Origin of the sequence: Actinoplanes sp. NPDC026619, from assembly GCF_040638295.1 — a bacterium.
Classification (GTDB): domain Bacteria; phylum Actinomycetota; class Actinomycetes; order Mycobacteriales; family Micromonosporaceae; genus Actinoplanes.
Map to the genome: position 1 here is coordinate 170,396 of NZ_JBEZYA010000003.1, position 114,013 is coordinate 284,408.

General features: G+C 71.6%; 101 protein-coding genes, 1 tRNA gene and 4 pseudogenes (2 of these 106 cut by a window edge). 50 read left to right on the forward strand and 56 right to left on the reverse strand.

The features are described from left to right. The 3 genes in view from nrfD to AB0E90_RS09215 are tightly spaced (at most 40 nt apart) and all read left to right on the forward strand, a layout consistent with a single transcriptional unit that may run on beyond the window. A protein-coding gene (gene nrfD, locus AB0E90_RS09205) for an NrfD/PsrC family molybdoenzyme membrane anchor subunit (RefSeq protein ID WP_360401821.1) crosses the window boundary here: on the forward strand, positions 1–201 show its 3' portion. Its footprint begins 813 nt before the window's first position; only the last 201 of its 1,014 coding nucleotides appear in the window; its start codon lies off the left edge, out of view; its stop codon occupies positions 199–201. Between the two features lie 40 nt (positions 202–241). Next, positions 242–961 carry a BTAD domain-containing putative transcriptional regulator gene (locus AB0E90_RS09210; protein ID WP_360401824.1) on the forward strand — a complete coding sequence of 240 codons (720 nt, stop codon included), beginning with the start codon at positions 242–244 and terminating at the stop codon, positions 959–961. Between the two features lie 36 nt (positions 962–997). Continuing rightward, a complete protein-coding gene (locus AB0E90_RS09215; protein ID WP_360401827.1) occupies positions 998–1,420 on the forward strand; it encodes a hypothetical protein in 423 nt (140 codons plus the stop codon). A 32-nt stretch (positions 1,421–1,452) separates the two neighbouring features. On the opposite strand, the gene selD is transcribed toward AB0E90_RS09215, so the two are convergent. Further along, positions 1,453–2,454, reverse strand: coding sequence for a selenide, water dikinase SelD (gene selD / locus AB0E90_RS09220; RefSeq protein ID WP_360401830.1), 1,002 nt, complete (start codon positions 2,452–2,454; stop codon positions 1,453–1,455). A gap of 18 nt (positions 2,455–2,472) precedes the next feature. Between selD and AB0E90_RS09225 the strand changes: the two genes are divergently transcribed. From AB0E90_RS09225 to AB0E90_RS09240, 4 genes and pseudogenes are all read left to right on the forward strand, one after another. After that, positions 2,473–2,568, forward strand: a tRNA-Sec gene (locus AB0E90_RS09225). Between the two features lie 219 nt (positions 2,569–2,787). After that, positions 2,788–3,468 carry a hypothetical protein gene (locus AB0E90_RS09230; RefSeq protein WP_360401833.1) on the forward strand — a complete coding sequence of 227 codons (681 nt, stop codon included), beginning with the start codon at positions 2,788–2,790 and terminating at the stop codon, positions 3,466–3,468. Positions 3,469–3,502: 34 nt separating this feature from the next. Next, positions 3,503–3,607: pseudogene (locus tag AB0E90_RS09235) on the forward strand (creatininase family protein); the annotation flags it as partial. A 173-nt stretch (positions 3,608–3,780) separates the two neighbouring features. Next, positions 3,781–4,254, forward strand: a complete 474-nt coding sequence (locus AB0E90_RS09240) for an AAA family ATPase (protein WP_360401836.1) — start codon at positions 3,781–3,783, stop codon at positions 4,252–4,254. On the opposite strand, the gene AB0E90_RS09245 is transcribed toward AB0E90_RS09240, so the two are convergent. From AB0E90_RS09245 to AB0E90_RS09255, 3 genes are all read right to left on the reverse strand, one after another. Beyond that, complete coding sequence (locus tag AB0E90_RS09245) at positions 4,245–4,523, reverse strand: hypothetical protein (protein ID WP_360401839.1); 279 nt, start codon at positions 4,521–4,523, stop codon at positions 4,245–4,247. The genes AB0E90_RS09240 and AB0E90_RS09245 overlap by 10 nt on opposite strands. A 203-nt stretch (positions 4,524–4,726) precedes the next feature. After that, positions 4,727–5,770 carry a hypothetical protein gene (locus AB0E90_RS09250; protein WP_360401842.1) on the reverse strand — a complete coding sequence of 348 codons (1,044 nt, stop codon included), beginning with the start codon at positions 5,768–5,770 and terminating at the stop codon, positions 4,727–4,729. Beyond that, positions 5,767–6,108, reverse strand: coding sequence for a PadR family transcriptional regulator (locus tag AB0E90_RS09255; RefSeq protein WP_360401845.1), 342 nt, complete (start codon positions 6,106–6,108; stop codon positions 5,767–5,769). The genes AB0E90_RS09250 and AB0E90_RS09255 overlap by 4 nt, the downstream gene beginning before the upstream one ends. Before the next feature lie 190 nt (positions 6,109–6,298). Here AB0E90_RS09255 and AB0E90_RS09260 point away from each other — a divergent pair, with 190 nt between their 5' ends. Beyond that, positions 6,299–6,715: a hypothetical protein gene (locus tag AB0E90_RS09260; RefSeq protein ID WP_360401848.1), complete on the forward strand. Its 417-nt coding sequence runs from the start codon at positions 6,299–6,301 to the stop codon at positions 6,713–6,715. Further along, positions 6,712–10,662, forward strand: a complete 3,951-nt coding sequence (locus AB0E90_RS09265) for a hypothetical protein (protein WP_360401851.1) — start codon at positions 6,712–6,714, stop codon at positions 10,660–10,662. The genes AB0E90_RS09260 and AB0E90_RS09265 overlap by 4 nt, the downstream gene beginning before the upstream one ends. 78 nt (positions 10,663–10,740) lie before the next feature. On the opposite strand, the gene AB0E90_RS09270 is transcribed toward AB0E90_RS09265, so the two are convergent. The 4 genes from AB0E90_RS09270 to AB0E90_RS09285 are packed head-to-tail and all read right to left on the reverse strand — an operon-like array spanning position 10,741 to position 14,409. After that, entirely contained in the window at positions 10,741–11,571 is an 831-nt protein-coding gene (locus AB0E90_RS09270) for an oxidoreductase (protein WP_360401854.1), read from the reverse strand. Beyond that, the gene (locus AB0E90_RS09275; RefSeq protein WP_360401857.1) at positions 11,568–11,939 is read right to left on the reverse strand and encodes a DUF2255 family protein; all 372 of its coding nucleotides are present in this window, start codon (positions 11,937–11,939) and stop codon (positions 11,568–11,570) included. Before AB0E90_RS09275 ends, AB0E90_RS09270 begins: the two co-directional genes overlap by 4 nt. Further along, positions 11,936–12,796, reverse strand: coding sequence for a helix-turn-helix transcriptional regulator (locus tag AB0E90_RS09280; RefSeq protein ID WP_360401860.1), 861 nt, complete (start codon positions 12,794–12,796; stop codon positions 11,936–11,938). Before AB0E90_RS09280 ends, AB0E90_RS09275 begins: the two co-directional genes overlap by 4 nt. Before the next feature lie 53 nt (positions 12,797–12,849). Further along, positions 12,850–14,409: an MFS transporter gene (locus AB0E90_RS09285; protein ID WP_360401863.1), complete on the reverse strand. Its 1,560-nt coding sequence runs from the start codon at positions 14,407–14,409 to the stop codon at positions 12,850–12,852. 55 nt (positions 14,410–14,464) lie between these two features. Between AB0E90_RS09285 and AB0E90_RS09290 the strand changes: the two genes are divergently transcribed. After that, positions 14,465–14,671 (forward strand): hypothetical protein, encoded by a 207-nt coding sequence (locus AB0E90_RS09290; protein ID WP_360401866.1) that lies wholly within the window; start codon positions 14,465–14,467, stop codon positions 14,669–14,671. 89 nt (positions 14,672–14,760) lie between these two features. Here the strand turns inward: AB0E90_RS09290 and AB0E90_RS09295 are convergent, their stop codons facing one another. Together AB0E90_RS09295 and AB0E90_RS09300 are read right to left on the reverse strand one after the other, a co-directional pair. After that, positions 14,761–16,506 carry an ATP-binding protein gene (locus AB0E90_RS09295; protein ID WP_360401869.1) on the reverse strand — a complete coding sequence of 582 codons (1,746 nt, stop codon included), beginning with the start codon at positions 16,504–16,506 and terminating at the stop codon, positions 14,761–14,763. Continuing rightward, positions 16,503–17,186, reverse strand: a complete 684-nt coding sequence (locus AB0E90_RS09300; RefSeq protein WP_360401872.1) for a response regulator transcription factor — start codon at positions 17,184–17,186, stop codon at positions 16,503–16,505. The genes AB0E90_RS09295 and AB0E90_RS09300 overlap by 4 nt, the downstream gene beginning before the upstream one ends. A 139-nt stretch (positions 17,187–17,325) precedes the next feature. Between AB0E90_RS09300 and asnB the strand changes: the two genes are divergently transcribed. The 4 genes from asnB (at position 17,326) to AB0E90_RS09320 (ending at position 21,767) form a co-directional block, all read left to right on the forward strand. After that, positions 17,326–19,215, forward strand: coding sequence for an asparagine synthase (glutamine-hydrolyzing) (asnB, locus tag AB0E90_RS09305; RefSeq protein ID WP_360401875.1), 1,890 nt, complete (start codon positions 17,326–17,328; stop codon positions 19,213–19,215). A 43-nt stretch (positions 19,216–19,258) separates the two neighbouring features. Then, positions 19,259–19,507: a hypothetical protein gene (locus AB0E90_RS09310; protein ID WP_360401878.1), complete on the forward strand. Its 249-nt coding sequence runs from the start codon at positions 19,259–19,261 to the stop codon at positions 19,505–19,507. A gap of 17 nt (positions 19,508–19,524) precedes the next feature. Further along, positions 19,525–20,481: an RNA polymerase subunit sigma-70 gene (locus AB0E90_RS09315; protein WP_360401881.1), complete on the forward strand. Its 957-nt coding sequence runs from the start codon at positions 19,525–19,527 to the stop codon at positions 20,479–20,481. Positions 20,482–20,786: 305 nt separating this feature from the next. Next, entirely contained in the window at positions 20,787–21,767 is a 981-nt protein-coding gene (locus tag AB0E90_RS09320) for an NADPH:quinone oxidoreductase family protein (RefSeq protein WP_360401884.1), read from the forward strand. A 70-nt stretch (positions 21,768–21,837) separates the two neighbouring features. Here AB0E90_RS09320 and AB0E90_RS09325 read toward each other — a convergent pair whose 3' ends face one another. Further along, entirely contained in the window at positions 21,838–22,779 is a 942-nt protein-coding gene (locus tag AB0E90_RS09325) for an SDR family oxidoreductase (RefSeq protein ID WP_360401887.1), read from the reverse strand. Positions 22,780–23,093: 314 nt separating this feature from the next. Between AB0E90_RS09325 and AB0E90_RS09330 the strand changes: the two genes are divergently transcribed. Both AB0E90_RS09330 and AB0E90_RS09335 read left to right on the forward strand, forming a co-directional pair. Continuing rightward, complete coding sequence (locus AB0E90_RS09330) at positions 23,094–23,903, forward strand: hypothetical protein (RefSeq protein ID WP_360401890.1); 810 nt, start codon at positions 23,094–23,096, stop codon at positions 23,901–23,903. A gap of 11 nt (positions 23,904–23,914) precedes the next feature. After that, entirely contained in the window at positions 23,915–24,553 is a 639-nt protein-coding gene (locus AB0E90_RS09335; protein WP_360401893.1) for a uridylate kinase, read from the forward strand. A gap of 7 nt (positions 24,554–24,560) precedes the next feature. Here the strand turns inward: AB0E90_RS09335 and AB0E90_RS09340 are convergent, their stop codons facing one another. Then, the gene (locus tag AB0E90_RS09340; RefSeq protein ID WP_360401896.1) at positions 24,561–25,220 is read right to left on the reverse strand and encodes an MSMEG_1061 family FMN-dependent PPOX-type flavoprotein; all 660 of its coding nucleotides are present in this window, start codon (positions 25,218–25,220) and stop codon (positions 24,561–24,563) included. A gap of 186 nt (positions 25,221–25,406) precedes the next feature. On the opposite strand from AB0E90_RS09340, the gene AB0E90_RS09345 reads away from it, so the two are divergent. Together AB0E90_RS09345 and AB0E90_RS09350 are read left to right on the forward strand one after the other, a co-directional pair. After that, positions 25,407–28,859, forward strand: coding sequence for a S8 family serine peptidase (locus AB0E90_RS09345; protein WP_360401899.1), 3,453 nt, complete (start codon positions 25,407–25,409; stop codon positions 28,857–28,859). A 19-nt stretch (positions 28,860–28,878) separates the two neighbouring features. Further along, positions 28,879–29,274 (forward strand): hypothetical protein, encoded by a 396-nt coding sequence (locus AB0E90_RS09350; protein WP_360401902.1) that lies wholly within the window; start codon positions 28,879–28,881, stop codon positions 29,272–29,274. A 1-nt stretch (position 29,275) separates the two neighbouring features. Here the strand turns inward: AB0E90_RS09350 and AB0E90_RS09355 are convergent. Next, positions 29,276–29,386 (reverse strand): annotated as a pseudogene (locus AB0E90_RS09355) (VOC family protein); the annotation flags it as partial. Here AB0E90_RS09355 and AB0E90_RS09360 point away from each other — a divergent pair. Together AB0E90_RS09360 and AB0E90_RS09365 are read left to right on the forward strand one after the other, a co-directional pair. Continuing rightward, a pseudogene (locus AB0E90_RS09360) lies at positions 29,358–29,501 on the forward strand (AraC family transcriptional regulator); the annotation flags it as partial. The pseudogenes AB0E90_RS09355 and AB0E90_RS09360 sit on opposite strands and share 29 nt — an antisense overlap. A 213-nt stretch (positions 29,502–29,714) precedes the next feature. Further along, on the forward strand, positions 29,715–30,941 hold the full coding sequence (locus tag AB0E90_RS09365) for an Ig-like domain-containing protein (protein ID WP_360401905.1): 1,227 nt from the start codon (positions 29,715–29,717) through the stop codon (positions 30,939–30,941). Positions 30,942–30,963: 22 nt separating this feature from the next. Here the strand turns inward: AB0E90_RS09365 and AB0E90_RS09370 are convergent, their stop codons facing one another. After that, positions 30,964–31,797, reverse strand: a complete 834-nt coding sequence (locus AB0E90_RS09370; RefSeq protein ID WP_360401908.1) for an SDR family NAD(P)-dependent oxidoreductase — start codon at positions 31,795–31,797, stop codon at positions 30,964–30,966. 68 nt (positions 31,798–31,865) lie between these two features. Between AB0E90_RS09370 and AB0E90_RS09375 the strand changes: the two genes are divergently transcribed. Then, positions 31,866–32,462 carry a TetR family transcriptional regulator gene (locus AB0E90_RS09375; protein ID WP_360401911.1) on the forward strand — a complete coding sequence of 199 codons (597 nt, stop codon included), beginning with the start codon at positions 31,866–31,868 and terminating at the stop codon, positions 32,460–32,462. A 10-nt stretch (positions 32,463–32,472) separates the two neighbouring features. Here the strand turns inward: AB0E90_RS09375 and AB0E90_RS09380 are convergent, their stop codons facing one another. After that, complete coding sequence (locus AB0E90_RS09380; protein ID WP_360401914.1) at positions 32,473–32,829, reverse strand: YciI family protein; 357 nt, start codon at positions 32,827–32,829, stop codon at positions 32,473–32,475. 123 nt (positions 32,830–32,952) lie between these two features. On the opposite strand from AB0E90_RS09380, the gene AB0E90_RS09385 reads away from it, so the two are divergent. Further along, entirely contained in the window at positions 32,953–33,369 is a 417-nt protein-coding gene (locus AB0E90_RS09385; protein ID WP_360401917.1) for an ASCH domain-containing protein, read from the forward strand. Positions 33,370–33,384: 15 nt separating this feature from the next. Here AB0E90_RS09385 and AB0E90_RS09390 read toward each other — a convergent pair whose 3' ends face one another. The 3 genes from AB0E90_RS09390 to AB0E90_RS09400 all read right to left on the reverse strand — a co-directional run bounded on the left by AB0E90_RS09390 (position 33,385) and on the right by AB0E90_RS09400 (position 35,700). Then, positions 33,385–33,762, reverse strand: coding sequence for a hypothetical protein (locus AB0E90_RS09390; RefSeq protein WP_360401920.1), 378 nt, complete (start codon positions 33,760–33,762; stop codon positions 33,385–33,387). 295 nt (positions 33,763–34,057) lie between these two features. Beyond that, complete coding sequence (locus tag AB0E90_RS09395; RefSeq protein WP_360401923.1) at positions 34,058–34,564, reverse strand: flavin reductase family protein; 507 nt, start codon at positions 34,562–34,564, stop codon at positions 34,058–34,060. Further along, complete coding sequence (locus tag AB0E90_RS09400) at positions 34,561–35,700, reverse strand: LLM class flavin-dependent oxidoreductase (RefSeq protein ID WP_360401926.1); 1,140 nt, start codon at positions 35,698–35,700, stop codon at positions 34,561–34,563. Before AB0E90_RS09400 ends, AB0E90_RS09395 begins: the two co-directional genes overlap by 4 nt. Positions 35,701–35,831: 131 nt before the next feature. Between AB0E90_RS09400 and AB0E90_RS09405 the strand changes: the two genes are divergently transcribed. The 5 genes from AB0E90_RS09405 (at position 35,832) to AB0E90_RS09425 (ending at position 43,414) form a co-directional block, all read left to right on the forward strand. Continuing rightward, complete coding sequence (locus tag AB0E90_RS09405) at positions 35,832–36,740, forward strand: LysR family transcriptional regulator (RefSeq protein ID WP_360401929.1); 909 nt, start codon at positions 35,832–35,834, stop codon at positions 36,738–36,740. Between the two features lie 65 nt (positions 36,741–36,805). Beyond that, the gene (locus AB0E90_RS09410; protein ID WP_360401932.1) at positions 36,806–38,983 is read left to right on the forward strand and encodes a hypothetical protein; all 2,178 of its coding nucleotides are present in this window, start codon (positions 36,806–36,808) and stop codon (positions 38,981–38,983) included. Positions 38,984–39,113: 130 nt separating this feature from the next. Further along, on the forward strand, positions 39,114–41,186 hold the full coding sequence (locus tag AB0E90_RS09415; protein WP_360401935.1) for a hypothetical protein: 2,073 nt from the start codon (positions 39,114–39,116) through the stop codon (positions 41,184–41,186). Positions 41,187–41,200: 14 nt separating this feature from the next. Beyond that, positions 41,201–42,877: a glycoside hydrolase family 6 protein gene (locus AB0E90_RS09420; protein WP_360401938.1), complete on the forward strand. Its 1,677-nt coding sequence runs from the start codon at positions 41,201–41,203 to the stop codon at positions 42,875–42,877. A 144-nt stretch (positions 42,878–43,021) separates the two neighbouring features. After that, the gene (locus AB0E90_RS09425) at positions 43,022–43,414 is read left to right on the forward strand and encodes a hypothetical protein (RefSeq protein WP_360401941.1); all 393 of its coding nucleotides are present in this window, start codon (positions 43,022–43,024) and stop codon (positions 43,412–43,414) included. Positions 43,415–43,570: 156 nt separating this feature from the next. On the opposite strand, the gene AB0E90_RS09430 is transcribed toward AB0E90_RS09425, so the two are convergent. Continuing rightward, positions 43,571–43,855 (reverse strand): hypothetical protein, encoded by a 285-nt coding sequence (locus AB0E90_RS09430; protein WP_360402455.1) that lies wholly within the window; start codon positions 43,853–43,855, stop codon positions 43,571–43,573. Between AB0E90_RS09430 and AB0E90_RS09435 the strand changes: the two genes are divergently transcribed. Then, on the forward strand, positions 43,766–44,362 hold the full coding sequence (locus tag AB0E90_RS09435) for an SDR family NAD(P)-dependent oxidoreductase (RefSeq protein WP_360402457.1): 597 nt from the start codon (positions 43,766–43,768) through the stop codon (positions 44,360–44,362). The two genes, AB0E90_RS09430 and AB0E90_RS09435, sit on opposite strands and share 90 nt — an antisense overlap. Positions 44,363–44,419: 57 nt before the next feature. On the opposite strand, the gene AB0E90_RS09440 is transcribed toward AB0E90_RS09435, so the two are convergent. Further along, entirely contained in the window at positions 44,420–45,868 is a 1,449-nt protein-coding gene (locus AB0E90_RS09440) for a GH25 family lysozyme (protein ID WP_360401944.1), read from the reverse strand. Beyond that, complete coding sequence (locus tag AB0E90_RS09445; protein ID WP_360401947.1) at positions 45,865–47,208, reverse strand: hypothetical protein; 1,344 nt, start codon at positions 47,206–47,208, stop codon at positions 45,865–45,867. The genes AB0E90_RS09440 and AB0E90_RS09445 overlap by 4 nt, the downstream gene beginning before the upstream one ends. Positions 47,209–47,381: 173 nt before the next feature. On the opposite strand from AB0E90_RS09445, the gene AB0E90_RS09450 reads away from it, so the two are divergent. Beyond that, positions 47,382–48,686: a M23 family metallopeptidase gene (locus AB0E90_RS09450; RefSeq protein ID WP_360401950.1), complete on the forward strand. Its 1,305-nt coding sequence runs from the start codon at positions 47,382–47,384 to the stop codon at positions 48,684–48,686. Continuing rightward, positions 48,683–51,286 carry a glycoside hydrolase family 9 protein gene (locus tag AB0E90_RS09455; RefSeq protein ID WP_360401953.1) on the forward strand — a complete coding sequence of 868 codons (2,604 nt, stop codon included), beginning with the start codon at positions 48,683–48,685 and terminating at the stop codon, positions 51,284–51,286. Before AB0E90_RS09450 ends, AB0E90_RS09455 begins: the two co-directional genes overlap by 4 nt. 37 nt (positions 51,287–51,323) lie before the next feature. Here the strand turns inward: AB0E90_RS09455 and AB0E90_RS09460 are convergent, their stop codons facing one another. Together AB0E90_RS09460 and AB0E90_RS09465 are read right to left on the reverse strand one after the other, a co-directional pair. Beyond that, positions 51,324–52,823 (reverse strand): serine/threonine-protein kinase, encoded by a 1,500-nt coding sequence (locus AB0E90_RS09460; protein ID WP_360401956.1) that lies wholly within the window; start codon positions 52,821–52,823, stop codon positions 51,324–51,326. Then, positions 52,820–53,581 (reverse strand): hypothetical protein, encoded by a 762-nt coding sequence (locus AB0E90_RS09465; RefSeq protein ID WP_360401959.1) that lies wholly within the window; start codon positions 53,579–53,581, stop codon positions 52,820–52,822. The genes AB0E90_RS09460 and AB0E90_RS09465 overlap by 4 nt, the downstream gene beginning before the upstream one ends. A gap of 144 nt (positions 53,582–53,725) precedes the next feature. On the opposite strand from AB0E90_RS09465, the gene AB0E90_RS09470 reads away from it, so the two are divergent. The 3 genes from AB0E90_RS09470 to AB0E90_RS09480 are packed head-to-tail and all read left to right on the forward strand — an operon-like array spanning position 53,726 to position 56,627. Then, positions 53,726–54,598 (forward strand): hypothetical protein, encoded by an 873-nt coding sequence (locus AB0E90_RS09470; protein ID WP_360401962.1) that lies wholly within the window; start codon positions 53,726–53,728, stop codon positions 54,596–54,598. Beyond that, entirely contained in the window at positions 54,595–55,356 is a 762-nt protein-coding gene (locus tag AB0E90_RS09475) for an AfsR/SARP family transcriptional regulator (protein WP_360401965.1), read from the forward strand. Before AB0E90_RS09470 ends, AB0E90_RS09475 begins: the two co-directional genes overlap by 4 nt. Positions 55,357–55,400: 44 nt before the next feature. Further along, complete coding sequence (locus AB0E90_RS09480) at positions 55,401–56,627, forward strand: cysteine desulfurase-like protein (protein WP_360401968.1); 1,227 nt, start codon at positions 55,401–55,403, stop codon at positions 56,625–56,627. On the opposite strand, the gene AB0E90_RS09485 is transcribed toward AB0E90_RS09480, so the two are convergent. The 4 genes from AB0E90_RS09485 to AB0E90_RS09500 all read right to left on the reverse strand — a co-directional run bounded on the left by AB0E90_RS09485 (position 56,567) and on the right by AB0E90_RS09500 (position 61,529). After that, the gene (locus tag AB0E90_RS09485; protein WP_360401971.1) at positions 56,567–58,885 is read right to left on the reverse strand and encodes an EAL domain-containing protein; all 2,319 of its coding nucleotides are present in this window, start codon (positions 58,883–58,885) and stop codon (positions 56,567–56,569) included. The two genes, AB0E90_RS09480 and AB0E90_RS09485, sit on opposite strands and share 61 nt — an antisense overlap. A 67-nt stretch (positions 58,886–58,952) precedes the next feature. Further along, positions 58,953–59,741, reverse strand: coding sequence for an ABC-2 family transporter protein (locus tag AB0E90_RS09490; RefSeq protein ID WP_360401974.1), 789 nt, complete (start codon positions 59,739–59,741; stop codon positions 58,953–58,955). 1 nt (position 59,742) lies between these two features. Then, positions 59,743–60,528, reverse strand: coding sequence for an ABC-2 family transporter protein (locus AB0E90_RS09495; protein WP_360401977.1), 786 nt, complete (start codon positions 60,526–60,528; stop codon positions 59,743–59,745). Then, positions 60,525–61,529, reverse strand: coding sequence for an ATP-binding cassette domain-containing protein (locus tag AB0E90_RS09500; protein ID WP_360401980.1), 1,005 nt, complete (start codon positions 61,527–61,529; stop codon positions 60,525–60,527). Before AB0E90_RS09500 ends, AB0E90_RS09495 begins: the two co-directional genes overlap by 4 nt. Before the next feature lie 100 nt (positions 61,530–61,629). Here AB0E90_RS09500 and AB0E90_RS09505 point away from each other — a divergent pair, with 100 nt between their 5' ends. Next, positions 61,630–62,355: a M15 family metallopeptidase gene (locus AB0E90_RS09505; RefSeq protein ID WP_360401982.1), complete on the forward strand. Its 726-nt coding sequence runs from the start codon at positions 61,630–61,632 to the stop codon at positions 62,353–62,355. 100 nt (positions 62,356–62,455) lie between these two features. Then, positions 62,456–63,760 carry a trypsin-like peptidase domain-containing protein gene (locus tag AB0E90_RS09510; protein ID WP_360401985.1) on the forward strand — a complete coding sequence of 435 codons (1,305 nt, stop codon included), beginning with the start codon at positions 62,456–62,458 and terminating at the stop codon, positions 63,758–63,760. On the opposite strand, the gene AB0E90_RS09515 is transcribed toward AB0E90_RS09510, so the two are convergent. Both AB0E90_RS09515 and AB0E90_RS09520 read right to left on the reverse strand, forming a co-directional pair. Next, positions 63,716–66,388, reverse strand: a complete 2,673-nt coding sequence (locus AB0E90_RS09515; protein WP_360401988.1) for a transglycosylase domain-containing protein — start codon at positions 66,386–66,388, stop codon at positions 63,716–63,718. The two genes, AB0E90_RS09510 and AB0E90_RS09515, sit on opposite strands and share 45 nt — an antisense overlap. Positions 66,389–66,573: 185 nt before the next feature. After that, positions 66,574–68,469, reverse strand: a complete 1,896-nt coding sequence (locus tag AB0E90_RS09520) for an Hsp70 family protein (protein ID WP_360401991.1) — start codon at positions 68,467–68,469, stop codon at positions 66,574–66,576. A 202-nt stretch (positions 68,470–68,671) separates the two neighbouring features. On the opposite strand from AB0E90_RS09520, the gene AB0E90_RS09525 reads away from it, so the two are divergent. After that, positions 68,672–69,964 (forward strand): cytochrome P450, encoded by a 1,293-nt coding sequence (locus AB0E90_RS09525; protein WP_360401994.1) that lies wholly within the window; start codon positions 68,672–68,674, stop codon positions 69,962–69,964. 4 nt (positions 69,965–69,968) lie between these two features. Here AB0E90_RS09525 and AB0E90_RS09530 read toward each other — a convergent pair whose 3' ends face one another. From AB0E90_RS09530 to AB0E90_RS09550, 5 genes are all read right to left on the reverse strand, one after another. Continuing rightward, entirely contained in the window at positions 69,969–70,109 is a 141-nt protein-coding gene (locus tag AB0E90_RS09530; protein WP_360401997.1) for a hypothetical protein, read from the reverse strand. After that, on the reverse strand, positions 70,109–70,369 hold the full coding sequence (locus tag AB0E90_RS09535; RefSeq protein WP_360402000.1) for a hypothetical protein: 261 nt from the start codon (positions 70,367–70,369) through the stop codon (positions 70,109–70,111). Before AB0E90_RS09535 ends, AB0E90_RS09530 begins: the two co-directional genes overlap by 1 nt. A gap of 363 nt (positions 70,370–70,732) precedes the next feature. Next, complete coding sequence (locus tag AB0E90_RS09540) at positions 70,733–71,377, reverse strand: hypothetical protein (RefSeq protein WP_360402003.1); 645 nt, start codon at positions 71,375–71,377, stop codon at positions 70,733–70,735. A gap of 67 nt (positions 71,378–71,444) precedes the next feature. Then, positions 71,445–72,614, reverse strand: a complete 1,170-nt coding sequence (locus tag AB0E90_RS09545) for a cellulose binding domain-containing protein (RefSeq protein ID WP_360402006.1) — start codon at positions 72,612–72,614, stop codon at positions 71,445–71,447. A 96-nt stretch (positions 72,615–72,710) separates the two neighbouring features. Then, on the reverse strand, positions 72,711–73,214 hold the full coding sequence (locus tag AB0E90_RS09550) for a hypothetical protein (RefSeq protein WP_360402009.1): 504 nt from the start codon (positions 73,212–73,214) through the stop codon (positions 72,711–72,713). Positions 73,215–73,352: 138 nt separating this feature from the next. Here AB0E90_RS09550 and AB0E90_RS09555 point away from each other — a divergent pair, with 138 nt between their 5' ends. From AB0E90_RS09555 to AB0E90_RS09580, 6 genes are all read left to right on the forward strand, one after another. Further along, positions 73,353–75,896: a tetratricopeptide repeat protein gene (locus AB0E90_RS09555; RefSeq protein WP_360402012.1), complete on the forward strand. Its 2,544-nt coding sequence runs from the start codon at positions 73,353–73,355 to the stop codon at positions 75,894–75,896. Between the two features lie 240 nt (positions 75,897–76,136). Further along, entirely contained in the window at positions 76,137–76,316 is a 180-nt protein-coding gene (locus AB0E90_RS09560) for a hypothetical protein (RefSeq protein ID WP_360402015.1), read from the forward strand. Positions 76,317–76,760: 444 nt separating this feature from the next. Beyond that, on the forward strand, positions 76,761–77,201 hold the full coding sequence (locus tag AB0E90_RS09565; RefSeq protein ID WP_360402018.1) for a hypothetical protein: 441 nt from the start codon (positions 76,761–76,763) through the stop codon (positions 77,199–77,201). A gap of 122 nt (positions 77,202–77,323) precedes the next feature. Next, on the forward strand, positions 77,324–79,777 hold the full coding sequence (locus AB0E90_RS09570) for a glycosyl hydrolase family 28 protein (RefSeq protein WP_360402021.1): 2,454 nt from the start codon (positions 77,324–77,326) through the stop codon (positions 79,775–79,777). A 151-nt stretch (positions 79,778–79,928) separates the two neighbouring features. Then, positions 79,929–80,951 (forward strand): rhamnogalacturonan acetylesterase, encoded by a 1,023-nt coding sequence (locus AB0E90_RS09575; protein WP_360402024.1) that lies wholly within the window; start codon positions 79,929–79,931, stop codon positions 80,949–80,951. A gap of 2 nt (positions 80,952–80,953) precedes the next feature. Further along, the gene (locus AB0E90_RS09580) at positions 80,954–82,264 is read left to right on the forward strand and encodes a right-handed parallel beta-helix repeat-containing protein (protein ID WP_360402027.1); all 1,311 of its coding nucleotides are present in this window, start codon (positions 80,954–80,956) and stop codon (positions 82,262–82,264) included. Here the strand turns inward: AB0E90_RS09580 and AB0E90_RS09585 are convergent. The 4 genes from AB0E90_RS09585 to AB0E90_RS09600 form a co-directional block, all read right to left on the reverse strand. After that, a complete protein-coding gene (locus AB0E90_RS09585; RefSeq protein WP_360402030.1) occupies positions 82,219–82,818 on the reverse strand; it encodes a TetR/AcrR family transcriptional regulator in 600 nt (199 codons plus the stop codon). The two genes, AB0E90_RS09580 and AB0E90_RS09585, sit on opposite strands and share 46 nt — an antisense overlap. A 28-nt stretch (positions 82,819–82,846) precedes the next feature. Next, a complete protein-coding gene (locus AB0E90_RS09590) occupies positions 82,847–83,572 on the reverse strand; it encodes an SDR family oxidoreductase (protein ID WP_360402033.1) in 726 nt (241 codons plus the stop codon). A 54-nt stretch (positions 83,573–83,626) separates the two neighbouring features. Beyond that, positions 83,627–84,757, reverse strand: coding sequence for an amidohydrolase family protein (locus tag AB0E90_RS09595; RefSeq protein WP_360402036.1), 1,131 nt, complete (start codon positions 84,755–84,757; stop codon positions 83,627–83,629). 622 nt (positions 84,758–85,379) lie between these two features. Continuing rightward, positions 85,380–86,168 (reverse strand): SAM-dependent methyltransferase, encoded by a 789-nt coding sequence (locus AB0E90_RS09600; RefSeq protein WP_360402039.1) that lies wholly within the window; start codon positions 86,166–86,168, stop codon positions 85,380–85,382. 108 nt (positions 86,169–86,276) lie between these two features. On the opposite strand from AB0E90_RS09600, the gene AB0E90_RS09605 reads away from it, so the two are divergent. After that, positions 86,277–87,221, forward strand: a complete 945-nt coding sequence (locus AB0E90_RS09605) for a hypothetical protein (RefSeq protein ID WP_360402042.1) — start codon at positions 86,277–86,279, stop codon at positions 87,219–87,221. Here the strand turns inward: AB0E90_RS09605 and AB0E90_RS09610 are convergent. The 9 genes from AB0E90_RS09610 to AB0E90_RS09650 form a co-directional block, all read right to left on the reverse strand. Beyond that, complete coding sequence (locus AB0E90_RS09610) at positions 87,191–88,078, reverse strand: patatin-like phospholipase family protein (protein WP_360402045.1); 888 nt, start codon at positions 88,076–88,078, stop codon at positions 87,191–87,193. The genes AB0E90_RS09605 and AB0E90_RS09610 overlap by 31 nt on opposite strands. A 117-nt stretch (positions 88,079–88,195) precedes the next feature. Beyond that, positions 88,196–88,789, reverse strand: a complete 594-nt coding sequence (locus tag AB0E90_RS09615) for a bifunctional 4-hydroxy-2-oxoglutarate aldolase/2-dehydro-3-deoxy-phosphogluconate aldolase (RefSeq protein WP_360402048.1) — start codon at positions 88,787–88,789, stop codon at positions 88,196–88,198. Then, positions 88,786–89,685, reverse strand: coding sequence for a sugar kinase (locus tag AB0E90_RS09620; RefSeq protein WP_360402051.1), 900 nt, complete (start codon positions 89,683–89,685; stop codon positions 88,786–88,788). Before AB0E90_RS09620 ends, AB0E90_RS09615 begins: the two co-directional genes overlap by 4 nt. Beyond that, complete coding sequence (dgoD, locus tag AB0E90_RS09625) at positions 89,679–90,824, reverse strand: galactonate dehydratase (RefSeq protein WP_360402054.1); 1,146 nt, start codon at positions 90,822–90,824, stop codon at positions 89,679–89,681. Before dgoD ends, AB0E90_RS09620 begins: the two co-directional genes overlap by 7 nt. Beyond that, complete coding sequence (locus AB0E90_RS09630) at positions 90,824–91,654, reverse strand: NAD(P)-dependent oxidoreductase (RefSeq protein ID WP_360402057.1); 831 nt, start codon at positions 91,652–91,654, stop codon at positions 90,824–90,826. The genes dgoD and AB0E90_RS09630 overlap by 1 nt, the downstream gene beginning before the upstream one ends. Further along, entirely contained in the window at positions 91,651–92,466 is an 816-nt protein-coding gene (locus AB0E90_RS09635; protein WP_360402060.1) for a carbohydrate ABC transporter permease, read from the reverse strand. Before AB0E90_RS09635 ends, AB0E90_RS09630 begins: the two co-directional genes overlap by 4 nt. After that, positions 92,463–93,338, reverse strand: a complete 876-nt coding sequence (locus AB0E90_RS09640; protein WP_360402062.1) for a sugar ABC transporter permease — start codon at positions 93,336–93,338, stop codon at positions 92,463–92,465. Before AB0E90_RS09640 ends, AB0E90_RS09635 begins: the two co-directional genes overlap by 4 nt. Positions 93,339–93,396: 58 nt before the next feature. Further along, positions 93,397–94,662 (reverse strand): extracellular solute-binding protein, encoded by a 1,266-nt coding sequence (locus tag AB0E90_RS09645; RefSeq protein ID WP_360402065.1) that lies wholly within the window; start codon positions 94,660–94,662, stop codon positions 93,397–93,399. Between the two features lie 28 nt (positions 94,663–94,690). Beyond that, complete coding sequence (locus AB0E90_RS09650; protein ID WP_360402068.1) at positions 94,691–97,369, reverse strand: carbohydrate binding domain-containing protein; 2,679 nt, start codon at positions 97,367–97,369, stop codon at positions 94,691–94,693. Positions 97,370–97,480: 111 nt separating this feature from the next. Here AB0E90_RS09650 and AB0E90_RS09655 point away from each other — a divergent pair, with 111 nt between their 5' ends. From AB0E90_RS09655 to AB0E90_RS09675, 5 genes are all read left to right on the forward strand, one after another. Then, entirely contained in the window at positions 97,481–99,214 is a 1,734-nt protein-coding gene (locus AB0E90_RS09655) for a hypothetical protein (RefSeq protein WP_360402071.1), read from the forward strand. Continuing rightward, a complete protein-coding gene (locus AB0E90_RS09660) occupies positions 99,211–100,248 on the forward strand; it encodes a LacI family DNA-binding transcriptional regulator (RefSeq protein ID WP_360402074.1) in 1,038 nt (345 codons plus the stop codon). Before AB0E90_RS09655 ends, AB0E90_RS09660 begins: the two co-directional genes overlap by 4 nt. Next, complete coding sequence (locus AB0E90_RS09665; protein ID WP_360402076.1) at positions 100,245–101,111, forward strand: ROK family protein; 867 nt, start codon at positions 100,245–100,247, stop codon at positions 101,109–101,111. The genes AB0E90_RS09660 and AB0E90_RS09665 overlap by 4 nt, the downstream gene beginning before the upstream one ends. A 102-nt stretch (positions 101,112–101,213) precedes the next feature. Then, positions 101,214–102,881, forward strand: a complete 1,668-nt coding sequence (locus tag AB0E90_RS09670) for a substrate-binding domain-containing protein (RefSeq protein WP_360402079.1) — start codon at positions 101,214–101,216, stop codon at positions 102,879–102,881. A gap of 63 nt (positions 102,882–102,944) precedes the next feature. Then, on the forward strand, positions 102,945–104,732 hold the full coding sequence (locus AB0E90_RS09675; RefSeq protein ID WP_360402082.1) for a GGDEF domain-containing protein: 1,788 nt from the start codon (positions 102,945–102,947) through the stop codon (positions 104,730–104,732). Between the two features lie 435 nt (positions 104,733–105,167). Here the strand turns inward: AB0E90_RS09675 and AB0E90_RS09680 are convergent, their stop codons facing one another. Then, positions 105,168–106,646, reverse strand: a complete 1,479-nt coding sequence (locus tag AB0E90_RS09680; protein ID WP_360402085.1) for a GGDEF domain-containing protein — start codon at positions 106,644–106,646, stop codon at positions 105,168–105,170. Positions 106,647–106,787: 141 nt separating this feature from the next. Here AB0E90_RS09680 and AB0E90_RS09685 point away from each other — a divergent pair, with 141 nt between their 5' ends. Next, on the forward strand, positions 106,788–107,093 hold the full coding sequence (locus tag AB0E90_RS09685) for a hypothetical protein (protein WP_360402088.1): 306 nt from the start codon (positions 106,788–106,790) through the stop codon (positions 107,091–107,093). Positions 107,094–107,102: 9 nt separating this feature from the next. On the opposite strand, the gene AB0E90_RS09690 is transcribed toward AB0E90_RS09685, so the two are convergent. Beyond that, on the reverse strand, positions 107,103–108,074 hold the full coding sequence (locus AB0E90_RS09690) for a nitroreductase family protein (protein WP_360402091.1): 972 nt from the start codon (positions 108,072–108,074) through the stop codon (positions 107,103–107,105). Positions 108,075–108,440: 366 nt separating this feature from the next. Then, positions 108,441–109,454 (reverse strand): LacI family DNA-binding transcriptional regulator, encoded by a 1,014-nt coding sequence (locus AB0E90_RS09695; RefSeq protein WP_360402095.1) that lies wholly within the window; start codon positions 109,452–109,454, stop codon positions 108,441–108,443. Positions 109,455–109,526: 72 nt separating this feature from the next. On the opposite strand from AB0E90_RS09695, the gene AB0E90_RS09700 reads away from it, so the two are divergent. Further along, entirely contained in the window at positions 109,527–110,597 is a 1,071-nt protein-coding gene (locus AB0E90_RS09700; RefSeq protein WP_360402098.1) for a phytanoyl-CoA dioxygenase family protein, read from the forward strand. Between the two features lie 90 nt (positions 110,598–110,687). On the opposite strand, the gene AB0E90_RS09705 is transcribed toward AB0E90_RS09700, so the two are convergent. The 6 genes and pseudogenes from AB0E90_RS09705 to galT all read right to left on the reverse strand — a co-directional run. Further along, complete coding sequence (locus tag AB0E90_RS09705) at positions 110,688–111,893, reverse strand: hypothetical protein (RefSeq protein WP_360402101.1); 1,206 nt, start codon at positions 111,891–111,893, stop codon at positions 110,688–110,690. A 76-nt stretch (positions 111,894–111,969) separates the two neighbouring features. After that, positions 111,970–112,569, reverse strand: coding sequence for a helix-turn-helix transcriptional regulator (locus AB0E90_RS09710; protein WP_360402104.1), 600 nt, complete (start codon positions 112,567–112,569; stop codon positions 111,970–111,972). Between the two features lie 239 nt (positions 112,570–112,808). Continuing rightward, positions 112,809–112,970: a hypothetical protein gene (locus AB0E90_RS09715; RefSeq protein ID WP_360402107.1), complete on the reverse strand. Its 162-nt coding sequence runs from the start codon at positions 112,968–112,970 to the stop codon at positions 112,809–112,811. A 31-nt stretch (positions 112,971–113,001) separates the two neighbouring features. Beyond that, a complete protein-coding gene (locus AB0E90_RS09720; protein ID WP_360402471.1) occupies positions 113,002–113,229 on the reverse strand; it encodes a hypothetical protein in 228 nt (75 codons plus the stop codon). Between the two features lie 160 nt (positions 113,230–113,389). Further along, positions 113,390–113,632 (reverse strand): annotated as a pseudogene (locus AB0E90_RS09725) (winged helix-turn-helix domain-containing protein); the annotation flags it as partial. Between the two features lie 74 nt (positions 113,633–113,706). Then, on the reverse strand, positions 113,707–114,013 hold the final stretch of the coding sequence (gene galT, locus AB0E90_RS09730) for a galactose-1-phosphate uridylyltransferase (RefSeq protein WP_360402110.1). Its footprint extends 3,107 nt past the window's final position; the window shows 307 of its 3,414 coding nt (coding positions 3,108–3,414); the start codon falls outside the window, past its right edge; it ends in the stop codon at positions 113,707–113,709.

Genomic DNA, 114,013 nt, shown 5'->3' on the forward strand with positions numbered 1-114,013 from the left:
CTGTCGCTTCTGGCCGCGTCGGCGGTCACCCGGTTCGGCATCTTCGAGGGCGGCATGGCGTCGGCGCGCGACCCGAAATACACCGTGCTCCCCCAGCGGGAGCGCCTGGCCCGCCGAGCGCTTCTGGATCAGCCAGACATATCGACCGGTGAATCTGACGGGATTCCGACCGTCCGTAACTCGATTGACACCGGTGAGTGACGGCGCAAGCTGAGGCCTGACCGTCACTTGGGGGCCTCCGATGTCCGATCATCGGCCCGTCTGGCGACTCTCACTCCTCGGCGCGTGGCAGCTCAGCTGCGACGGCCGGGAGGCCGAGGTCGGCCGCAACGGGCAGCGACTGTTCGCCTTTCTCGCACTCCACGGCGCCTGCGCCCGCTCGTACGTGGCGGGCGCCCTGTGGCCGGACTGCTCCGACACCCGCGCCAGCGGCAACCTGCGCGCGACGCTGTCCCGCCTGCACCGGCGCGGCCTCGCCGAAATCGTGCCGCCGTCCTGCGGTGTCGTGTCGATGTCACCCGCGGTGCAGGTCGACGTCCACCGGGTCCGCACGGCCGCGGCCCGCGTCCTGGACGGCCCTCCCGTCCGATCCGCTCTGCGGTCGCTGGCCGGCGACGAGCTGCTGGCCGGCTGGTACGACGACTGGGTTCTGGTCGCCCGCGAACAATTGCGGCAGCAGCGCCTGCACGCCCTGGAAGCCTTGTCCGCCCGGTTCCTGACCGCCGGCGACACCGCGGCGGCCGTGGAGGCCGCCCTCGCCACCGTCGCGCTGGAGCCGCTGCGGGAGAGCGCACACGGCGCGGTGATCCGCGCCCACCTGGTCGAGGGCAACCGCGCCGAGGCGCTGCAACACTTCGGCCGGCTGCGCACCCTGCTGCGCGGCGAACTCGGCGTCGAGCCGTCGAGGACGGTGAGCGAGCTCTTCCGGACCTGTCACAGCACTGTCACACCCCGCGGATGAAGCTGCCTTGTCAGCCACCACAAGGGGGAACACAAAATGCCAGGATTCAACGACACCGAAGCCATCGCGGTCTACCCGACCGACCCGAAGGACTCCTTCCGGGTGCCGGTCGTGGAGAGATCACTCGGCTTCGACATCCACTTAGAGGCCGAGGCGGGCAACGGCGTGACCGGCCCGAACGCCATCACCCCGTACGCCGCCTCCGTCCAGATCACCAACCTCACCCAGTTCAAGCTGGTGAAGGCGACCGCGCCCGGCAACGCGACCGGCACCATCGGGGTCAACCAGACCTGGACCCCGAGCAACCAGGCCTTCGTCTTCACCGTGGCGGCCGGCTCGCCCGACATCAAGGTCGGCGACCTGCTGCAGGTCATCGCGAGGCTGCGCACCGGCAACCCGGCCGGCGCGAACAGCAACGATTTCTCCCTGGTACAGAGCGAAATCTTCGAGGTCATCTGATCGCGTACGCCTGAGGGGCGCCCCGGCGTCCCTCAGGCCACCTCGACCGTCCGGCCGGTGCTCACCACCAGCTCACCGATCACCGGGTAACCCGGGATCTCCCCGACGACCAGCAGCCCACCCGACGTCTGCGCGTCGGCCAGCAGCAGCAGCTCGTCCTCCGACACCTCGGCCGCCAGGTGCGGCCGCACCCAGTCGAGATTGCGGCGGGTGCCACCACTGACGAACCCGTCGGCGAGGGCCTGCCGGGCCCCCTCGAGGTACGGCACGGCCCGCGCGTCGAGCCGGGCGGTGACGCCGCTGGCACGCGCAAGCTTGTGCAGGTGCCCGAGCAGCCCGAACCCGGTCACGTCGGTGGCGCAGCTGACTCCCGCTTGCTTGGCCGCCTCGGCCGCGTCCCGGTTGAGCGTGGTCATCGCCGTCACGGCCTGCGGAAAGACCTCACCGGTCGACTTGTGCCGGCTGTTGAGGACCCCGATGCCCAGCGGCTTGGTCAGCGTCAGCGGCAACCCGGCCACCCCGGCGTCGTTGCGCAGGAGCCGGTCGGGGTCGGCGATGCCGGTGACCGCCATGCCGTATTTCGGCTCCGGGTCGTCGACGCTGTGCCCCCCGGCGACGTAACAGCCGGCCTCCCGCGCGATGTCGAACCCACCCCGCAGCACCTCAGCGGCAAGCTCCATCGGCAGCAGGTCCCGGGGCCAGCAGAGCAGATTGACCGCGACGACGGGCGTCCCACCCATGGCATACACATCGGAGAGCGCGTTGGCCGCAGCGATCCGCCCCCAGTCATAGGCATCGTCGACGACGGGGGTGAAGAAGTCCGCGGTGGCCACGATGGCCTGCCCACCGGCGATCCGCACCACGGCCGCGTCGTCCCCGTCATCAAGCCCGACCAGGAGTTCGCCCGGCCCGCGCGGCAGATCCCCACCGACGAGCCCCGCCACGACGGCCTCGAGCTCGCCGGGCGGAATCTTGCAGGCACAGCCGCCGCCGTGCGCGTAGGAGGTGAGTCGCTGCGCAGATGTCGTCGTCACCTGTCTAGTGTGATCCCCGGAGGCGTTCAGGTGGCTGGTGCCCCTCCCGGTCTTCAAAACCGGTGTGGCCCGGCATCCGGGCCAGGCGGGTTCGATTCCCGTCCGCCTCCGCCAGCTAAATGCATTTGCGCACGGCATTACCTGTCCGGGTGTCAGATTCGCGACATGCCGTGATTGAACTGCGCAGCACTTTGCGGCACCACCTGCGCGCCGACAGGTTCGGCTCTTTGTTGATCACTGACCACGCTATTGATCAACTTTGCTCGATCTCTGGAATCCCAGTAGCGTCGCTCGCCTGATCAAAGGCTCTTGCCACACTCGAACGGATGACAGATGAGCACGCCTGTCAATAATGAAACCCGGGTCGAAACGACGCGGCGCCACGCAAAGCGCGGATGGTTCGAGAAACAGCCGGACACCGCGAAAGCCGCCATCATAACCGGCGTCTTCAGTGTGGTGGTCGCCCTCATCGCCGGAACGGTCGGCCTCGCCACCGGCGTGTTCGGCAGCAAGAACGAGGCACGCCCGACCAGCACCTGGGCGACATCCATCGGCAGCCCTACCAGCGCGGAAGTGGACACCCCCGCGGCAACGCAGTCCACCGATGCAGCGCCCGAACCCAGTGCCGGAGACGCCGACGGCGCAGATCGGCTCCACGGGCGGACCTTCAACGAAAACTATCAGATAGACCTCGACTCGACCCGTCAGAACTGGGATCTGAGCAGGTCCTGGAAATCGGGATCCGACCTGGGCTTCGAATACATCAGCATCAAGACGATCAAAATTCAAGGCGAAGCTTCCAGGGCCCGAGCGACGCCGAATATCGACGACTGCAACAACTCGACCGTCCGTTTCCGGTACGGCATCGAGGACGAAGACTTCGCCGCCGGAAATGCGTTCTGCGTGATAACGACGGACAATAAATGGGTTTGGGTCAAAATAGTGCGTTTCGATCTGGACGCGGAGAACAAGAACATAACGCTGGACATCGTCCCGCTCGGAAAAGTGCAATAGCTCGCCATGATCGGTTCTGGTGGACGATGAACCCATGACCTTCCTCCCTACGGCGACCAGCGACGACGAGAAGCGCCGCGCCGCGCAGGTGGCGGTGCTGCCGATCGGCAGCTTCGAGCAGCATGGTGCCCACCTACCCGGAAGGACTGGTCGGCCGCCAGGGACGCGGCCGATCTGACCACCTCCGCGCACGACGACATGCAGGCGGGCGAGATCGAGGCCTCGCTGCTGCGTCTCGTCGCCAGCTTCAAGACCCACCTCGACGCGCTGACCGCGCTCGCGTAGTCCGTCGCCCCCACATACGCTGCGAGCATGGCTCGGGTGCTGGTCACGGGAATGTCGGGGGCCGGCAAGAGCACGCTCCTCGCCGCCGTTGCCCGCCGCGGCTACCGGACCGTAGACACCGACTACGATGGCTGGGAGCTGGCTGACGCCCAGTGGGACGAGCCGAGGATGAGCGCACTCTTGGCCGAGCATCCCACGATCGCCGTGTCCGGGACCGTGCGGAATCAGGGCCGCTTCTACGACCGATTCGAGCACGTGATCTATCTCTATGCCCCGCTGGCGGTGCTCCTGGATCGGGTGCGGGTTCGGACCAACAACCCCTACGGCAAGAAGTCCGAACAGCAGGCCGACATCACCCGGTACGTCGCCGAGGTCGAACCGTTGATCCGCCGGGGCGCGACTCTTGAACTCGACGGACTTCAGCCGGTCCAGGTGCTGGCCGATCAGATCGAGCGCTGCCTGCTCTCCTCCGGACAGGCCGGCGCGGCCGGTCAGGTGTAGTCGAAGTAGCGGTTCCACCATGTGCTGGAGATGCCGGCGCCGTCGTAAGGCCGCCACAGAGGTTCCTCGGGGATGAGGGTGTAGCCCAGATCGTCCTGAACCTGACGGTCGACGTCGCACCGGTTGCCGAAGCTCGCATTGAGCTGCTGGGCGAGTCGTTCGAAGCGGGCCCGCGCCGTCCGGTGGTCGTAGTTCGCCGGGAACTCCAGGTGGCCGGGGTCGTCGAGGGAACGCAGCAACTGCCAGAGTTCGGCATCGTCGGCGGGCACCGGGCCATTGTGCCTGCTCGTGAGTTCTCGCCATGATCGGTGTCGCTGGAAGGGCGCTTCGAAGAGCTTCGCGGCAAGACCGCGGAGTCCTTCGATTCCGCCCACTCGGCGATCTTCAGGGCGAGCCGCGTCAACTTTGGTTGACGGAATTTGGACAGCACTCATCCCGAACCCCTTACCGACGGCTCAGAGGAACTGCTTGATCACCCGCGATCGGGCAGGGCGATCCCCTCGATCACGGACGCCGCGGGCTCGCGGCGTGGCCAGGCCACGGCGATGACAGCGGCGGCGAGGGCGGCGAGGCTCACGGCCGTCCACGGCTGGAGCGCAATCACGTCGCTCGGGCTGTACACGATGTACGGATACGGCGAGCCGTGGGCGTACAACATCACCTGGTAGGCGTCGCGGTAGAGCGAGTAACCAGGGACGATCGCCGCCGCGAGGGCCACCGCCGACATCGCCCTCGCCGCCCACCCCCGACGGCGGCCGCTGTCGCGCATCCGGAAGGCGAACGCGACCGCCAGCAACCATCCGGCGACAACCCCGGCCACCACCCCGGCGACGGTCAGCGGCCGCACGGCCGCCGTCTCACGTGGCCAGACCTCGGTGCCGTACATGACGTCGCCGTTGACGATCGCATCACCGTCGCCCTGGAGCTTCAGACCACCCCTGGTCGCCGTGTAGCTGACGGACTTCATCGGGATGCGTTCGGCCTTCTCGATGTCGTCGGTGAAGTTGCCGAGAACGTAGCCGGTCCGCTCCTCGAACGACGTGATGCGCCAGCCGTCGGCGACCAGCGCGGCCCGGACCCGCTCGGCCGAATAATCGCTGGTGCCGTCCGCCCGTACGAGCGCGTTCGGGGTTTTCATCGCCGACGCCTCCCGGTAGACGGCGGCGGGCGCGGGCATGCCGGTCAGCGCGGCATTGAGCGCCCGCAACTCGCTGTCGGACGGCACGGATGCGGCCGTCTGCCAGCCCGCCCAGGTGCCGGCCGCCGCGCCGAAGCCGCCGAGCAGCACCGCCGCGAGCAGAGCGCCGGCCCACACGAGGGGCTGCCGGGCGGGCGGCCGGAATCGCTCCCGCAGACCACACAGGACGAGGTGCACCGCCAGCCCGCGGCTCGGCCGCCGGCCGGCTTCGGCCATGTCCAGCAGGGTGGTGACCATCTCGGCGCCGCGGTGATTGCGGTAGGAGCGCGGATAGGCGCGCAGCAGCCGCTCGCAGCGGCGTTCCCACTCCACGGTCACAGCCCACCACCGAAGGCGAGCGGCCCACCACCGAAGGCGAGCCGCAGTCGGGCGGCCGCCGCGTCCGCGTTGCGCCGAAGCCGCTGCACCTGCGTCGCGAGCTCCGCCTTCCCGGCGTCGGTGAGCCGGTAGTAGCGCCGGAGCCGCCCCCCGACCGCTTCCTCCCGGTCCATCACGACCAGGCCCTGCTCGGTGAGCCGGTCAAGCGCCCCGTAGAGGGTGCCCGGCCGCAGCACGACCTCACCCTGCGACAACTCCTCGACGGCGCGAAGCACGCCGTACCCGTGGGCCGGTTCCGCCGCCAGGGCGGTCAGGATCAAGAACGTCGGCTCCTGCATGACCGCGTACGCTATCCCGAGCGTTATATAACGTCAACCGTAGTATCAGTGTCTCGGCAGCACGCGCACCGTCTCCGGCCCTTCGGCCATCCCTTTGTCGTAGTTCCTTCGGAGCCATTCGTAGGAGTGATTGTGTTCGCGCGGCGCTGTTATACCGGTGGTAGCTCAACGTATCGGGATGGTGGCTGTGATGGATCTTGGAGAGTTGTCGACGGCCGTGGTGCCGTACGTGGCGGCCACGGCCGCCGCCTACGGCGGCGCTGTGGTCCAGAAGGCGACCGACACCGCCGTCGACAGTGGCGCCGACGCAACGGTCGGCTGGGGACGGAAGCTGCTGGCCCGGCTGTTCCTCTCCAGCCGGGGTGGACAGATCACCGAGGCGGTCGAGGAGCTGGTCGAGGACCCGGCCGACGAGGCGTCCCAAGCGGTGCTGCGTGCCCAGGTCCTGAAGGCGCTCAAGGATGACCCGGTGCTGGCGGCCGAGTTGGAGAGCATGGTCCGGCAGGCCGGCGGCGATCGGTACAACGTGCGGATCAGCCACAGCAGCGGCTTCCAGATCGGCTCGAACAACGTTCAGCACAACGTGACGAGGCCACCCGCGCCATGAGCGTCCACGACAGCCACGGCTTCCAGCAGGGCGACAACAACGTCCAGATCAACTACTTCGGCGCCGGGGGCGTCGTCCTGCGGCCGGAAGCGCTGCTCGAACATGTCCGCGAGCTGGCTCCGGCCACTCTGGAGGACCGTGACGCCGAGCTGGCCGAGTTGCGCGCGTTCTGCTTCGGGGCCGAGCCCTACGTGTGGTGGCAGGGCGAGCCGTGGTCGGGCAAGACAGCGCTACTCGCGACATTCGTGCTCGAGCCGCCGGACGGCGTCGACACGCTGCACTTCTTCGTCCGGGCCGGCCAGTCCTACTGGAACGACAGCACCGCGTTCGAGCTGACCCTGCACTCCCAGCTGACGACGTATCTGGAGACCACTGCCTCCGGCGTACGGGACCCGGCTCTTCTGCATTTGGAGCGGGCCGAGCTCTTGGGGCGGGCACTCGATCTGGCGCAGGCGAACGGGCGGCGGATGGTGCTGGTGGTCGACGGCATCGACGAGGATCAGAGCCGCAATCGGGCCACGTTGCTGCCGAGCATCCTCACGCTGCTGCCGGCCGAGCCGCATCCGGCGCTGCGCGTGGTCCTCGCCGGTCGTCACCAGTTCGATCTGCCGGTCGACGTCACCGATCATCCGGCTCTGACCTGCCGGGTGCGCCGGCTGGCCGGCTCGGCGCGGGCCGCCCGGTTGTACCGGGAGGCGCGGCTGGAACTCGACACGCTGCTGCGCAGCGACTCTCTCGCGCAGGACGTGCTCGGCTTCGCCGTCGCGTCGGAGGGCGGCATCAGCATCGACGAGGTCGCCGAACTCACCGAGAAAACCGCCCATCTCGTACGCGAAACCATCGTGAACGCCGGTGGCCGAACGCTCGTGGTGACACCGTTCCCGGACGGCGGCGAAGGCTTCGTCTTCAGTCACGAATCGCTGCGGGAACAGGCCAGCGAGGCCCTGGGCAGCGCGATGATCGGTCGCTATCGAGCCCGGATCGATCGGTGGTCGGTGGGCTACGGCCGCCGCCGCTGGCCGGCCGACACCCCGTTCTTCCTGCTCGCCCGGTACGGCAAGCTGCTGGCCGACAACGGCGAGACCACCCCGCTCACCGCCCTCGCGCTCGACCCCGACCGGCATGCCCGAATGCGGCAGCGCCTCGGCGGCGACGGCCCGGCGCTCGGCGAGATCGTCGCCGCCCAGGTCTGCTGGACCAGGGAGAAAGATCCCGATCTCGCCGGCGCCGCCCGGCTGGCGAAGCTGCGCTGGGAACTGACCGCGCCCAACCTGCACATGCCGCCGTCGCTGCCGGCCGTGTGGGCGCTGCTCGGGTCACCCGAGCGCGCCTTCGCCCTGGTCGGCGCGATCGAACCGAGCCCGCAGCGCACCGACCTGCAGCAGTCGATCGTCTCCGCCCTGCTGTTCGTGCACCGCTTCGACGTGGCGTCCTTCATGGCCGTGCAGCTGGAGGACCCGGAACGCGGCACGGCGCTGCTGGCGGTGGCCGTCGAGACCTTCGAGCAGGGCTATCCGGAGGAGGCCGACGAAGTCGTCGGCTTCGCGCTCGACGAGTGCGAGAACGGCATCGACGTGCTGCTGGGGTACGTCCGGGCGCGGGGCTTCGCGTTCGCCCGCTCGATCCGGGATCCGGCGCTGCGCGACGCCGCACTGTTCGAAGTCGTCGACGCGCTGGCTCACGAGGGCCGGATGACCGAGGCCGAGGGCGCGATCGCCGCCATCGGCGACGAGGGCGGCCGCGCGTTCGCCCGGATGGCCGTCGCCGACGCCGGCGGCCGCCCGCTGAGCGCGCCGGACGAGCGGCTGCTCCTGGCGCTGGCCGACGGCGAGCCACAGGTCAACGACAACGTCTCGGCGACGCTGGCTCGCTGCTTCGCCCGCGCCCGCCGGTACGGCGAGGCCACGAACATGCTCCTGCGCATGAACGACCCGGCCACCGGCGCCCCGCCGGTCCTCGAGATCTGCGTCGGCAACCAGGCGTTCGACCAGGCGGTGGACCTGGGCACCCGGCTGAACCTGCTCGTCACGGTTTGCGACCTGTTGGCCGCCGCCGGCGAGCGCACCAGGGCCATGAACATCGCCATGAGCCTGCCCGCGGTCGCCCGGGTGCGCACGATCGCCCTGATCGGCGCGGACCAGGTGGCCGCCGGCGACCACGGCGGCCGCGCACTGATCAAGCTGGCCGACGACCTCGCCGAGCAGACCGGGCCGGAGGCGTCCGTCCCGCTCGCGGTCGTCGTCGCCCGCACCGGCGACCGCAGCCTGATCCAGCGCCGCCTGCGCCGGGTGCCGAAGGACGAGCTGATCGCGGTGGTCCACGCCATCGCCCGCGGCGGGTGGGAGGACGCCACCATGTACGCCATCGCTCTGCTCGACGACCCGGTCGAGCAGGCCGAGGCCGCCCTCACCCTCGGCGAGGCCGTCGTCGGGCAGGACCGGCCGCAGGCGGCCCGGCGGGCGGCGCAGTTCGCGGCGAGCCGGCGGCTGACCGGCACCGATTTCGACGTGGACGAACCCGACTTCGACCCCGGCGAGGCCGACCCGTTCGACCTCGATCAGGCCGGCGAGATCCTCGCCCGCGCCGCCCGGATCCTCGCGCAGGCCGGCGACCTCGACGAGGCCGTCCGGGTCGCGGCGATGGCAGAGATCTCGTCGCGGGCGACGATCGATCCCGACCGCGAGAACACGGACCTGGCGCTCGTCGCGATCACCAGCGCCGAGCTGGGCGACTTCGCGGAGGCGGAAAGGCTGGCCCGGCGCATCGGCGACGAGGGGACCCGCCGCGACCTCCTGGGCAGCATCGCGGTCCTGGCCGCGCGGAAGGGCGACGATTCGGCGGGACGGCTGGCCGAGGAGGTGCAGGGCGACGCGCTGCAGGAGGTCACCCGCATCTTCGCCGCTGACCGCGGCACCCTGGCACTGGCCACCCGCACGGCGAGCCGGGCGACCGAGCCCGACGAACGTGCCGCCGCTCTGGCGTCGGTCGCCGAGGGCTACCGGAAGGCGGGCGATGACGGCTTCGCCAACGAGCTGATCGACGCAGCGGCAGCCATGCTGCCGCCGGCCGAGTATGTCGAGCTCGCCCAGACCGCGGCCGAGCTCGCGGCGACGGCGGTCGCGACACTCCGGCTCCCGAAGGTCACGGTGCTCGAGCGGCGGCTGCCGCTGCCCTGGCAGAAGGCCGTCTTCCACGCCGAGCTGGCGGCTCGAACCATCGACAACGGCGCGTTCACGCCGGCGACCAGCACCGGCCACGCACGGGTCGCCGGCGACATCGCCGCCCGGCTGACCCACCCGTGGCAGACGTGCACGGTCTACAGCCGGCTGATCACCGCGTGGGCCGCGATCGGCGATCCGGCCATGGTCGCCCGGATGACCGAGGCCGCCCTCGGCGCGGCCCGGTCCGCCGGCGAGGACTCGACCTTCATGCTGCCCGAGCCGATCGTGCTCGGCATCGACGCCTACCTGCGGCTCGGCCTGCCCGACCGGGCCGAGCGGCTGGCGTACGAGGATCCCGAACCAGCTCCCGGCGTGCAGGCCTATCTCGCCCAGCGGCTGGCCGAGTCCGGCCACCTCGACGCCGCCCTGCGGGTCGCCGGCGCGATCGCGCTGCACGACCCGTCCCGCGATCGCTGGAACATCCTGGCGCGGGGCGCGTCCGACGATCGCGACGACGCGTTGGCCGGGGTCGTGGCCGTCATGGCCGAGGGCGGCGGACGTCCGGAGAACGCGCTGAAGGTCGTCGACCGGATCACCAACCCGTCGAGCCGGGCTCAGGCGCTGACCGACCTGGCGATCGGCCTGGCCCGCGGCGGCCGGCCGAATCGCGCGCGGCAGCTCCTGGCGGCGGCCTTCGCGCTGGGCGAGTGGACGGTCCCGCTGCACGGACTGGTCGAAGTGGCGCCCGACATCGCGCGAACCGTCATCAGCGGGCCGCACTCCTGACCGAGAACCTCTTACGCTCTTGTCCGGTGATCGATGACTTCGCGAAGGACTATCTGCACCGCCGGCTCGCTGTCCCCGTCAGCGGTCGAAGTCGGTGCTGGTGGACAGCGACCGCCAGGCCTCGACCTCGGCCCGCTGCGCGTCCAGCACCGCGGTGATCGCGGTGACCGCGTCGGTGCCGAGCATCAGCAGCTCCGGGGCCTCCCCGCTCCTCGCCGCCGTGATCAGCGCCTGGGCGGCCCGCGCCGGATCGCCGGGCTGGGTGCCGTGCGCGGTGTCGTGCTCCTTGCGGCGCTTGCCCGCGGTCTCCGCGTAATCGGCGATCGGCGTGGCCGACTGGGTCAGCGACCGCCCCGCGAAGTCGGTGCGGAACCCGCCCGGCTCGACCGAGGTGACCGTGATGCCCAGCGGCTGCAGCTCCTTGCGCAGCGAGCCCGACATGCCTTCCAGCGCCGCTTTGGACGCCGAGTAGTAGCCCGATCCCGCCGGGCTGATCCGCGCGCCGATCGACGAGACGTTGAAGATCGACCCCCTGCGGCGGGCGCGCATGCCGGGCAGCACCGCCTTGATCATCGCGACGGCGCCGAAGAAGTTCGTCGCGAACAGCTGCTGCACGTCGGCGTCGGCGCCCTCCTCGACCGCCGCCCGATAGCCGTAGCCGGCGTTGTTGACCAGCACGTCCACCCCACCGAAGCGCTCCTCCGCCGCCGCGACGACCGACGCGATCCGCGCGGCGTCGGTGACATCGAGGGCAGGAGCCAGAGCGCTTGACGGGTACGCCTTGGCCAGGTCCTCGACACTGCCGGCATCACGGGCCGTCACGACCGCGTTGTCGCCGCCCTCGAGCACGGCCGTGGCCAGGGCGCGGCCGAGGCCGGTCGAGCAGCCGGTGATCAGCCAGGTGGTCATGAGGGGGTCTCCTTCTGCAGGCGGATCGTCAGGGCGGCCACGGCGGGGCCGACGACCGTGCCGACGATCGCCGGGCCGTACCGGTCGTATTTGGTGTGATAGGCGTGGTCGACGTCGATGGTCTCGGCCACGAACGAGACGTCACGGGTGAGCCCGCCGGCCCGGATCTGACCGAAGCCGGCAGCGAGCGCCCGGCGGTACCACCCGTTGGCCGCCCCGTAGGCGCTACGCACGTAGAGCTCGTCACCGGACCGGACCACCCAGACCGGCACGAAGGGCCGCAGCGTCCCGTCCGCCCGCCGCGAGGAGATCTCGAGTTCGGTCGCGCCACCGATCGCGGCCAGCTCCGCAGCCGTCCAGCCGCTCATCGGGCGTGCTCCGGCGCGGTCCAGCTGGCGAGCAGCCGCAACGCGTCGTACTCGGGGCTGCCCGGCGCCGCGTGGTAGGCGTTGAGCCGCAGACCGGTGTCGGCGGTCAGCTCCATCGACTCGTAGCCGAGGGCGAGATCACCGACCTCCGGATGATGCAGCCGTTTGATCCCGGCCCGGTGCTGACGCACGTTGTGCGCCGCCCACCAGGTGCGGAAAACCTCGCTCCGGGTGCTCAACTCACCGATGAGGTCGGTCAGCTTCTTGTCGTACGGGTCTCGCCCTGCCTCGCCGCGCAGCAGCGCGACGGTGTCGGCTGCCAGTTCCGCCCAGTCGAGGTAGAACTCCTGGGCGGCGGGATCCAGAAAGATGAACCGCGCGATGTTGGCCGGCCCCGCCGTGCTCGCGAACATCGGGGCGAACACGGCCCGCCCGAGCGCGTTGACGCCGAGCACGTCGAGCCGCCCGTTGCGCACGTAGGCCGGCGCCATCGTCATCGCGTCGAGCACGAACTGCACACCCGGCCGGATCGTCGCCGAGGGGCGCCGCCGCCCCCGCACGGTGGAGACGGTCGCGTTGGCGGTGCGGGCGAGATCGAGCAGGTGAGCACGCTCCGCGTCGTCGAGCTGCAGGGCCCGGACGAGCGCTTCCAGCACGCTGTCGGACACTCCGGAGAGGTTCCCGCGCTCGAGCCGCGTGTAGTAGTCGACGCTGACCCCGGCCAGCAGCGCGACCTCTTCCCGCCGCAGCCCGCTGACCCGCCGCCGGGACCCGTAGTCGGGCAGCCCGGCCCGCTCCGGCGTGATCCGCCCGCGCCGCGTGGTGAGAAAGTCGCGGATCTCCGCCCGGTTGTCCATGCTCCCGACGCTACGACGCCCGCCACCGGACTGGGAGGTTCTGTCAGTACCGGTCATGTCGCGCTCCGGGCCGGCATGACGAGCAGCGTGCTGATCACCGAGGCGCCGACCACAGCGGCGGCCAGGAACTGCGTGCTGCTGTAGGAGAGACCGGCGCCGATCATGGTGAGGAAGACGGCCACCGAGACGGCCCCGCCCACGTGGGTGGTCGACTCGAACAGCGCGGAAGCCATCCCCCGGTCCTCCGGCGCGGCGTCACCGATGCACTCGCGGGTGAGGCCGACATAGATCGGCCCGGCGCTGAACCCCCACGCGATCAGGCAGACGGCAAGCAGGGCCAGCGAGTGCGCGGAGCTGACCGCGATCAGCGCCAGCATCACCGTGCACAACGTCAACGCGAGGGCGACGACCCGGCGGGTCCCCCAGCGCCGCACCCACCCGGCGGCCGGCACGGCGCTGATCAGCGCCCCGAGCAGGACGGGCTCCAGCACCAGACCGGCCTGCGCCGCGGAGAGCCGAAAAGAATCCTGCAACTGCAAACTGCCGACAACCACGACGACTGCGTACGCGGCGGAATGCGCCCCGAACGCCAGGCAACTCGCGACCAGCCGAGGCGACCGCACCACCGACGCCTTGATCAGCGGATGCGGCACCCGCCGCTCCCAGCGCACGAGAGCCATCAGCATCACCAGCCCCGCCATCACCGGCAGCACCGTCGCCCACCGCAGCCCCTGCTCCCCGATCCGAGTCGCCCCCAGGATGACTCCGAGGAGCCCGCCGGTGGCGAGCACCGCCCCCACGACGTCAAGCCGCCCGCCCGCAAGGGGCGCCGGCTGGTCACCCCGAGCCGGGCCGCCCGCCGGGAAGGCCCGCTGATCGGCCGGAACCGGGCCACCTGCGGCGGACAACCGCTGATCGGCAGGAGCCGGGCCGGCCGCCGCGGACAACCGCTCGTCGGCAGCAGCGGGGCCGGCCGCCGCGGACGACCGCTCGTCGGCAGGGGCCGTCCCGGGTCGGGAAGGCGGCAAATGGTCGGCGGAGAGGATCAGGAGGGCCGCCGGCACGGCGGCGGCGGCGACCGGCAGGACGACCAGGAAGATCCAGCGCCAGCCGAGGTACGAGGTGATCAGGCCGCCGCAGACGGCGCCGGCCAGTCCCGCCGTGTTCGCGGCCGCCGCCACCACCGAGAAGACCCGGCTGCGCCAGGGCTCGCCGGGGAACAGCGTGGCCGCCGACGCGAGGGCGGCCGGGATCGCGAAGGCGGCGCCGACGCCCTGCATGGCCCGGCCGGTCAGCAGCAGGGCGAAGCCGGGGGCCACACCGGACACCAGCAGGCCGGCCGCGGTCAGGGCGAGGCTGGCGACGATCAGCCGGCGGCGGCCCCACAGGTCGCAGACCCGGCCGGCCAGCACCAGGAAGCCGCCGATGCTCAGCGAGTAGCCGGTCACCACCCACTGCAGCGACGCCGGCGCGATCCTGAACTCGGCGCCGATGGCGGGCAGGGCGGTGGCCACCGCGAGGCTGTCGAAGAGCACCAGAAACATCGCGCCCGCGAGCACGAGCGCGGTGAGCCAGGCGTGCCGGACGGCCGGCGTGATCGTCTGCGAACTCATGGTGCCACCGGAACTACCCGGTTTGCGGCCGGGATATCCGGGCTACTCTGCGGGAATGGCGGAGATGCGGCGGTGTCCGCGGTGCGGCCATCCGACCCGCGCCGACCGGATGGTCAAGGGCTTCGGCCGCGAGTGCGCGACGCAGCTGGGCCTGGTCGGCGGCACGGTCGACGTCGGCCACGAGGGCCCCGACCTGCTGGACGTGCTCGACGAGATCACCGAGGACAGCTGCGACGGAGCCGACCGCCCGGCCGACCGCTAGGGCGCATCCGACGGATCATCCAGGGCTGCGGCATGGCCCAGACCCCGATCTCCTGGAAACGGGCCCTTGTCCCGGGCCCGGATACCCGATCAAGGATTTCTGGGCGTGGGGGCCGGGTGGAAGGCCGGAAGGCGTACGGCGAAGGTTGTTCCGATGTGGGGTCTGCTCTCGACCTCGAGGTGGCCGCCGTGGTCGGTGACTATGCGGTGGGCGATGGTCAGGCCCAGGCCGGTGCCGCCGGTGGCGCGCTGGCGGGCCGGGTCGGCGCGCCAGAAGCGGTCGAAGACGCGGTGCAGGTCGCCCGGGGCGATCCCGACGCCGCTGTCCTGCACGGTCAGGATCGCCTCGGTGCCGAACGCCTGGACCCGCACCAGCACGTGCCCGCCCGCGTCGGTGTAGCGGATCGCGTTGGTCAGCAGGTTGCCGAGCACCTGGCGGAGGCGGTCGTTGTCGCCGTCCACCCAGACCGGGTCGGGCGCCTCCGCGGTGAGCGTCACGCCGGCCTCGGCGGCCACCGCCCGGTGTGCGGTTGCGCTGGTCAGGGCCAGGTCGGCGAGATCGAGCGGGGCTTTCGTGTAGCCGAGTTCGCCCGCCTCGGCCAGCGCCAGGACCTGCAGGTCGTCGAGGATGCGGCGCTGGAGCAGGGTTTCCTCGTGCAGCGACACGAACAGTTCCCGGCTGGGCTCGACGATGCCGTCGGACAGCCCTTCGAGATAGCCGCGGAGGTTCGACAACGGCGTACGAATCTCGTGGGCGACGTCGGCGATGAGCCGGCGCTGGCGTTCCTCGCTGCGTTGCACCGCGTCGGCCATCTGGTTGAAGGATTCGGTGAGCCGGGCCAGTTCGCCGCCGCCGCGGGAGAGCACCCGCACGTCGAGGTCGCCGCCGGCGAGTTGCCGGGAGGCCAGGGTGAGGCGCCGCACCGGGCGACTGATCCGGCGGGCGATCCAGGCGGTGCCGAGGGTGGCCACCACGAGCAGCCCGAGCGTGCCGAAGATCGCCGGCCGGCCCAGCTGGGTCAGGTCCAGATCGTCGCGGCCACCCAGGTAGAGCCGCAACGGCGGGGCCGAGGTGGTGGCGACGGCGTTGATGAAGCCGGACTCCAGGCAGACGTTGCCGTTGTAGAGCAGCGCCCGTTTCTCGGTGCAGGCGTAGAACGTGGCGTTCACGTCGGCCTGCCAGGTGGTGTCGCTCTCGACCTTCGTGGTGGCCTGGCGCAGGCAGTCCGGGTCGGCGGTCATCTGCGCCTGCGTCAGATAGGGGGCGTCGCTGGTGAGCAGCACCGCGTCGGTCTTCGTCTTGTCGGCGTGGCAGCGCACCATGACGAGGGCGGCTCGATACTGCGCGACCTGTCGCGCGGCGAGCCAGGGGGCGCTGCCGCCGATCAGGTCGGTCGGCGCCGGCCCGAAGATGCCGTTCAGGTAGTTCTTCTTGATCACCCCGTAGGCCGCGGGGTCGGTGCCCGCCTGCTTGATCGACCGGTCCAGCACCGGCCGCGGGTCGATGCCCTCGGCCGCGCCGCGCACTCCGCCCGAGGGCCGCTTCTGCAGCGTGTCGGAGTCGACCAGCACCTGGCCGTCGTCGGTGCGCAACTGGATGTGCAGATCGGTGCGTTCGGCCAGATCGGCGACGACCACGTCGACACCGGGCCAGTGTCCGTGCCTCAGCCCGTACGTCTGGATGGTGTTGATGATCTCGGTCTGGTGTTTGACCTGGGCCTGCCGGGAGCGGGTGACCTCACGCTGGGTGAGACTCAGGGTGAGCCAGGCGGTGGCCCCGATCGCGGTCACCGCGACCAGCAGGACCAGCATGAAGATGCGCAGCCGAAAACTCATCGGTCGGCGAGCCGGTAGCCCCGGCCGTAGACGGTCTGCACGTAGCGTGGCTCGGCCGGGTTCTGCTCGATCTTGCGGCGCAGGTTGACGACGTGGGCGTCGACGGTGCGCGCGGAGACCTCCTGCTCGAAGCCGAACGTCTTGTCGATGATCTCGCCGCGGGTGAAGACCCGGCCGGGTTCGCGGGCGAGCTGTTCGAGGATGCCGAACTCCTTGGCGGTGAGGCTGACCGGCGCGCCGTCCACCCGTACCTCGAAGCGGCCCGGATCCACCTCGATCCCGCCGACCCGGATGACCTGCGCGGCGGCGTCGCCGGCGCCGATCCGCCGCAGCAGGGCCCGCACCCGTGCGGTGAGCTCGCGCGGGCTGACCGGCTTGGACATGTAGTCGTCGGCGCCGATGTCGAGGCCGAGCAGCATGTCGTTCTCCGAGGAGCGGGCGGTGACCAGCAGGATCGCGACGTTCGACTCGGCGCGCAGGATGCGGCACACGTCGAGGCCGTCGACCAGCGGCATCATGATGTCCAGCACGATCAGGTCGGGCTTGCGCGCGCGGGCCTGGTCGAGAGCCGCCCGCCCGTCACCGACGGTGAGCACCTGGTGGCCCTCCCGCTCGAGGTACAGGCGGATGAGCTGGGCGTGCTTCGGGTCGTCGTCGGCCACGAGAATCCGTGCGGTCACCGGCCGATCATGACTCCTTCTCGCAAACGTGGCCAGAATTGTCCGGAACCTGTGAAGATCGTGTCCGGTTCCGATCCCGGCTTCGATCTTGGTAACTTCCGCACCGGTTCCTCACAAGCGGGTCCCTACCGTCCCCGGCATGTGTGGTTTCGAAGTCTTCGTGAGCAGCCGGGCGCAGGCCGGCCCCCTCGACTCGGCACTGGTCACCGCCATCTCCGGCGGCCTCGAGGCCATGCACCACCGGGGACCGGACGACACCCGGCTCGAGTACGCCGACGGCATGGCGTTCGGGTTCAAGCGGCTCGCCATCCTCGACCGGGCCGAGAGCGCGCAGCCCTTGCACTACCAGGACCGGTGGACGGTCGTCTTCAACGGGGAGATCTACAACTATCGCGAGCTGCGTGCAGAACTGATCAGCGCCGGAGCTTCCTTTGCCACCAGCGGCGACAGCGAAGTCCTGGCCGCGGCGTTCCACCACTGGGGTGCGGCGGCGCTGCCCCGGCTGCGGGGGATGTTCGCGTTCGTCGCCTACGACCACTGGACCGGCACTCTGCACGCCGCCCGGGACCCGTTCGGCATCAAGCCGCTCTACATCCTGGAGACCAACGACGGGATCTTCCTGGCCAGCGAGCGCAAGGCGCTGCTGCCGTTCAGCGGCGGCGACCTGGACACCGACGCGCTCGCCCACTACCTGACCTTCCAGTTCGTGCCGGAGCCGATGACGATGGACCGGCAGATCCGCCGGCTCGCGCCCGGGCACCGGCTGACCTGGACCCGCGGCGGCGGTCAGCGGATCGAGCGGTACTTCCGGCCCTCGCTGCGCCCGTTGCACCTGCAGCCCGAGGTGGCCTACCAGGCGATCCAGGACGCCCTGCGCAGCAGCGTCCGCGCCCATTTGCAGGCCGACGTGCCGGTCGGCGCGTTCCTGTCCAGCGGCGTCGACTCCTCCGCGGTGGTGGCCCTGGCCCGCGAGATCCACCCCGACCTGCACGTCTTCACGGCCGGGTTCGAACAGGAGGGCTACTCGGAGATTTCCGTTGCCGTGGAGACGGCCCGCCAGCTCGGCGTGCGCATCACACCGACTGTGGTCACCGAGGACGACGTGCTGCGCGAGCTGCCCCGGATCGTGCACCTGCTCGACGACCCCAGCGGCGACCCGTCGCTGATCCCGCTCTACTTCCTGGCCCGCACCGCCGCCCGCTACGTCACGGTCGCGCTCTCCGGCGAGGGCTCGGACGAGCTGTTCGGCGGCTACACGATCTACCGCGAGCCGGCCTCCCTCGCCGGGATCGGCCGCCTGCCCGGCGGCATGAAGCGTGGCCTACGGGGTTTGGCGCAGGTGATGCCGGAGGGCATGCGCGGGCGCAGCTTCCTTCAGCGCGGCACCACCCCGATCGAGGAGCGCTACTACGGCAACGCCCGGATCTTCTCCCCCGCCGAGAAGGCCGAGCTCATGCGGTTCACCGCCGAACCACACACGGCAATAACCGCGCAGTTGTACGCCGAGACCGCCGACGTGGACGACGTGGCCTCGATGCAGTACGTCGACCTGCACACCTGGCTGCCCGGCGACATCCTGCAGAAGGCCGACCGGATGTCGATGGCGCACTCCCTGGAACTACGCGTCCCGTTCCTGGACCGCGCCGTCTACGCGGCCGCCGCCGGCCTGTCCACCGACCTGAAGCTGCCCCCGCACAACCGCACCACCAAGCACGCCCTGCGCGAGGCGATGCGCGGCATCGTCCCGGAGTCGGTGCGCGAACGCCGCAAGCTGGGCTTCCCCACCCCGACCCGGATCTGGCTGAAGGGCACGATCGGCGACTGGGTGGGCGGCCTGCTCGCCGACTCGGGCGCCGGCCACCTGCTCGACCTGAACTACGCCCAGCGCCTCCTGACCGACCACCGGGCCGGCGTGGCCGACAACTCCCGCAAGGTGTGGGCGGTGGCGATGTTCTGCCTCTGGCACGCGATCTACGTCGAGGGCACGATCAGCCCGGCGCCGTGGCCGCACCTGGCGATGTCGAATTAGCGCCACCCGCTCCGACTCCCCCGGTAATCGGAGAGGAGCGAGGATGAAATATCTGATCCTGGTGCGCGGGGCGGCTTGGGACGCCGCCCTGGCCACCGAGATGATCGAGGCCGGCGTACACGTCGCCGCCGAGGGCCTGACCGGCCCGGAACTGGCCCGCGGCGCCCTGGCGAGCCCACCGGTGACCGGCTTCTACCTGATCGACTGCCCGTCGGCCGACGAGGCAGCACGCTGGGCAACGGCCGGCGCCGAGCTCCGCCCGGTCCTTCAGGCGGGCGGCCAGGAGTTCTAGGCGGTTGGATGGGTCGCGTGGACAACGCCGCATTCGTCGACGCTACCGAGCCGTTCCGGCGTGAGCTGTTCGCGCACTGCTACCGCATGCTCGGCTCCGTGCAGGATGCGGAGGACCTGGTCCAGGAGACCTACCTGCGGGCCTGGCGGTCCTACGACCGGTTCGAAGGACGGTCTTCGGTACGCACCTGGCTCTACCAGATCGCCACGAACCGGTGCCTGACCGAGCTGGCCAAGCGGAACCGGCGGATGCTGCCCTCCGGCGTCGCCGAGCCGCAACACGATCCGGACGCGCCGCTGGAGGTGGCCGGCGCCGAGGTGGACTGGCTGCAGCCGGTGCCGGACGCGCTGGTGCTCCCGGAGCCGGCCGATCCGGCGGCCGTCGTCGCGGCCCGGGCGGGGGTGCGGCTGGCGCTCGTGGCCAGCCTGCAGTTCCTGCCGCCGAGGCAGCGGGCGGTGCTGATCCTGCGGGACGTGCTGGCGTTCCGCGCCGCCGAGGTCGCCGACCTGCTCGGCACCACGACGGCGTCGGTCAAGAGCTCGCTGCAGCGGGCCCGGGCCACCCTGTCGGAGTTGTCCCTGACCGACAGCAAGATCACGGAGCCGGCCGCGCCGCGCGCCCGCGCGCTTCTCGACGAGTACATCGCCGCGTTCGAGAATGCCGACGCCGCCGCCCTGGAGCGGCTCCTGCTCGCCGACGCGGTCCTGGAGGCGACGCCGCTGCGCACCTGGTTCGCCGGCCGCACCGTCTGCGTGCCGTTCCTGCGCGACCACCTGCTGGGCGCCCCCGGCGACTGGCGCATGGTCGCTACCAGCGCGAACGGGCAGCCGGCCGCCGTGGCCTACCTCCGCGACGAACACGGCACCCACCGGCCGTACGGCATCTGCGTCCTCACCGTCACCGCCGCCGGCATCGCCCGGATCTCCTCCTTCGGCGACCCGGGCCTGGTCGCCGCCTTCGGGCCCGGGCGCTAGATGACCTGCAGGCGTTCGCAGAGGGCGCGCAGCTCGGCGCCGCCGGTACGGCGGGTGGAGCGGTCGAGCAGGAGGCGGACGGTGTCGGCGACCTCGATCGACGTGCGTACGTGCTGGGGCGCGACCCGTTCCGCGGTGAGCAGGAAGCGTTCTGTCGTGGAGCCATGCGCCCGACGCTAACGCCCCGGCCCGCGCGAGTGGTTCATCCCTGTACCACGGTCCGCGCCGAGATTCCTTTTCGGCAGCCGCCGGGTCTTCCTGGGCGTGGGCAGAAGTCCTCGATCACCCGACCTAGGGAATCCACCATGCGCGCACTGCAGCAGACGTCCTTCGACGGCCCGCGGGACCTGCGTCTGATCACCGACGCACCGCTACCGAGTCCGGGGCCGGGTGAGGTCCTGATCCGGGTCACCGCCGCCGGGGTCAACTTCGTCGACATCTCGCAGGCCCGCGGCGCCTTCGCCGGTGGGCCGCGGCCGCCGTACCTGGCCGGCATCGAAGCCGCCGGCGAGATCACCGCGGTCGGGGCGGGGGTGACCGGCCTGGCGCCCGGCGCCCACGTGATCGGCGCGAGCGTCGCCGGCGGCGCCTTCGCCGAATACCTGGTGCTGCCGGCGGCCGCGGCCGTCCCGGTGCCGGCCGGCTGGGCCGACGAGCAGGCCCTGGGCCTGGTCGTGAGCTGGCCGACCGCGCTGGCCGCGCTGAAGCCCCTGGGCGGCCTCGCCGCCGGGCAGACGGTGCTGATCCAGGCGGCGGCCGGCGCGACCGGCCAGGTCGCGGTGACGATGGCCAAGCATTACGGCGCCACCGTGATCGCCGCGGCCGCGCCGGGCAAGCACGAGGTGGTGCGGGCGCTCGGCGCGGACCACGTCATCGACTCCCGCAGTGCCGACCTGGCCGCCGAGGTGCGGCGGCTGACCGGCGGCGAGGGCGCCGACCTGGTGCTGGAGTCGGCCGGTGGGCCGGCCCTGCAGGCCGGCTTGGCCGCGGCCAAGCGGGTGACCGGCCGGGTCGTCGTCTACGGCCTGGCCGGCGGGAAAGCCGCGATCACCAACTGGGACCTGGTCTACCGGCATCAGGTCCACCTGATCGGCCTCAACATCGGCGCCCTGATCCAGGCGGCGCCGCAGATGTTCGGCGACGTCATGGGCGAGTTGTTCGGGCTCCTCGCGGCCGGCGTGCTTCGCCCCGGCCGGCCCACCACCTGTCCGCTGGCCGACGGCCCGGAGGCGCTGGCCGAGCTGGAGGCGCGGGCCACGGTCGGGAAGCTGGCCCTGCTGCCCTGAGATCCGGTCGGCCGGGCCCGGAAAGCCGGTCAGGCCCGGAAAGCCGGTCAGGCCCGGAAAGCCGGCCGGGTCAGACGGTCCGGGCCGACCGGGTGAGCTCCTCGGAGACGTCCCAGATCCGCCGGGCGTCGTCCTCGCTGCGCAGCCGTGAGTAGAGCGGCTGCTCGGCGGGGGCGCCGGCGAGGTGCTGGAAGCCGCCGGGTCCGTAGAACCGGCCGCCGCGGGCGTCCGGCGAGGTCGCGGCGTACAGCGCGGGCAGCATCGCGGTCTCGGGCGTGCCGAACAGGATGCCGCGGCTGCCGAGGGCGCGGATGAGGCGGCCGCCGACGGTGGCCTGCGCCCGGCCGACCGCGGGCTGGGCCTGCAGCAGGTTGGTGGCCGCGACGCCGGGATGCGCGGCGTTGCTGCTGATCCCCCAGCCCTCGGCCGTGCTGCGCCGGTCCAGCTCGAGCGCAAACAACCCGAACGCGATCTTGGACTGGCTGTACGCCTGCATCCCGTTGTAGGACTTCTCCCAGTTCAGGTCGTCCCAGTTGATGGCCCCGCTGTTCGCCGCGATGCTGAGCTGCGAAGTCACCCGGGCGTGGCCCGCGCGCAGCAGCGGAAGCAACTGGCTGACCAACGCGAAGTGACCGAGATAGTTGGTGCCGAACTGCAGTTCGAATCCGTCGGCGGTGGTCTGCCGCTCCGGCGGGGTCATCACCCCGGCGTTGTTGATCAGGAAGTGGATCGGCCGGTTCGCGTCGAGCAGATCGGCGCTCAGCGCGGCGACCGAGCGCAGCGACGACAGGTCGAGCTCGCGCAGCGACACGACCGCGCCGGGATGCCGTTCCTTGATCCTCGCGACCGCCGCGTCGCCCTTGCGGGGGTTACGCACCGGCAGAATCACCTCGGCGCCGGCCCCCGCGAGCCGGGACGCCAGGTGCAGACCGACACCGTCACTCGCGCCGGTCACCAGCGCGACCTTCCCGGAAAGGTCGGGAACCGGGATATCCAGCTGCCTGCGTGTCATCGGAAGCTCCTCTGGGGTGGTGTGTTCCCAGGCTGCACCCTCCGCCCGGGAACAACCACGGTCTGTTGATCCCATGCTGCGGGGACCGGGCCGGCCGTGAGAGGGGATCGGCAATCCGTGGCTGGCGCCGTGCCCCTCGACGCCCGGCACCGAGAGCCACGAGAAGCTCCAGCTCCTCTCGGTCATCGGCGCCCAGCGCATCGGCACCTGGCCTCACCCGGACGTGTCCAACTTGTTCAGCGGGCGCCCCGGCAGCGATACTGGCCGGACTTTGCCGTGTTTGTGGTATTTGTTCGGAGGACCTGTTGCCGGTAATGCCTCGCCCGTTCACCGTCTTTGCCGCCTGCATCGCGCTGGCCGCCGGCGTGGTCCTGCCGACGTCCGCCGCCGAGGCCGGGCGGGCGCGGACCAAGGCGTGTGAATTCGTGCCGGTCGACGACGGCGGCACGCACGCTCCCGCCGCCACCCACCGGCGCCGGACGCCGGCTGCGGTGCCGCCCGGTGCGGTCGCGTTCACCAGCCCGGACGGTTTCGGCGGCCGCGAGTATTTCCTCGGTCCCTCGAACGGGACCTGCGTCGCCCACGGCGGCATGGACCAGGACTTCGACCAGCAGATCACCCTGCCCGGGCAGCACGCTCCCGCGTTCGAGCAGGTCTTCGGCGCCGGCGGCGACTACCAGCTGCGCTTCGGATGCCGTTACCTGCCGTCGATCCGCCGGTTCGCCGAGCCGGGCGACTGCCCCGCCGTGCCGTCCACCGAGCACATCCAGGTGCTGAACACCGGCATGCCGACCCTGCCCGCGGCACTCGTGGTGGTCGAGCCGAAGGTGTCCGACCCGCAGCTGAAGACGACCGGCGCCGACCCGGTCCTGGCGGTCGTTCTCGCGTTCGATCTCGGCGGCGACGACTCCGACCCGGCCTATCGGGCCGTCACGACCTCCTTCGCCGACTGCCGGCTGACCGCCGCGACCACCGCCACCTGCGTCGCGTCACTGCAGCTCTTCGTCGACGAGGCGATCGCCTTCCAGCGCCGTTACGTCGACTTCACGGTCACCGGCGACCCCGGCGCGAAGATCCGCAAGGCCCTGAAGGAGTACGAGCCGCACGCCCGCTCGCTCAGATAAGCTCGGCCGCCATGGACGGTCGCGACGAGATAATCGGCCGGGTGGCCGGGTCGATCGCCGTCGGGCACCCGGCGCGGGTCGCCATCGACGGGCCGCCCGCCGCGGGCAAGACCACGCTCGCCGACGAGCTGGCCGTCATCCTGCGCGGGCAGGGCCGCGACGTCATCCGCGCGACGATCGACGACTTTCTCTTCCCGCGGGCCCGGCGCTACGCGCGCGGCGAGTTCTCGGCCGAGGGCTGCTACTTCGACACCCACGACAACGACACGCTGAACCGGGTTCTGCTCGATCCGCTCGGCCCGGGCGGAGACCGGCGCTTCCAGCACGCGGTCTACGACCACGCCGCGGATGCCGTGGTGTCCCCGCCGGCCAGCACCGCCCCGGCCGGCGCCGTGCTGGTCTTCGACGGCGTCTTCCTCATGCGCCCGGAACTGATCGACCGGTGGGATCTGCGCGTCCTCGTGTCGACCGAGCTCGAGAAGACCGTGGAGCGCGCGGTGATCCGGGAGCGCCGGGTGTCCTCCCGGGCCGACGTCGAGCGGCGCTGGCGCGAGCGTTACATCCCGGCCCAGCGGCTCTACTTCGCCACGGCGCGCCCGGCCGATCACGCCGACATCATCGTGCACAACGACGCGGCCCGGACGCGCTGACCGCCGGTTACTCGTACCGGTATTTCAGGGCGTCGGCTTCGTTCTTCTCGATGTCGGCGATGGTCAGCTCCGGCCTCCGCAGCTGGGCCAGGGTCACCTCGGCCGAGGTCGGCTGGGCGTCGGCGGGCAGCCACTGCTCCGGCTTCCAGGTTCCGCTGCGCAGGAACGCCTTGGGGCAGTGCGGGTAGACCTCCTCGATCCCCACGATCAGCGCGCTGGCCGGCGGCTTGCCCACGGCGGTCAGCTGCGTCAGCAGGTCGGGGCGGGTGGAGACGCAGGCCCGGCCGTTCATCCGGAGCGTCGTGGCCCGCCCCGGGATGACGAACAGCAGGCCGGCCCGGCCGGTGGCGATGACGTTCTGCAGGGTGTCGAGGCGCTTGTTGCCGGTCGCGTCCGGGATCGCCACCGTCCGTGAGTCGAGCACGGAGACGAATCCGGCGGGGCCACCGCGCGGGGAGACGTCGAAGTTGCCGCCGGCGTCCGCGCTGGCGATCAGGACCAGCGAGGCGCAGGCGATCAGCCGCCGGGTCTCGTCGGTGAGCTCGGTCATCTGCTTGCGCACGGCCGCGTCGCCGGGGAGGGCGTAGACCTGGCGCAGCGCCTCCTGGTCGGGCACGGCGTCGAGGCGCAGCGAGTCGAAAGCACCGGGGGCAAGGGCTTGCCTCATACCACCGACCCTAATCGACCCACCCGGCCGATGTCCTGCCCATTACGGAGGCGGGAGGACTGTCCACATCACGCCATGGCAAGGGTCGGGCGGGTCCGGAGCCTGGTCGGCACGCATCGGCGTTCCTGAAAATGCCAATCGACGTCCCAGCATCGAGCGGGACGCCGGTGGCATGAGGGAGACGGCGTGCGAGGACGAGCAAGAACCGCGGTAGTGCTGGCCGGAGTCCTGGTCGGCACCGGGTCCGTGGCGGGCCCGGGCCTGGCCGCACCGGTCACCCCGGGCGGCGCGACCCGGGCGATCACGCTCATCACCGGCGACGTGGTGTCGCTCGCTCCCCAGGGCGACGGCCGGTACGCGGCCACGGTGCGTCCGGCGGCCGGGCGGGAGAACGTCTCGTTCCGCACCACCGAGTCCGGGGACGGACTGCAGGTGCTGCCGCTCGACGTGGTGCCGATGGTCCGCAGCGGTCGGCTGGATGCCGAACTGTTCGATGTGGAGCACCTGCTCGCCGAGGGCTACGGCGACGCCGACAGCAGCACGCTCCCGCTGATCATCCAGTCCCCGGGCGCGGCTTCGCTGCGTACTCTCCAGACTCCCCTGCCGAGCCTGAACGCGGTGGCCGTCCGGGTCGACAAGAAGACCTTCTGGCAGAGCCAGACGAGCGCCCGCACCACCGGAACCAGCAAGATCTGGCTGGACGGCAAGGTCAAGACGGCGGCCGACGACAACATCGAGCAGATCGGCGCGCCGGCCGCGTGGCAGGCCGGGCTGACCGGCGCCGGCGTCAAGGTGGCGGTGCTGGACACCGGCATCGACGCCACCCACCCGGACCTGGCCGGCCGGGTTGCTGCGGCCGAGGACTTCAGCGGCAGCGGGAACACCGTCGACCACTTCGGGCACGGCACCCACGTGGCCTCGGTCGCGGCCGGCCGCAAGGGTGTCGCGCCGGGCGCGCAGTTGCTGGTCGGCAAGGTTCTCGACGACAGCGGCAGCGGTTACGAGTCGGGGATCATCGCGGGCATGCAGTGGGCCGTCGACAGCGGCGCCAAGGTGATCAACATGAGCCTCGGCGGCGACGCCACCGACGGCACCGACCCGATGAGCGAGGCGGTCAACTCGCTCAGCGCGACGGGTGCGCTCTTCGTGATCGCCGCCGGCAACGAGGGCGGCGACTACACGGTGGGTACGCCGGGGGCCGCCACCTCGGCGCTGACCGTCGGCGCGGTCGACCACGACGACCAGCTCGCCGAGTTCTCCAGCCGCGGCCCGCGCCTGACCGACCAGGGCCTGAAGCCGGAGATCACCGCCCCGGGCGTGGACATCGTGGCGGCCCGCGCGGCCGGCACCACGATGGGCACGCCGGTCGACAACCTCTACACCGCCGCCTCCGGCACCTCGATGGCCACCCCGCACGTGGCCGGCGCGGCCGCGATCCTGGCCCAGGAACACCGCGGGTGGTCCGGCGAACGGCTCAAGGACACCCTGGTCAGCACGGCCAGAACCAGCAAGGACAGCAGTGTGTACGGGCAGGGCGCCGGCCGGGTCGACCTGTCCCGCGCCACCACGCAGGCGATCACCGCCACGGGCGTGGCCGACTTCGGGCTCGAAGCGGTGAGCCGGACCGTGACGTACACCAACTCGGGCAGTTTGCCGTTGACCTTGACCTTGACGTCGAGTCTGGCCGTGGTCAGCGCCGCCCCGGCCGTCACCGTGCCGGCCGGCGGCACCGTGGCCGTGCCGCTCACCCTCGACCGCAACGGCAGCGCCAAGGGCGTGCTCGGCGGCTGGCTCACCGCGACCGCAACCGGCGGCGTGCTGGTCACCACCGCGCTCGGCGCCACCATCGACCCGCCGCACCACCGGGTCACCTTCAGCGCGGTCGGCCAGGACGGCAAGCCCACCGCTGTGCCGGTGTTCCAGATGTTCGGCGACGACCGGCGCTTCGACGTGCTGGGTTACCTCGACCGCGGCGAGGCCGGCTGGGTCGACGTGGCCGAGGGCGACTACCTGGTCGACGCCACCCTCGCCGTCGGCACCGGCCTGCACCCCGAGGACACCCTGGTCACCATCCCCGAGCTGCACGTCGAGAAGGACATGACGGTCGTGCTGGACGCTCGCAAGGCCCGGCCGATCCGGATCGAGACGCCCAAGCCCGCTCAGCAGCAGGCGGTGCTCAGCTACTACGTGCACCGGGTCACCGGCACCGGCCGGCAGATCGACAACGGCTTCATGGACTTCAGCGCGACCGAGAAGGTCAACGTCACGCCGACCGCGCAGGTCCGCAAGGGCGCCTACGAGTTCTCCTCGCGGTGGCAACTGGTGGCGCCGTTCGCCCGGGCCGTCGTCCCGTCGGCCGGCACCTACGACCTGCGGGCGCTGCCGAGCTCGCCGGTCTTCACCGGCACCCGGCACTACGCCCTCGCCTCCGGCGGCTCGGTCAAGGACAAGGCGGTGCTCGTCTCCAGCGACGGCGACGACTACGAGCAGGTGCAGAAAGCCGCGGACGCCGGGGCGGCCCTGGTGCTGCTCGACCGCGGACCGGAGTCGGCGGCCTGGACCGGGTGGGACCCGTCGGCCGAGGAGCGGCTGCCGGTCCCGGCGCTGCTGATCGCCGACGACTACGCGAAGAAGATCCTGGCCAAGGGCAAGACCCTCGACCTGACCATGACACCCAACAGCCCTTATCTGTACGACGTCATCCAGGTCTCCACCGGCCGCGTGCCCGACCAGATCGTCCACCGGGTCACCACGGCCAACTCCTACCGGATCACCAGTCGCTACTCCGACAACGGCGGCCTCGGCTGGGTGCGCGAGCAGCGGTTCGGCTGGCGGCCGTGGCAGGACTACGCGTGGAACGACCAGCAGCGGGCGGTCGCGACCCCGTCCGTACGCGAGGAATGGGTCTCGGCCGGGGACAGCCTCTGGCAGCACCACGTCCACCAGGAATACCCGTGGGGCGACCTCGGCGCCGCCCTCGACACCGGCTTCGCCGACCAGCCGCGTTCCTATCCGCACGCCGGCACGGCCGCCGAGACCTGGGCCGCGCCGGTGGTCCGCCCGGCCACCCCGGCCGGCTACGCCAACAAGCGCACCGGCGACGTGCTGAACCTTCGGGTGGCCGACTTCGTCGACGCGAGCGACAAGCACTTCACGATCGACGAGGCCGACCAGTCGACCGCGCGGCTCTACCGCAACGGCACGCTGATCAGCGAGACCCGCGACGCCTGGCAGGACCTCACGATCCCGCCGGGAGCAGCCACCTACCGGCTCGCGCTGACCACCTCGCGGGGCGGCGCCGAATGGCAGTACGGGACGTCGACCAGCACCGAATGGACGTTCCGCTCGGCCGGCGCGGGCGCCCTGCCGATGCTGCAGATCGGCTACGCCGCCCCGGTGTCGCTGGGCGGCACCGCCACCACCGGGCCGCACCCGCTCGGCGTCAGCGTGCCGGGCGCCCGCTCGGTGGCCGTGTCGCTCTCGTCCGACGACGGCGCCACCTGGCGGCCGGCGATCGGCCTCGGCGGCACGTTCGTGGTGCCGGCCGGCAAGGGCCCGGTGTCGCTGCGGGTCACCGCCACCGACCGGGACGGGAACACGGTGAAACAGACCGTGCTCCGTGCCTACGGCCGGGCCTGAGCACGTCCATCATGGAGGCATGCGAACGCGATCAGTGCTGATAGCGGTGCTTCTGGTGCTCGCCGCAGCGGGCACGTTCTGGATGGGCCGGGCGACTGCCGCCCGGCCCATGCCGGCCGACCGGGGGTACGCGTCGGGGCATGCCGACGGCTTGCTCGAGGGGCGCGCCGAGCAGGCCACCCTGAACCTGCCGGCCACCGACAAGGCGGTCTTCGACTCCGGGTACGCGGCGGGGGCGGCCGACGTCTTCGCCGGCTACGACGGTGGCTGGGACCGCGACGCCCCGTACGTCGTGGTGCTGGCGCCGGGCGGCCCCGGCATCACCTACCGCATCGCGTCCCGGACGCCGCTGGCGGCGGGCGTGAACTACTACCTCTGCCCGGACGGCCACACGCTGTGCCGGCAGCCGCGCTGACTCAGGTCGCCGGGCTCTGCTGCTTCGCCCACTCGGCCACCCGGCGCGCGCTTTCCTCCTCGGAGAGGTCCTCGACCCGGGTCATCACCGACCAGCGGACGCCGAACGGATCGTCACTCCAGCACCTGATCGCGTTTCCCGCCTGCAACCTCGTCGTCGAGCCGGACGCGATCGGCCTGTCCGGGCCGGCGACACGCAGTTCCTACCGTGATCTGGCCGGAACGGGCCGGACCGTCGCCGCCGACCTCGGCTACAGCGATCACGCGCATCTCGCCAACGAGTTCCGGGCCGTCCTCGGCCTCACCCTGAGCGACTACCGCGAACGAAATCAGAGGGCGCAGCGAAAAGATCGGACAGGCATGTAACCTTTCCGGCCTCAGCAACGTCAATTCCTGTACAGGCCCGATGGCGCCGGCCGGGACCCCTCGATTGCGAGAGCCATGATTCAGCGACGCAAGGTCATCATCGGGACACTGAGCGCTGCCGCCGGGGTGGCCACGATCGGTGGGTCCGCGCCAGGCAGGGCGAGTGCCGAAACCACCACGACCCCCGGTCTCACCGAGAAGGCCGCCGTGCCGGTCGTGCCGGTCCGGTTGAGCGTGACGCCGGCGGGCGGGGCGGCCGCGGTGACGCCGGCGACGCCGATCGTGGTCGTGGCCCAGTCCGGCGAGCTGCGGTCGGTCGCCGTCACCGCGGGCGCCAAGACGGTCAGCGGCGCCGTGCAGTCCGACGGCACGTGGCGCTCCACCGGCAAGCTGGACTACGGCAAAACGTACAAGGTGGTCGTGACCGCCACCGACGGCTCGGGCACGTCGACGGTGAAGATCTCCAACTTCACCACCGTGAAGCCGCAACACCTGGTCGAGACGACCTTCCGGGCCAACGCGATGAGCTCCCTCAAGAAGGGCAACGCGTACGGCGCGGGCCAGCCGGTGATCATCGCGTTCAGCCGCGCCGTCAACAAGGCGGCGGCCGAGAAGGCCATCGAGATCACCACGACGCCCGCCGTCGAGGGCAAGTTCTACTGGGCGGACGGGCGGACCGTGCACTGGCGGCCGGCAAAATACTGGACCGGCGGCACCGCGATCACGGTCGACGTCAACCTGTTCGGCGTCAAACTCGGCAACGGGGTGTACGGCGAGAAGAACGCGTCGACCCGGTTCACCATCGGGCGGCAGCTGATCACACTCGTCGACAACAAGACGCACCTGGCGAAGGTGTACATCGACGGCAAGCTCGCGCGCACCATGAAGTGCAGCCTCGGCAAGGGCGGCTCGGCCACCGGCCAGAACGGCGAGCGCATCAGCTACTGGACGGCGGGCGGCCCGCACGTGGTGCTGTCCAAGGAGCGGGTGCACAGCATGAGCTCGGCCAGTTACGGCATCACCGACCCGAACGACCCGAACTACTACGGCGCCGAGGACATCGAGTACTGCACCCGGATCACCTACTCCGGCGAGTTCCTGCACGCCGCCCCGTGGAACCACTCGCTGGGCCGGGCCAACATGTCGCACGGCTGCGTCAACCTGAGCGTCACCGACGCCAAGTGGGTCTACGAGAACTTCATGATCGGCGACGTGGTCGACGTCCGGAACAGCCCGCGGAAGTTGCCGATCTACAACGGACTCGGCGACTGGACGGTGCCGTTCGCCAAGTACGGCGCCTGACCGCCTCAGGCGGCCGGAAGACCTATCGCGGCAGGCCTGAGGTCAGTTGCTCGGACCGCTCCCAGAGCCGGCGGGCCAGGTCGGCGTCGGCCGCCTGCGCGTTGGTCTTGGCCGGCTTGCGCTTCTCGTAGTAACCGCCGGGCTGCCAGCCGTCGCCGGGCGCGGTCTCGGCGAACCAGACCAGCTGATCGGCGCCCTTCTCCGGGGTGGTCAGCATCGACCGGGTGATCGGGTTGCTCACGATGAACCGCATCAGCCCGCTGGTGGTGGTGCTGCCGAAGCTGGTCGCGACGTTGCCGGGGTGGAACGCGACCGCGGCGATGCCCTGGGCGTGATAGCGGCGGTGCAACTCCTTGGCGAACAGGATGTTCTCCAGCTTGGCCGCGCCGTACGCCCGGATCGGGCTGAAGTCGCGGTCGTTGTCGAGGTCGTCGACGTCGATCGGGCGGGCCATCCGCGCGCCCACGCTGGAGGTCTGGGTGATCGTCGCCCGGGACGCGATCAGCTTGTCCATCAGGAGCTGGGTGAGCAGGAACGGCGCCAGGTGGTTGATCTGGAACGTCTGCTCGAAACCGTCGGCGGTCTTGGTGCGGTCGCCGAACACCCCGCCGGCGTTGTTGGCGAGCACGTCGATCCGCGGGTAGGCCGCATCCAGCTCGGCGGCGAGCCGGCGCACCTCGTCGAGCCGGGTGAAGTCGGCGAGGTGAAAGGGCGCGCCGATCTCGCCCGCCACGGCCTGCGTCTTGCTCGCCGAGCGGCCCACCACGACGACCCGGTGCCCGTCCTGGTGCAGCCGGCGGGCGGCGGCCGCGCCGATGCCGTCGCTGGCCCCGGTGATCACGATTGTCTTGGTCATGGCAACAGCGTACGCCGAACTTGTCAGTCGCTGTCAAGTTCGGCGTTGAGTGATAATGTCGGGGCACTATGAAGCCGGGTCTGAGGGAACGCACCCGCCGCGCGGTGCAACGCGAGATCGGCGAGGCGGCGCTCGCGCTGTTCGTCGAGCGGGGGTTCGACACCACCACGATCGACGACATCGCCGCCGCCGTCGGCATGTCGCAACGCAGCGTCTTCCGTTATTTCGCCACCAAGGAAGAGATCGTGGTCGGCAAGCTCGACCTGGCCACCGACCAGATGGTCGGCACGCTGCGCGCCCGCCCGCCCGGCGAGCCGGTCTGGGTGTCGCTGCGCAAGATCTTCGACCTGCTGGACGAGCCGATCCCGCAGGTGACCGCCGAGCAGGTCCACCGGGTGGTGCTGGAGACCCCGGCGCTGCTGGCCGCCTACCTGCAGAAACTGCAACAGGTCCAGGAGGCGGTGGCCGGCGCGCTGGCCGAGCGCGCCGCCGCGGCCGGCAAGCCCTATGCGGCCGACGACCCGACGCCCCGGGCGCTGACCGCCGCGGCCTTCGGGTGCATGGTCGCCGCCCAGCACTCCTGGCTCGCGTCCGGCGCGGCCGGCTCGCTCGGCGCCGCGCTCGACCGCGCCATGGCCACCCTGAGGCCGGCCGCCGACGCTTGAGCTGACCTTTTCAGTCTTTGACGGCGTCCTGTTCGTCGTCGGGCAGCAACTCCCGGACCTCCTGGGGGCAGCGGCAGGCGACGGCGATCCTGGCGGCCCACGCCAGCGCCTCGTCGCGGGTGGCCACGTCGATCACCGAGAACCCGCCGATGACCTCCTTGGTCTCCGGGTAGGGGCCGTCGGTGACCATCCCGTCGGTGGCCACGATGCTGGCCTGCTGCCGTTCGAGCCCGCCGCCGTAGACCCACACGCCGGCGTCCGAGGCCTCCCGCACCACCGCGTGCGAGGCCTTGCCGACCTCGGGCAGCTCCTCCTCGGTGATGTGGTCCATCGCGCCGGAATTGAACGAGATCAGGTACCGCGTCATGCCATGACTCCCTTGTCCCGGCGACCCGCTCCGGCCACCTCTCGCATGGTCCACGAACGGCTCGCCCCGAATCCGACGCCGGGCCGGAGAAATTCTCCGCGGTCGCTGGATAGGGTGTCGCCCATGACCGACCACCTGCCCGTCTTTGAGTTCGCGTTCCCCGGGCCGCTGCGCGACCAGCTGGTCGCGGCCGTGCTGAGCGGCGCCAAGACGACCACCACCGGGTTGCTCGCCGACTACGAGATCGGCAACGAGCCGCTGCCGCAGCGGGGCGAGCGGTTTGCCGTGATCGATTCGGCCGGCGACCGGGTCGCAGTCATCGAGACCCTCGAAGTACGCGTGCTGCGGGTCGGCGACATCGACCTCGACCACGCCATCGGCGAGGGTGAGGGCTACACGTCGGTCGCCGAGTGGCGCGCCGGCCACGAGAACTACTGGAACGGCGCCGCCTACCGCGGCTGGCGCGGCGACCCGGAGTTCACCGTGGACGACGACACGGTGGCCGTCCTGGAGAAATTCCGCCTGGTGCCCGGCAATTGAGGCGCGCCGGCGGCGTCAGGCCGGCGGGCGCTGGTCCGGATCCGGCGGCGGCGCCTGGTCCGGGCCGGAGAACGGGTCGGCCGGCGGCGGATAGTTCCCCGGCGGCGGATAACCACCGGGCGGCGGATAACCACCGGGCGGCGGATAACCACCGGGCGGCGGATAACCACCGGGCGGGGGCGGGTAGCTTCCCGGCGGGGGCGGGTAGCCGCCTGGCGCCGGTGGGTAGCCCGGGTAGAACGGGGGCTGCGGGGCGGGCTTCTTCGTGCTGCGCCGCACGATCCAGACGATGAGGGCGGTGATGCCGCCGATCACCAGCAGGCAGCAGAGGACACGCGTGCCGATGTAGCCGATCGCGTAACCCACGCTGTACGAGGAGTCGTTCTCCGCCACCAGTGCTCCCGTCGATCAATGCCGGCCGACAGCGTACAGGCCGGGTGGTCAGCCGGTGAACGGCGTCATGATCGAGACCTCGTGCAGGTGGGCCAGCCTCGGCCTTGCCGCGGTCGCCGCACAACAGATAGGCGGTCCGGAGCAGACGCCCATAGCTCGCCCGGACGAAGGGCGTGACCTCCTCCTCATCCCGCACCCTTGATCGCACGGCTACTACTTACGCTCCGGGACCCGGCAAAGGTTGCCGACAACTTCGCGCGTACGGCGTCGGAGGTCTCTTGCTTGTGGTTGGTCCTCAGCCGGCGTGCAGGCGGCCGAAGCGGCTTCGGTGGAAGACCAGCGGGGACGGGTCGGCGTGGCCGGCCGGGCGCGCGGAGTGCAGCTCGAGCAGCACGATCGTGTGGTCGCCGGCCACCACCTCGCGGTAGATCGAGGTGTCGAAGTGGGCCAGCCCGTCGTCGAGCAGGACCGCGCCGTCGGCCGTCGCGGTCAGCGACAGGCCGTCGAAGCGGCGCTCGACCGGCCCGGCCAGCTGCCGGGCCACGGTGGAATGGTGATCGGCCAGGATCGTCACCCCGAGGTGGCCGGCGCGGCGCAGGTCGGGCCAGGTCTTCGAGGCGTTGGCGATGGAGAACGACACCAGCGGCGGCTCGAGGCTCACCGAGGTGAAGGAGCTCGCGGCCAGGCCGGCCGGCACGCCGCCGACCAGCGCGGCGACGGCCACCACGCCGCTCGGGAAGATGCCGAAGACCTCCCGCAGGCGCTCCGGGTCGAGGTCCTGGTTGGTGCGCAACGTGGTCACCTCGCCGGCGCTCCGAACGGCACCGCGGACACCGATCCGCGGCCGGGCGCCGGGTGGCGCCACCGGCCCCGCCGGGCCAGCTCGGGCAGCACGCCCTCGCCGAACCGGTAGGACTCCTCCAGATGGGGGTACCCGGAAAGCACGAATTCACTGATCCCGGCCGCGGCGTACTCCTCGATCAGGTCGGCGACCTGCTGGTGGCTGCCGACCAGCGCGGTGCCGGCGCCGCCGCGGACCAGGCCGACGCCCGCCCACAGGCCCGGGTAGATCTCCAGGCCGTCCTTGGTGCCGCCGTTGAGCGCGAGCATCCGCTTCTGCCCCTCGGACTCGCTGCGGCGCAGGCCGGCCTGGATCTGGACGATCTGGTCGGCGGAGATGCCGTCGAGCAGCCGGGCGGCCTCGGCCCAGGCCTCGTCGGCGGTGTCCCGGGTGATGACGTGCACGCGGAGGCCGTACCTCAGCTCCCGTCCTTGTTTGTCGGCCAGGTTGCGCACCCGGTCGACCTTCTCGGCGACCGCCGCCGGTGGCTCGCCCCAGGTCAGGTAGACGTCGACGTGCTCGGCGGCGACGTCGAGCGCGGCCGGTGACGAACCGCCGAAATACACCTCCGGCAGCGGGTCGGGGATCTGGGCGAGCGACGCGCTGTCGAGCTGGTAGTGCCGGCCCTCGTGGGTGACCGTCTCGCCCGCCCACAGCCGCTTGACCAGGCCGAGGAACTCGCCGCACCGGTAGTAGCGGTCGTCCTTGTCGAGGAAGTCGCCGAACATGCGCTGCTCGTGCGACTCGCCGCCGGTGACCACGTTGAGCAGCAGCCGGCCGCCGGAGAGGTTCTGGAAGGTGCCGGCCATCTGCGCGGCCAGGAACGGCGCGATCAGCCCCGGCCGGAACGCGACCAGGAACTTCAGCCGCTCGGAGACGCTGCTGAGCATCGCGGTGGTGATCCACGCGTCCTCGCACCAGGCGCCGGTCGGGGTCAGCGCCGCCTCGAAGCCGAGCTGCTCGGCCGAGCGGGCGATCTGGCCGAGGTAGGCGACCGACGCCGGGCGGCCGCCGGCCAGCGCCGGGGTGCCGTGGCCGCCGCCGACGATGTACCGGCCGTCGCCGCCGTTGGTGGGCAGGAACCAGTGGAACTTCATCGTGCTCCCCATCCGTCGTGCTCGCCATCCGTCGGCAATCTCTATCGGAAATATAGGCTTGGTCGACTATCCTTCCGCAAGACATCGGGTGCAAGGCGTTGCCTATCACCCCCGCGGCTTTCGGGAGGGTCATGCGGATCGAGCAGCTGGAATACCTGGCCGCCGTGACCCGCTACGGGTCGCTGCGCCGGGCCAGTGAGCGGCTGCACATCTCCCAGCCCGCGATCAGCGAGGCCATCCGCAAACTCGAGCGGGAGCTGGGCGTGACCCTGCTCGACCGGCACCGCTCCGGCGCCCGGATCAGCCTCGCCGGCCGGGAGCTGCTCCCGCCGATCGTCGACGTCCTCGAGTCGGTGGAACGGCTCAAGACCGCGGCCGGCGACCAGCTCGCCAGCCGGCGCCTGCTGCGCGTCGGCACCGTCAACGCGGGCACATCATCGTTGGTCCTGCCGGCCCTGCGCGCCTTCGGCGAGGCCCAGCCGCACGTCGCGGTCGAGATCCGCAACCTGCAGCAGGACGAGATCCACGTGGCGCTGACCGAGGGCACCCTCGACCTCGGCCTGGTCAACCTGCTCGACGGCGACGACGTGCCACCCGACTTCGAGGTGACGGTGCTGCGAACCGGCCGGCCCGCCGCCGTCCTGCCGGGCGGCCACCCGCTTGCCGCGCACGTGTCGGTGACCACCGACGACCTACGCGCCGAACGGTTCATCACGATGCGGGCCGGCTACCTGATGTACCGGTTCGTCCACCGGCTCTTCGGCGCCGCACTGCCCACCGCCCTGCACACCACCGACGGCGCCGAGATGGGCAAGATGATGGTCGCCGAGGGCGTCGGCCTGACCGTGCTGCCCGACTACAGCGTGCGCGGCGACCCCCTCGAACGGGCCGGCCTCATCACCACCAGGCCCCTGGCCGGCGACCGCACGGTGGTCACGATGGTGGCACTGCACCGGCGCCAGCCCCGGGTGCCCCCGGCGGTCCTCCAGCTGCTGGCCCACCTGAGCACGGAAGCGACTCGCGGACAACTGTCCACATAAGATCTGACTGGCGCCGTTCCCTTACCATCGCGGGCATCCAGGTGTCGCGCTGCGTAAAGGGTGCCATGACTGACGGTGACAAGAAGGCTCGGCTGCGTTCCACTCTCAACCTGATCGCGTTTCTGCTGGTCGCTGCCGGCCTGATCACCGTTCTGCTGGGTGGGCCGCTCGTCGGCGCCGTGACTATCGCGATCGTCGCCGCGCTGGCGCTGGTCAGCTGGCTGGTCTACCGGCGGCGGGAAGCCCTGCGCCGGCAGCTGCTGCGGGGGCCGGCCTGGGTCAAGAACCTGGTTGACGGGTCGGCGAAGGCCACCACCATCACCGCGAAAGCGCGGTCGCTGACCGAGCACTCGGCGCTCGCCGCCGTACTCGCGCTGGTCGTCGTCGTCATTCACGTCGCCGTCACCGGGCGGCTGACCCTGGGAATCGCCCTGGTTGCCGCCCTGCTCGGTCTTTTCGGTGCGTTGACCAGCAAGGATTCGATGGCGTGGCTGATCGTCATCGGGCTCGCCTCGGTCCTGGCGGTGGTCACCATCTTCGCGGCCGACATGTTCCGGGGCGGGTCGGACGCGCGCGGGCTGGCCATCTCGGTGGCGGCCGTGGTGCTGCCGGTGGTCGTCTCCAATCCGCTGTTCGGCGGCCTCAACCGGCGGGTCTTCAACAAGAACGGCGGTCTCACGCTGCGGCACCAGGTGGTGCTGGTCGTTCTCACGCTCATGCTCGGCACCCTCGGCGTGGCCCGGGACGCCTGGCTGCCCGGTGTCGTGCACGGCTGCTACACGCTGCCGCGCGCCGGCGGCATCACCATGCTGCGCACCGATGCGCAGGGGCGCTGCTACGGGCTGCTCGACGACAGCGGCACCGGAGTGTTCACGCCGGACGCCTTCGGGATCGACCCGGTCACCCGCGGGCTGGAGCAGGCGATCCTCGGCAACAACCGGGCCATTCGCGAGGGCGACCTGACCGTTGTCTGGCTGGGGTCGCTGTCCTGCGACACGGCGCCGTCCGACGCCACCCGGTGCGCCGACGGGCGGGACTATCCGTCCGAGCGCGACCAGCTGCGCGGGCTGCTGTTCGCGCAGACTCAGCTCGCTGCCGCGCGCGGCCACCGGCTCCACGTGATCATCGGCGATGCCAGCCAGGACGTGCGGCACATCGAGGACGTGGCCCAGATGATCGTCACGCGACGGCATTCGCTGGGCCGGGTGGTCGTGATCGGTGGTGGCGACAGCCGGGACAGCACCCAGCGGGCGATCAACCGGCTGCTCGACGCCGGCATCCCGTTCATCGCGCCGAACCTGCTCGCCGACCTGAGCGCGCCCGGCCGGCCGTTCGTCGACCGGCCGGGCTACCTGCAACTGGGCGCGTCGAACATGGACTTCGCCACGGACACCGCGACCCGGCTGGCGCAGCGTTTTCCGGCCGGCTTCCGGCTCGACATCTACCAGACGCCGGACCCGACCGATCACTACACGACGTCGCTGGTCAACGACCTGCTCACCGCCCTGCAGACGGCCCCGCACGCGACCGGGCGGCGGGTGTCCGCGCTCGGCGGCCTGAACGAGTCGATCTGCGACACGCCGGCCGCCGGGCCGCCCACCGTGCTGTTCTTCGCCGACCGCTGGACCCGGTTCGCCGAGTTCGTCCAGCGGGTCAACGATCTGTGCGGCCACGCCAAGCCCCGGCTGGTCATCGCGGACAGCTCGGTGAGCCGGTTCATGGCCGACTACCAGTTGCGTGCCGTCAGCAATGCGAACTGGCCGGTCGACTACTACGCCAGCGGGCCGGCCTGCGCCGACCTCGCCCCGGCGGCGTACGGCGTGCTGACCGCCCAGGCGCAGGCCTCGGCCCGGCTGCTGAAGCTTCCCGCGGGGTTCGCCTGCGCCGACCGCACCGAGGACGGGCTCGAAGGGCAGCTGCTGCGCGCCTGCTCGATCGACGCCGCCGCCAAACGGACCAGCCAGCCGTGCATCGCGAACGACCTGGGATCGTTCCTGGTGCCGGCCTATGACGCCGTCGTGATGGCCGACAAGATGCTTCCGGTCCACCCGCCGGCCGGCGACTATCTGAGCAGCCTGACCCTCGCCCCGCTCACCCTGGCCACCGGCGTCACGACGGAGGTGCACGGCGGCCGGCTGCAGGCCCCGACGATCGCCATCCGGATGTGGCACGTCGACCCGCTCTACGACCCGACCCGGATCTGGGAGCGGCCCAGCGCCGGCCTGACCCTTCAGGACAAATGAACAAAGCCCTTCTTACGGTACGGGTGACGGCTTCCCCAACCGCACGGCGGCCGTCACCCCGCTGCTCACATCAGGTGCGGGCGCGACCGACGTAAGCGAGCGGTAAGCGGGCCCGATCAGCATCGGGCCTATGCGCTGGAGACTTCACCTCGCCACGATCACCGTCCTTACCGCCACCACCGCGATCGGCGGGACGCACACGGCCCGCGCGGATCCGGGCGGCGGCGACTTCCCGGGGGTGGTGCGGGCCGTCGACGGCGAGCTGCACTGGTTCCTGCGGGATGCGGTCGGTGCCGGACCGGCCGCGACGACGTTCACTTTCGGGAAGGCCGGCGACATCCCGGTCTGGGGTGACTGGAACGGCGACGGCACCAGGACCGCCGGGGTGTTCCGGGCGGGCGCCTGGGAGCTGACCGATCAGGTCGGGCCGGAGCGCCCGGCGATCGACCACACCCTCCAGTACGGACGCGCCGGTGACACCCCGGTCGCCGGCGACTGGGACGGGGCGGGCCGGCCGGGCATCGGGGTCGTGCGGGGCACCACCTGGCTGCTGCGGCACACCGTCTCCGGCGGCGAGGCCGAGGTCTCCTTCACCTACGGCCGGGCCGGGGACCTGCCGGTGGCCGGGGACTGGGACGGCGACGGCGATCAGGAGCCGGGCGTCTACCGGGCCGGAGTCTGGTACCTGCGGGCCGGGATCGATCCGGCCGATGCGGCGTCGCGCACGACCAGCCTCGGCGTCGAGGGCGACCGGCCGGTCGCCGGGGACTGGGACGGCGACGGCGTCGACGGGGTCGGCGTGGTGCACGTCAACACGTGGCGGCTCGACGGCGGGCAGTCGTTCGCGTTCGGGACGCCCGCCGACGCCGCGACGCTCGGGCCGTCCGGGCCGGTCAGTGACGGCTCCGCCGGGCCGGCCGGGGTCGGGCCGTCGGCGAAGCTCACCCGTCCGGCGCCGGCCGACGACGACGCGAAGCGGCTGATCGAGCTGCTGCGCAACACCAACCGGTACGGCATGTCGACCTGGTGGCAGCGTTTCGCCGCCCAGGAAGGGCCGTATTTGACGTTCGGCGGCGTGGACGAGCTGCAGATCCGGCCGCCCGCGATGGAGGCGCTCGGGGTCGCGACCGCGTTGCGGACCGGCGTGTTCGACCCCGCCACCGCCGGCGTGACCGAGGCCGAGGCGCGCCGCCGCACGGTGCTGCTGACCACCTCGCTGGTCTACCGGCACCGGTCCAACAGCCCGGGCGGGTGGGGACCGACCTGGCAGAGCACGTTGTGGGCGGCGCAGGCCGGGCTGGCCGGCTGGCTGCTCTGGGACGACCTCAGCCCGGTCGATCGGGAGCGCCTGACCCGGATGGTGGAGTCCGAGGCGGACCGGTTCGTCGACTACCCGGTGCCGTACTACCGGGACCGCAACGGCGTGATCCTCAGCCCCGGCGACACCAAGGCCGAGGAGAACGCCTGGAACGCGATGGCCCTGCAGCTCGCCGTCAACCTGATGCCGGCGCACCCGCACCGGGCGCGCTGGGAGCGCAAGGAGGTGGAGCTGATGGTGTCGGCGTTCGCCCGGCCGACCGACCTCACCAGCAGCAAGGTGCTCCACGGCAAGCCGGTCAGCGCGTGGCTGGGCGGCAGCAACGCGAACGACGACGGCTTCGTGATCAACCACAACATCGTGCATCCGGACTACTCGACGACCGTGTCGGAGAACCTGCACAGCGCGATCGTCTACTCGCTGGCCGACCGGGCCACGCCGCAGGCCGCGCTGTTCAACGCGGACGTGGTGTACCAGGCGCTGGTCGACCACAAATGGACGGCGGGCAGCGCCTATCCGCCGGGGCCGGCCGTGGCCGCGCCGGGCGGGACGGTCTACGTGCGCGGGTCGGCCGATCTCTACTACCCGCAGGGCAACGACTGGGGCACCGACCGGTACGTGCAGCCGATGACCCTCGACACCCAGATCAGTGTGCTCGCTCTGGACGGCGGCACGAGCGTCGGCGGCGCGCAGTGGGCGCGGCTGCACGGCGACCGGGTGTTGTCGCAGCAGCGGCGTTCCGCCGACCGGCGCACCTATGTCGGCGCCAACGAGGACCGCTACCAGGGGCGCGAGGAGCTGGTGGCCAGCACCGTCGCGCAGGCGTGGCTGACCCGGTGGGTCGTCGCGCAGGGCACGTACCGGCTCACCAACGCCGCTGTGTGAAAAGGAGTTCCAGGATGCTCAGTCAACTACTACTGGTCGTACCTCTGCTGGTGGCGCCCGCAGCGCCGGCGGCGAAGGCCGACACCGTCGGGGTGTTCCGCGCCTCCACCCGGACGGCCTATCTGCGGACCGCGCTGTCGTCCGGCAACGCCGACGTGCAAGGGTTCACCGTCGGGATCGCCGGCGACACGCCGGTCGTCGGTGACTGGGACGGCGACGGGGTGGACGGCCTCGGTTACTTCCGGGCCTCCGACCGCACCTTCCATCTGCGCAACACCCTCGACGCCGGCGGGCCGTCCGACGTCGCGTTCTCCGCGGCCGACTTCGCGCTGTCCGGCGACGTCCCGGTGATCGGCGACTGGGACGGCGACGGGCGGGACGGCGTCGGCGCCTACCGGCCGTCCGATCAGACGTTCCGGCTGCGCAACGCGCTGAGCGCCGGGCCGGCCGACACCCAGTTCGCATCCGGCGCGGCCGGCGACGTGCCGGTCGCCGGGGACTGGAACGGCGACGGCAAGGACTCGGTCGGCGTGTTCCGGCCGTCGACCGGCAACATGCACCTGCGCAACGCGCTCAGCTCGGGCGCCTCGGACTACGCGTTCGACCACCCGCGGCTCGATCCGAACGACGTGCCGGTGGTCGGCGACTGGGACGGCGACGGCGTGGACACGGCCGGCGCCTACAAGCCGTCGACCCGGGTGCTGACGCTGCTCGCCGCGAACACCGCCACCGCCGCGGTCACCGCCTCCTACGCCTACGGCAGCGCCGGCGACCGGCCGCTGGTCGGCGACTTCAAGCTCGACACGGCCGACCCGACACCGGCACAGCTGGCGAAGGTGTACGGCTTCTACGCCGATCCGCAGGCGCATCCGGACGCCTGGCTGGCCGCCAACCCGAACGACTCCCGGGCGCCCGCCATCCGCTCGGCGATGGCGGCCCGGCCGGGCGCGCACTGGTTCGGCAACTGGAGCGGCGACATCTACGACGCCGTCGACGCCTACGTGACGGCCGCCGCGGCGGTGCACAAGGTGCCGATCCTGGTGGCCTACAACATTCCCGGCCGGGACTGCGGCGGCGCGTCGAGCGGCGGGGCGGGCAGCCCGGCCGCCTACCGGGAGTGGATCAGCGATTTCGCGGCCGGGGTGCGGGGCCGGCCGGCGATCGTCGTGATCGAGCCGGACGCCCTCGCCCAGGCCGACTCCGGGTGCATGCCGGACGCGGCCGACCTGCAGGCGCGTTTCGACCTGCTGCGGTACGCCATCGGCGAGTTCGGCGGACAGTCCTGGTCCTATGTGGATGCCGGAAACGCGCACTGGGTCGATCCGGCGACCATGGCGCAGCGGCTCGACCGGGCGGGCGCGGCCGGCGCGCACGGGCTCGCGGTGAACGTGTCGAACTTCTACACCACCAGCGAATCCACCGCCTACGCGGAACAGGTGCGGGCCGCCACCGGCAAGCCCTACCTGATCGACACCAGCCGCAACGCCAACGGCGGCCAGCCGGGCAACTGGTGCAACCCGGTCGGGGCGAAACTCGGCGCCGCGTCGCGGATCGGCGGCTCGACCGGCCCCGAGTTCACGCTGTGGGTCAAGGTTCCGGGCGATTCCGACGGCTCGTGCAACCACGGCGAGGGAATCCCGGCCGGGACGTTCTCCCCCGATCTGGCGATGCATCTCATCAACGGCGACTGACCATTTCCCGCAAGACCCGCCGCCCGGTTACCGCACCGGGCGGCGGTTTTTGCGGCGTACCGGTAAATGCATGGAAAGCGCGCGGAAAGCGTAGCCGAATAGCCTTGAAGTTGTTCCGGATATCGTTTTCCGAGGAGGAAAATCGTGAAGCGTTCACTGACGGCACTCGCCGTTCTCGCCACCACCGCGGGCGTGTTCGCCGTGCCGACGGCCGCGTTCGCGGCTCAGAACAACGACATCGGCGGCGAGGTCTACACCAACGGCGGCTGGACCCCGGGCCACGTCACCCGGCACAAGACCGACACCGGCGACATCAAGGTGAAGATCACCAACAACGTGGACGGCGGCATCTGCCTGCGACTGCGGAGCACGACCTCGAACTCCGTCTTCGCCGGCCCGGTCTGCTGGGTCGCCGGCGAATACACGGCGAAATTTGTCGCCACCGACGTGCTGCGCGGCACCGACTTCACCATCGAGGCGAAGAAGCGCGTCGCCACCGGCACCAACAATGAATGGGCCGGAATCGCCAACTACTGATCCGCATTGGGAAAACAGCCTCGTCGCTTACGGCGGGGCTGTTTTCTTGCGCTCATTTCCCGGTACGAAATAGGCCAGGTCCCCTGGCACCCGGTTTCTCGGGCGGCACTCACCCTCCGCGCGCCCGCGCCGGGCGGGCCCGCCGGGAACGGTGACTCACGCCCGGAGCCCGTCGACCAGGATCGACAGCAATCGTGGTCCGCGGGCGTCGAGTTCGGTGTCGTCCAGGCGGGACAGCCAGCTGATGAGCACGATGACGTCGCGGGCCTCCGCATCGGGGCGGATGGTGCCGGCCGTGCGTCCGGCGGTCAGCAGCAGCTCGATCGCGTCGCCGATCGGCTGGTCGCCGAGATCACGGCGGCCGGCGGCACCGCGGCCGCCACCCGCGTCGACGTCACCGATCCCGGCGACCTCCAGTCGCTCGTCGACACCGCCGTCCAGCGATTCGGCCGCCTCGACGTCCTGGTCGGCAACGCCGGCGTCACCCGGATCGGGCTGATGGCCGACCTCGACGTCGCGGGCTGGTCGGCGATGGTCGACGTGAACGTCAAGGGCATCCTGAACGGGATCGCCGCCGCGCTGCCGGCGTTCCGCCGTCAGGGCCGCGGTCACCTGGTCACCGTCGTGTCGACGTCGGGGCTGAAGATCGTCCCGACCCAGGCGGTGTATGCCGGGACGAAGAACGCGGTCCGCACCTTCCTGGAGGCGCTGCGGCAGGAGAGCACCGACGGCGTCCTGCGCACCACCTCGATCTCGCCGGGTTACGTGCGCACCGAGCTCATCGACCACGCCGTCGACGACCCGGCCGTGCGCGAGCAGGCCAGGCAGAGCATGGCCGACCTCGGCATCGACCCGGCGGCGGTGGCCCGGGCGATCGCCTTCGCGATCGACCAGCCGGACGACGTCGAGATCGGTGACCTGACCATCCGGCCCACCCGGCAAGGCTGAGGCACGGCACGGCGCCCCCGCCGGACACTCCGGCGGGGGCGCGATGAACGTGCCGGATCAGCCCCAGTCGCCGGCGACCGGGAGCATGCCGGCGGTGAAGCCGGTGAACGTGGTGTCGGCGTTGCCGCCGCCGTGGGTGTTCTTCAGCAGGAACTGGGTGGTCTCCGGGCGGTAGAGGCCCGGGGTGTCGGTGCCGTTGCCGTCCCAGTCGCCGACCACCGGCACGTCGCCGGGGCGGCCGTAGATGTAGGCGTAGTCCGATGCGCCGTCGTCCAGCTTGTTCCGCAGGTGGAACGAGCTGTCGGCCGGGTCGTAGTAGCCCACCGAGTCCTTGCCGTCGCCGTCCCAGTCGCCCGCGAGCGGGACCATGCCGGTCGGGCCGAGCCCGAACGCGTAGTTCGACGCCCCCGGCTCGTTCAGGTCCTTGAGGTGGAAGGTGGCGTCCGAGGGCCGGTAGAAGCCGGTGCTGTCGCCGCCCTTGCCGTCCCAGTTGCCCGCGAGCGGCACGTCGGTCGCCAGCGCGGAGGCGAACGCGTAATCGGACGCGCTGCCGGGCGGCAGGGTGTCGGAGAGGTGGAACGAGGCCGGGTCGGTGTCGGCGTTGGTGCCGGGCCGGAAGATGCCGACCGACTCCTTGCCGTTGCCGTCCCAGTCGCCGGTGACCGGCTGGTCGCCGAGCGCGCCGTAGGAGAACGCCCACGTCGAATTGCCGGCCGCGTTCGCGCCCAGCAGATGGAACGAATGGTCGGCGGGGTTCCACATGCCGGCCACGTCGCCGCCGCCCGCACCGCCGTTGGCAAGTGCCTTCAGCGCCGCGAGCGTCCCGTTGAACCGGTTGTGATCGACCGCGGTGGACACCCCGGCAACCGAGCCGCTCTGCGTGTACTGCCACATCGTCCAGGTGCTCCAGCCGACCGGCAGACGGGGCGCGGCGGCCGTCGTGTAGTGCGCCACCTGCAGCGGGTACGACCCGAACGCGGTGCTGTTGACCTCGGCGTCCCAGAAGCCGGGGCTGGTGTAGATCATCGGTTTGCGGCCGGTGAGCCGTTGCACCTCGTTGAGCCAGGTCTGCACCCAGGTGCGCAGCGCCGCCTGGCTGAGATCGCCGTCGGCCTCGAGGTCGAGGATCGGCGGGAGCTGGTTGGGCTGGCGCAGGGTTCCGGTGACCGAGATGTAGTAGCGGGCCTCGGCCAGCGCGTCGCCCGCCGTCGCGCTGGGACGGGCGAAGTGGTACGTACCGCGAATGACGTTTTTTGCTTGAAGCTTGGCCCAGTCGCCGGCGAAGGTGGAGCTGGTGAAGTCGTTGTCCTCGGTGGCCTTGACGATGCCGAAGCTCTGCCCGCCGGAGCCGAAGACGGTGTCCCAGTTGATGGCCGCGCCGTTCGGGTGCTGGTAGGCGGAGACGTCGGGGCCGACGAGGTAGGTCGCGGCGAAGCTGGTCTGAGCGACGGCTACCCCGCCGAACAGCGCGGCGGCGGTGAGCGCCGCGGCGAGCCGGGCCCTCATGCGTTGTCCCAGTCGCCGGACACCGGAACCATGCCCGCGGTGAAGCCGGTGAACGTGCTGGTGGCGTTGCCGCCGCCGTGCGTGTTCTTCAGCAGGAACTGGGTGGTCTCCGGCCGGTAGAGCCCGGGGGTGTCGGTCCCGTTGCCGTCCCAGTCACCCATGATCGGCTTGTCGCCGGGGCGGCCGTAGACGTAGGCGGCGTCCGAAGATCCGTTGTCCAGCTTGTTCCGCAGGTGGAAGGAGCTGTCGGCCGGGTCGTAGTAGCCGACCGAGTCCTCGCCGTCGCCGTCCCAGTCACCGGCCAGCGGGATCACGCCGGTGCCGATCGGGCCGAGCTGGAACGCGTAGTTCGAGATGCCGGGTTCATTGATGTCCTTGAGGTGGAAGGTGCCGTCCGACGGCCGGTAGAACCCGGTGCCGTCCTTGCCGTTGCCGTCCCAGTCACCGGCCAGCGGAACGTCGGTGGCGAACCCCGATTCGAACGCGTAGTTCGAGGCGCCGGCGGGCGGGAGGTTGTTGGACAGATGGAACGAGCCGAGCTCGGTTCCCGGCCGGAAGATGCCGACCGACTCCTTGCCGTTGCCGTCCCAGTCGCCGGTGACCGGCTGGTCGCCCAGGGCGCCGTAGGAGAACGCCCACTTCGAGTTGCCGGCGGCGTTGGTGCCCAGCAGGTGGAACGAGTGGTCGGCCGGGTTCCACATGCCGACCGTGTCGACCGGCTTCGTCGGCGGTGAGGTCAGCGCGTCCCAGATGTTGTAGGCGATCGTGCTGCCGTCCGACGCCTGCAACTGGTAGGCGTCCGGCAGCGCCGACACCTGCACGGCCTGGCAGATCTCGCCGATCGAGTTGGCCGTGTTGTTGTACGAGCCGTTCGGGTAGAGCTGGAGCATCTTGTTCAGGAACGCGTTCGTCGCGTACGCCGGGTCGAGCCGCTGGGCCGCCGAGCCCCACGAGGCCCGCTGCTGGAACAGGCCGAGGCTGTCGTGGTCGACGGCCACGCTGATGTTCTCGATGGTCGACTCCACGATCGCGGTGGTCACCGCGATCGCCGCCGCCCGCTTGGCGAGCCCGCGGGACTTGGCCGTCTCGACGATCCGCCGCGCGCAGGACATCCGGTAGCCGGTGAGAGCGCCACGCAGCTTGCCGTTGAGCTTGGAGTTGAGCTCGGTCGCCAGCGCGGTGTCCATCGCCTTGGTGCCGCCGCAGGTCGTCGTGGTGTAGGACGCCGTCAGAGCGGCAGAGTCCGCCGCCGGCGCGGCGTAGGCCGGGTCCGGCACGGCCGGTGCGAGGACCGCCACGGCGACCGCGGCCGCCAGAGACCACCTCAGGGTGCGTTTCACTGTTCTGGTCCTTCCACGGGTGGGTCACGCCGATCGGCGCATGGCACCACGGTGGGCATCGACCACTTCCCGCCTGCTTACCGGCCGCTGTCCGCGGTCCGAGGTAAGCGTGCGGAAAGTGCACTGTGGATTAGTGATTCCTGAGTGTCGATGTCCGACGAGAGGGAAGACCCGTGAGACTCAGGATGTCCCGAACCGGCCGGCGAGCGATTCGCGCGGTCCTTTTGCTCGCTCTCCTGGTGGCCGGCGGAGCGCTGGCCATGCCCCGGGCCGAGGCCGCCACCAAGGCGTACTACCTGCCCTTCCCGGCCGGTGTCAGCTACCGGGTCACGCAGGGCTGGGACGGCTCGTTCAGCCACAACGGCAACGAGTTCGTGCGGTACGCGGTGGACTTCGGAATGCCCAGCGGCAGCACGGTCGTCGCCGCCGCGCCCGGTGTCGTGTACGACTCGTACCTGTCCGACAGCTGGGGCAACACGGTCGTCATCCAGCACCCGTGGGGCGAATGCACCCGCTACTCGCACCTGTCGTCTCGGCGGGTCAGCAAGGGCCAGACCATCAAGCAGGCGCAGGTGGTCGGCATCTCCGGCGCGACCGGCAACGTCAGCGGCGCGCACCTGGACTTCAAGGCCGAGGAGTGCAGCACCCGCTACTCGATCAAGATGAGCTTCGCCGACTACAGCGGTTCGCTCTACGACACCGCGGTCCAGGGCAAGACGCTGACCAGTGGTAACAAGCCGCCGGTCATCGTGAAGCCGCTCGACACGGTGGGCATGTGGAACCCGGCTGACCACTCGTTCCACCTGCTGGGCACCAACGCCGCCGGCAATTCGAAGTGGGCGTTCTCCTACGGCGCCCTGGGCGACCAGCCGGTCACCGGCGACTGGGACGGCAACGGCAAGGAGTCGGTCGGCATCTTCCGGCCGGGAACCGAGCTCGGTTCATTCCACCTGTCCAACAACCTCCCGCCCGCCGGCGCCTCGAACTACGCGTTCGAATCAGGGCTGGCCACCGACGTCCCGCTGGCCGGCAACTGGGACGGCAAGACCGGCGACAGCACCGGCTTCTACCGGCCGTCGGACGGCACCTTCCACCTCAAGGACCTCAACGAGCCCGGCATCTCGAACTACGCGTTCCAGCTCGGCCCGATCGGCACCGGCGTGACTCCGCTCGCCGGTGACTGGGACGGCGACGGCGAGGACTCGGTCGGCTACTACGACCCGGCCGACAGCTCGTTCCACCTGAGCAACGTCCTGGACTACGGCTCCTCCGACTACGCCTACGTCTACGGCCGGCCGGGTGACGTGCCGGTCGTCGGCGACTGGGACGGCAACGGGACGGACACGCCCGGCCTCTACCGGCCGGAGACCAACCAGTTCTTCCTGAAGAACACCCACGGCGGCGGCAACGCCAACATCACCTTCACCGGCTTCACCGCGGGCATGGTTCCGGTGTCCGGCGACTGGGACAACGCATGAGGGCCCGGCTCGCCGCCGCGCTCGTCGCCGCGGTGCTGATCGGCGGAGCGGCAGCCCCGGCGCAGGCCGCGGTCACCTCCTACATCCGGGTCGACCAGGTCGGCTACCCCGCCGACGGGCCGAAGGTGGCCTTCCTGCTCGGCACCACCGCGCAGGCCGGCACGGCCTTCCAGGTGGTCGACAGCGCCGGCACGCAGGTCCTGGCCGGCACCGTCGGCAGCAGCCTCGGCTCGTGGAACTCCAGCTACACCGCGGTCGCGCCGATCGACTTCTCGGCGGTGCGGACCGCGGGCCGCTACAGCATCCGGGTCAGCGGCGTGACGACCTCGCCCACCTTCGCGGTGGGCACGGCGAACAGCCTCTACGCCCCGGTGTCGGCCACCGAGACCAAGTTCTTCCAGGCCAACCGGGACGGCACCAACGTGCTGTCCAGTGTGCTCAACCGCAAGGCGTCGCACCTCGCGGACGCGTCGGCGAGCATCTACAAAGCCCCCACGTTCGACGACGACGGCCTGATCGTCGGCAACCTCACCAAGGCCGCCACGGCCACCGTCGACGTCTCCGGCGGCTGGTTCGACGCGGGCGACTACCTCAAATTCACCCACACGACGGCGTACGCGCTGGACACGCTCCTGGTGGCGCAGCGCTCCGGCGCCGCCGACACGACCCGGGCCGCCGAGATCGACTTCGGGCTGGACTGGCTCGACAAGATGTGGGACGACAGCGCCGGTGTGCTCTACGCGCAGGTCGGCATCGGCGGCGGCAACGCGGCCAAGACGTACTACGGCGACCACGACGCCTGGCGCCTGCCCCAGGACGACGACACCATCACCGACGCGGCCGGCACCGGCCAGTACTACCAGCGCTACCGGCCGGTGTTCCGGGCCAACGAGCCCGGCGCGAAGCTGAGCCCCAACCTGGCCGGCCGGGTGTCGGCGGCCTTCGCGCTCGCCGCCCAGGTGCACGCGACCAGCGACCCGACCCGGGCACGCAGCGAGCTCGCGAAGGCGGCGGCGATCTACGGCATCGCGAAGACGACCTCGGTGGGCGAGCTGGTCACGACGTTCCCGCACGACTACTACGGCGAGGACGGCTGGACCGACGACATGGCGCTCGGCGGCGTCGAACTGCACCTCGCGGCCAAGGCGCTCGGCGACAACCGGGCGGCGACCTGGCTGACCCAGGCGGCCCAGTACGCCCGGCAGTACCTCGACGGCGACTTCCACGACACCCTGAACCTGTACGACGTCAGCGCGCTCGCCGACTCCGACCTGGTGACCGCGATCGGCTCCACCGGCAGCCTCGCCGTCACCCCGGCCGAGCTGGTCAGCTCGCTGGAGGAGCAGCTCGACGCGGGCGTGACCCGGGCCAACGCGGACCGGTTCCGGGCCGGCGCGGTCTACAACGACTACGACTCGACGTCGCACACGTTCGGGCTGATCGCGCAGGCGGTCCGCTACCGCGACGTCACCGGCAGCACCAAGTACGCCACGTTCGCGCAGCAGCAGGCGAACTGGATCCTCGGTGGCAACCCGTGGGGCACGTCGCTGATCGTCGGGGTCGGGACGACGTACCCGAAATGCCCGCACCACCAGATCGCCAACCTGGCCGGCAGCCACACCGGGACCGGCGCCATCCTGGCCGGCGCGGCGGTCAACGGCCCGAACGGCACCGCCACGTTCAGCGAGTACGACCCGGACGACACCAGCCGGGGGTGCCCGGCGGACGGCGCGGACCCGTACGCGGTGTTCACCGGGAACGGCGCGCGCTACGTGGACCACACCGACGCGTGGATGAGCAACGAGCCGGCGATCGACTTCACCTCGACCGGCGCGCTGGCGTTCAGCCTGCTCGGCCGGGGCGGCCCGGTCACCGGGCCGGTCACGCACGCCGACTCGATCGGGGTGTTCCGGCCGTCGGACCACAAGGCGTACCCGCGCACCACCCTCACGTCCGGCAACAGCGACGTCACGGCGTGGGCGATCGGCACCGGCGCGCAGCTGCCGATCTTCGGTGACTGGGACGGCGACGGGGTCGACGGGTGGGGCTTCTTCGACCCGGCCGACCACTCGTTCCACCTGCGCAACTCGCCGACCGCGGGGGCGTTCGACACCGCGTTCGTGGCCGACTACGCGGCGAGCGGCGACGTGCCGATCGCCGGGGACTTCGACGGCGACGGCAAGGACACGGTGGGCACCTGGCGGTCCGGCGACCAGCTGGTGCGGCTGCGTAACACCAACACCGCCGGCGCGGCCGAGGTGACCCAGTCGTTCGGGAAGTCGACCAGCACCCTGCTGACCGGCGACTGGGACGGCGACGGGCACGACAGCCTGGGCTACTACGACCCGGCGGACCGGTCCTTCCACCTGCGCAACGCGCTGACCGGCACCGGCGGCTCGGACTTCGCGTTCGTCTACGGCTCCGTCTCCGACCTGCCGGTGGTCGGCGACTGGGACGGCAACGGCACCGACACGGTCGGCATCTGGCGGCCGTCGACGAAGGAGTTCAACCTGCGCAACACCAACGCGGGCGGCGACGCCGACCTCCGATTCGCGTACGGCGCCACGACCGACCGCCCGATCGTGGGCGACTGGAAGTAGCCGCGTCGAGGGCCCGGGCGCACGCTGCGCCCGGGCCTCACGGCGTGTACAGCGCCCGGTACTGGGCCACCGACGTGGTGTACTGCTGCCACTTGGGCGCGATCCCGTTCGCCTGGATGACGCTGGTCGCCGACGAGCGGTAAGCGGCCGCGAGCAGCAGCCCGGGATCGCCCGGCACCGTCTTCAGCTTCTCCGACTGGAAGCACAGCATCCGGCCGACCGGCGGGATCGACATCTCCGGCGGGAAGGGCGGAGTCGGCGGCGTCGCCGGATGGCTGCCCGGCAGGAAGCCGACCAGCACGCTCGGCGTCCAGCGGGCGATGCCGTACTCGTCCTTGGCCGGGTCGCTGAGGTTGGGGTCGAAGTTGCTCTCCACCTTGAGCATCGCCGCGATCAGCGGCGGGCTGAGCCCCGGCGCCTCGCACATGGTGCCGGCGGCCACGATCAGCGAACGGTACTGCTCGGGAATGCCGGCATCGCGCTTGAGCAGCTCGTCGCCACGGAACGTGGACGGCTCGTCGTCCTGCGACACCACCAGGGCGGTCGCGGTCGAGGCGGTGGCGAGCACCAGCACCGTCGCGGCCGCCGCCACCAGCCGGTGCCGGGGCATCCGGCGCCGTAGCGGGGCCGGCTGGCCGCGCATCCGGGCCAGCAGCGCGGCCGCGGTGTGCGGGGTCCGCGCGGCGTGGGTGGGGGCGAGACAGTCCCGGATGATTGAGCGCCACGCCTCCGGCACCGCGTCCGGCAGCGGCAGCTCGGCGCCGGTCTCCGCGTACCGTGCCGCGGCCGGCGCCCACGCCCGCGGCCCGGTGCCGGGAAACGGGAAGTCGCCGGTGAACGCCTGGTAGGCCAGCACGCCGAGGGCCCAGATGTCGGCCGTGGTGCGCACCGCGATGCCGCGCTCGCCGAGGTTCTCGGTCCAGTACTCCGGCGGGAGGTAGGCGGAGGAGCCGATCGGCGGCAGGTAACCGTGGGTGCCCTCGATCTCGGCGGTCAGGCCGAAGTCGGCCAGCCGGACCGAGTCGTCGGCCATCAGCAGCACGTTGGCCGGTTTCAGGTCGCCGTGGATCCAGCCGAGCTCATGCATGTAGGCGAGACCCTCGCACACCTGCGTGACCAGCTCCGCGGCGTCCGGCAAGGGCTCGCCCGCCCGCTCACGCAGCCGGTCGGCGAGCGAGCGGCGGGCCCGTTCCATCACGATGACGGCCGCGCCGTGCAGGGCCGGCGTCGCCAGGTCGTCCACCACGAGGGTGTCGTAGCAGCGGATCAGCCGCTCGTGCGCGCCCGCGCGATGGAAGCGGACCTCCCGGTCGGCCATCGCGGCGAGATGGCTCAGCTGCCGCACCGTCACGGTGCCGGTAGGCAGGAACTTCAGCGCGGCCCGCTCCGGGCGGCCGTCGCCGCCCTCGCCGACCTGCTGGGCGGCGTACACACTGCCCCAGCTGCCGGTGGCGATGCCGCCGGTGACCTCCCACCCGCCGACGCGGTAACCGGCCGGCACCACGACCGACCAGGGCCCGGCGTCCGGCGCGCTCACCCGACGCGCACCGGCGCGGGCAACAGCCGGAGATGATCCTCCCGGACCAGGTTGAACCGCAGCGCCAGGGACACCAGCGCGGCACGTTTGGTGTCCAGCCGCCGCGCGCCGTCGACCGGGTCCTGCTTCACGCGCAGTTTCGTCCGGGCCAGATAGTCGATGTGGAAGTTGACCGCGGCAACCGTCAGGTCGGCACAGGACGGCAGCGGCCGCAGCCGGTTGACGACGCCCTCCACGGTCGGGATCGCGACGTGCGAGCGGTCCCGCAGCCGCTGCTCGCACAGCGCGACCAGGACGAGGAAGTATTTCGCCGTCTCGTCCATCGGGAAGGCGGTCAGCGTGCCCTCCCCGCCGGTGGCCCCGCGGCCGTGCCGGTCGAGATAGGAGTGCATCGGCGCGAAGACGGAGAATCGCACCAGGTCCAGCCCCGACGGGAGCACGACCCGGGAGATCTCGAACGGGATCGGCGCCCCCAGTCGGCCGGGCGGCACCTTGACGTGCTCCCCCGCGCCCTCCGGGTTCTCCACCACGAACGTCTTGTCGGCGCTGAAGTTGCTCAGCAGCCAGTGGTCGGTCGCGCCCTGGATCTCACCGGCGAGCCGGGGCACACCCGGGTCGGCCAGCCGCACGTCCACCGGGACCCCCGGCGCCCCGCGCCCGAACCGCGCCTTCGCGCCCGGCGCCAGCGCCACCGTTCCCCTGCGGGCCTGCCCATCACGGTCGACGCCGTCCGCGAACTGAATGAGCACAGTCTCCACAAAAATCACGCCCCAGCATCCCCACAACGCCGTTGCCGCACAGCAGTGTACATACGCCACTGTCTATCAGTTGGCCGCCACCCGGTCACGCTCCCTAAGAGTTCGCAGGACCGTTGACCTGGGGTTCCGTGCCTAAATATGGCCATGACAGGAAAAGTGCTGATGGCCGCGGTGCTGATGGCCACGCTCGGCGCCGCCACGGTGCCGGCCGATCGGACGGCGGCCGCCTCGCCGGCGCCGGTGGTCGTGCCGGCCGGGGTCACCGCCGGGGTGGCCGTCTTCGACCGGCGTACCGGCCGGTTCACCGCCCGCCACGACGACCAGGCGCAGTTCCGGTCGGCGTCGGTGGTCAAGCTGCTCATCGCGCTCGACTATCTGTGGGACCGGGGGCCGTCGTATGAGATCCCGGACGAGGACCGGGCCCTGCTCGAGCCGATGCTGCGCAGCAGCGACGACGCGGCGGCGAGCCGGTTCTGGCGGCTGAGCGGCTACGAGGCGGTGGTCAACCGGATGGTGGCCCGCCTCGGGCTGCGCCGGACCGCGCCGCCCCCGGCGTCGATGCGCACCTACTGGGGATACACCGCGATCAGCGCGGCCGACACGGTCCGCATCTACCGCTATCTGCTGGACGAGGCGCCCCCGGCGGTACGCGCGTTCGTGCTGGACAACCTGCGCCGCTCCACTCGCTGCGCGGCCGATTCCTACGACCAGTCCTTCGGCATCCCGAGCGTGTTCGGCCGCCCGTGGGCGGTCAAGCAGGGCTGGTCGGGTTTCGGCGATCCGGCCCCCGGCCCGTGCGCGCCGGCACTCCACGCCGACGCTGCCCCGCCGGACCTCGACCTGGTCAGCGAGGCGCTGCACACCACCGGCGTGGTCGGGCCCGGCGACCGCTGGATCGTCGTGGTCCTCACCCTGCACCCCGACGGCACGACCTACGCCCGGGCGACCGCGGACCTGACCACCCTCACGCGCGGGCTGCCGGTGCCCGGCGCGACCACGATTCGGGAGCCACGATGACGGACACGCTCTTCGCCACCGAACCTGCCACCGACCTCTGCTTCGGCGTCCTCGGGCCGCTCGCCCTGTGGAGCGCCGGCGCCCGGGAGACGCTGACCGCGCCGAAGCTGCGCGGCCTGCTGACCCTGATGCTGCTCGACAGCGTGCCGGTGCCGGCCGAGCAGGTGCGCTTCGTCCTGGACGAGGGCGAACGCTGGCGGGACAACACCGGGCCGATGCACGTCGCGGTCCACCGCCTGCGCCGCTGGCTGATGCAGCACGGCGGCCACCGGCTCGAGCTCGAACCGGCCGGCTACCGCCTGACCGTGGTCGGCGGCGAGGTCGACGCGCGGCGCTTCCGCCACCTGGTCACCACGGCCAACGACCGGCCGGACCCGGCCGAGCGGGCGGAACGCCTGATGGCAGCCCTGGCGCTGTGGCGCGGCCCGGTGGGCGCGGACGCGCCGGCCGCGGTCCGCCAGCAGCACGCGGCCCGCCAGCTCGAACGCCTGCGCCGCCAGGCGACCGTCGACCTGGCGGTGACCTGCCTGGACGCCGGCCTGTCCGGCCAGGCGCTGCCGCTGATCGAGCGGGCGGCCGCGGAAGCCCCCTACGACGAGCAGACCCAGTCGCTGTTCGCGCTGTCGCTGGCGGCGTGCGGCCTGCAGGCCGAGGCGCTCGACGTGATCGAGCGGACCCGCCAGACCCTGGCCACCGAGCTGGGCATCGACCCCGGCCACCACCTGCGCGACGCCCAGCTGCGCATCCTGCGCCCGTGAACGGCGACAGCACGCTGCGTCCGTGAATGGCGAAAGATAGGGCCATGTCTCTTGACCTCGCCGCTCTGCGGGCCCACTTTCCCGCTCTCGAGAGCGGCCTCGCGTTCTTCGACGGGCCGGGTGGAACACAGACGCCCCGGGCGGTGGCCGACGCGGTGGCCGCCACGATGACCAGCCCGATGTCGATCCGGGGAGCCGTCAGTTCGTCCGAACGCAACGCCGAGCGCGTCGTCGCGGAGTTCCGGGCCGCCTATGCCGACCTGCTCGGCGTGCCCGCGAACGGCATCGTCCACGGGCGCAGCGCCACTCAGCTCACCTACGACTTCTCCCGGCATCTGACCAAGGACTGGCATCCGGGCGACGAGATCGTCCTCAGCCGCCTGGACCACGACGCCAACGTCCGGCCCTGGGTGCAGGCCGCCGAGCGGGCCCGGGTCACGGTGCGGTGGATCGAGATCGACGCGGAGACGGCGGAGCTGGATCTCGGCTCGTACGAGCGGGCCCTCTCCGGCCGGACCCGGCTGGTCGCGGTCACCGCCGCGTCGAACGTGCTCGGCACGAAACCACCGGTCCGCCGGATCGCCGACCTGGCCCATCAGGCCGGCGCGCTGGTGTATGTGGACGGGGTGCATTACGCGGCGCATGACCTGGTCGACGTACACCATCTGGGTGTTGATCTGTTCGTCTGCTCGCCCTACAAGTTCCTGGGCCCGCATTGCGGGGTCCTCGCGGCCGCGCCCGAGTTCCTGGCGACGCTGCGCCCGGACAAGCTGGTTCCGTCGTCCGACGCGGTGCCGGAGCGGTTCGAGTTCGGCACGCTGCCCTACGAGATGCTGGCCGGCGCGACCGCAGCCGTCGACTTCCTCGCCGCGATCGATCCGGGGGACGAAACCGCGCGCGATCCGGGGGACGAAACCGCCCGCCGGGCCCGGTTGACCCGGTCCCTGCGTTCCGTGCACGAACACGAGCGGTCGATGCGGGAGCGGCTGCAGGACGGGTTGAGCGGCTTCGGCAAGGCGGTCACGGTCCACTCGAAGGCCGCCGACCGCACCCCGACGGTGCTGGTGACGCTGGAGGGCCGCGACGCCCGGGAGGCCCAGGTCCATCTGGCCGCCCGCGACGTGGTGGCGCCGGCCGGGTCGTTCTACGCGGTCGAGCCGTTCGCCGCGCTCCGGCTCCCGGATCCGGCCCTGCGGATGGGAATCGCGCCCTACACCACGCCCGGGGAGGTCGACCGGCTGCTCGACGGGCTCGCCGAGCTGCTCAGCTGAAGGGCGGCCCAGCGGTCGCCGACCTCGTCCGGCGGCAGCGGGCGGTCGAAGAGGTAGCCCTGGCCGTACTGGTAGCCCAGGCTCTGGATCAGCTCGCGCTGCTCCTCGGTCTCGATGCCCTCGGCCACCGAGGTGAACTCCAGCGCGGTGGCCATCTGGCTGACCGCGGTGGCGACCGCGACCTGCCGGCCCACCGTGGTGATCGACTCGACGAACGAGCGGTCCAGCTTCAGGGTGGTCACCGGGCAGGTCAGCAGCAGGCCGAGTGAGGAGGCCGCGGTGCCGAAGTCGTCGAGGGCCAGCCGGATCCCGAGGCCGCGCAGCCGCAGCATCGCCTCGGCCGACTCCTCGTCGTCGAGCACCGCGGTCTCGGTCACCTCGATGCTGAGGCAGCTCGCCGGCAGGCCGGAGTCGCGCAGCGCGGCGGCCACGTCGTCGACGAAGCCGGCCGTGCACAGCTGGCGGCCGGCGACGTTGACGTTGACCGTCAGGTCCTGGGCGGCCGGGAACTCGGCCCGCCACCGGGCGGCCTGCCGGCAGGCCTCGCGCAGCGCCCAGAGACCGATGGCCACGATGTGCCCGGAGCGCTCGGCGAGCGGGATGAAATCGTCCGGCGGGACCAGGCCGCGGGTCGGGTGGTTCCACCGGATGAGCGCCTCGACACCGGTCATCCGCAGGTCGTCGAGGCGCACGATGGGCTGGTAGACCAGCGCGAACTGGCCGGCGTCGACCGCGGTGCCCAGTTCCCGCACCATCTCGGCCTCGCCGGCGATCCGGGCGCCCATCTCGTCGCTGTAGTGCACGCAGGTGCTCTTGCCGCGCCGCTTCGCCTCGTACATCGCGATGTCGGCGTTGCTGAGCAGCGTGGACGGCTCGTCGCCGGGGCGGCCGGAGGCGACGCCGACGCTGGCCCGGGTGATGATGAGGTGGCCTTCCAGGGTGATCGGCTCGGCGAGCCGGCGCAGGATGTCCTCGGCGATGCGGGTCGCGCCCTCGGGCCCGCTGCCCGGCAGCAGAACCGTGAACTCGTCGCCGCCGAGCCGCGCGACCAGATCGCCCTCGCGCACCGCCGCGCGCATGCGCTCGGCCACCTCGACCAGCAGCGCGTCGCCCGCGGCGTGGCCCATGGTGTCGTTCACCGTCTTGAAGTCGTCAAGATCGATGAGAAGCACCGCGGAGCCCGGCGCATCCGCGAGCTCCGCCAGGAAGCGGGACCGGTTCGCCAGCCGGGTGAGCCCGTCGGTGGAGGCCTGCTCGCGCAGCAGCGCCTCCTGGTCGGTGAGCCGGTCGACCGCGACGTCGAGCCGCCCGATCAGCATCACGTTGTCCTTGAACGCGATCAGCTGCCGCCCGCAGACCAGGGCGGTGATCACCACGGCGCCGACCGTCGCGCCCAGCAGCCGCGCCGACGCGTGCGCCGGAAGGACCAGGAGAAAAACGACGAAGGTCAAGGCGATCATGCCGTACGGCAACAGGCTGTACGGGCGGCGCCGTGCACTGCCGGCCGGCCCGTCCGCCCGGGCCAGGGCCCCCTGGATCCGCGGGCCGATCGCGATCGTCAGCGACGGCAGCAGCAGCACCATGAAGACGTAGTAGCGGTCGTGCAGCTGGAAGTGCCCGGGGAGGAACGCCGCGATGCCCTGCACGACCGGCGCCGCGACCATCGGCCAGGCCGCGATCCGGGCCATCGGCGGCCGCGGCACCAGCGCCACCTTGGTGGCCGAGAAGCCGCCCACGATAACCAGCGCCGCGGTGATGCTGGCAGTGACCCGGTTCAGGTTCTCGTCGACCGGATTGACCGCGAAACACCAGGCCAGCACGCCGCCCGCGACCAGCACGGTGGTGGCGTCGAGCCAGAACACCAGCTTCTCCCGGGCCGTGGTCAGCCCCTGCGGGAAGAGCAGGCAGGCCAGCACGTTGCTGAACATGCCGATGATGAAGAACGCCGACTGCACGGTTCCGCCGCTGGTCGACGCCCCGGCCGGAACGAGCAGCACGTGCAGCGCCTGGAAGCTGTCGCCCACGGCGAAGGAGCCGCCGGCGAACGCGATCGCCGACCAGAACCGCCGATATTGCGGGGCGAACGCCCGCAGGCACCAGGCGCCGTAGGCGAGGGCCACGTCCATCGGCACCTGGGCCATCCAGAGCACCTGGATCTGCCGCAGCTGCTCGCCCTCGAACACCCGGAACAGCACGAAACTGACGAGGGTCACGGCGAACAGCGCGAGCAGCACGGGGTCACGCCGGAGAACTCGCATCGCACCTTCCCTCTGCCGTCGGCAGCCGTCTCTATCGGCGGGAAGGCCGGGGCGATGAGGGAAAGGGCTAGTTTCCGGCGCTTTCGTAGCGGCGCAGGCCGCGCTGGAAGACGAGGGCGGCCACGCCGGCGCAGTAGACGGCGGCCAGCGGCGTGAGCAGGCCCAACCAGCGCGACGGGCCGGTGTCCAGCAGGTAGGCGATCGGGAAGTAGCTGATGAACGCGAACGGCAGGGCCACGCCGAGCACCGCCTTGAGCGCCAGCGGATAGATCGACAGCGGGAACCGGGCCAGGTCGCCGACCTGGTGCATGGCGAACGCGAACATCGGGCTGGGGCTGGAGAGCCAGAAACACACCGCGTTGGTGGCCAGGTTGATCGACACTTTGATGACCACCGAGCTGATCAGCAGCAGCACCGCGAGCCCCACCCGCCACGGCGTCCAGTCGACCGCCGAGTGGGCCAGCCCGGCGCCGATCATGAGGCTGCCGGTGACGATGTTGCTGAGCCCGTTGATGCCGAGCGCGGCACTGCTCACCTGCAGCGCCACCGGGTACGGCCGGACCAGGTAATAGTCGAGCTCGCCGCGGTTGATGTGCCAGGCCAGGTTCCACATGCCGTCGAAGAACAGCGAGCCGACGCCCTCGGCCAGCGCGACCGCGCCGAACATCATCAGCACCGACCAGAACGTCCAGCCGTTGAGCACCGGCACCTTGGCGAACAGCGCCGCCAGGAAGACGATGTTGACCACCTGCATCAGCACGGTGGCGCCGGCGAGGATCAGGAAGTCGGTCTCGTACTCCAGCAGCGACCGGAAGTGGGCGCCGAGCAGCCGCAGGTAGAGACGGGCGGTGCGCATGTCATCCTCCGTTCACGGTGAGCCGACGCAGCGCGGCCCGCCACACCAGGCGGGCGCCGAACCAGAGCACGAGCACCCAGCCGAGCTGCACCGCGACCAGCAGTAGCCCCTCCCCCGCGTCGACCCGGCCCAGGAAGATCAGCGCGGGGGTGGAGGTGAGGCCGGCGAAGGGCGACCACTGCGCCGCCGTGGCCAGCCAGTGCGGCAGGTAGACCAGCGGGATGAGCGCGCCGGACAGCAGGTTGACCACGGCCAGGCGGGCCCACTGCACACCCATGAAGTTCTGCGTCCAGAAGCAGGCCAGCGTGCTCACGTAGACGATCAGGAACTTCAGCGGCACGAGCAGCAGCATGCTCGCCACGAACAGGGCCGCTCCCGCCCCGGCCGGGAGATCCACGCCGCCGGTGAACGCCAGGGTGACGCCGACGACCACGCCGATCAGGGCCAGCTCGATCCAGAGGCCGCCGAGCGACTCGGCGAACCGGGCCTTCTGGTAGTCGACCGGCTTGACCAGGTCGAGCGCGACGTCGCCGTCGAGGATGCGGTAGGCCATCCGGAAGTCACCGAGGATCGACACGACGATGCCGGCCGCGAATGCCACCAGAAGGTAGGCGCGCATCTGCGGCCAGGTGAAACCGTTGATCGGCGACTGCGCGAGGACCACCCGCCACACCGCCAGCAACGCGACCAGCTGGACCAGCACGGCGCCCATGCCGAGCAGCAGGCTCAGGCGGTACGCCAGGGCCGCTCGCGCGGCGGCCCGGGCCAGGGCCCGGTAGCTCCTCATCGGGGCAGCACCAGCTCACCCGAGTAGACCCGGCGGATCACGTCCTCGATGCTCGGCTCGTCCACCCGGAAGTCGACCAGGTCGGTCAGGCCGGCCAGCACGGTCACGACCTGACCGGCGGAAACCGCGAAACGATCGAAGCGTACGGCGTACCGCTGCGGGGTGTCCTCGACCGTGACCTCCGCGCCGGGCAGCGAGTCACGCAGGGTTTCCAGCGGCACCGGCCGCGCCGTCTCGACGTGCAGGATGCGCTCGCGGGCGAAGGTGTCCTTCACCCCCACCAGGTCGCCGTCGAAGATGATCCGCCCGGCGTCGATGATCACCAGGCGGCGGCAGAAGCCCTCGATGTCGGCCAGGTCGTGGCTGGTCAGCATGACCGTGGTGCCCTCGTCGCGGAGGCTGCGGAAGAACTCCCGGACCCGGTCCTTGACGGCCAGGTCGAGCCCGATGGTCGGCTCGTCGAGATAGACCACCTGCGGGCCGTGGATCAGCGCCGCCGCCAGATCGGCGCGCATCCGCTGGCCGAGCGACAGCTTGCGGCCGATCACCGGCAGGAGCTCGCCGAGCTCGAGCACGTCGTCGAAGCGGGCCAGCCGCTGACGATAGGTGGCGTGGTCGACGCCGTAGATGTCGCGCAGCACGGCGAGAGACTCCGAAACCGGAAGGTCCCACCACAATTGCGTACGCTGCCCGAAGAGCACGCCGATGCGATGGGCCACCGTCGTCCGGTCGCGCTGCGGGTGCAGCCCGTCGATGCGCACCTGACCGGTCGTCGGCACCAGGATGCCGCTGAGCAGCTTGACGGTGGTCGACTTGCCGGCGCCGTTCGGCCCGACGTAGGCCACCGCCTCGCCCGCCTCGATGGACAGGTCGATGTGGTCGACCGCGACCTTGTCCGAGTAACGCCGGGCGAACAGGTGCTTGAACGAGCCGGCCAGCCCGGACCCTTTGTCGGGCCGGCGGAACACTTTGGTGAGATCTCGCGCCTCGACGATCGGCATGCCTTTTCAACCCCCGTATTGACGGACTTCACCCTACGGACGCGGTTATCGGGCGCAATCGATTTCTCCCGGGGTGCGACGCCCTGGTATGACGGCAGGCATGCGACTGGTGGCGGTTCTCCTGGCCTGCGTGGTCGTGGCGGGCTGCTCGAGTCCCGCCTCCGCCCCCGCCCCCGCTTCCCGGACGCCGGCCTCGACCCCGTCCCCCTCGCCCTCGCCCTCGCGGATCACGACCGACGAGCTGCCGCCGCCGGCCGACGGGCGGTTCCACTCCTCGATCCGGGCGGTGCCGGCCGCGGTGCTCGCCCGCTCCAGCTGGACCAGCGCCTGCCCGGTCAAAGCCACCGATCTGCGGTACGTCACGGTCGGCTTCCGCGGGTTCGACGGGCTGGCGCACACCGGCGAGATGCTGGTCGGAAGACGGGCGGCGCCCGGTCTCGTCACGGTGTTCGGGAAGCTGTTCGCGGCCGGCTATCCGATCGAGCGGATGCACGTGACCAGCACGGCCGAGCTCAACGCGCCGCCGACCGGGGACGACAACAACACCGACGCGTACGCGTGCCGCCCGGTGCGCGGCAGCAAGTCCTGGTCGCAGCACTCCTACGGGCTGGCGGTCGACGTCAACCCGTTCCTGAACCCTTACCACAAGGGCAAGGTCGTGCTGCCCGAGCTGGCCACGTCCTATCTCGACCGGGGCACCGTGCGGCGCGGCATGATCCGGCCGGACGACGTCGTGGTGAAGGCGTTCGCCGCCATCGGGTGGGAGTGGGGCGGGGACTACCGGTCGCTCAAGGACTTCATGCACTTCTCCGCCAACGGTGGCTGAAAGTCCCCGGATGCGTACAGGAGACCTTCAGCGGTTTCCAAGAACTCAGCGGTAAACCGGAGATGAAAGCGGTTCCGGTGCCCTGAAGGGGGCGACTCAGGTGACGACTCCTGAACAGTTCACGTACCCGCCCGACTACGCCACATGGCCGCCTTACCAACAGCCGTACCAGGCATCGCCGCCGCCACCGCGACGGCGGCGGACCGGCCGGCTGGTCGCCGCGATCGGCGGTGGCGTGGTGGCCCTGGCGCTCGTCGGGGCCGGCGGATTCGCGCTCGGCTGGGCGGCGCACCCGTCCAGCTCGGCGGTCAGCTCGGGCAGCAGCTCCTACCTGCCGTTCAACCCGGGAACCGGCAGTGACATCGCCCCCGGGCTCGGCTCCGGCTCTGGCTCCGGCTCCGGCTCGACCGGCGACGGCTCGACCGGCGACGGCTCGACCGGGTCCAGCTCCGCCGGCGCGACCGACAGCCAGGTCGCCGCGGTGGCCGCCAAGGTCGATCCGGCGCTGGTCGACATCGACACCGTGCTCGGCGCGCAGAACGCCGCGGCGGCCGGCACCGGCATCGTGATCAGCGCCGACGGCGTCGTGCTCACCAACAACCACGTCGTCGCGGGCGCCACCAGCATCACGGTCACCGACATCGGCAACGGCAAGAGCTACCGGGCCGCCGTGGTCGGTTACGACCGCAGCGGCGACGTCGCGGTGCTCCGGCTCTCCGGCGCCTCCGGCCTGGCCACCGCGACCCTGGCCACCTCCGCCGTCCAGGCCGGCGACTCGGTGGTGGCGATCGGCAACGCCGGCGGCACCGGCGGCACCCCCAGCGCGGTCGGCGGCGTCGTCTCCGCCCTGAACCAGTCGATCACCGCCTCGGACGAGTCGACCGGCTCCGCCGAGCAGCTGACCGGCCTGATCGAGGTCAACGCGGACATCCAGGCCGGCGACTCCGGCGGCCCGCTGCTGACCACCTCCGGCCAGGTGATCGGCGTCGACACCGCGGCCTCGGCCGGCTTCCAGTACCAATCGGCCGGCGGCGACGGCTACGCCATCCCGATCGCCACCGCCACCGCGATCGCCGACAAGATCCAGAACGGCAAGGCGTCCAGCGTGATCCACCTCGGCGCCACCGCCTACCTCGGCATCGAAACAACGAGCAGCCGGGCGTACGCCGGAGCCACCGGCCCGGTCGTCCTCGGTGTCGTCGACGGCTCCCCCGCCGAGACCGCCGGCCTGACCCGCGGCGACGTGATCACCTCGGTGGCCGGCACGAAGACCGCCTCCGCCACCGCGCTGACCGACACCCTCGACCGCTACCACCCGGGCGACAAGGTCAAGCTGGCCTGGACCGACGTCTCCGGCCAGTCACATTCCGGCACCGTCAAGCTGACCACCGGCCCCGTCGGCTGAGGCCGCAACCGACGGCGGCGGCACATCGCTCGCCCCGGAACTCGCCCCGGAGCTCGCCGGCGCCGAAACGGACTCCGACGGCTCCGGGGCGGACGGCGACAACGAAGGCGATGGCATCACCGACGGGGCCGGGGTGGTGGCGCCGGGCAGCGGTTTCGCGGTGACCGTGGTCGCCGGGAAGTCGAAGGTCCACCCGTCGGCGAGCAGGCCGGGGATGAGCTTGCGCAGGGCCTCCACGGTCTGCTTCCGGTCGCCGCCGCCGTCGTGGACCAGCACCACCGCCCGCGGCGTCAGCTGCTGCCGGATCCGCGTCGCGATCGTGTCGGCGCCCGGCAGCATCCAGTCGTCCGGGTCCACCACCCAGCCCAGCGGCGTGTGCCCGGCCTGCGCGCCGACCTTGGCCGAGGGGCCGAAATCGCCGTACGGGGCGCGGTAGTAGGTCACCGTCGCGCCGGGAGCCGCGTCCGCGATCGCCGCGTCGGTCTCCGCAATGTCCGCGCGGCTCTTGTCCGCCGCCACGATGCCGAGGTCGTCGTGGTGCATCGAATGGTTGCAGAGCCGGTGGCCGTCGGCGACGATGCGCCGCACCAGCTGCGGGTACCACGTGACGTTCTCGCCGACCATGCAGAACGTGGCCTTGACGTGGTATTTCGCGAGCAGGTCCAGGACGGCCGGGGTGTCTTGCGACGGCCCGTCGTCGAAGGTCAGCGCGAGCCGCTTGCCGGTGTGCTCGGTGTGCACCACCGGCTCGTAACCGGCCCCGGGCGCGTGGATCTCGGTGACCGTGTCGGGGCTCTTGGCGTCGTGGCCGCTCCGGCCGGCGTCGCCCGCGTCGACCCGGCCGACGTGCGCCGGCGCCGGCAGCGCCTTGACCGGCTGCCCGGTCAGCGCCGACCGGGTGAAGTCGCGCCAGATCCGGGCCGGCATGGTGTCACCCTCGATCCGGGCGCCGTGCGCGTCGCGCAGCGGGCCGGGTTTCGCCTTGCCGAGCCAGATCACGCCGGCCAGGTCGGGTGTGTAGCCGGCCATCCAGGCGTCCTGGTTCTCCAGGGTGTCGAGCCACTGCTGGGTGCCGGTCTTGCCGGCCGCCGGCCGCCCCGGGGTGAAGCCGTGCTCCTTGACCACGGACTGCAGCACGGTCGAGACGTCCGCGGCGATCCGGGGATCGAGCGCGACCGTGCCGGCGGCGGCCACCGTCGCGCCACGCACCGATTGCACAAAATGCCGCTCATGGCGTACGCCGCCGGCGGCCAGCGTCGCGTACACGGTGGCCAGGTCGCCCGGCGTGACCGGGTAACGGCCGAGGGCGATGTCACCGCGGGTGTGGCCGGGCGCCGGGTCGCCCTTGACGTCCACGAGCGACTTCTGCCCGGCGTACTTCGGCGGGATGCCCAGGCGTACGGCCATGTCCCGGACCTTTTCCGGGCCGATCTCGGCGGTCACCGCGTAGAACGGGGTGTTCAGCGAGTCGACCATCGCGTGCTGCAGTGTGCAGTCGGCGCAGTGCAGGCCGTCGTGGTTGCGCAGCGGCACGCCCCGGTCCGGGAACAGCCGGGGTGAGCTGCCGTCCCAGCGGGACTGGTAGGCGATGCCCTGGCGCAGCGCGGCGGCGAGCACGATCGGCTTGAACGTCGAGGCGGCCGGGTGCAGCGCCGCCGCGTTGTCGAAGTAGCCGCTGCCGTGGTCGCCCCCGTAGTAGGCGCGCACCCCGCCGGTCGCCGGATCGACGGCGACCAGGGCCGCCTCCAGGCCGGCCGGCTGACCCTTCAGGTGCGCCGCCACGGTGCCGGTTGCGGCCCGTTGCGCCGCCGGGTCGAGGGTGGTGACCACCTCCAGCCCCTGGGTGTGCAGCTGCTGGGAGGTGATGCCGCGGCCGGACAGCTCCCGCTCCACCTGGTCGACGACGAGGCCGAGCGGGCCGCCGATCGCCGAGCTGGCCGGCAGCACCTTCGGGTAGACCGCGGCGCCCTCGTGGGCGTTCGCCACGATCCAGTTCCAGCGCTGCCGGGCGGCCGTGGCGTCGTGTGCCGGGTCGAATCCCCACGGGTCCTTGACGACGGCGGCGAGCACGGCGCTCTGTGCGAAGTCCAGCCGGTCCGGGGTGACCCCGAAGTAGGCGTTGGCGGCGGCCGCGATCCCGTACGCGTTCCGGCCGTAGTAGATCGTGTTGAGGTAGCGCTCGAGGATCTGGTCCTTGGTGTGCTGGCGTTCCAGGTTGACCGCGAGCGCCGCCTCCTGCAGCTTCCGGTCGACCGTGACCTCGCGGCTGAGGAAGGCGTTGCGGACGTACTGCTGGGAGATCGTGGAGGCGCCCTGGTGCTCGCCGCCGGCGTCGGCCACCATCGCCCGCAGCACGCCGCGCAGCGACACGCCGGGGTGGCCGTAGAAGTCGCGGTCCTCGGCGATCAGCACGGCCCGGCGCAGCTCGGGCGAGACCGCCGACAGCGGCACGTCGTTGTGGTCGGTGGCGCCGACCCGGGCCAGGATGGTCCGGCCGTCGCGGTAGTAGAGCACCGACGCCTGCGGCTGCGGGGCCACCCCGGGCAGCGGGACGGACTCGACGTAGGCCTCGGCCGCGCCGATCCCGGCGCCGGACCAGAAGAGCACCACAATGGCGGTGGTGGCCACGATCCGGCGCCAGCGGAAGGTTCGCTTTCGAGTAATTTCCGGCTGCACACTCGCTAGACGCATTCACCGAGTCGAATGTGGACAGGTAATTTTGCGTCACCGATCGATCACTATCGTTACCGGGACGTTGACCTGCGATTTCATCGTGGTTACCGAGATCGGTGATGAGATATGTCGCAAAAACCTCAGCAAGTGACCGTGATCCGGTCGAAGCGGACGCGGAACGGCGTGGGCTTCGCGCCGGCCTGGGCCCGGTTGAGCGCGGACACGCCGATCCGCACCGTCGGCGGCAGGTCCATCCGGACGGTGGCCAGGTCGGCGAACTCGGCCTTCCCGGCCGGGCGCCAGGCTCCGGTGACGACGCCGCCCGACCGGGTCATCCGCAGCACCAGCCGGGTGGCCGCGGTCTCGATCGGCCGCTGGTCGGGCATCGTCCCGTGCACCCACTGGTGCGGGCCGCCGTTGCGGTACTCGAAGCCGACCGCGCCGGTCTTGCCGAAGCCGCGCTCGATCCGCACATAGCTGGCCGGGTGGTTCCACAGCAGCAACCCGGCGCCCTGGTAGAAGACGGCCGGGGCCGCCTCGAGCGCCGCCTCCAGCACGAAGTCGCCGGTGATCGGCCGCAACAGCATCGGCGCCGTCATGTTGGCCTGATAGATGTCCGCGCCGTCCGGGGCATCCAGCTCGGCCGCCCCGCCGCTCACCGGGATCGCCAGGTCCGCGCGGTTGCGCTGCCACGCGCTGTCCACGGTGGCGCCGCTGAACTCCTCGGTGAAGCCGCAGACGCTCGGCGTGGGTGACGGCGGTGCGGCGGGGCCGCCGCCGGCACGCACCAGCCGCACCGCGACCGGAACGCCGACCGCGATCGCCACGACCGCCCCGGCCGCGACCAGCATGCGGGTGCGGCGCCGCCCGGCAGCGCGTACGCCGGGATCAGCCGGCGGCTGGATCGGCGCCGGCTGGGCCGGCTGCGGCTGGGCCGGCTGCGGCTCGGGCATCGCCGGAGATGTCGGCGCGGCCGGGATCGGGGCGGTGGCGGTCAGGCGGGCCGCCCCCAGCGCGATGCTGTGCTCCGGGTCGGGGTCGACCACCACCGGCCGGCCGAACGCCTCGGCCACCAGCGACCCGGCGAGCGGGATCCGCGACGACCCGCCGGCCAGCAGCACCGCCCGCAGCTGCTCCGGGTCGACGCCGCCCGAGCGCAGCGCGCGGCCCAGCGCCCGCACCGTCTCCCGCAGCGCCGGCTCGATCATCGCCTCGAACTCGCGCCGGGTCAGCCGCACCCGGGTGTGCAATCCGGGCAGCGCCACCGGGATCAGCACCTCGGTGTCGAAGGAGAGCGTCTCCTTGGCGTCCACGCAGTCCCGCCGCAGCCGGGTGAGCGCGGCCACCAGCTCGGGGTCGTCGCCGGCCAGGCGGTCGGCGGGCAGCGCCTGGGTCACGTGCTCGAAGACCGCCTCGTCGAAGTCGATCCCGCCCAGCTGCTCGATCCCCTCCGGAGCGCCGAGCAGCTCGAACCCGCCCGCGGTGCGGCGCAGCACGGCCGCGTCGAAGGTGCCGCCGCCCAGGTCGTAGACGGCCACGACGTCGCCGGCGGCCAGGTGCTCGCCCGCCGCGTACGAGATGGCGGCCGCCTCCGGCTCGCTGCGCAGGACCACCGGTGGCGCGTCGGCCAGGCGCGCCGCCTGCTCGAGCAGATCGCGCTTGTACGGACCCCAGTTCGCCGGGCAGGTGAGCACGATCGACTCCGGCGGCCCCTGCTCGACAGCGGTGGCGACGGCCAAAACGTGATCCAACTGGCGGGCGACCAGTGCGTGCGCGGGATATGGTGAACCGCCGACCAGCAACGGCACCGGGTCGCCGACCCGCCGCTTGAACTCGCGCGCCAGGCGGTCCGGCTGCTGCTCGCCGCGTCGGGTGGCCGGTTCACCGACCACGACCGGCCCGTCGGCGGGCAGGAAGATCACCGATGGGATCTCCGGCCGCCGGCCGCCGAGGCGGAGCACCTCCACGGCGTTGCCGCGCCGCACCGCCGCCGCGGTCCAGGTGGTCCCGAGGTCAACGCCCAGCCCGTACGCCATCGTGGTCTCCTGGCCCTTGCGGATCCGCCGTTGTGGGCCGTGGCCGCACCCAGCATCGACCGCGACCCCGGCGCCGACAAGCCCATAAAGGACGGTTGCCCCAAACATTGCCCGTTTCGGCCCGTGACCGGCCTCACTGCGGCCACCGGATCTTGCGGTCACTATCAGTACGCCATTCTCGGGGGAAAGAACAGGAGGCGACATGCAGACGTTCTCGGCCGTCCGCTTGCGCCTGCTCGGCTGGGCCGCTCGACGATTCGCCGGAAAAGCCGGTTCGATGTCGTTCGCCGGCACCATGTCGATGCTGTCCGACAAGTCCCTGTTCCCGCTGTTCCGGGACGGGCTCGACCCGGTCCCGGAGGTCGGCCGGCTGCGCGCGGAGGAACCGGTCAGCCGGCTGCCGATCCCGCTGGGCATCCGGGCCTGGCTGGTGACCGGTTATGAGCCGGTGCGGGCGGTGCTGGGCGCCACCGACGGTTACAGCAACGACTTCGGCCAGTTCGCCGCGCGGGTCGGGCTGACCGCGGGCCAGGAGCCCGGCGGTCTCGGCATGGCCGACCCGCCGATGCACACCCGGCTGCGCCGCATGATCATGCCGGAGTTCACCATGCACCGGCTGGCACGGCTGCAACCGCGCATCGAGACCATCGTGAACGACCGGCTCGACGCGATGGCCCGGATCGACGGCCCGGTCGATCTGCTGCAGGAGTTCGCCCTGCCGGTGCCCGCGCTGACCATCTGCGAGCTGCTCGGCGTCCCGTACGCCGACCGCGACTTCGTCCAGCAGGCCAGCGCGGCCCGCTTCGACCTCGGCGGCGGCGCCTACGCGCCGCTCGACGCGATCAACGAGTCGAAGGCGTACCTGCGCGGCCTGGTGGCCGACCAGCGCCACAAACCGGGCGACGGCCTCATCGGCTCGCTGATCCGCGCGCACGGCGACGAGCTCGACGACCAGGAACTGACCGGCCTGGCCGACGGCGTGCTCACCGGCGGGCTGGAGACCAGCGCCAGCATGCTCGCGCTGGGCTCGCTGGTGCTGATGACCCAGCCGGAACTGGCCGATCCGCTGAGGGCTGGCGGCCCGGCCGACAAGCTGGTCGAGGAGTTGCTGCGCTACCTGTCGGTGGTGCAGGTGGCGTTCCCCCGCTTCGCGGTCCGCGACCTCGAGGTGGCCGGCGTCGCGATCAAGGCCGGCGACGTCATCATGTGCTCGCTGTCCGGCGCCGACCGCGACGAGGTGCTCGGCCCGGGCATGGACCGGATCGACGCCGCCCGCGCCACCAGCCGCTCGCACCTGGCGTTCGGGCACGGCCTGCACCGCTGCGTCGGGGCCGAACTGGCCCGGATGGAGCTGCGCATCGCCTACCCGGCGCTGGTCCGCCGCTTCCCGGCGATGCGCCCGGCGATCGACCCGGCACAGCTCCCGATGCGCCGCGCCTCGATCGTCTTCGGCCTCGACGGCCTCCCGGTCACCCTGGGAGCCTCCGCGGCCTGAGAAATCACTGCCAACCCAGCACCGGCCGGTACGGCACGGACAGGTCCACGCTGAGCCGCCGCGCCGGCGAGGCCGGGCCACCGCACAGGTGCGCTCGCACCTTGCGGTAGTCCTCCGCGCTCGCCACCAGCCGGCGCAGGCGCATCAACTGCGCGCCCGGAACGCTGCGGCATTGCCCTTCACCTGCAGTTGCCGTCGCCGTGGACCGGCGGCGGCGATGGCGTCCTCCGTCGCCGTCTGCGACCGCCGCCACGGCCCCTCCAGCAGGCGGCGGAGGTCGGTCCGCAGGCCGGCGATCTGCTGCGCCTGATCCTCCTGGACCGCGAGCAGCTTCCGGAGCAGCGACGTGACGGTTCCGGCCGCGACGTCGGAGGTCACGGCCACCACGAATTCGATGATCGGCACTGGTTCCCCCGATCCCGTTGCCGGGCGCCGGATGAGGCCCGCACCGTATCGCGATCCGCGGCGGCCGCCGTCAGCCAGCGACGCACCGGCCGGTGATCGGGTGACTACGCCGCGGGTGCGCACTGGAGTTGGGGCTCGCCGCTGACCAAAGTGCCATGCATGCCGACGCGATATGCCGAACCGATGGAAGTGATGCTGCAGAACCTCCCGGCCCCGCACCGGGAGATCCTCGTCGCGACCTACTTCCGCCGCCGGACCACCCGCGAGGCGGCGCGGCAGCTCGGTCTCGACCCGGCCGAGGCGAAACTCCGGCTGTACGAGGCGATGCGCGACCTGTCCGGCCTGGTCAACGCCGTCCGGCCGTCAGCCGTTGCCCGAACGTCGGCGTTCGATGTCGCGCAGGACCTCCGGGTCCCACTTGCCGGCGTCCCAGTCGTCGCTGCTGATCAGTTTCGGGCGGGCGGCCAGGTCGGGGCGGCCGGTGGCCTGCCGGAGCCGGGAGCGGACCAGCCGGACCGCGGCGATCAGCAGGGCGAGGCCGGCGATGCGCAGTGACGCCTCCGTGGCGGCCGCGGCGCCGATCGACGGCACCTGCGGCGGCACGACGTAGGCCAGCACGCTCAGCACCACCCAGATGAGCACGCCGCCGTAACCGATCAGGCCGGGGCCGGCCGCGGTCAGCCGGTGGGCGCTGACGATCCAGACCACGATGGAGATCAGCAGGCCGATGATGCAGATCAGGCCGACGAAGCCGGTGATTGCGCTGCCGATCAGGACTCCCGCCGCGGCCGGGTCGGTGGCGGCGCCGCTGCGGATCGCGGTGACACCGGCGACGGCGAGGGCATTGGTGACCGCGACCAGGATCGCGTAGATCGCGCCGAACCGAACGACCCGGCGGGTGGCCAGCGAGAACGTGCCGCCCGATTCGTCGGGCGCCGTGCCGCCGCGGCGGCAGAAGTGGCCCTGGCCGGGACGGTCCAGCGGCGTACCGCAGATGTCGCATTGCATGGTTTGATCTCCCCCGAGTCAACGCCGAAAGATATCAATCCGCACGCCGGCCCGCTGTCCTGCCGCATCAGGTCAGGGTGCAGGTCACGGCCGGAGCGGTGTTCGCGCCGGTCGAGGTGGCGAGGAAGCCGAAGGTGGCGGTCGCGCCGGCGGCGAGGCGGCCGTTCCAGTCGACGTTGCGGGCGGTCACCGCGGCGCCGGACTGGGTGAGGGCGGCATTCCACGCCTGGCTCACGGTCTGGCCGTCGGCGAAGGTGAAGCTCGCGCTCCAGCCGCCGGAAGCCGTCGACGAGCTGTTGCTGACGACGACCTCGCCCTGGAAGCCGCCGGTCCACTGGGAGGCGACCCGATAGGTGGCCACGCACCCACCGGCCGGCGGCCCGGTCGTGGGCGCCGTGGTGGGAACGGTCGTGGGTGCCGTGGTGGGAACGGTCGTGGGTGCCGTGGTGGGAACGGTCGTGGGTGCCGTGGTGGGAACGGCCGTGGGTGCCGTGGTGGGAACGGTCGTGGGTGCCGTGGTGGGAGGGGTCGTGGCGGTGCCCAGCGCCTTGGCCAGTGCCGGGTACCAGGCGTCGGACATCTTCTGGAAGCCGGTGTCGTTCGGGTGGACGCCGTCGACGTTGTCGGCGACCGCGTCGTACCCGCTCCACAGATCGGCCACCGTGATCGGCGACTGGGTGGTGCTGAGGCCGGCCGCCCAGGCCGGGATCGCGTTGTCGAGCGCCACCACGTCGGCCGGGCAGGTGGTGCAGGCGGCCGCGCTCATCGGGATGATCTGCGCGACCACGATCTTGATGGCCGGGTTCTGCGCGCGCATCTGGCCGACCAGCTTGGTGAACGCGGTCAGCTTGTCCGCCAGCGGGATGTAGCCGCCCCACATGTCGTTGGTGCCCAGGTGCATGAGGACGACGTCCGGCCGGGCGGCGGCCAGCCACGGCGGCAACTGGTCGTTGGCCGCGATCCCGGTGGCCGAGTAGCCGCCGTGTCCCTCGTGGTCGAAGTCGTACGAGTAACCCGGGTTGCAGCCCCCGCCGTCGGACTGGGTGCCGACGAAATCGATGTCGGTGTAACCCGAGGTCTGCAGGCGATGCCAGAGCTTGGCGCGCCAGCAACCGGGCCCGGCGGTGATCGAGTCGCCGAGCGCCATGATCCGCACCGGCGTGGCCGCGTGGGCGGCGGGGGCCACCAGGCCGACGGCGGCGACCGCGAGCAGGACGGCGAGCAGAAGCTTTCGCATCACGGTTCTCCCCGATCGATGCTCATGGATGGGAGCGCTCCCAGAAGCATCGACGTCTTTGCGGGAGGAGTCAAGCATCCACTGGGGACAACTCGATCAGGCGACCTGGCTTCGCGCGTGCAGGCGGCGCAGCCAGCGCAGCGTCGCCTTCACCGTCTCGTCCTCGTAGGCGGCCCGGACCTCGGCGATCGTGCCGAGATGCCGGCCGCCGGCGACCGGCCGCGGGAGCCGCCGTTCGAGTGCGGCCACCCCGGAGCCGACGACCGCCTCGACGTCGATGCCGTCCGCCGCCAGCGCGATGAGCGCCCGGACCACGACGTCCTCGACCTCGCTGCCCGGACCGTCTTCGAGGAGCCAGTCCCGCCCACGTCGCCGGCCGGCGTCGGTGAGGACCCACACCCGCTTTCGCCCGCGCGACAGGGCCTCTTCGGTGCGGACGTAGCCCAGCCGCTGCTGGCGGGTCAGCGCCGCCTCGACCCGCTTGATGTTGACCTCGTTGCGCGGGCCGAGCGCCGCGGCATGCCGCTGGCGCAGTTCGTGCGAGCTTCCCGGCCGATCGTGCAGCAGGACCAGCAGAAGATCGCCAAGCGTGGCCGCCACGAGGCCCCCTCTATTCCTACAAGATGTAGAAGCTAACACGCGCCGACGCCACTCGGTCCCGTCGTTACGCTCGGTGGGATGAGAAGGGCAAATCGATATGTGGGCGGCGGGCGCCATGCTTGATTCCGGCGGTTAGCGGTGGACGCGTTCGGCACGCTGCCCGACCCGAGCCGGGCCGCCGGCCTCCACGACCTGGTCGAGCGGTTGCGCCTGTTGAAGGTGTGGGCCGGCGACCCGTCCTACGAGACGATCAAGGAGCGGGTCAACGCCGCCTGGGCCGCGGCCGGTCGCCCGCCGAGTGAGCTGGCGCGCCGCTCGACCGTGGCGAACTGTTTCAAGCCGGACCGGCGGCGGCTGAACACCGACCTCGTCCTCGCGGTTGTCCAGGCCCTGCACCCGGACACCGGATATGTGACCGGGTGGCGCCAGGCCCTGCGTGTCGTGGCCGGCGAGACCGAGGCGGTGTCCCAGGTCCGGGTGCACGACAAGCTGCCGCAGGAGCCGGCCGGGTTCACCGGCCGGGCCGGCGATCTGCGCCGGCTGCGGGCCGCCACCCGGGCCGGCGACACCGTGGTGATCTCGGCCCTGGAGGGCATGGCCGGGGTCGGCAAGACGCAGCTCGCCATCCACGCCGGCCACCTGCTCAGCCGGGAGGGCGCGGTGGATCGCGTCCTGTTCGTCAACCTGCGCGGCTTCCATCCGGACCCGGCCCAGCCGCCGGCCGACCCGGCGGCCGTCCTCGACGGATTCCTGCGCCTGCTCGGCCTGCCCGGCCACCAGGTCCCGCACGACCTGCCCCGGCGCATCGCCGCCTACCGGGAACGCCTCGCCGGCACCCGCACCCTGGTCGTGCTCGACGACGCCGCGAGCAGCGAACAGGTCCGGCCGCTGCTGCCGGCCACCCCCGGGTGTCTCGCCCTGATCACCAGCCGGCGCAGCCTCGTCGGGCTGTACTCCGCCACCCGGCTCAGCGTCGACGTGTTCACCCCGGCCGAGGCGGCCGCGTTCCTGACCGCCGCGCTGCCCGGCGTGCCGGCCGGCACCGATCCGGATGCCGCCGCCCGGATCGCGCTGCGCTGCGGCTATCTGCCGCTGGCCCTGAGCGTGCTCGCCGGGCACATCCGCAAGACCCCCGGCTGGACCCTGACCGATCACGCCGACCGCCTCGACGAACGCCATCACGACGGCCGCCTGGACGGCCCGGTCGAACTCGCCCTCGGCCTCTCCTACCAGCGTCTTACCCCGGCCCGGCAGCACCTGCTCCGCCTCGCCGCCCTCCACCCCGGACAAGATTTCGACGTGTACGCCGCGGCCGCGCTCGCCGGCGCCGACCTGCCCGCCACCGAAGCCGGGCTGCGCGACCTGCACGCCGACCACCTGCTGCTGGCCGTCACCGAGGGCCGCTACACCTTCCACGACCTGGTGCGCGCCTACGCTACCGCCCTCAGCCGCGACCGGGACCGGCCCGCCGACCGGCACGCCGCGCTGACCCGCCTGTTCGACCACTACCTCGCCACCAGCGCGGCCGCGATGAACACCCTGCACCCCACCGAGGCCCGCCGCCGCCCGGCGGTCTCCCCCGCCGCCACCGAGGGGCCGGACCTGAGCGACCCGGACACCGCCGTCGCCTGGCTGGACGCCGAACGACCGACCCTGGTCGCGGTCGCCGCGCACGGCTCCCGCACCCACACCGTCCGGCTGGCCGACGTCCTCTCCCGATACCTGCGCGGCGGCCACTACACCGACGCGCTGATCATGCACGGCCACGCCCGCGACGCCGCCCGTTCCACCGGCGACCTTGCCGGGCAGGCCGGCGCCCTGAACGGACTCGGCGTCGCCCATCTGCGCCAGGGCCGGCCCGAGACCGCCGCCGTTTATCTGGCACAGGCCCTCGACCTGTTCGATCAGGTGGGCGACCTGGTCGGGCAGGGACACACCCTGTTCGACCTCGGCAACGTCGCGGAACGCTCCGGCCGCTACCCGGCCGCCATCGACTACAAGCGGCAGTCCCTGGAGCGGCACCGGGAAGCCGGCGACCGCACGGGCGAGGCGATGGCGCTCAGCGGCCTCGGCGTCACGCTGGAACGCGCCGGCCACCTGAGCGAGGCGCTCGACTGCTACCAGCAGGCCCTGACCCTGGTCCGGCAGACCGGCGACCGGCGCGGCGAGGCGTACTCGCTGAACGGCCTCGGCGAGCTCGAGCTGCGGCTGGGCCGCTACGAGTCGGCCACCGGCCATCTGCTCCAGGCCCTGACGACGTACCGCCAGCTGGGCAGCCGCACCGGCGAGGCCAGCACGCTCGACGGCCTCGGCCTGCTGCACACCCGGCTGGGCCGGCTCGACGAGGCCACCGGCTACTACGAGCGGGCGCTGGCAATCTTCCGCGAGACCGGCAACCAGGACAATGAGGCCTGGGTGCTCAACGGCCTCGGCGAAGCCGCCCAGGCCGCCGGCCGCGCCGCCGACGCCGTCACCCACCACACCGCCGCCGCGACCATCGCCACCGGCATCGGCAACCGCCGCCAGCAGGCCCGGGCCCACGCCGGCCTCGGCCACGCGCACCGCGCGCTCGGCCACCCCGACCAGGCCCGCGACCACTTCGAACAGGCCCTGTCCCACTACACCGCTCTCGACCTCCCCGAGGCCGACCAGATCCGCACCGACCTGTCGGACCTCGGCTGAGAAAGGCTCAGCCAACTCCCTGAGCTGCGCGCTGGGTGATGCCCGGCAACAGCACCTCCGGGCGCAGTCATCCACTCATCGGCCATTTGTCAGCTGGCGGCACGTCCGATTTCCGCTCATCGCGACCGCGCGGACTGCCCGTTAGGTTGAATCCATAATGGATGGCGCCGTGCCACCGTGACTCCAATGGACGTATGGGGGCAAGCGAATCTCGCCGACAAAAACGATATAACCGGAAGCATGGCCAACGTTGTCGGCTATTTCCTTGGGCTGTTCACGGCGGCTGCGCTCCTGATTTCGTACGTACGGCTGGTCAAGTCCAAGAAGAAGTTTGGCATGCCCGAGTACATCTACATCATGGTCGTGCTCTCCGGCTGCGCAGTATGGCTGGTGCTCATATTTACGTTCGGGGATAAGTGACCCAAAGGAGCAACAGGTGGCGGACTTGAGCGCCAACGGCGAGGAACCACCCGACCCCGGAGGGGACAGGATCAGGGCGGAACCACTGATCGCGAGACTCGAAAGCGCCGTACAACGCGCCGAATTTCTGGTTGCCCGGCTCGAAACACTGCCCTATGGGAAGGCAGGTGGACCTGCCCAACCGCTCGCGGAACGCTCCGGCCAGACATCGCCTCCCGGGCTCCAGCCGATCCCGCGAGGTGGCCCCCCGAGCGGTGGCCGCGAACGCGAGCCCGGCCCCCGCCCGCTACCTGCAGGCACATCGCCGGCGCGACCGGCCGACGATCGGCGACGGCCATCCATCGGACAAGTGATCGCGGAGCAGAAGATCCCGATCATCCTGGGCTTCGCTGCGGCATTTCTTGCCATCGTCATGGTCTTCGCGCTCTTTTATGGACGGTGAGCGTGAGCATCCGATTGGCCTGGGCCATCCTTCCCGTCGGCTTTGTCCTGAGCGTCATCGACGCCTGGTTCTCCATTCAATCGATCGCCGGCGCGATCAAGGCGGATGATCCCGCAGACTACATTGTCGCCTCCGTGATGGGCCTCTTCCTCACCGGCTTCGCCGTATTCCTTCCGGTACTGAAGGAAGCTTTTCGGTCAGCCATCTGGGGGGCAATCTGGTTCGTACTAACAGTCGCTGACATCGGTACCAGCGTGATGGGTGCCATATGGTACGGAGCAATGGGACACAAATTTCGCGATCCCATCGTGCTCGGCGCTATCCACTACACGCCGGCGAACTGGCAGGCCACCGTAATCTATATCGGCTTCGTGATCTTCGTACAGGCCTGGTGCGTCGCCTTCGGCTACGCGATCCTGGCCCTCAGTAAGGGAATCGATTAGTTTCGCAGACATAGGCGGCCACGAACGCCGGCAGCTCTCGGGGCGGGGTTGCCGGGGCGGAGGCGCGACGGAAGGATCGTGCTGCCTCGATGTTCGAGGCTGTCTCCACGGGGGAGCAACACATGAGCAAGAGATCGCGCCGCCTTGCCGTCTGGGCGGCGGTCGTGTGCACCATGGCCGGGCTCGCGCCGGGGACCGCGCGGGCGGCGGCGGCCGGCTCGGGCGACTTCAACGACGTCGCGGTGGGCGAGCTGCCCGGCGGCTGGTCGGTCTCGGCGGGCAGTGGCGGCACCGCCGCTGTCGTGCCGGTGCCCGACGCGACGAACCGCAGTCTCCAGGTGTCCGGCGGGGCGACCGCGACGACGACGCTGGCCGGGCTCACCGGAACGGTGCGGGCCGAGATGCGGGTCCGCGGTGCGGGCGCGCTGACGCTCGCCGGTGACGCCGGGCCGGCGGCCGGGGTGGTCCTGCGGGACGGCCGGTTGACCGACGCGGCCACCGGCGCTCTCCTGACCGCGGTCACGGCGGACCGGTGGTACGCGCTGCGGGCCGAACTCGACGTCACCGCTCAGCAATGGGACCTGTACGTCGACGGCCTGCGCCTGCTCACCGGCGCCAGGTTCGCGACCGCATCGACCGCGCTGACCGCGTTGTCGGTCGGTGACGCCGGAACGTTCGGCATCGACGACGTCCTGGTCCGCGAGATCCCGGCGCCGTCCGTGGCGTACCTGGTCGAGGACGGCTTCAACGACGCCCCGGCCGGCGCCACGCCGCCGGGGTGGTTCCAGGCCTCGGCGGGCGCCACCGTGGTCGCCACGCCCAGCGACGCCGATCGCAGCCTGCGGCTGACCAAGAGCGCGTCGGCCGCGGCGGTCAGCGCGATCCGGCGGTTCCCGGCGCAGAGCGGCGTCCTCCTCGTGCGGGCCAATCTGCGGACCGACGAGCTGACCGGCACGAAGGTCGCGATGTACCTGCAGAACGACTCCGGAGCCGCCGCCGTCTCGCTCCAGTTCGTCAAGGACCATCTGGTCCTCACCGACGGCAAGACCTCCACCCAACTGCTCACCCTCACCGCCGGCGAGTGGTACGCGGTGCAGCTCGCGGTCGACGTGGCGACCCACCAGTTCGAGATCTTCGTGGACGGGCGGCGCTATGCGCCCGCGGCCACGGCCGGCTCGACCGTCGTTCCGCAGTGGCCGCTGCGCGACCAGACGATGACGAGCATCAGCCGGCTGCTGTTCGGCGTCGGCGACGGGCAGGCCGGCACCGTGCTGGTCGACAACCTGCTCGTCTACCCGAGCGGGTCGGCGATCCCGGCCGAGGTCCGGGACGTGCGGCAGTTCGGCGCGGTCCCGGACGGCGTCACGCTGAACACGGTGGCGATCCAGCGGGCCATCGACGACACCCCGGTCGGCGGCGCGGTGCTGGTCAGCGGCGGCGTGTTTCGCACCGGCACGCTGCGCCTGAAGTCGGACCTGACGCTGTGGGTGGCCCGCGGCGCGACGCTGCTCGGCAGCCCGGACGACAACGACTATCCGCTGCAGGACCGCGGCAAGCTCGACTTCCCCGACTTCGGGTCGTCGACGTGGAAGGCGCTCATCTATTCGGTCGGCGCCGGCAACGTGCACATCGACGGCGGCGGCACGATCGACGGCAACGGCACCTCGGCCCAGTGGGTCGGCTGCGACGGCACCGCGTGCCCGACGGTCCGCCCGCTGCTGATCGCGCCGATGGCCGGCAGCAACGTCAGCATCCGCAACGTGCACGTCCGCAACTCGGCGGCCTGGGGCATCGTGCCGGTCCAGATCGACGGCCTGCTGATCGCCGACGTCAACCTGGACAGCGACATCGCCTACAACCGCGACGGCATCGACGTCGTCGACAGCCACCACGTGCTGATCGAACGGGTCAGCGTGCTGGCCGACGACGACGCGATCTGCTTCAAGTCGAACACCGCCGCCGGAGTCGAGCACGCCGTGGTGCGGCTGTCCACGGTCGGGCGGTCGTCGCGGGCCAACGGACTGAAGCTGGGCACCGCCAGCTTCGGCGCGTTCCGCGACGGCGCCATGGAGGACGTCCTGGTCAAGCACGTCGACAAGAGCGCGATCACGGTGCTGGCGACGGACGGCGGGGTGGCCTGGATGCCGGCCTTCCGCCGGATCACGATCGACGGCGCCCGCCGCTCGCACTTCGTGCTGCTCGGCCGGCGGACGGCTGACCGCACCAACCCGCCGCCACCGGCCTGGATCAGCGGCGTGCGGCTGGAGGACATCACCGCGACCCACCTGGTGGAACCGTCCATCGTGACCGGGCAGGACACCTTCCGGGTGTACGACGTGCTGGTCAGCAACGTGCGGACCGCGGTGCCAGGCGGCGCGGCCAAGGTTCCGGCCGAGCCGATCGAGTACGACGGCCGCTACCCGGAGAGCAGCCTCTGGAGCGCCACGACCTACGGCGTCCTGCCGGTGTACGGCCATTTCTTCCGCCACGTCGGCGGCCTGACCGTCCGCGCCACGGTGGTGTCGCCGGCCGCCGCCGACGCCCGGCCGGAGACCGGACTGCGCGACGTGAGCTGACGGTTTCTCCTGGAGCAAGCGCTTTCCTCGGCGAGGGCCAGGAGTTTGACATCCACGCTATTCGATATATAGCTTCAAGTCCCGATTCCCGCCGAGCCGGCGTCGCCGGCCACTCCTGCGGTGAGAACCGCCGTTCCCCCAGGAGTCAGGCATGCCCCCCAACGCTCGACGGCGGTTGTGGCTGGCCGGTGTCACCGTCACCGGCACAGCCGCAGCCGCCGGGCTGCTCGCCCATCCGGCCGACGCCGCGGCCCTGCCCGCCGCCTGCGCCGGCACCGCACCCATCGTCTGCCACTACGACGTCTCCCCCGGCAACTACGACCTCAGCGCTTCCGTCGGCGCCGGCACCGGGCTCGAGGTCGAGGCCCGCCGCCGGATCTTCACCGCCGGCGAGGCCGGGACCCGCACCGCCACCGTCAACGTCCGCGAGCCCGAAGGTCAGCCCACCGGCCAGGGCGGCACCGGGACGCCCGGGCTCACGCTGACCTTCGACGGCGCGGCGCCCTCGGTCGGCCGGGTGACGATCACGCGGGCGTGGCGGCCGCTGGTGATCTATCTCGCCGGCGACTCGACCGTTTGCGATCAGCCGGTCACCCCGTACACCGGCTGGGGTCAGATCTTCACCACCTCGGTCCGGCGCGGCGCGGTGGTCGCCAACTACGCCGACTCCGGCGAGAGCTCCGGCAGCTTTCTTGCCACCGCCGCGCTGTTCCCGACCATGCAGCCGCTGATCCGGCCCGGCGATCCGGTGCTCATCCAGTTCGGGCACAACGACAAGACCACCACCGCCGAGGACTACCGGGCCAATCTCACGGCGCTCGTCAACGGCGTACGCGCGAAGGGTGGTCTTCCGATTCTGGTCACGCCGACCGTGCGCCGGCTGTTCGACGGGGCGGCACTGAACGCCACCGCCCTGCACATCAATTCACTCGGCGTGGACCTTCCCGCCGAGATGCGCGCGGTCGCCGCCACCGAGGCCGTGCCGCTGATCGACCTCACCGCGAGGAGCGAGGCGCTGGTCGAGGGCCTCGGCCCGGCCGGCTCGGCCCCGCTCTTCCTGACCGAGCTCAACGACAACACCCACTTCTCCGAGTACGGGGCGACCGCGATGGCCGGTCTCGTCATCGACGGCATCCGCGAACTCCACCTGCCACTCGTCACGTTCCTGAGGTGATCATGAAACTCCGTACCGTCCTCGCCCTGGTGGCCGCCGCCGGCGCCGCCAGCGTCGGCACCCTCGTCGTCGCCGGCAGCGCCTCCGCCGCGACCACCTACTACGTCTCTCCCAGCGGCAGCGACAGCGCCGCCGGCACCAGTGCCGCGCCGTTCAAGACGATCGCCAAGGCGCAGACCGCGGCCGCGTCCGGCGACACCGTCTACTTCCGGGCCGGCACCTACAGCTACACGGCCGCGACCACCAGCTGTTCGTCGCAGACCGCCGTGGTCGACGCCATCACGCTGAGCAAGAGCGGCATCACCTACGCCAATTACCCGGCCGAGAAGGTGCAGTTCAACTTCTCCGGGATGACCGGCGTCAATTGCCGCATCAAAGGCTTCGACGTCACCGGCAGCTCGATCACCCTGCGCGGCTTCGAGATCACCGGAGTCCGCCAGAACAACAGCCTCAACCACGAGTCGTGGGGCGTCTGGATCTCCGGCAGCAGCAACACCTTCGACAAGCTGAACACGCACAACAACATGGGGCCGGGGCTGTTCATCGCGAACGGCGGCAACAACCTGGTGCTCAATTCGGACTCGCACGACAACTACGACCCGTACAGCTCGTCCGGGGCCGGCACCAATGCCGACGGCTTCGGCGCGCACATCCCGGCCGGGAAGTCCGGCAACGTCTTCCGCGGCTGCCGGGCCTGGTGGAACACCGACGACGGATTCGACCTGATCAACGCGTATTCGTCGGTGACGATCGAGAACTCGTGGGCCTGGCGTAACGGTTACCTGCCGCAGACCACCACCGCCGCGCAGGACGGCAACGGCTTCAAGATGGGCGGTTACGGCGGCGTCTACGTCTCCGGCGGCGTCAAGCACACGGTGCGCAACTCGGTGGCGTTCCTGAACCGGTCGGCCGGTTTCTACGCCAACCACCACACGGTCGCCAACGACTATTTCAACAACACCAGCTACAGCAACGGCACCGACTACAACATGCTGGGCATCAACTCCAGCGGCTCGGCGGTCGGCCTCGGCAACCTGCGCAACAACATCGCGTACGGCGGAACGCTGACCGGCAACATGAGCGGCACCAGCGCGTCGTACAACTCGTGGAACCTGAGCGTGACGATGTCCAACAGCCAGTTCCAGAGCGTGACGACGACCGGCTGGGAGGTGTCACGTCAGTCCGACGGCAGCCTGCCCGTGCTGACCTCGCTGCACCTGGCGTCCGGCAGCACCCTGATCGACAAGGGCACCAACGTCGGCCTGCCCTACAACGGATCGGCCCCGGACCTCGGCGCCTTCGAGACGTCGTGAACCGTTAGCAAAGCCTCGGCGGCCTCGCGGGCGGCTTCGGCCGCCCGCGGGTCGGCGTCCAGTGCCGCGGCGATGTTGGCGCCGTCGTAGAGCAGCACCAGCTGGGTGGTGAGCCGGCCCGGATCGCGGTGGCCGGCCTCCTCCACCAGGGCGCCGAACAGCGCGTGCAGCCAGGTGCGGAAGTCCTTGGTGGCCAGGTCCTCGGCGCTGCCCGGCTGGGCCTCGGCGGCGGCGTTGAGGAACGCGCACCCGCGGAAGCCGGGCTCGGCGAAGAGCTCGGCCAGCCCGTCGAAGATCGCCAGGATCCGCGCCCGCGGGGCCGCCTGCGCGGCGATCTTCTCGTCGAGGCGCGCGGCCCACGTAGCGTGCCGGTTCTGCAGGTAGGCCCGGACCAGGTCGTCCTTGCCGCCGAAGTTGTAGTAGAGCGAGCCCTTGGCGACGCCGGACTCGTCGAGGACCCGGTCGATCCCGACGCTGCGGATGCCCTCGTTGTAGAAGAGCCGGTCGGCGGCCTCGAGCAGGCGCTCGCGAGCGGAGCGCCGACTCGATGTCATGGCTTCACTCTAGGGCTTAGCTGCTGGATCAGACCGCGGTGCGGCCGCCGTCGACCGGGATGGTGGCGCCGGTGATGTAGCCGGCCTTCGGCCCGGCGAGGAACGCGATCACCTCGCCGATCTCGTCCGGCTCGGCGGCCCGGCCGAGCAGCGTGGTCGCGGCGAGCGAGTCGGTCACCTCGGGGCGGGCGCCGGCGGTGCGCACCGGTCCGGGCGCGACGGTGTTGACACGGACGCCGGCCGGCCCGAACTCCGCCGCCCACGCCCGGGTCAGCGCGTCCATCGACGCCTTGGTGGCGCTGTAGGCGGCCCCGCCGGCCAGGCCGACCGCGCCGGCCATGCTGCCGATGTTGATGATGCTGCCGGCACCCCGCCCGGCCATCCCCGGCGCCAGGGCCGCCGTCAGCAGGTACGCCGAGCGCACGTTGCCGTCGAACAGCACGTCGTAACGGTCGGCGCCGAGCTCGGCGCTGGGCCCGAACCAGGACGACCCGGCGTTGTTGACCAGCACGTCCACCGCGCCGGCCGCGTCGGCAAGCCGGGCCACGTCCTGCGGGTCACTGAGGTCGGCGGCCACGAAGCGGGCCGTCCCGCCCTCCGCCTCGATCTGCTTGACGACCTCGGCGCCGCGCTCCGCATCGCGGCCGTGCACCACGACCGTGGCACCCTGAGCGGCGAGCGCCTTCGCGGCGGCCCGCCCGATGCCCGAGGTGGCCCCGGTGACGAGGGCGGTCTTGCCGGACAACTCACTCATGACAACTCCCAGCTTTAGACTGATCTGTCTAAAGCGAGTATTAGACAGCCCTGTCTAAACGACAACGTGACCTCCGGCATACACGCGCGCCGGCCGCTGCAGGGCGGTGATGTCGGCGACCGGGTCGCCCGCGACGATCAGCAGGTCGGCGTCGAAGCCGGGACGGATGCGGCCCTTGCGATCCGGCACACCGCACACCTCGGCGGCGGTGACGGTGGCGGCGGTCAGCGCGGTCGCCGCGGACTTGCCGCTGTCCACGTACTCCGCCAGCGTGCGCGGCAGGATGCCGTGCGGTTTGGCCGGCCCGATCCCCGCGTCCGAGCCGGCCACGATCCGCACGCCGGCCCGCGACAGCCGGTCCACGCCGTCCTGAAGGATCGCCTGGGTGAGGCCGGCCCGCTCGGCCATCGCGAGCACCTCGGGCGGGACGACGACCGCCGGGTCGGAGCCGAGCGTCGGGCAGACCGCGACGCCGGCGGCGGCGAGCGCCGCGGCCAACTCGTCGTCGACGTGCGCGCCGGTCGCGGTCACCGCGGTGCAGTGCTCGATGCCGTCCACCCCGGCGCGCAGCGCCTGCCATACCGCGGCGTGGGCGTGCGCGTGCGCGGTGACCGGCAGGCCGCACGCATGCGCCTCGTCGACGGCCGCCGCCAGCTCCTCGTCGGTGAACTGCGTGCCCGCCGTGTCGGTGCCCGGCGTGAACACGCCGCCGCTGGCCATCACCTTCACCACGCCGGCGCCGCGGGCCGCCCGGTCGCGCACCGCCCGGCGAACAGCGCCGGCGCCACGGACCTCGCCGCCCAGGAACCAGCAGTGCCCACCCGGCGTGGTGAGCGGGACGCCCGCGGCGATCACGTTCGGGAGCCCGGCGCGCAGCACGGCGTCGCCGATGTCGCCCAGGTCGCGCACGGTGGTCACGCCGGCCCGCCGGTGCGCGTGCAGAGAGGCCTCGATCGTGGCGCTGAGCCCGGCCGGCTCGGCGCCCGCCAAGCGGTCGAGGGCGCCCGGCCCGGCGTCCGCGCAGAGGTGGACGTGGCAGTCGATCAGGCCGGGCAGCAGCGTGCCGTCGACCAGCTCGACGGACTCCGGGTGATCACCGAGACGCAGCTCGCCGATCCGGCCCGCAGACACCACGACCACGCCACCGAAGGGGTGCAGCCGTTCCCCGTCAAAGATCCTGGCCACGCGGATCACCTGCGACATACCAGCCAAAGTAGACCGACTGCCGGCCGGCGCCCGATCGCTCTCAGCGCGGTATCAGCGTCCAGTCACGTTTCGCCGCCACGGTCCGGCCTCCATCTCCCCCGCGCATTACGCGTCGGCCGTGCTCCGCCCGAAGGCCCGATTTCAAGAATTCAAGAAAAGTGGCCTCTCCCCCCGCACAACGACGGCCCTGTATTCAGGAAAACGGCCTCACCTACCGCCACGCGTTTCACTCACGCTCCCTTTTCACGTACGCGCTGCCCCACTCCCGTGCCAGCCGGTCCCGGCAGGTGCAACTCACCCACCGCGCGCCCGCTACGGGCGGGCCCGGCCCCGACACCCTCCCGACCGCCGAAAGGCCCCGAGATCAACCGCCCCGACCTGGACGAACACCAGCCGGTTCGGCGCTTTGCTCTGCGCACGTATGCGCGCGGATCCGCGCGCATAGGTACGCAGAGCAAAGCCGGTGGGTGCGGCGTCCCGTTGGGCGAAAGGCGCGGCGCGTGCTCGTGCTGCACGGCGGTCGCGTGGTGCGGGGCGGTCGGGTGCGCGTGCGGTTGTGGACGTCGCCGCCCGTACAGAAAGCCTCGGCCCCGAAGGCTCCCTAAGGTTTGCGAGCGACGCCGCAGACGACGTCGAGCCACTGCTGGTCGGGCGAGGTGGCCCGCCACAGTGGGGCCGAGGTCACGCCCGGATCGACCAGCTCCAGGCCCTCGAAGAACTGGCCGAACGCGGTGTGGCCGCGCAGGACGTACGGCGGATTGGCCTGTTCGTTCCAGATCTTCTCGGCCTCGCCGTGCTCGATGCTGTGTGAGCCGTCGAGCGCGATGAGATAGCTGCCCCGCGGCAGGGCGGCGACGTATTCGCGGACCATCGTGAGCGCCTGATCGTCATCGGTCACGTGGCCGAGGATGCCGGACATGATCAGCGCGACCGGCTGCCCGAAGTCGAGCGTCTTGCCCGCCGAGGCCAGCACCTTCGCCGAGTCGCGCCCGTCGCCGTCGATGTACTGCGTGACGCCCTCGGGGCTGCTGGTCAGCAGCGCCCGCGCGTGCACCAGGACGAGCGGGTCGTTGTCGACGTAGACGATCTTCGACTCGGGCGCGACGCGCTGGGCCACCTCGTGGGTGTTGTCGGCGGTGGGCAGGCCGGTGCCGACGTCGAGGAACTGGCGGATGCCGGCCACTCCGGCGACGTAGCTGACCGCGCGCACCAGGAAGGCCCGGGAGGCGCGGGCGTTGTCGACGATCTGCGGGAAGGCGGCCCGGATCCGGTCGCCCACCTGCCGGTCGACCGCGAAATTGTCCGTGCCGCCGAGCCAGTAGTTCCAGATGCGCGCGGTCTGTGGCACGTTCGTGTCCCGCTCGTCGGTCATCGCCTTCCGTCCGTCCATGATCGACAGTCACCCGGCGCGCGTATTCTCCCGATCCGCGGACATCGGCACAACCCCTCAAATATTGTCGTATGGCGATCTATTGATGGTTGTGCTTACGCTCCGTGCATGAGGCATCGCATGCTCGTCATCGCCGCCTGCGTCGTACTCCTGGTCGCATCCGGCTCCACTGTGGCCCGCGCCGCCCTGCCCACCCTCGCGGTCGGCGCGACCACCTCGGCATCCGACACGGTCGGCAGCGGCAACACCTGCGCCGGCTTCCTCGACGAACGCACCCACCTCGGTTACCTCGGCATCCGGCGGGTCTTCGCCTCGGCCGGGCAGCTGCCGAACGCGGACGCGCTCAGCTGCCACAACAGCCAGGGCGCGGCGCTGTGGTACTCGTTCAAGACATCCTGCACACCGACCGCGGTCGCCGCCGGCAGCTGCGACACCGAGATCCAGAACATCGCCACCGCCATGCCGGCCGGCAGCTACCTGACCTACAACCACGAGCCCGAGAACGACATGACCGGGGTGCAGTTCGTGGCCGCGTTCCAGCGCGTCTACACGGTGGCCAAAGCGGCCAACCCGGCCGTGAACGTCATCCCGATCTACATGTCCTACCAGTGGCGCTCGGGCTCGACGAAGGTGACGAACAACGGCACCGGCGGCGACTACGAGGTGCAGGACTGGATCGTCCCGGCCGCGTACGCCGACGCGTACGGCCTGGACCTCTACTGGCAGGCCAGCACCCGGGGCAGCGAACCGGACGACCCGGTCAGCGTGGGCAGCGACCCGCGGATGATCCGCTGGTACAACGCCGTCTCCGGCCTCGGCAAACCGCTCACGCTCCCGGAGTGGGGAATCGACGACGACCAGGGTGTACGCAATTCGCGCGGCCCCGCCATCCGCGCCTCCCGCACCTGGCTGACCACCCACAACTTCCACATCGTCAGCTACTGGCAGCTGGACAACTGGTATCTGGGCGCGACCGCGTTCCCGGCCGGCGGTTACGCCGACCCGGACGGCGTGGCCGCCTATCAGGAACTGGTCGCCGCCGCCGTCCCGTAGCCGGCGTCGTCCAGGGCCTTGGTGGCCAGCTCTCGGCCGATGGCGATCATGACGGCCGCGTGGTGGAAGTCCAGCACGCGGCTCGCGTTCACCGGGACGGAGATGTGCACGTCGGGTGGGAGGCCGGCCATCCGGTAGCGGGCGATCATGTCCTGCATCGCGTCGATGGAGTTGGTGATGACGTCGCTCAGGCGCAGCTCGGCCGGCTCCGGGACGACCTCCTCGGGGCCGGCCCGGCCCAGGCGCAGCCGGGCCCGCCAGTCGCGTCTGGCCGCGGCCCGGATCGGGGCAGCGGACTCGTGTTCGGGGCGGCGGCCGAGCAGCGAGACGGCCACGGTCAGGTCGGCCGGCACGGCGGCGGTCGGCTCGATCGGCACCGGGTTCAGCAGGCCGCCGTCGGCCAGCACCCGGCCATCCGCGACCACCGGGGTGATCAGGCCGGGGATGGCGATCGACGCCCGGATCGCCGAGCGCAGCGAGCCCTTCTGGAACCACACCTCGCGCCGGCTGGTGATGTCCGTGGCCACCGCGGTGTACGGAATCGGCAGCTCCTCGATCAGCGCGTCGCCGAGGAAACCGTCCAGGTGATCGATCAGCCGGTCGGCCGCGAGCACGCCGGGCAGCGCCCACTTGGGATCGAGCAGCCGCAGCACGTCACGCTGCTTGAGCCCGACCGCCCACTCGGTGAACTCGGCCATCCGCCCGGCCGCCAGCACACCGCCGACCAGGGCGCCCATCGAGGACCCGGCCACCGTGACGACCTCGAGGTCACGCTCGCCGAGCACCTGGATGACGCCGATGTGGGCAAACCCCCGCGCCCCGCCGGACCCCAGCGCCAGTGCGACCCGTCGAGACATGATCCGATGCTAGTGCTTATCTGGTGGGACACGCGGGGCTACGGCGTGGTCCAGCCCGCGCCTGACGGCAGCCACGACCTGGACCTCGCCTCGCTCCCACCTGCCCCCCGATAAGCACTATCGAAGCAGCTCAGCCAGGCGCGGCAGTTGGTCCGGGTCGGCCAGGGCCGAGCCCAGCGCGACCACCCGCGCGCCGGCGACCAGGAACTCGGGGGCGCCGGCGACGGTGAGGCCGCCGGTCGCGACGAAGCGCACGCCGGGGAACGGCCCGCGCATCGCGCTCAGCCATCCCGGACCGAGGGCGGCCGCCGGGAACGCCTTCTGCCAGCGGCAGCCGGCCGCCCAGGCGTGCTGCACCTCGCTGCCGGTGCCCACCCCGGGCAGGTGCGGCAGTCCGGCCGCCAGGCTGGCGGCCAGCACGGTCAGATCGAGGCCGGGCGCCACCGTGTACTGCGCTCCGGCGTCGGCCGCGGCGGCCACCTGCGCCGGCGTGATCACCGTGCCGGCGCCGGCCCGCCGGCCGCGTTCCCGGCCGGCCGCGACCACCGCCCGCAGCGAGTCGACCGCCTCCGCCGTCTGGATCGGCACCTCGATCAGGTCGACCCCGGCGTCCCAGACCCGGTTCGCGAGCGCCACGGCCGGGCCGGGCGGCAGGCCCCGCAGGATCGCCAGCACGCGCGATCCGCCGAAGATGTCCTCGAAGTCGTTCACGAATCTTCCCCCAAGTCCTCGCCGATGTCGCCGCCGGTGCGCAGCGCGGCGGCGGCGATCCGATGCCCCAGTGCCAGCCGCGCCGGTTCCGCCCAGCCCGCCAGCAGGCCGTGCAGGTAGCCGCCGGCGAACGCGTCCCCCGCGCCGACCGGTTCGACCACCTCCACCGGGCCGGCCGGGACGAACGTGACGCCGCCGGGGTGGAAGGAGGTGGCGCCGCGGGCGCCGTCCTTCACCACCAGGACCGCCGGTCCGGCGAGGCGTTCGCGCACCTCCGCCGGTGTGCCGGTGCCCCACAGTCGGTCGGCCTCGTCGAGCCCGACGAACACGAGGCCGGCGCGGTCGGCGAGCCCGGCCAGCACGGCCGCGGCCCGCCGCACGGACGGCCAGAGGGCCGGGCGATGGTTGACGTCGAAGCTGACCGTCGTCGGCATCGCCAGGGCGCGGTCGATCAGGGCCAGGCAGCTCTCCGACAGGGCGGGAGTGATGCCGCTGAGGTGGATGAGCCGGCAGGCGGCGAAGGCCGGATGTGCGAGCAGCGAAGGGCCGAGCGTGGCGGCCGCCGATCCGGCTCGGTAGTAGTGCACCGTGGTGGTCCCGCCACCGGGATCCTTGAAATACACGCCGGTCGGCCGGGCCGGGTCGGTCTCCGCCAGCGACATGTCCACGCCGTAACCGGCGATCCGGTCGCGGACCAACCGGCCCAGCGGATCGGCGCCGACCCGGGAGGCCCACGCCACCCGGTCGCCGAGCCGGGCCAGGTGCACCGCCACATTGGACTCGGCGCCGGCGACGTCCAGCCACATCGGTCCGCCCGCCGACAGCGGGCCGGCCGGGTGCGGGGTGAGCTGCGCCATCGACTCGCCGACACAGATCGCGTCGAAGGCGGCTACCACTCGGCGAACCCGCCGTCCGGGAGCAGCCAGACCGGCGAGCCGGCCGCCAGCGGGCCGTCGTCGACCGCCGCGCGCACCGCGTCCTCGTCGATCTCGATGCCGAGGCCGGGGCCGGTCAGCCGCGGGATCCGCCCGCCGACCGGGGTGAGCACCGCCGGATCGGCCAGCACCCGCGCCGCCGCGGACGAGCCGAGGTGCAGGTCGAGCGACTGTTCCTGGGCGTAGAAGTTGGGCACGGCGAAGGCGAGCTGCAGGCTGGCGGCGAGCGCGACCGGGCCGAGCGGCGAGTGCGGGGCGAGCTGAGCGTCGTACGTCTCGGCCATGGTCGCGATGCGGAACACCTCGGTGATGCCGCCGGCGTGGCTGACGTCCGGCTGCACGATCGCCACCCCGGCCGCCAGGACCGGCTGGAACTCGGCCCGGGAGTAGAGCCGTTCGCCGGTCGCGATCGGCACCGGCGACGAGCGCACCACCTCGGACAGCAGGTGACTGTGCTCGGGCCGGACCGGTTCCTCCACGAAGGCGATGCCGAGTGGCTCCAGCCGCGGCAGCAACCGGCGGGCCAGCGGCACCGAGCACCGCCCGTGCAGGTCGAGCGCGATGTCGACGGTGTCGCCCACGGCGGCCCGCACGTCGGTCAGATCCGCCACCATCCGGTTCAGCGCCGAGGGGGACGCGAGGTAGTCCAGCTGATGCTGCGGCGCCACCTTGACCAGGTCGAGGCCGGCGGCGACGTGCGCGCGGGCCCGGTCCGGGTCGCCGGTGCGGCCGGGCGCGTTGGCGTGCCCGTACACCCGGGCGCTGTGCCGCACCGGCCCGCCGAGCAGCTCGTGCACCGGTGCGCCGAGGGACCGGCCCTTGAGGTCCCAGAGCGCCTGGTCGAGGCCGGCGACGGCGGACGACAGCACCGGCCCGCCGCGGTAGAACCCGCCGCGCGACAGGGTCTGCCACAGCCCGGTGATCGGCCGGGGGTCGGCGCCGATCAGGTGCTCGGTCAGCCGCTGCACCGCGGCCACCACGGTGCGCACCCAGTTCTCCAGGGTGCACTCGCCCCAGCCGGCCAGGCCGTCGTCCGTCGAGATCTTCACGAGGGCGTGCCGGTTCGACAGCACGAACGTCTCCACCGCGGTGATCCGCATCAGATGGTCTCCCTGGGTTCGAAGCCGAGCAGCCGCCGGGCGGCGGACGCGTCGACGAGGGCCTCGCGACCGGTGAAGGCGCGCCGGCGGGGCACCTCCGGGGCGTACGTGTCGAGCAGTTCCGTCGTGGGCCGATCGAGCAGCGTGGTCGCGGCGCTCAGGCCGATCACATGGGACCCGATCAGGGGTGCGCGCAGCGCGGCGAGCACGGCCCGGGCGGCGTCGTTCACGGTCAGGTAGGCCCACCCCGTACGCATCATCTCGGCCGGCTCGCCGGCCGCGACCGCGCGAAGCTCGGCCGGGGTCTTGACCAGCGGGAACCGGAGCGCCACCACGGTCGTCCCCCAGGTCCGCGCGACCATTGCGGCGGCCAGCTCGTCGACCCGTTTGGACAGCGAGTACGCGTCGGCGATGTCGGCCGGCGAGTCCTCGTCGAGCGGGAAGTAGGCCGGCCGGACCTGGTGCGGGTTGAGGTTCACGCCGGTCGCGTTGATGCTGCTGGCGATGACGGCGCGGCCGATCCCGCGCTCGGCCGCGAGCGACAGCACGGTGAAGGTGGAGACCACGTTGTTGGCGTAGACGCGTAACGGCGTACCCAAGCTGGGATGAGCCAGCGCGGCCAGATGGACCACCGCGTCGCAGCCCGTCAGGGCGTCGTCGACCAGCCGCTCGGCGGTCGCGTCGCCGACCACCGTCCGCACCTCCGGCGGCAGGCCGGTCCGCCGGTCGGCGGAGAGCGCGGTGACCGCGGACCCGGAATCGAGCAGGTGCCGCACCACCTCCCGGCCGATGATCCCGGTGGCGCCGGTGACCAGCACCCGCCCGGTCATTTGACCGCCCCCGCAGTCATCCCCTGGATCACCTGGCGCTGGAAGATCAGGAAAAGCAGGAACAGCGGCAGGGCGCCCAGCAGCGCCGCCGGGAAGAGCTGCGCCGGCTGGAGCGTGTGCGGGTCGGCGAGCGAGTAAGCGTTCGCCATCACCGTGCTCTTGGCCGGGTCCTGCAGGAAGACCAGCGGGATCACCAGGTTGTTCCAGACCTGCAGGGAGACGAAGGTCAGCAGGGTTCCGGTGATCGGGCGCAGCAGCGGGAAGACCACGGTGAAGAACGTGCGCAGCGGGCCGCAGCCGTCGATGGCGGCGGCCTCCTCGAGCTCCACCGGGATCTGCCGGACGAAGCTGGTGTAGAAGAAGACCGAGACCGGCAGGTTCAGCGCGGTGTAGATGATCACCAGACCGAGCCGGTTGTCGAGCAGGTGCAGGTCGCGCATCAGCAGGTAGAGCGGGCCGATGACGACGAACACCGGGACGGTCAGGCCGACGGCGAACAGCCGGTACGCCACGGAGGTCCACCGGGCGGTGAACCGGCCGAGCGGATAGCTGGCCAGGGCGCCGAGAACCGACACCGCGACGCAGGAGGCCAGGGTGAGCACGATGGTGTTGAGCGCGCTGCTCAGGTAGCGGATCTGACCGATCGAGGCGCGGTAGTTCGCCAGGGTGAGGGCGTCCGGCCAGCCGAGCGGATCGCGGGCCAGGTCGGCCGGGGTGCGGAACGAGGCGATGAGCGTGAACAGGAACGGCGCGATGAAGACCAGCGCCGCGAGCACGAGCAGGACGTCGAGGACACGACCGCGCAGCTTCACAGCACACGCTCCCGGCGTCGCAGCAGCGCCCCGGCCGAACTGGACACGACCAGCACGAGCACGAGCAGGACGACCGCGGTGGCGGCGCCCATGCCGAAGTCGCTGTTGCGGAAGATGTCCTGGTAGACGAGCAGAGCGAGGGTGTTGGTGGAGCCGACCGGGCCGCCGCCGGTCAGCACGAGGGGGTAGTCGAAGACGCCGAGCGAGCCGATCAGGCTGAGGGTGACGTTGACGGTCAGCGCGGGGGCCAGCATGGCCCACTCGACCTTGCGGAACCGCTGCCACCAGCCGGCCCCGTCGAGGTCGGCGGCGTCCAGCAGCTCCTGCGGGATTCCGGCGTAGCCGGCCAGGAAGATGATGCAGGAGTAGCCGGCGAACATCCAGATGTTCACGGCGGCGATCGCGTACAGCGCGATCGAGGCGTCGCCGAGCCAGATCTGCTGCAGCGCGTGGAGTCCGATGCTGCCGAGGAACGTGTTGATGCCACCGTCGGGGCGGTACAGGTAGGACCAGATGAACGACGCCATGACCGGGGACATCAGCGCCGGGAGCAGCAGCACGCTGCTGACCGTCCGGCGGATCCGCGGCCGTCGGGTGAGCAGCGTGGCGAAGAGCAGGCCGAGCGTGGTCTGCACGACCAGGACCACCGCGGCGTAGACGACGGTGTGCCACAACGCGTCCCGGGCAACCGGATCGCCGAGCAGCGTCCGGTATTGATCAGCGCCCACGAAGGCGGAGGCCGGGCCGCCCGTGTTGTCGGTGAAGCTCATCAGGACGTCACGGACGAGCGGGTAGAGGATGAAGAGCCCGTACACGACGGCGGCGGGCAGGATGAACAGGATCGCCAGGAGATGCCCGCGTCGGCGGAACATGTCGCCTCCGTTCTTGCCGGGGACGGCGCAGGTCGGTGCGCCGCCCCGGACGCAAAGGTCAGGATCCGGCGGACGCCGCGCTCTGGATCGCCTGCAGGGTCGCGGGCACGTCGGTCTTGCCGAGCAGGAAGCCCTGGAGGATAGAACGGATCTTGGTCTCCGGGTCGGCCAGGTCCCAGCTGTTCGACGGGAACAGCGTGTAGCGGCCGGCGGTGTAGGCCGCCGCCATCGTCTCGAGCAGCGGATCGGCCGCGGCGCCGGCGTCCTTGAACGGGCTGATCGCCACCTCCGCCTTGAGGTACGGGGCGAGGTTCGCCGACCGGGCCCAGAAGTCCAGGTACTTGTGGGCCGCGTCGGACTGCTTGGTCTTCGCGTTCACCGCCCACATCGTGCCCGGGAACAGCAGCACGCTCGGGTCGGCGCCCGCCGCGCCACCCGGCCAGGGGATGAACGCGGTCTTGAACGACGCCTTGGAGATCGCCGCGGCGAGCCAGGCGCCGCCGGGGAACATCGCCGACTTGCCGGCGATGAAGTCGGGCTGGCCGGTCGTCGACTCGTCGGTGCCCACGGCGCTCTTGAAGTCGACGTAGCCGCCGTCACCGATCTGCTTGAGCTGGTTCAGCGGTTCCTGGTAGGAGCCGGGGAAGGTCACCTTGCCCGCCGTGAACTGCTGATCCCAGTCGGGCGTCTGCTGGTAGACGGTGGTGGCGGCGGACATCAGCAGGACGAACTCGGCCATGAAGCCCTGCGCGTCGGGCAGGGCGAGACCGGGCTGTCCCTTCGCCTTGAGCGCGGCCAGTGTGGACAGCATCCCCGGGAAGTCGGCGGGCGGCTTCGTGACGCCGGCCTTCGCGAGGAGGTCGAGGTTGACGAACACGCCGACCGGGCTGAGCTCCATCGGCGCGGCCAGGACCTTGTCCTGGTAACTGACGTACGGCTTGAGCTTGTCGGCGACGCCGCCGGCCCAGCCCTGCGAGCTGAGGTCGGCGAGGTAACCCGACTTGCCCCACGCCTGCACCTTCTGCGGGTCCGCCATGAAGACGTCGGGCGCGTTGCCGGCGAGCAGCTGCGACTGGAGCTTCTGCTGGTAGACGTCGTTCGGCGGCACGTAGGAGAACTCAAGGTTGATGTCCGGGTTGGCCTTGGCGAAGGCGGCGTTGATCTCGGCGACGTTGGCCGGTTCGGCGCCGCCGCCCTTCCAGCCGGCCACCTTCAGCGTGACCTTGCCGTCGGCGCTGCCGCTGTCGCCGGAGCCGCAGGCGGCCACCGGAGCGATCATCAACAACGCGGACAGCGCCGCGAACGATCTACGGGAAAAAATCATGATACAAAGACCTCTTCCGGGTACGGGATCAGGAGCGGTAGATGCCGACCGCGTCGTAGACCATCCACGAGCCGCTGTTCTTGGTCAGGGTGATCTGGTTCGGGCCGGCGACGAGCTGCGATTGCGGCAGGGCCACCGAGAACTGGCCGGTGCGGCCGCCGTCGGGTGAGGTGGCGCCCGCGCCGCTGCCGGCCGGGAGCGTCACGGTTACCGGCGTGCCGCCGTTGAGAGCGACCTGAACGGTGCCGGGGGCGGTGTTGTGCGTGTCGACCAGGAAGACGACCAGCTTCAGGTCGCCGGCCGGCGCCGCGGCGAGCGGCACGGTGAGCGTGAACGTGTGGGCCCGGCCGCCGGCCCAGCCGTCGTCCGGTCCGGGATGGATGTACGGCCACGACCGCGCCGGGCCGTCGGCGCCGATCGTGAAGGACACGTCCTGCGGGAAACGGGCCGGGTAGTCCGCGTAGCCGGCCGGGGCGAGCGCCAGCTCGGCGTCCGACCAGTCCACCGTGCCGACGGCCGCGACCTCGCCGGCCGGCACCTGGACGACGACCACCGACGAGACCAGCCGCCCGATCCGTTGGCCGCCCTCGCCGACCCAGGTGACGACCGTGTTGCGGCCGTAGTCGAGCCGGTCGACCGGAACCGCGGCGGTGACCTCGGCCCGTTTCCCGGCCGCGGCGCGGACCCGGGTGGTCACGCCGAGGGTGGTGAAGCTCAGGTCGGCGGCGTGCGCCGAGCCGGTGTTGTCGACGATGCAGGTGAACGGCACCGCTCCGTCGGCGGTACGCACGAGACCGGGCGCCGTGACGTCGATCCGCCCGCCGGGCGTGACGGCGGCGGTGGTGGCGAGGTAGACGGGAGTGCCGGTGAGCGTCAGGTGCACCCGGCCGCCGGAGGGATAGAGCGTGGTGCTGGTGCCGGTGACGTCGGTCAGGACGACCGGCCGGGTGGTGGCGACCTCCACCGGCTTGCGGGAATCGGCGCTCCACAGCACGGCCAGGTCGCCGAAGCGGTGGTCGCCGTCGGCGGCGGACGTCGGTTTCCGGCCGGTGAGCAGCCGGATCGCGGTGGCGTAGGCGACGTAGGCCGGGCGCGGCCGGTAGTCGTCGCCGGCCTGGTCGAGCAGCCCGAAGTTCTGGTCGCCGACCAGGTCGTACCAGAAGAACTTCTGCACTCCCCCGGCCAGCGCGAGGACCAGTCCGCGCACCAGGTAGGCGGCGGTGGTCTGCTGGTCGGCGAGGGACCAGCCCAGCTCCGAGATCCACACCGGCTTGGCCGCGCCGTTGTTGAACTGCTTGATCAGCGCGGTGACCTGCCGCTCGGCCTCGTCGAGCGGCACGCCGGACTCGGGCGCCCCGGTGTACGGGTGGTTCGAGACCGCGTCGAGATAGGCCATGCCGCCGGCCTGAAAGACCGCGGTCATCCAGTCGAGCGCGGTCCCGAAGGTGACGCCGCCGACCACCGTGATGGTCGGGTCGGTCGCCTTGATCGCCCGGTAGGTGGTCTCGAGCAGCTTCGTGTAGTAACCCGCGTCGCCGTCGGCCGGGCCGGTGGTGAACCAGCCCGCGTTCCACTCGTTGTAGACCTCGACCGCGGTGAATCGGCGCCGGTAGTGCTGGAGGGTCGCGGTGACGTACTTCCCGAAGGCCTGCCGCCCGGCGTCCGAGTACGGCGTGTCGCCCCCGTCGTAGAGCGGGTTCGCATAGTCGACGATCGGCAGCGGATGGACCCCGCCGGCCTTGAGCGCGTTCAGGTACGGGTCGTAGGTGTCGAACGTGTAGCCGCTCGCGAGACCCTTCTCGAAGCCCGGGTTGACGAGCAGGTTGGTGGCGGAGCCGGCCGCCGTCATGCTCAGGTCGTCGAGCCAGGCGGCGCCCACCAGGTCGTCGGCGATCACCCGGAACGTCAGGGTGCTCTCCGCCCCGGTCGTGTAGTCGAAGCTCACCTTCGTCCAGCCGTAGGTGCCGGCCGGCGCATCGATCCGGGAACTCCAGTCGCCCTTCACGGTGAACTGCAGCGCGTGCACGTCCTCGCCCTTGACCCAGGCCCCGAAGGCGTACGCCGTGTTCGGCTGGACCATCACCTCCTGGGCGAAGCTGGCGAAGTGGTCGGGCTGTTTCGCCGAGCGGTTGACGACCTTGACCGAGGAGTGGCCGGAGTGGGCCACGGCGGTGTCGAGCTCCACCGTCGCGTCCGCCTGGTAGACGAACGGCGTCCATCCGGCCAGCGGCGGCGGCTCGATCTCGGTCCAGGTGAGGTCGGTCCGCACCCAGGTGGTCCCGAGCGCGGTGAGCAGCGCGACCATCTCGGGCGGCTGGAGGTGGGTGTTGATCCCGAACGGCGAGTCGGCCGGCAGCCGGTAGGGGGCCAGCACGGCGAACGGCACGGTCACGGTTTCCGGTCCGGCCGTCACCTCCAGCCGGTAGTAGCCGTCGGTGACGTTCGGGCGCGGGTCACGCCCGGCGCCCTCGGCGATGGTGGCGCCCCACAGGTCGCGCACCCGCCAGCGGACCGGGCCGGTGCCGCCGCGGACGGTGAACGAATGCGCGCCGGAGCCGTAGATGGCTCCGAAGGCGGCCGGTTGGACGGTGAGCGAGGTGGCCGGGCGCGAGTCGGCGCCGCTCCACGAGGGATGGACGAGAACGAGTGAGGTACCGGCCGCGGTTGCGGCCAGCAGACCGCGGCGGGACAGCTGGAGGCCATCCATGCGAGCTCCCCCTGATCAGTAGATTGGCGGGGATGTTATCGATAACGTAACCGCCTGGCAATAGATGCAGGGAGTCTCGACGTTACCGATAACGTTCGCTAGAGTCGCGGCGTGCCGCCCTTCCTGAGTTCACCCGCTCTGGCCTACGACCCCGAGCCGCACTACCCGCCCGTCGGCGGGGTGGTGGGCCGCGGCTGGCGGAACGCCGTGGACGACCTGCCGACCACGCTGCGCACGCTCGCCATCGACGGTCCCGTCGAGCTCGACTGGGCGCGGGTGGCCGCCGCGGTCAGCACGCTGCTCGCCCCGCGCGGCCCGGTCGAGGTCGTCGACCTGCGCGAGGCCGGCCGCCCCTGGCCGGAGATCCAGCGGCTGACCCGCTCGGCCGCGCTGGGTGACGACCCCGACTTCGAGACGCTCGCCGGCGGCACCCTCGAAGCGCTGCTCGACCCGGCCCTCCTTCCCGGCGGCCCGCCCGCCGGGGAAACCATCCGGGTGCTTCTCGGGCCCGGCGCCGCGGCGGCGCCCGGGTGGGACACGCTCTGGTGGGCCGACCTCCCCAAGCGGTACGCGGAAGCGGCCGTCACCGGCGGCCACGGCCGTAACCTGCTGGCCCCCGCAGGCGAGCCGGCCACCACGAAACGGCTGTTCTACATCGACTGGCCGCTGCTCGACCGGCACCGCGACGAGCACGCGCCGAAGGCCGACCTGTGGCTCGACACCCAGGACGCCGCCGAGCCGGCCTGGCTCACCGGCGCTGCCCTGCGCGCCACGTGTGCCGGCCTGGCCCGCCGCCCGCACCGCACCCGGCCGGTGTTCAACAGCACTACCTGGGGCGGCCAGTGGGCGCGCCGCAAGCTCGGGCACAACCCGGAGGGCCCGACCACCGCGCTGGGCTACGAGCTGATCGCCCCGGAGAGCGGGGTGCTGGTCGGCGACGCCACGACCGGCCGCGTCGAGGTGCCGTTCCAGCTGATCGTGGCCCTCTTCCCGGCCGACACGCTGGGCGCCGACGTGCACCGCCGGTTCGGCACCTCCTTCCCGATCCGCTTCGACTACCTGGACACCGTGGACGGCGGCAACCTGTCCGTGCACTGCCATCCGCAACCGGAGTACATGCGCGAGGTCTTCGGCTGGCCCTACACCCAGCACGAGACGTACTACGTGATGGTCGGTGGCGAGCAGAACCAGATCTTCCTCGGGCTGCGCGACGACGAGTCGATCGACCGCTTCCACACCGCGGCGCATCGGGCCGACGCCGAGGCCGTGCCGTTCGACATGACCGATTTCGTGCAGACCTTTCCCGCCACCGAACACCAGATCTTCCTCATCCCGGGCGGCACCCCGCACGGCAGCGGCGACGGCAACGTCGTCCTCGAGGTGAGCGCCACGCCGTACCTGTACTCGCTGCGCTTCTACGACTGGCTGCGCCGCGACGGCGCCGGGCAGCAGCGGGCGGTCCACGTCGAGCACGCCTTCCGCAACCTCGACCCGGCGCGGTCCGGTGCGGCGGTCGGGGAGCTGCTGGTGCCGTCGCCGCGCCCGGCCGGCCACGGGCCGGGCTGGCAGGAAGAGATCATCGGCAGCCTGCCGGAGATGTTCTTCGAGGTGCGCCGGTTGCGCGTGGAGCCCGGCGGCACCGCCACGCAGGACACCGGCGGCCGCTTCCATGTGCTGACGCTGGTCGAGGGCGAGCGGGTCACGCTGCGCACCGACGCCGGCGACGAACATCGGCTCAACTACGCCGAGACCATCGCCGTGCCGGCCGCCGTCGGCGGTTACCGGGTGCACTGTCCGGCCGGCGGGGCACCGGCCCGGCTGGTGAAGGCTAACGTCGTCGCATGACAACCGCGCCCGGGCCGAAGCAGCCGGACAGGGTCACCATGCGTGAGATCGCGGCCCGCCTGGGGGTCAGCGCCATGACCGTGTCCCGCGCGATCCGCGGTGACGCCGGCCTCTCCCCCGCCACCCGCGAGCGCGTCATGCAGGCGGTCGACGAGGTCGGCTACCGCCCCAACGACCTGGCCCGGCGGCTGCGCACCGGCGAGGCGCACGAACTGGTCGGGCTGATCGTCACCAACCTGGCCAACCCGTTCTACGCGCAACTGGCCGTCGGCATCGAGGAGATCGCCGCCGCCCGCGGCGCCGGCCTCGTGGTGGCCAGCACCGACGGCGACCTCGCCCGGGAACGCGACCTGGTCCGGGACATGGCCGGGCGCCGCTTCGCCGGGCTGGTCGTGGTTCCGGCCGGCAACGACCACGGGCATCTGTCGCCGGAGGGCACAGACGGCGCGCCGGTGGTGCTGGCGGCCACCCCACCACGCGGCATCGACACCGACTGCGTGCTGGTCGACGACTTCGGCGGCACGTACGAGGCGTGCCGCATCCTGATCTCTCGCGGCCACGAACGGATCGGCTTCCTCGGCCTGCCCGCGTCCCTGTGGACCGGCTCCGAGCGCTACCGCGGCTACGCGGCCGCCCTGGAGGACGCCGGCCTGGTTCTCGACGAGCGGTATGTGAGCCGCCACCGCGGCGACATCCAGCTGGCCGCGGCGGCGACCCGCAAGCTGCTGGCCCTCCCCGACCCGCCGACCGCCCTGATCACCGCGAACAACCGCAACACGATCGGCGCCCTGCGCGCGGTCCGGCGCAGCCCGGTCCCGGTGGCGCTGGCCGGCTTCGACGACATCGAGCTGGCCGACCTGCTGCAACTGCCGCTCAGCGTGGTCTCCTACGACGCGGCCGAGGTCGGCCGGCAGGCCGCGCGCCTGCTGTTCGGCCGCATCGACGAGCCCGACGACCGGCGGGCCGGCAGCCAGCGAGTGGTCATTCCGACCAGGGTCGTGGACCACCCGCAGGACGAGGATCCGGAGCCGTGACCGAGGTTCCGGTCCTCGAGATCGGCGGCTCGCACGTGACCGCCGCCTTGGTCGACCCGTCGAGCGGCGCCGTGCTGCGCACCGTTCGCGGGCCGGTGCCCGGCACGGCCCCGGCCACCACCATCCTCACCGCGATCGCCGGGACCGCTACCCGGCTGGCGGCGCCGCCGGCGGCGATCTGGGCAGCCGCCGTGCCGGGCCCGTTCGACTACGCCGAGGGCATCGGCCGCTTCCGCGACGTCGGCAAGTTCGACTCGCTCGACGGCGTCGACGTCGGCGCCGCGCTGTGCCGGGCCATCGCCCCGGGGCCGGCGGCGATCCGCTTCGTCAACGACGCCGTCGCGTTCGCGCTGGGCGAGTGGGCGTTCGGCGCCGCCCGCGGCCATGCCCGGGCGGTGGCGATCACTCTGGGCACCGGGGTGGGCTCGGCGTTTCTGCGCGACGGCCGGCCGGTGACCGGCTCCCCCGAGGCGCCCCCGGAGGGACGGGCCGACCTGCTGACCATCGACGGGCGGCCGCTCGAGGAGACGGTGTCCACTCGCGCGATCCTGGCCGCCTACCGGGCCGCGACCGGCGGCAGCCCCGGCGGCACGGTCGCCGAGGTGACCGCGCGGGCCATGGCCGGCGACCGGGCGGCCCGGGCGGTGGTGGAGCGGGCGGCGACCCGGCTCGGCGAGGCGCTCGCCCCGTGGCTGCGCCGCTTCGACGCGTCCGTCCTGGTGGTCGGCGGCGGCATCAGCGCCGCCTGGCAACTGATCGCCGCCCCGCTGCGGGCCGCCGCCGCGCCGGCCCTCCTGCTGCGCAGCACCGACTCGGAGACCTCGGCCCTGCGCGGCGCCGCGCTCGCCGCTCGCGTCCACTGACGGCAGTCGTCACGCATCGCAAAACATCTATATGCAGTAACGGTGTGTATTTCATCCGTTCGGTCATGGTCATCGGCCGCCGGGGCGACCATGATGTCTCGGGTGCCCGGACGTCATCGTGAACTTCAGCGCACCGGACTCGTCGTCACCGCCGCGGCGCTCGCCATCGCCGTGGTCACCGGCGGCGCGTGGGCCGGTTACCACGAACTCTCCGCCAACGGCTGCACCACCATCCGGAAGCTCCGGGTGGCCGCCGCCACCGAGATCGCGCCCGCCGTGCGCGCCGCCGCTGCCACCTGGGCGGCCACCGACGGGAACTGCGTCGCTGTCACGGTGACCGCCGCCGACCCGGCCGGCATGGCCTCGGCGATCGGCAACCGGCACGGCGTCAATCTGGACGGTCTCGGCGGCGGCAAGCTGAGCCCGGACGTGGACGCCTGGGTCCCCGACTCCGGCACCTGGCTGCTCCGGATCGCCAGCGAGGCCCCCGGCTTCCTGCCGTCCAATCTGGGCTCGATCGCGCAGAGTCCGATCGTGCTGGCCGCGCCCGAGCCCTCGGTGGCGGCGCCGGCCTCCACCCCCGACATGAAAGACCTGGTCAAGCGGATCGCCGGCGACAAGACGCTGCGCGCCGGGATCGTCGACCCGGCCCACGACGCCACCGGCCTGACCGGGTTGCTGGCGCTGGCCGGGGCGGCCGGCACCGACGCCGCCCTCAAGGTCGGCATCATGCGGGCCCTCGCCGCCAACAGCTCCAGCATCCGCGGCGACATGCTGCAGAAGTTCGGCACCAGCGTCGGCCTGGCGCCGCTGTCCGAGGCGGACGTGATCACCTACAACGCCGGCGGCCCGGCGACCCGGCTCGCCGCGCTCTACCCCAAGACCGCGTCGGTGGCGCTCGACTACCCGTTCGCGATCATGCCCGGGGTCGACCCGCAGGTGGTCGGGGCCGCGACCGAGCTGCGCGCCTCCCTGAACAGCCCGGCGTTCCTCGCCGACCTGGCCAAGGCGGGCGTCCGCGGGCCGGCCGGCCAGGCCGGCGCCGGCTTTGCCACCCCGGCCGGAGCCCCGGCCGTCATCCCGCCGCCGGCTGCGACCGACCCGAAGGCGGTGGCCGGCGCGATCACCCAGCTGCTCGGCAGCTGGACGGCGATCACCCAGCCGGGCCGGATGCTCGCGGTGTTCGACGTGTCCGAGTCGATGAAGGCCAAGGTGCCGACCGCCGGCGGCCTCACCCGCGCGGAGCTGACCCAGCGGGTCGCGCGGCAGGGCCTGGCGCTGCTGGACGACCGCTGGTCGGTGGGCAACTGGACGTTCTCCACCGACATGGCGGGCACCCGGCCGTGGGTCGAGAACCTGCCGATCTCGCCCTGCGCGACCGAGCGGGCCCGGATGCTGACCGCGATCGACAAGATCGTGCCGAAGACCGGCGGCGACACCGGCCTGTTCGACACCGCGCTCGCCGCCTACCAGCGGGTGCAGCAGGGCTGGCAGGCCGGCGTGTCCAACTCGGTGGTGATCTACACCGACGGGAAGAACGACAACCCCGGCGGCCTCACCAGCGACGAGCTGGTCGCGAAGATGACCAAGGTGCGCGACCCGAAACGCCCGGTCCGCATGATCATCATCGGCATGGGCACCGCGACCGACCGCAACGAGCTGGAGGCCATCGTCACGGCGGCCGGTTCCGGCGGCGTCTACATCGCCACCGACCCGGCCAAGATCGGCGAAATCTTCCTGGAGGCGATCGCCAGCCGCAAGGGCGCCTGAGGCTGGTCCTGCGATCACGTGCGGGACCTCAGGTTGCGGCCGTTCCGGTCGATAGGTCGGAGCATGCGATGGGAGGTGCGGCTCGGTACTGCGGGACAGATCGTTCTCGTGCTGGCCGCCGCGCTGCTCGCACTCGCGCACGGCGGGGTGGGCGGACCGTTCGGCGGGCTCGTCCCGTTCGGCATGGTGATCCTCGCGTTGCGCGCCCGGCCACGGCGGTTCCTGGTGGTCGCCGCGGTCGCGCTGATCGCCTACTGGGCCGTTGTGCTGATCGGCGAGCCAGCCCCGGCCGGGTACGCGGTGGCCTGCACCCTGGGCTTCGCCGGTGTCTCGTATCTCTGCATGAAACACACCGCCGCGCTCGCCTCGCTGCGCCGGCGGCTCGCCCGGGTCTCCGGCACCGATCCACTGACCGGCGCGTTGAACCGCCGTGGCTTTGACGAGCGCCTGCAGTACGAACTCGCCGGCGGCCGGCCGACCACCCTGGTGCTGGCCGACCTCGACCTCTTCAAGCAGGTCAACGATGTGTACGGGCACCAGGCGGGCGATCAGCTACTGGCCGCCGTGGCCGGCCGTCTGGAGCAGGGGTTGCGTCCCGGGGACGGGGTCGGCCGGATCGGCGGCGACGAGTTCGCGGCCGTGCTTCCCGACGTGCGCCCCGGCGAGGCCGCCGCCCTGACCGAACGCCTACGGGCGGCGCTGGCCGATGTGGCTCCCGCCAGTGTCGGCTACGCGTGCTTCCCGGCCGACGGCCTCACCCTGGATGAGCTGCGCCGGGTGGCCGATGCCCGGGTCTATGCCGACAAGCAGTCCCGTGACCGCCGGCCGCCGTCGGCCGAGGCGGTCGCCGCGGCCGCACACGTCCGTACCGGCAGGGCGCCACGGGTGTCGGCGAGTGAGCGCCGCCGCCGTTCGGTGGCGGACATCGGCTGGATGTCGATGCTCGGCGGCGGATGCGGCTTGCTGTACGCGTTGGCGTTCGCGACGTGGCAGCCGGCGATCATCGTGCTGGCCGCCCTGCTGTTCACCGCCGGGGCCGCGCTGATGGCCGGGGCCGGACCGGTCAGCCGGTTCGCCCGGGCCCGCCTGGTCGTCCTCGCCGCCGCGGTGGTCGAGGCCGCCCTGATCGGCGGGATGGCGGCGCTGGACGGCGGGGTGAGTGGCGTCTGCGCGCTGGCCCTGCTGGTGCCGATGCCGCTGATCGCGCTCACCAGCCCGCTGCGGGTGTCGGTGTGGGTGGGCGGCCTGTTCGGCACGGTCTATCTCGTCGTGGCCGTCCTGGCCGGCTCGCCCGGCGGCTGGTACGTGGCGATGCATCTGGGCGGCACCGCGGTCGTCTGCGCCGCCTGCGCGGTGCAGGGCCGGACGGCGGGCCGGCAGCGCCGCCGGATGACCGAGCTGTCCCGCCGGGACGCTCTGACCGAGATACTCAATCGTCGCGGCTTCGAGCACCGCTGCGCCGCGGAACTCGCCAAGGGCGGGGACGCCACGCTGGTGATCGTGGACCTGGACGGCTTCAAGCAGATCAACGACCGGTTCGGCCACGAGGCCGGCGACGACCTGCTGCGGTGGGTGGCCGGCACCTTGACCGCGTCTCTGCTCCCGCAGGACGTGGTGGGCCGGTTCGGCGGCGACGAGTTCGTCGCCCTGCTCCCCCGCAACGACCCTTCGGTCTCCGGCCGTCTCCGCGCCGCCTTGGCCCAGCGGACCGGCGCAAGCTTCGGCACGGCGGTCCTCGGCCGCGACGGCGACGACTTCACCGCCCTCTACGCGCACGCCGACGCCGGCCTCTACGCCGACAAACGCGCCACCCAGACGGCTGCCGCCGCATCGCCGACACCTCGGTCATGAGCGTCCCGGGCGTCGCCGGCCGGACCGTCTCCCCATGCCGCCTCGCCGGCGTCCGCAGAGCCCGGAAAGACCTGCCCATGCCCCGCCGCGATCGGAATGTTCCGGCCGGCCGGAGCGCGCCGGCGCGGTCGCGTTCCCGCCCTCACGACTGGTGTCCGCACAGTCCGGCGCGGGTGGGCCCAGGGCTGTCGGGGGCGGGGCGGGCGTCGGGGCCGGGCCCGCCCGTAGCGGGCCCGCGGAGGGTGAGCTGCACCTGCCGGGACCGACTGTCGCGGGAGTGGTGCACGACGTACGGAAAAAGACAGCGTGAGCGAAACGCGCGACGCCGCGGCAGATGGCGGGTAGGCCGTTTCCTGGATGGGCCTGCCGGTGGAGCACGGCAGGCGCGCACGGGGATCGGAAGCGGTCAAGGTCGGCATGAGCGCCGTTGCGTTGTCAGACCTCGGCGTACCGGGCGAACTGGCCCTTGCCGGCGCGTTTGGCCTGGTACATCGCGGCATCCGCCCGCTTGACCAGCTCGGCCGGGTCGCTACCGTCCCCGATGGCGACGCCGATGCTGGCCTGAACCCCGACCTCCTGTCCGTCGACCACCAGCGGCTGCTGCAGGGTGTGTAACATCCGGCCGAGCACCTCGTCGGTCTCGGCGTCGGTGAGCCCCCGCAGGATCACCGCGAACTCGTCGCCGCCGAGGCGGGCCACCAGATCGCCGGGACGCACGCTCGTCCGGAGCCGGTCGGCGACGGCGACCAGCAGTTCGTCGCCGGTGTGGTGACCGAGCGTGTCGTTGACCGCTTTGAAGCCGTCGAGGTCGATGAGAGCCAGATGGCATCCGTCGGCGGCCGGGCCGGCGAGCTCGGTGGTGAACAGCGCCCGGTTCGCGAGCCCGGTCAGCGAGTCGTGGTTGGCCTGATATTCGAGCTGGTCATGGTAGGACCGGACCTCGGCGATCAACCGGCCGTTCTCCCGGAAGGCGGCGAGCTGCCGGGCCATCAACAGGGCGGTCAGCGCGACCGCGCCACCACCGATGACGAGTACGGCGGCGCTCTCCCCGCGGATGGCGTACATCAGGAACGCCTCGACCGCCGCCACGGCCACGTACGGGATCCGGCTGAAGGTCCGTTCCTTCGGCTGCCGCCAGGCCGTCTCGGGCAACCGCGCCGCCCGGCACTGGTAGACCGCGGCCGCCGTGACCAGGAGGTACATCGCGGACCGGCCGAGCGGTTCGGACGCGACCTGGGGGCGGTCGGCGACCAGCGGCATGATGAACACGCCCACCATCTCCATGGCCAGGCCGATCCCGAGCGCACGCAGGGCCGGCGGATAGATGGTGCGCCCGCCGGACAGCACCACCTTGGCCAGCGCGAGCACCACCAGCGCCAGCGCCACCGACACCACGATCGTCGAGGTCGCCACCTCGGCGGTGCTCTCGGTGGATGCGCCGGCGAGCGTGGCGTACCAGCTGACCAGCAGCGCGGCCAGGGTGACGGTGGCACAGTCCAGGAGGAACCGCAGCCGCCCGCCCGGCCCGCGTGCGCCCAGCGGCAGGCGATACAGAGCCACCACGATAGAGATCATCGCGACGCCGTACACCGTTAGGCTGGCCGCGTTCGGCTGGATGCTCGGCCGCTCGAGGTAGCCGGGAAGGTCGGTCAGCTGCATGACGGAGATCGCGGCGGACGAGAGGGTCATGGTCCGCCAGAAGCGCCGGACCGGCGGGGCCGAGCCGGGCGACGTCCACGCCTGCCGCATCGCCAGCGCCGTCACCGCCGAGCCGAGAATCGCGGGAGTCGTCCCGAGAATCGCGGGCCCGGTCTTGGCCGGAAGGTTCAGGCCGAACCAGATCACTTCGAAGACGAAGAGCCCCGCCGCGGCCAGGGTCAGCGGCGCCGTCCAGACCCGCGAGCTGGCTCTCACCGCACCCCACCTTGATCACTCCCGGACGCGACCCGCTGCCGCGCCCGGGTTGCCTCATCGGCCGGTGGCGACGCCCATGAATGGTTTCCCCAGGGAACGGGGCCTGCGGAGGCGCAAGTGGGCAAAGTTAAGATCTGTGCGATGACGAACGCGTTGCGCTCCCTGCGGTGGTACGCCGGCCTTGCCGTGGTTTTCTTCGGCGTGCTCCCGACCGTGATGGTGACCCTGCTGGTGACCCGCGGGAGCACCCCGGGACGGGTCGGCTTCCTGCTGATCGGCGGCATTCCGCTGGTGCTGGCCGCGCTCGTGCTGGCGCTGCGCGGCATCGTCGGCTCCGACGACCCGGAGGCGGACTCCCGGCGGCTCAACCTCAGCATGGCGCTCACCGCCGCCGCCGACGTGCTGCTGCTCGGCGGGAACGCCCTGCTCCGGATGGGCTCGAACTGATCGCCCCGGTCAGGACGCCACTTCGTCGATGACCTGGTCGACCGGCAGGCGCGGGGTCTGCGACGGTTGGACGCCGGCCGGGTTCAGAGCGCCGAGGCGAACCACCAGGTAGGGGGCGCCGAGGTCGCCGATGATGCGGCGCAACTCGTGCCGGGTGTAACCGACCTCGACCGGGCCGCTGAGCGGGAGCAGGCCTGCGCCGTGCGCGGTCGCGGCCACCCACAGCGAGTTGAGCGCCTCCCCCGCGCGCAGCCATTCGTCCCGCTCGTCACCGGTGCCGTAGATGACCCCGTACGTCGCGGCGGTGTCGTGTCCCTCGCCGACCGCAAGGGTGCCCTCCCGGCCGAAGTCACGCTCGGCCACCGTGGTCAGCGGCAGGCCGGCCGGCAGGTTCGCGTCCGGGATGCCGGTGCCGTCGGCGCGCTCGCCGCCGACCCACTCGGCGGTCTCCTTCACCAGCCGGTCATCGGAGCTCTCGGTCTGCTGGGCCCGCTCGACGATGACCGCGAGGTCGATGAGCTGATCCTTGCCGACCAGGTGCAGCCGGGCGCCCTCCTGCTCGGTCGCGGTGACCAGCTCACCCAGCACGTCCGGCGCCAGCGGCGTGTCACCGACCGTGCGGCGGTCGGTGTGCCGGGCCTTGAGCTGCTCGAACAGCTCGACCGCGGCCCGATCAGGCTCGCCCTGCTTCTCCGGGTAGATCACCGCGAGCGGGTCGCCGGCGGGCCGCTCGACCCGGGTCTGGAAACCGGCCGCGGCCAGCGCGACGCGGGCGTGGTGCAGGGCCGCGCCGCAGCTCATCAGCAGCATGTGCGCGTCCGGGTCCTGGACGGCGAGCTGGCGGTCGGTGACCGCGTGCAGCTCGAGCCGGTCCGGGTGGACGGTCCATTTCCAGGGCTGGGTGTTGTGGATGGAGGGGGCGTACCGCGCCGCGTCCGCGGCCTCCCGGAGGGCCTGGCGGCAGTCGGTGTCGACGGTCATGACGTTCCTCTCCTGCTCAGTGCACGCGCGGCCGGGTGTCGAGCCCGGCGACCTCGGTAAGGCACCGGTTCGATCTAACCAGGCCCGTGCGGCGGCCGCACACGTTCGGCGACTTACACCGGCCACGCCGGGAAGTGGCATGCGCGGGCGGGACCAACGGCCCTACGGAGCTGTGGGCCGAACACACCCGGCGCCTCGCGGTGACCGACGCCGACGGCTGGAGCGCCGCCGTCGAGCGCCTGCCCGACGCCCGGCAGCCCGCCCTACCTGATCGTCCGGCTCGGCTATCCCGACGCCGACGACGCGCCACCGCCGGCCACGCGCCGCGCGGCCCGGGAGAGCATCCGGGTGGTCGAGTGAAGGCCATCAGAACTCGACCGGCGGGGCGTTGTGCGGGGTGATCACCTGCACCGCCGACGGGTTGCTGCGCACCGGGCCGGGCAGCACGCCGTGAGCCTGCATGATCGCGTGGCAGGCCCGGCGCAGGTCGCTGCGCAGGTCGTGGTGCAGCACCGCGGAGAGCTTCCGTTCCCGCAGCAGCGCGGTGTTCTCCCCGTCCAGGTCGTGCGCGACGAAGACGTCGTAGGGATGACGCCGGTCGGCGAGCGCGGCGACGACCGCCGCGTTGCCACCGGCGCCGGCATAGAGGGAATAGATCGCACGCACCGGCGCACCGCCGGCGAGCACGTCCCGGATGCCGGCGGCGACCGCATCCGCGCGGTCCTCGGCGTCGACCGCCTCGTGCAGCGGCCGGTCGATCTCGGCGCGGAAGCCGGCCTCCCGCTCGTCCTCGCCGCGGAACGAGCCGTGCCCGCGCACCACCAGGACGTCGCCGGGGCGCTCGCCCAGCCACTGCTCGATCAGATAGGCCGCGGTGGCCCCGGCCGCCCGGTTGTCGATGCCGACGTAGGTGATCCGCGGGCTGCCGGGCAGATCGGTCACGCAGGTGACCAGCGGCGCGGTCAGCCGGCGGGTGGCGGCGACGATCTCCGGCACGTCCGGGGCCTTGAGGATCACCCCGTGCGAACGGGTGCGGCCCACCCGGTCGAGCACCGCCACCACGTCCTTGGTCGACGGCGAGTCGAGCAGGTGGAAGCGGGCCCGGAACACCACCGGGCGCAGTCCCGGCAGCTCCGCCTCCAGCGCGGCCCGGATCGCCGCACAAAAGCGCGGCGGCGCCTGCACGATCACGTCGATCATGAAGGTGCGCCCGGACAGGCGCACCTGGGTCCGCTGCCGATCCAGGTCGGCGATGGCCAGCCGCACCTCGCGGATCGTGCTGTCCCGCACCCCGCCCCGGTCGTTCAGCACCCGGTCCACGGTGGCCTCGCTCAGCCCGGACTGGGCGGCGATCTCGCGGATGCGGTAGGGGTGCTTCACCCGTACACCATGATGGGGTTTTGCGGGTTTCTCAAGCTTCTTCGATGTCCCGGCGCGACTTAGCGTGACGGCATGACAAGCTGGTTCACCGCCGCCGACTGCGACCTGGAGGACTTCCGGGCGGTCTGCGAGCAGAAGACGGATCCCACCGACTACCCGCACGCCCTCGACGTCGTGGACGGCGTGCTGATCTACCCCGGCAAGCCGGCGAACACCCGGGAGGTCCAATCCGAGCTGGCGCGGGCGCTGATGGACGGCCCGGGCGTGGTGATGTTCAGCGGCGCGTTCGCACCGGCCGTCGTCGACCGGGCCACCGCCGTGTTCGAGTCGCTGATCGCCGAGCAGAAGGCGGCCGGGGTGACCGGCGGCGACCACTTCGCGAAGCCCGGCGCCAACGACCGGGTGTGGGGAGCGCTCGACAAGTTCGCACTACGTGACCCGGCGGCGTTCGCTTCGTACTACGACAACGACACCCTGGCGCTGATCTGCCAGGCCTGGCTGGGCACTGGCTACCAGGTGACCTCCCAGGTCAACGTGGTCAATCCGGGCGGCACGGCGCAGGTCGCGCACCGTGACTACCACCTCGGCTTCATGTCGCAGGAGCAGGCGCTGCGTTACCCCGCGCATATTCACGCGCTGTCACCGCTGCTGACGCTGCAGGGCGCGGTCGCGCACGTCGACATGCCCCTCGAGACCGGCCCGACGCTGTACCTGCCGCACTCGCAGAAATACCCGGCCGGCTACGTCGCCTACCACCGCCCCGAATTCACAGCCTACTTCGAACAGCACCGCGTGCAGCTGCCACTGACCAAGGGCGACGCCGCGTTCTTCAACCCGGCCGTCTTCCACGGCGCCGGAACGAACAGATCCGCTTCGGTACGCCGCATGGCCAACCTGCTGCAGGTCTCGTCCGCGTTCGGGCGCGCGATGGAGAAGGTCGACCGGGCGGCGATGGTGCGGGCGCTCTACCCGGTGTTGCAGACGTACGCGGGTTCGGTGGAAAACGTCATCGCGGCGTCCGCCGAGGGATACGCCTTCCCCGCAAACCTCGACGTCGACCAGCCAATCGACGGCCTGGCCCCACCCACACAGGCCTCCCGGCTGCGGAAGGCGCTGGCCGAGGACCACCTCGACCGTCAGTAAGCGTCCCGGACCGATTTCCTTGAAGCCGGGGGCTCGACTGCACGGTGAGGCCCCGACATCAAGGTTCTTGGCGGGCACGCCGGACCGTCTTCAGAAGGCCGCCGCCGCCCGGCTCTCCCCCGGCTCGGCGGGCAGGATCCGGGTGACGCGGTCGGCGTCCACCCGGGACACTCCGCCGTCCAGCACCCAGACGCTGCCGGTGCCGGCTCCGGCCATCAGGTTGAAGGCGGGATCGTCCGGGTCAGTGGCCGCGAACGGGAGGCGGGCCCGGACCTGCCCGGTCGCGGCGTCGATCCGCACGATCTCGGACCGCACCTCGTCACCGACCCAGAGGTCGCCGCCCACCAGCACCGACGGCAGGTCCTGCGAGATGTCCGAAACCCGGACCGCCGGCCCGTCGGGCAGCCGCACGACGCTGCCGCAGTTGCCGATCGCCCAGTTCCCGGCCAGGGAGAGCGCAAGCTCGTCGTGCTTGAGCCGGGTCTGCCCGACCACCGCACCGGAATCCGGGTCAAGCCGCCGAACGACCGGCGAGTTGATCCCGACCGCATAGAGCCTGCCGCCGGTCGCGTTGACGTCGTCGATATAGGTGAGCTGACCGACGCTCTCGGTCAGCTCGATCTCGGTGGTGTTCTCCGGCCGGGCCGGGTCGATCCGCAACAGCTGCTTGCCGGAAGCCAGCCAGAGCCAGCGCCCGGTCGCGGCCGCCGCCGACGGCCCGAAGCCGATCGGCAGCGCCGTTGAACTGACCTGGCCGGCCGGGCTGACCCGCCACAGCTTGCCGGGCTGAGCGATCCACAACGAGCCGTGCGCGAAGGTGATCCCGTTCTCCACCAGCCGCGTCACCGGCTTCACCGTGGCCCGCGCCCGCACAGCTCCGGTGACCGGGTCGATCCGGGCGAGCGCCCCGGTGTCGAACCGATAGACCCACAGGCTTCCACCCGCGGCGACGAGCGCCGGCGGCATCCGCGGCTCGATCCCGGCGACGGTGACGGTCTTGACGACCCGGCCGGTGCGCCCGTCAACGGCTTGCACGGCCCCGCCACCGTCAGCAACCCAGAGCCCGCCGCCCGCGTTCTGGCCGACCGGCACCGATCCGGGCGAGCTTTGACCCACCGCCGCCCCCGGCGAACTCTGACCGGCCGCGCCCGGCGAACTCGGGCCGGCCGGCGCCGCGCCGGGCACGACCTCGGCGACCGGGCCGCCGGCGCAGTCGGACGATGGCGACGGCCGGACGCATCCGCCGAGCAGGCCCGCCACCAGCACCAGCGCGCAGATCCCGTTCCACGGCTTCATGACGCGCGACTCCCCCGAGCGAAACGACCCGCAGGAGGCTACCGCGACCGCCGTCGATGCGTGGTCCCGCCGCTGCTCAGACGACAGCGCAGATCGGCCGCGAACGCACCGCCGCCAGGAACGGATCGCTGTGGTGCGACCGCCAGTACCCGATTGACACCCGGTAGACGTTCACCTCCCGGCCGAGCCGACGCTCGGCCGCGCCGGCCGCCTGCCCGAGGTCACCGTCGTCGGCCTCCCCCACCACCAGCACGTCGACGTCACGCGGCGGCGGCCCGGCCACGCCGGCATAGCGTTCGGCCCACAACCCATAGATGTACGCCTCATCGACTCCCGGCACCGACGCCAGCACATCGGTGAGCACCGCGATCGGCCCATAGGTCAGCGCCAGCAGTTCAGTGAGCGGACGAGCGAGCGGCCCCGCCTGGTCCGCCCGCAAAAGGCGCATGTTCCCGCGCCGCTCGATGCGGATGAGCCCGGCGTCGGCGAGCTGGTCGGCCTCCTTCCCGAGGGCCCGCTGCGAGGCGTTGAACCGCTGGGCCAGCTCGGCCACCGAGTAGCTCATCTCCGGGTGCAGATAGATCCAGGCCAGCAACTCCCCCACCAGCGACGAACGCAGCAGCGGAATGAGTTTCGGCCGCGCAGAAGACCGCGTGGCGAGCCGAGGCATAGTCATTGGACTACCGTGTCCCGGCACCGCCACCCATCGACGGACGGCAAGTGCGAGCGGTGCGGCATCCGCACAATTCGGCCGGGTTCTGCAACAAACCTGCACATGCATTCCATTGACTGTCATGTATTTCCGGTGGCAGATTTCATTCCGCAACATTCCCCCGGACGGGAAGATCACCGGCTGGGCCGCCGGATGAGGGGGTGCCGGTCACCGGCTCCGACCGGCACCCCATTCCAGCAAAATCACAGCGGACTCATCTCGTCGAGCACCTTGGCGGCAACGGCGATGATCTGCTCAACTTTCGGCTGCTCCCGCTCCACCTCCTCGGCTCTCGCGGCGGGCGCGTTCGCATGCGGATATTCGACCTGATTACGGCGTCGGCGTAGGCGGTCGAACGGACTCAATACGGCGCCGAGGGCGGATCGAGCTGAGCACTCACCGCATCACGCACCGGCTCGTCGCTCGCACGCCCTGATTTTCCAGGACCGCGGCAAGCGCCTTACGCGCAGCGTCATACAGAAGTTGATAGCCGCCCGCGGGATCCGCCTCCGCGATGATGGCGGCCGACGTGAGATGCCTGCGAGCCTGGGACAGCAGCAAATCCGCGTGATCCCGGCTGGGCGCAACACGTTCCAGCTCTCCGCGCGCGAGCATCGCATCCACGACTTCGCGCCCTTGTTGCCACCTCACGGGCGGCCCCCCGGTTCGACGATGGCGTAGGTCGGGCGGGACCGCACGGTCGCCAGGAACGGATCTCCGGCGGGCTCCCGCCAGTCGTGACGTCCGCCCGCAACAGGCGCAGATTTCCGCGACGCTCCTGAAGGAGGAGTCCGGCCTCGGCAAGCCGGTCGGCCTCCCGGCTGATCGTCGACTGCGACACGCCAAAGCGGCGGGCCAGCTCGGTCACCGAATAGTTCGCCTCGGGATGTAGGAAGACCCACGCCAGCAGCTCACCGAGCAGCGGCGATCGCAGCAGGGGCAGCAGCTCAGATCTACCTTGCACATCTCGCACATTACCTTGCATCATCTGCAAGGAGCGTTTTATAGTCGCAGCGCCAGTAGTCATACGACATCTTGACACACCGCCGGTGCGAGTAGTCCGGACCGGGGGTGCCGGCGCGGCACCCCCGTCCGGCGGAATCAGCCCAGCGAGCGAAGGCGGGTGGCTACCTTCTCGGGTGTCGTGTCGCTGATCCACGAGCCCATCGCGGATTCCACGCCGGCCAGATACTTCAGCTTTCCGGGCGCTCTCAAGATCGAGAACACCTGCAGATGCAGGCGGAAAAGGTCGCGGTGGGTGCGGGCCGGGGCCTGGAAGACCCCGCTGATGTACGGGAGTGAGCCCACCCCCGGGTAATAACGGTCGAGCCGTCCGAGCACGTCGAGGTAGATCACCGCTAGGTCGTCCCGTTCGGCGGGGCTGAGCGCCGGCAGGTCGGGCACGTCG

What these genes read in the sequence shown, in the direction of transcription:
- AB0E90_RS09530 (WP_360401997.1), bottom strand. Translation starts at nt 70,109, where the DNA reads ATGCGCCTGCGCCGGCTGGTGGCGAGCGCGGAGGACTACCGCAAGGTG.
- AB0E90_RS09545 (WP_360402006.1), bottom strand. Translation starts at nt 72,614, where the DNA reads ATGCGAAAGCTTCTGCTCGCCGTCCTGCTCGCGGTCGCCGCCGTCGGC.
- AB0E90_RS09375 (WP_360401911.1), top strand. Translation starts at nt 31,866, where the DNA reads ATGAAGCCGGGTCTGAGGGAACGCACCCGCCGCGCGGTGCAACGCGAG.
- AB0E90_RS09255 (WP_360401845.1), bottom strand. Translation starts at nt 6,108, where the DNA reads ATGCAGGAGCCGACGTTCTTGATCCTGACCGCCCTGGCGGCGGAACCG.
- AB0E90_RS09405 (WP_360401929.1), top strand. Translation starts at nt 35,832, where the DNA reads ATGCGGATCGAGCAGCTGGAATACCTGGCCGCCGTGACCCGCTACGGG.
- AB0E90_RS09440 (WP_360401944.1), bottom strand. Translation starts at nt 45,868, where the DNA reads ATGAGGGCCCGGCTCGCCGCGGCGCTCACCGCCGCCGCGCTGTTCGGC.
- AB0E90_RS09265 (WP_360401851.1), top strand. Translation starts at nt 6,712, where the DNA reads ATGAGCGTCCACGACAGCCACGGCTTCCAGCAGGGCGACAACAACGTC.
- AB0E90_RS09640 (WP_360402062.1), bottom strand. Translation starts at nt 93,338, where the DNA reads ATGTTCCGCCGACGCGGGCATCTCCTGGCGATCCTGTTCATCCTGCCC.
- AB0E90_RS09260 (WP_360401848.1), top strand. Translation starts at nt 6,299, where the DNA reads ATGGATCTTGGAGAGTTGTCGACGGCCGTGGTGCCGTACGTGGCGGCC.
- AB0E90_RS09520 (WP_360401991.1), bottom strand. Translation starts at nt 68,469, where the DNA reads ATGGCGTACGGGCTGGGCGTTGACCTCGGGACCACCTGGACCGCGGCG.
- AB0E90_RS09480 (WP_360401968.1), top strand. Translation starts at nt 55,401, where the DNA reads ATGTCTCTTGACCTCGCCGCTCTGCGGGCCCACTTTCCCGCTCTCGAG.
- AB0E90_RS09495 (WP_360401977.1), bottom strand. Translation starts at nt 60,528, where the DNA reads ATGAGGAGCTACCGGGCCCTGGCCCGGGCCGCCGCGCGAGCGGCCCTG.
- AB0E90_RS09270 (WP_360401854.1), bottom strand. Translation starts at nt 11,571, where the DNA reads ATGACCACCTGGCTGATCACCGGCTGCTCGACCGGCCTCGGCCGCGCC.
- AB0E90_RS09320 (WP_360401884.1), top strand. Translation starts at nt 20,787, where the DNA reads ATGCGCGCACTGCAGCAGACGTCCTTCGACGGCCCGCGGGACCTGCGT.
- AB0E90_RS09330 (WP_360401890.1), top strand. Translation starts at nt 23,094, where the DNA reads ATGCCTCGCCCGTTCACCGTCTTTGCCGCCTGCATCGCGCTGGCCGCC.
- AB0E90_RS09335 (WP_360401893.1), top strand. Translation starts at nt 23,915, where the DNA reads ATGGACGGTCGCGACGAGATAATCGGCCGGGTGGCCGGGTCGATCGCC.
- AB0E90_RS09240 (WP_360401836.1), top strand. Translation starts at nt 3,781, where the DNA reads ATGGCTCGGGTGCTGGTCACGGGAATGTCGGGGGCCGGCAAGAGCACG.
- AB0E90_RS09475 (WP_360401965.1), top strand. Translation starts at nt 54,595, where the DNA reads ATGACGGACACGCTCTTCGCCACCGAACCTGCCACCGACCTCTGCTTC.
- AB0E90_RS09385 (WP_360401917.1), top strand. Translation starts at nt 32,953, where the DNA reads ATGACCGACCACCTGCCCGTCTTTGAGTTCGCGTTCCCCGGGCCGCTG.
- AB0E90_RS09380 (WP_360401914.1), bottom strand. Translation starts at nt 32,829, where the DNA reads ATGACGCGGTACCTGATCTCGTTCAATTCCGGCGCGATGGACCACATC.
- AB0E90_RS09585 (WP_360402030.1), bottom strand. Translation starts at nt 82,818, where the DNA reads ATGACATCGAGTCGGCGCTCCGCTCGCGAGCGCCTGCTCGAGGCCGCC.
- AB0E90_RS09660 (WP_360402074.1), top strand. Translation starts at nt 99,211, where the DNA reads ATGACAACCGCGCCCGGGCCGAAGCAGCCGGACAGGGTCACCATGCGT.
- AB0E90_RS09610 (WP_360402045.1), bottom strand. Translation starts at nt 88,078, where the DNA reads ATGTCTCGACGGGTCGCACTGGCGCTGGGGTCCGGCGGGGCGCGGGGG.
- AB0E90_RS09310 (WP_360401878.1), top strand. Translation starts at nt 19,259, where the DNA reads ATGAAATATCTGATCCTGGTGCGCGGGGCGGCTTGGGACGCCGCCCTG.
- AB0E90_RS09350 (WP_360401902.1), top strand. Translation starts at nt 28,879, where the DNA reads ATGCGAACGCGATCAGTGCTGATAGCGGTGCTTCTGGTGCTCGCCGCA.
- AB0E90_RS09675 (WP_360402082.1), top strand. Translation starts at nt 102,945, where the DNA reads ATGCGATGGGAGGTGCGGCTCGGTACTGCGGGACAGATCGTTCTCGTG.
- AB0E90_RS09605 (WP_360402042.1), top strand. Translation starts at nt 86,277, where the DNA reads ATGAGGCATCGCATGCTCGTCATCGCCGCCTGCGTCGTACTCCTGGTC.
- AB0E90_RS09600 (WP_360402039.1), bottom strand. Translation starts at nt 86,168, where the DNA reads ATGGACGGACGGAAGGCGATGACCGACGAGCGGGACACGAACGTGCCA.
- AB0E90_RS09575 (WP_360402024.1), top strand. Translation starts at nt 79,929, where the DNA reads ATGCCCCCCAACGCTCGACGGCGGTTGTGGCTGGCCGGTGTCACCGTC.
- AB0E90_RS09295 (WP_360401869.1), bottom strand. Translation starts at nt 16,506, where the DNA reads ATGAGTTTTCGGCTGCGCATCTTCATGCTGGTCCTGCTGGTCGCGGTG.
- AB0E90_RS09580 (WP_360402027.1), top strand. Translation starts at nt 80,954, where the DNA reads ATGAAACTCCGTACCGTCCTCGCCCTGGTGGCCGCCGCCGGCGCCGCC.
- AB0E90_RS09705 (WP_360402101.1), bottom strand. Translation starts at nt 111,893, where the DNA reads ATGAAGCCGTGGAACGGGATCTGCGCGCTGGTGCTGGTGGCGGGCCTG.
- AB0E90_RS09455 (WP_360401953.1), top strand. Translation starts at nt 48,683, where the DNA reads ATGAGGGCCCGGCTCGCCGCCGCGCTCGTCGCCGCGGTGCTGATCGGC.
- AB0E90_RS09500 (WP_360401980.1), bottom strand. Translation starts at nt 61,529, where the DNA reads ATGCCGATCGTCGAGGCGCGAGATCTCACCAAAGTGTTCCGCCGGCCC.
- AB0E90_RS09280 (WP_360401860.1), bottom strand. Translation starts at nt 12,796, where the DNA reads ATGGACAACCGGGCGGAGATCCGCGACTTTCTCACCACGCGGCGCGGG.
- AB0E90_RS09650 (WP_360402068.1), bottom strand. Translation starts at nt 97,369, where the DNA reads ATGGATGGCCTCCAGCTGTCCCGCCGCGGTCTGCTGGCCGCAACCGCG.
- AB0E90_RS09540 (WP_360402003.1), bottom strand. Translation starts at nt 71,377, where the DNA reads ATGCAATGCGACATCTGCGGTACGCCGCTGGACCGTCCCGGCCAGGGC.
- AB0E90_RS09215 (WP_360401827.1), top strand. Translation starts at nt 998, where the DNA reads ATGCCAGGATTCAACGACACCGAAGCCATCGCGGTCTACCCGACCGAC.
- AB0E90_RS09325 (WP_360401887.1), bottom strand. Translation starts at nt 22,779, where the DNA reads ATGACACGCAGGCAGCTGGATATCCCGGTTCCCGACCTTTCCGGGAAG.
- AB0E90_RS09525 (WP_360401994.1), top strand. Translation starts at nt 68,672, where the DNA reads ATGCAGACGTTCTCGGCCGTCCGCTTGCGCCTGCTCGGCTGGGCCGCT.
- AB0E90_RS09285 (WP_360401863.1), bottom strand. Translation starts at nt 14,409, where the DNA reads ATGAGTTCGCAGACGATCACGCCGGCCGTCCGGCACGCCTGGCTCACC.
- AB0E90_RS09630 (WP_360402057.1), bottom strand. Translation starts at nt 91,654, where the DNA reads ATGACCGGGCGGGTGCTGGTCACCGGCGCCACCGGGATCATCGGCCGG.
- AB0E90_RS09230 (WP_360401833.1), top strand. Translation starts at nt 2,788, where the DNA reads ATGAGCACGCCTGTCAATAATGAAACCCGGGTCGAAACGACGCGGCGC.
- AB0E90_RS09365 (WP_360401905.1), top strand. Translation starts at nt 29,715, where the DNA reads ATGATTCAGCGACGCAAGGTCATCATCGGGACACTGAGCGCTGCCGCC.
- AB0E90_RS09410 (WP_360401932.1), top strand. Translation starts at nt 36,806, where the DNA reads ATGACTGACGGTGACAAGAAGGCTCGGCTGCGTTCCACTCTCAACCTG.
- dgoD (WP_360402054.1), bottom strand. Translation starts at nt 90,824, where the DNA reads ATGCGGATCACCGCGGTGGAGACGTTCGTGCTGTCGAACCGGCACGCC.
- AB0E90_RS09570 (WP_360402021.1), top strand. Translation starts at nt 77,324, where the DNA reads ATGAGCAAGAGATCGCGCCGCCTTGCCGTCTGGGCGGCGGTCGTGTGC.
- AB0E90_RS09420 (WP_360401938.1), top strand. Translation starts at nt 41,201, where the DNA reads ATGCTCAGTCAACTACTACTGGTCGTACCTCTGCTGGTGGCGCCCGCA.
- AB0E90_RS09700 (WP_360402098.1), top strand. Translation starts at nt 109,527, where the DNA reads ATGACAAGCTGGTTCACCGCCGCCGACTGCGACCTGGAGGACTTCCGG.
- AB0E90_RS09560 (WP_360402015.1), top strand. Translation starts at nt 76,137, where the DNA reads ATGGCCAACGTTGTCGGCTATTTCCTTGGGCTGTTCACGGCGGCTGCG.
- AB0E90_RS09590 (WP_360402033.1), bottom strand. Translation starts at nt 83,572, where the DNA reads ATGAGTGAGTTGTCCGGCAAGACCGCCCTCGTCACCGGGGCCACCTCG.
- AB0E90_RS09485 (WP_360401971.1), bottom strand. Translation starts at nt 58,885, where the DNA reads ATGCGAGTTCTCCGGCGTGACCCCGTGCTGCTCGCGCTGTTCGCCGTG.
- AB0E90_RS09275 (WP_360401857.1), bottom strand. Translation starts at nt 11,939, where the DNA reads ATGAGCGGCTGGACGGCTGCGGAGCTGGCCGCGATCGGTGGCGCGACC.
- AB0E90_RS09370 (WP_360401908.1), bottom strand. Translation starts at nt 31,797, where the DNA reads ATGACCAAGACAATCGTGATCACCGGGGCCAGCGACGGCATCGGCGCG.
- AB0E90_RS09400 (WP_360401926.1), bottom strand. Translation starts at nt 35,700, where the DNA reads ATGAAGTTCCACTGGTTCCTGCCCACCAACGGCGGCGACGGCCGGTAC.
- AB0E90_RS09690 (WP_360402091.1), bottom strand. Translation starts at nt 108,074, where the DNA reads ATGACCGTCGACACCGACTGCCGCCAGGCCCTCCGGGAGGCCGCGGAC.
- AB0E90_RS09710 (WP_360402104.1), bottom strand. Translation starts at nt 112,569, where the DNA reads ATGACTATGCCTCGGCTCGCCACGCGGTCTTCTGCGCGGCCGAAACTC.
- asnB (WP_360401875.1), top strand. Translation starts at nt 17,326, where the DNA reads ATGTGTGGTTTCGAAGTCTTCGTGAGCAGCCGGGCGCAGGCCGGCCCC.
- AB0E90_RS09470 (WP_360401962.1), top strand. Translation starts at nt 53,726, where the DNA reads ATGACAGGAAAAGTGCTGATGGCCGCGGTGCTGATGGCCACGCTCGGC.
- AB0E90_RS09210 (WP_360401824.1), top strand. Translation starts at nt 242, where the DNA reads ATGTCCGATCATCGGCCCGTCTGGCGACTCTCACTCCTCGGCGCGTGG.
- AB0E90_RS09645 (WP_360402065.1), bottom strand. Translation starts at nt 94,662, where the DNA reads ATGATTTTTTCCCGTAGATCGTTCGCGGCGCTGTCCGCGTTGTTGATG.
- AB0E90_RS09415 (WP_360401935.1), top strand. Translation starts at nt 39,114, where the DNA reads ATGCGCTGGAGACTTCACCTCGCCACGATCACCGTCCTTACCGCCACC.
- AB0E90_RS09290 (WP_360401866.1), top strand. Translation starts at nt 14,465, where the DNA reads ATGGCGGAGATGCGGCGGTGTCCGCGGTGCGGCCATCCGACCCGCGCC.
- AB0E90_RS09340 (WP_360401896.1), bottom strand. Translation starts at nt 25,220, where the DNA reads ATGAGGCAAGCCCTTGCCCCCGGTGCTTTCGACTCGCTGCGCCTCGAC.
- AB0E90_RS09685 (WP_360402088.1), top strand. Translation starts at nt 106,788, where the DNA reads ATGACGAACGCGTTGCGCTCCCTGCGGTGGTACGCCGGCCTTGCCGTG.
- AB0E90_RS09490 (WP_360401974.1), bottom strand. Translation starts at nt 59,741, where the DNA reads ATGCGCACCGCCCGTCTCTACCTGCGGCTGCTCGGCGCCCACTTCCGG.
- AB0E90_RS09505 (WP_360401982.1), top strand. Translation starts at nt 61,630, where the DNA reads ATGCGACTGGTGGCGGTTCTCCTGGCCTGCGTGGTCGTGGCGGGCTGC.